General features: G+C 72.2%; 99 protein-coding genes, 1 pseudogene and 3 riboswitches (1 of these 103 only partly in view). Of the genes and pseudogenes, 60 read left to right on the top strand and 40 right to left on the bottom strand.

Annotated features, from left to right (window positions below; all coding sequences use genetic code 11):
• Window positions 1–41: 41 nt before the first annotated feature.
• On the top strand, window positions 42–839 hold the full coding sequence (locus tag ASD11_RS13695) for a cobalt-precorrin-6A reductase (RefSeq protein ID WP_235503325.1): 798 nt from the start codon (window positions 42–44) through the stop codon (window positions 837–839).
• Window positions 840–1,132: 293 nt separating this feature from the next.
• Here the strand turns inward: ASD11_RS13695 and ASD11_RS13690 are convergent, their stop codons facing one another.
• From ASD11_RS13690 to ASD11_RS13650, 10 genes and pseudogenes are all read right to left on the bottom strand, one after another.
• Entirely contained in the window at window positions 1,133–2,053 is a 921-nt protein-coding gene (locus ASD11_RS13690) for a cobalamin biosynthesis protein (RefSeq protein ID WP_235503324.1), read from the bottom strand.
• Between the two features lie 2 nt (window positions 2,054–2,055).
• Complete coding sequence (gene cobT, locus ASD11_RS13685; RefSeq protein ID WP_056288005.1) at window positions 2,056–3,090, bottom strand: nicotinate-nucleotide--dimethylbenzimidazole phosphoribosyltransferase; 1,035 nt, start codon at window positions 3,088–3,090, stop codon at window positions 2,056–2,058.
• Complete coding sequence (locus ASD11_RS13680) at window positions 3,087–3,881, bottom strand: CbtA family protein (RefSeq protein WP_056288003.1); 795 nt, start codon at window positions 3,879–3,881, stop codon at window positions 3,087–3,089. The genes cobT and ASD11_RS13680 overlap by 4 nt, the downstream gene beginning before the upstream one ends.
• Before the next feature lie 143 nt (window positions 3,882–4,024).
• Window positions 4,025–4,234 (bottom strand): CbtB domain-containing protein, encoded by a 210-nt coding sequence (locus ASD11_RS13675; RefSeq protein ID WP_056288001.1) that lies wholly within the window; start codon window positions 4,232–4,234, stop codon window positions 4,025–4,027.
• Between the two features lie 30 nt (window positions 4,235–4,264).
• Window positions 4,265–4,378: riboswitch (cobalamin riboswitch) on the bottom strand.
• Window positions 4,379–4,412: 34 nt separating this feature from the next.
• Window positions 4,413–4,841: a histidine phosphatase family protein gene (locus ASD11_RS13670; protein ID WP_056287998.1), complete on the bottom strand. Its 429-nt coding sequence runs from the start codon at window positions 4,839–4,841 to the stop codon at window positions 4,413–4,415.
• Complete coding sequence (gene cobA / locus ASD11_RS13665) at window positions 4,838–5,566, bottom strand: uroporphyrinogen-III C-methyltransferase (RefSeq protein ID WP_327019530.1); 729 nt, start codon at window positions 5,564–5,566, stop codon at window positions 4,838–4,840. Before cobA ends, ASD11_RS13670 begins: the two co-directional genes overlap by 4 nt.
• Before the next feature lie 81 nt (window positions 5,567–5,647).
• Window positions 5,648–5,839, bottom strand: a pseudogene (locus ASD11_RS18880) (NAD(P)-dependent oxidoreductase); the annotation flags it as partial.
• A complete protein-coding gene (locus ASD11_RS13660; protein WP_056287996.1) occupies window positions 5,836–8,331 on the bottom strand; it encodes a cobyrinate a,c-diamide synthase in 2,496 nt (831 codons plus the stop codon). The pseudogene ASD11_RS18880 and the gene ASD11_RS13660, both read right to left, overlap by 4 nt.
• Window positions 8,332–8,408: 77 nt before the next feature.
• On the bottom strand, window positions 8,409–9,023 hold the full coding sequence (cobO, locus tag ASD11_RS13655; RefSeq protein WP_056287993.1) for a cob(I)yrinic acid a,c-diamide adenosyltransferase: 615 nt from the start codon (window positions 9,021–9,023) through the stop codon (window positions 8,409–8,411).
• Complete coding sequence (locus ASD11_RS13650; RefSeq protein ID WP_056287990.1) at window positions 9,023–11,074, bottom strand: magnesium chelatase subunit D family protein; 2,052 nt, start codon at window positions 11,072–11,074, stop codon at window positions 9,023–9,025. The genes cobO and ASD11_RS13650 overlap by 1 nt, the downstream gene beginning before the upstream one ends.
• 21 nt (window positions 11,075–11,095) lie before the next feature.
• A riboswitch (cobalamin riboswitch) is annotated at window positions 11,096–11,238 on the bottom strand.
• Window positions 11,239–11,343: 105 nt separating this feature from the next.
• On the opposite strand from ASD11_RS13650, the gene cbiT reads away from it, so the two are divergent.
• The gene (gene cbiT / locus ASD11_RS13645; protein WP_056287987.1) at window positions 11,344–12,543 is read left to right on the top strand and encodes a precorrin-6Y C5,15-methyltransferase (decarboxylating) subunit CbiT; all 1,200 of its coding nucleotides are present in this window, start codon (window positions 11,344–11,346) and stop codon (window positions 12,541–12,543) included.
• Window positions 12,540–13,295, top strand: coding sequence for a precorrin-4 C(11)-methyltransferase (cobM, locus tag ASD11_RS13640; protein WP_056287986.1), 756 nt, complete (start codon window positions 12,540–12,542; stop codon window positions 13,293–13,295). The genes cbiT and cobM overlap by 4 nt, the downstream gene beginning before the upstream one ends.
• Before the next feature lie 65 nt (window positions 13,296–13,360).
• On the opposite strand, the gene ASD11_RS13635 is transcribed toward cobM, so the two are convergent.
• From ASD11_RS13635 to ASD11_RS13625, 3 genes are read right to left on the bottom strand one after another with little or no spacing between them, the layout of a single operon-like run.
• The gene (locus tag ASD11_RS13635) at window positions 13,361–14,857 is read right to left on the bottom strand and encodes a precorrin-2 C(20)-methyltransferase (protein WP_056287983.1); all 1,497 of its coding nucleotides are present in this window, start codon (window positions 14,855–14,857) and stop codon (window positions 13,361–13,363) included.
• Entirely contained in the window at window positions 14,854–15,516 is a 663-nt protein-coding gene (locus ASD11_RS13630; RefSeq protein ID WP_056287980.1) for a precorrin-8X methylmutase, read from the bottom strand. Before ASD11_RS13630 ends, ASD11_RS13635 begins: the two co-directional genes overlap by 4 nt.
• Entirely contained in the window at window positions 15,513–16,400 is an 888-nt protein-coding gene (locus ASD11_RS13625; RefSeq protein ID WP_235503323.1) for a nitrite reductase, read from the bottom strand. The genes ASD11_RS13630 and ASD11_RS13625 overlap by 4 nt, the downstream gene beginning before the upstream one ends.
• A 141-nt stretch (window positions 16,401–16,541) precedes the next feature.
• Here ASD11_RS13625 and ASD11_RS13620 point away from each other — a divergent pair, with 141 nt between their 5' ends.
• Window positions 16,542–19,064 (top strand): DEAD/DEAH box helicase, encoded by a 2,523-nt coding sequence (locus ASD11_RS13620; RefSeq protein WP_056287975.1) that lies wholly within the window; start codon window positions 16,542–16,544, stop codon window positions 19,062–19,064.
• Between the two features lie 3 nt (window positions 19,065–19,067).
• On the opposite strand, the gene ASD11_RS13615 is transcribed toward ASD11_RS13620, so the two are convergent.
• Window positions 19,068–19,688, bottom strand: coding sequence for an alpha/beta hydrolase (locus ASD11_RS13615; RefSeq protein WP_056287974.1), 621 nt, complete (start codon window positions 19,686–19,688; stop codon window positions 19,068–19,070).
• 35 nt (window positions 19,689–19,723) lie between these two features.
• A riboswitch (cobalamin riboswitch) is annotated at window positions 19,724–19,834 on the top strand.
• 29 nt (window positions 19,835–19,863) lie between these two features.
• Between ASD11_RS13615 and cobN the strand changes: the two genes are divergently transcribed.
• Complete coding sequence (gene cobN, locus ASD11_RS13610) at window positions 19,864–23,496, top strand: cobaltochelatase subunit CobN (RefSeq protein WP_056287971.1); 3,633 nt, start codon at window positions 19,864–19,866, stop codon at window positions 23,494–23,496.
• Window positions 23,497–23,503: 7 nt separating this feature from the next.
• Window positions 23,504–24,289, top strand: a complete 786-nt coding sequence (gene cobF / locus ASD11_RS13605; protein WP_056287969.1) for a precorrin-6A synthase (deacetylating) — start codon at window positions 23,504–23,506, stop codon at window positions 24,287–24,289.
• A 148-nt stretch (window positions 24,290–24,437) separates the two neighbouring features.
• On the opposite strand, the gene ASD11_RS13600 is transcribed toward cobF, so the two are convergent.
• On the bottom strand, window positions 24,438–25,655 hold the full coding sequence (locus ASD11_RS13600; RefSeq protein ID WP_056287966.1) for a hypothetical protein: 1,218 nt from the start codon (window positions 25,653–25,655) through the stop codon (window positions 24,438–24,440).
• A gap of 116 nt (window positions 25,656–25,771) precedes the next feature.
• Between ASD11_RS13600 and ASD11_RS13595 the strand changes: the two genes are divergently transcribed.
• A complete protein-coding gene (locus ASD11_RS13595; RefSeq protein WP_056287964.1) occupies window positions 25,772–26,539 on the top strand; it encodes a CPBP family intramembrane glutamic endopeptidase in 768 nt (255 codons plus the stop codon).
• A gap of 98 nt (window positions 26,540–26,637) precedes the next feature.
• Here ASD11_RS13595 and ASD11_RS13590 read toward each other — a convergent pair whose 3' ends face one another.
• The 4 genes from ASD11_RS13590 to ASD11_RS13570 all read right to left on the bottom strand — a co-directional run bounded on the left by ASD11_RS13590 (window position 26,638) and on the right by ASD11_RS13570 (window position 30,269).
• On the bottom strand, window positions 26,638–27,270 hold the full coding sequence (locus ASD11_RS13590) for a DUF2461 domain-containing protein (protein ID WP_056287963.1): 633 nt from the start codon (window positions 27,268–27,270) through the stop codon (window positions 26,638–26,640).
• A gap of 18 nt (window positions 27,271–27,288) precedes the next feature.
• On the bottom strand, window positions 27,289–29,115 hold the full coding sequence (locus ASD11_RS13585; protein WP_082554363.1) for a hypothetical protein: 1,827 nt from the start codon (window positions 29,113–29,115) through the stop codon (window positions 27,289–27,291).
• Window positions 29,116–29,268: 153 nt separating this feature from the next.
• Entirely contained in the window at window positions 29,269–29,937 is a 669-nt protein-coding gene (locus ASD11_RS13575) for a hypothetical protein (RefSeq protein ID WP_056287959.1), read from the bottom strand.
• Complete coding sequence (locus tag ASD11_RS13570; RefSeq protein WP_056287958.1) at window positions 29,925–30,269, bottom strand: VOC family protein; 345 nt, start codon at window positions 30,267–30,269, stop codon at window positions 29,925–29,927. The genes ASD11_RS13575 and ASD11_RS13570 overlap by 13 nt, the downstream gene beginning before the upstream one ends.
• 48 nt (window positions 30,270–30,317) lie before the next feature.
• On the opposite strand from ASD11_RS13570, the gene ASD11_RS13565 reads away from it, so the two are divergent.
• Window positions 30,318–30,848: a bifunctional adenosylcobinamide kinase/adenosylcobinamide-phosphate guanylyltransferase gene (locus ASD11_RS13565; protein ID WP_056287957.1), complete on the top strand. Its 531-nt coding sequence runs from the start codon at window positions 30,318–30,320 to the stop codon at window positions 30,846–30,848.
• 83 nt (window positions 30,849–30,931) lie between these two features.
• Here ASD11_RS13565 and ASD11_RS13560 read toward each other — a convergent pair whose 3' ends face one another.
• Genes ASD11_RS13560 through ASD11_RS13545 form a run of 4 tightly spaced genes read right to left on the bottom strand, consistent with a single transcriptional unit; the run spans window position 30,932 to window position 34,828 of the window.
• Window positions 30,932–31,714, bottom strand: coding sequence for an adenosylcobinamide-GDP ribazoletransferase (locus ASD11_RS13560; protein ID WP_056287956.1), 783 nt, complete (start codon window positions 31,712–31,714; stop codon window positions 30,932–30,934).
• On the bottom strand, window positions 31,711–32,562 hold the full coding sequence (locus ASD11_RS18705) for an SCO6745 family protein (protein ID WP_056287955.1): 852 nt from the start codon (window positions 32,560–32,562) through the stop codon (window positions 31,711–31,713). The genes ASD11_RS13560 and ASD11_RS18705 overlap by 4 nt, the downstream gene beginning before the upstream one ends.
• 53 nt (window positions 32,563–32,615) lie before the next feature.
• Window positions 32,616–33,950, bottom strand: coding sequence for a lipase family protein (locus tag ASD11_RS13550; protein WP_056287953.1), 1,335 nt, complete (start codon window positions 33,948–33,950; stop codon window positions 32,616–32,618).
• Window positions 33,947–34,828, bottom strand: coding sequence for an SDR family NAD(P)-dependent oxidoreductase (locus tag ASD11_RS13545; protein WP_162246490.1), 882 nt, complete (start codon window positions 34,826–34,828; stop codon window positions 33,947–33,949). Before ASD11_RS13545 ends, ASD11_RS13550 begins: the two co-directional genes overlap by 4 nt.
• Window positions 34,829–34,911: 83 nt before the next feature.
• Here ASD11_RS13545 and ASD11_RS13540 point away from each other — a divergent pair, with 83 nt between their 5' ends.
• The 7 genes from ASD11_RS13540 (at window position 34,912) to ASD11_RS13510 (ending at window position 43,192) form a co-directional block, all read left to right on the top strand.
• Window positions 34,912–35,544 (top strand): TetR/AcrR family transcriptional regulator, encoded by a 633-nt coding sequence (locus tag ASD11_RS13540; RefSeq protein WP_162246489.1) that lies wholly within the window; start codon window positions 34,912–34,914, stop codon window positions 35,542–35,544.
• 129 nt (window positions 35,545–35,673) lie between these two features.
• A complete protein-coding gene (locus ASD11_RS13535; protein ID WP_056287947.1) occupies window positions 35,674–37,146 on the top strand; it encodes a pyridoxal phosphate-dependent decarboxylase family protein in 1,473 nt (490 codons plus the stop codon).
• On the top strand, window positions 37,143–38,456 hold the full coding sequence (locus tag ASD11_RS13530; protein WP_056287945.1) for a lysine N(6)-hydroxylase/L-ornithine N(5)-oxygenase family protein: 1,314 nt from the start codon (window positions 37,143–37,145) through the stop codon (window positions 38,454–38,456). Before ASD11_RS13535 ends, ASD11_RS13530 begins: the two co-directional genes overlap by 4 nt.
• Window positions 38,453–39,034 carry a GNAT family N-acetyltransferase gene (locus ASD11_RS13525; protein WP_056287944.1) on the top strand — a complete coding sequence of 194 codons (582 nt, stop codon included), beginning with the start codon at window positions 38,453–38,455 and terminating at the stop codon, window positions 39,032–39,034. The genes ASD11_RS13530 and ASD11_RS13525 overlap by 4 nt, the downstream gene beginning before the upstream one ends.
• A complete protein-coding gene (locus ASD11_RS13520; RefSeq protein WP_056287942.1) occupies window positions 39,031–40,821 on the top strand; it encodes an IucA/IucC family protein in 1,791 nt (596 codons plus the stop codon). The genes ASD11_RS13525 and ASD11_RS13520 overlap by 4 nt, the downstream gene beginning before the upstream one ends.
• Window positions 40,818–42,638, top strand: a complete 1,821-nt coding sequence (locus ASD11_RS13515; RefSeq protein WP_056287941.1) for a penicillin acylase family protein — start codon at window positions 40,818–40,820, stop codon at window positions 42,636–42,638. Before ASD11_RS13520 ends, ASD11_RS13515 begins: the two co-directional genes overlap by 4 nt.
• Complete coding sequence (locus tag ASD11_RS13510; protein WP_056287939.1) at window positions 42,635–43,192, top strand: GNAT family N-acetyltransferase; 558 nt, start codon at window positions 42,635–42,637, stop codon at window positions 43,190–43,192. The genes ASD11_RS13515 and ASD11_RS13510 overlap by 4 nt, the downstream gene beginning before the upstream one ends.
• 76 nt (window positions 43,193–43,268) lie before the next feature.
• Here the strand turns inward: ASD11_RS13510 and ASD11_RS13505 are convergent, their stop codons facing one another.
• Genes ASD11_RS13505 through ASD11_RS13490 form a run of 4 tightly spaced genes read right to left on the bottom strand, consistent with a single transcriptional unit; the run spans window position 43,269 to window position 47,573 of the window.
• Entirely contained in the window at window positions 43,269–43,820 is a 552-nt protein-coding gene (locus tag ASD11_RS13505; protein WP_056287938.1) for a hypothetical protein, read from the bottom strand.
• A complete protein-coding gene (locus ASD11_RS13500; protein ID WP_056287936.1) occupies window positions 43,817–44,776 on the bottom strand; it encodes an NADPH:quinone oxidoreductase family protein in 960 nt (319 codons plus the stop codon). Before ASD11_RS13500 ends, ASD11_RS13505 begins: the two co-directional genes overlap by 4 nt.
• A 10-nt stretch (window positions 44,777–44,786) precedes the next feature.
• A complete protein-coding gene (locus ASD11_RS13495) occupies window positions 44,787–46,103 on the bottom strand; it encodes a cytochrome P450 (protein ID WP_056287934.1) in 1,317 nt (438 codons plus the stop codon).
• A 3-nt stretch (window positions 46,104–46,106) separates the two neighbouring features.
• The gene (locus ASD11_RS13490; protein ID WP_082554359.1) at window positions 46,107–47,573 is read right to left on the bottom strand and encodes a flavin-containing monooxygenase; all 1,467 of its coding nucleotides are present in this window, start codon (window positions 47,571–47,573) and stop codon (window positions 46,107–46,109) included.
• Window positions 47,574–47,654: 81 nt separating this feature from the next.
• Here ASD11_RS13490 and ASD11_RS13485 point away from each other — a divergent pair, with 81 nt between their 5' ends.
• On the top strand, window positions 47,655–48,266 hold the full coding sequence (locus tag ASD11_RS13485; RefSeq protein WP_235503322.1) for a TetR/AcrR family transcriptional regulator: 612 nt from the start codon (window positions 47,655–47,657) through the stop codon (window positions 48,264–48,266).
• 60 nt (window positions 48,267–48,326) lie between these two features.
• Here the strand turns inward: ASD11_RS13485 and ASD11_RS13480 are convergent, their stop codons facing one another.
• Window positions 48,327–48,818 carry an inorganic diphosphatase gene (locus ASD11_RS13480; protein WP_056287930.1) on the bottom strand — a complete coding sequence of 164 codons (492 nt, stop codon included), beginning with the start codon at window positions 48,816–48,818 and terminating at the stop codon, window positions 48,327–48,329.
• A gap of 101 nt (window positions 48,819–48,919) precedes the next feature.
• Between ASD11_RS13480 and dacB the strand changes: the two genes are divergently transcribed.
• The 12 genes from dacB to ASD11_RS13420 all read left to right on the top strand — a co-directional run bounded on the left by dacB (window position 48,920) and on the right by ASD11_RS13420 (window position 59,630).
• A complete protein-coding gene (gene dacB, locus ASD11_RS13475) occupies window positions 48,920–50,326 on the top strand; it encodes a D-alanyl-D-alanine carboxypeptidase/D-alanyl-D-alanine endopeptidase (RefSeq protein ID WP_056287927.1) in 1,407 nt (468 codons plus the stop codon).
• Window positions 50,327–50,500: 174 nt separating this feature from the next.
• The gene (locus ASD11_RS13470; protein WP_056287926.1) at window positions 50,501–51,490 is read left to right on the top strand and encodes a type IV toxin-antitoxin system AbiEi family antitoxin domain-containing protein; all 990 of its coding nucleotides are present in this window, start codon (window positions 50,501–50,503) and stop codon (window positions 51,488–51,490) included.
• A gap of 104 nt (window positions 51,491–51,594) precedes the next feature.
• Entirely contained in the window at window positions 51,595–52,635 is a 1,041-nt protein-coding gene (locus ASD11_RS13465) for a zinc-dependent metalloprotease (protein WP_056287924.1), read from the top strand.
• Between the two features lie 15 nt (window positions 52,636–52,650).
• On the top strand, window positions 52,651–53,607 hold the full coding sequence (tilS, locus tag ASD11_RS13460) for a tRNA lysidine(34) synthetase TilS (RefSeq protein WP_056287922.1): 957 nt from the start codon (window positions 52,651–52,653) through the stop codon (window positions 53,605–53,607).
• 4 nt (window positions 53,608–53,611) lie between these two features.
• The gene (hpt, locus tag ASD11_RS13455; RefSeq protein ID WP_056287921.1) at window positions 53,612–54,169 is read left to right on the top strand and encodes a hypoxanthine phosphoribosyltransferase; all 558 of its coding nucleotides are present in this window, start codon (window positions 53,612–53,614) and stop codon (window positions 54,167–54,169) included.
• A 140-nt stretch (window positions 54,170–54,309) separates the two neighbouring features.
• Complete coding sequence (gene ftsH / locus ASD11_RS13450; RefSeq protein ID WP_082554357.1) at window positions 54,310–56,316, top strand: ATP-dependent zinc metalloprotease FtsH; 2,007 nt, start codon at window positions 54,310–54,312, stop codon at window positions 56,314–56,316.
• Window positions 56,313–56,876, top strand: coding sequence for a GTP cyclohydrolase I FolE (folE, locus tag ASD11_RS13445; protein ID WP_056287919.1), 564 nt, complete (start codon window positions 56,313–56,315; stop codon window positions 56,874–56,876). The genes ftsH and folE overlap by 4 nt, the downstream gene beginning before the upstream one ends.
• 41 nt (window positions 56,877–56,917) lie before the next feature.
• Window positions 56,918–57,748 (top strand): dihydropteroate synthase, encoded by an 831-nt coding sequence (folP, locus tag ASD11_RS13440; protein WP_056288907.1) that lies wholly within the window; start codon window positions 56,918–56,920, stop codon window positions 57,746–57,748.
• The gene (locus tag ASD11_RS13435; protein WP_056287918.1) at window positions 57,741–58,181 is read left to right on the top strand and encodes a nuclear transport factor 2 family protein; all 441 of its coding nucleotides are present in this window, start codon (window positions 57,741–57,743) and stop codon (window positions 58,179–58,181) included. The genes folP and ASD11_RS13435 overlap by 8 nt, the downstream gene beginning before the upstream one ends.
• A gap of 12 nt (window positions 58,182–58,193) precedes the next feature.
• Window positions 58,194–58,571 (top strand): dihydroneopterin aldolase, encoded by a 378-nt coding sequence (folB, locus tag ASD11_RS13430; RefSeq protein ID WP_056287917.1) that lies wholly within the window; start codon window positions 58,194–58,196, stop codon window positions 58,569–58,571.
• Complete coding sequence (folK, locus tag ASD11_RS13425) at window positions 58,568–59,131, top strand: 2-amino-4-hydroxy-6-hydroxymethyldihydropteridine diphosphokinase (protein WP_056287916.1); 564 nt, start codon at window positions 58,568–58,570, stop codon at window positions 59,129–59,131. Before folB ends, folK begins: the two co-directional genes overlap by 4 nt.
• Window positions 59,132–59,135: 4 nt before the next feature.
• On the top strand, window positions 59,136–59,630 hold the full coding sequence (locus ASD11_RS13420; RefSeq protein ID WP_056287914.1) for a DUF3180 family protein: 495 nt from the start codon (window positions 59,136–59,138) through the stop codon (window positions 59,628–59,630).
• Between the two features lie 43 nt (window positions 59,631–59,673).
• Here the strand turns inward: ASD11_RS13420 and ASD11_RS13415 are convergent, their stop codons facing one another.
• The gene (locus tag ASD11_RS13415) at window positions 59,674–61,335 is read right to left on the bottom strand and encodes a DUF885 domain-containing protein (RefSeq protein ID WP_056287912.1); all 1,662 of its coding nucleotides are present in this window, start codon (window positions 61,333–61,335) and stop codon (window positions 59,674–59,676) included.
• A gap of 28 nt (window positions 61,336–61,363) precedes the next feature.
• Window positions 61,364–62,833 carry a polysaccharide pyruvyl transferase family protein gene (locus tag ASD11_RS13410; protein WP_056287911.1) on the bottom strand — a complete coding sequence of 490 codons (1,470 nt, stop codon included), beginning with the start codon at window positions 62,831–62,833 and terminating at the stop codon, window positions 61,364–61,366.
• Between the two features lie 73 nt (window positions 62,834–62,906).
• Here ASD11_RS13410 and ASD11_RS13405 point away from each other — a divergent pair, with 73 nt between their 5' ends.
• From ASD11_RS13405 to ASD11_RS13370, 8 genes are all read left to right on the top strand, one after another.
• Window positions 62,907–65,258: a CDP-glycerol glycerophosphotransferase family protein gene (locus ASD11_RS13405; RefSeq protein WP_056287909.1), complete on the top strand. Its 2,352-nt coding sequence runs from the start codon at window positions 62,907–62,909 to the stop codon at window positions 65,256–65,258.
• 57 nt (window positions 65,259–65,315) lie between these two features.
• A complete protein-coding gene (locus ASD11_RS13400) occupies window positions 65,316–66,278 on the top strand; it encodes a Rossmann-like and DUF2520 domain-containing protein (RefSeq protein ID WP_327019529.1) in 963 nt (320 codons plus the stop codon).
• Between the two features lies 1 nt (window position 66,279).
• Window positions 66,280–67,152 carry a pantoate--beta-alanine ligase gene (gene panC, locus ASD11_RS13395; RefSeq protein WP_056287905.1) on the top strand — a complete coding sequence of 291 codons (873 nt, stop codon included), beginning with the start codon at window positions 66,280–66,282 and terminating at the stop codon, window positions 67,150–67,152.
• Window positions 67,153–67,154: 2 nt separating this feature from the next.
• Window positions 67,155–67,586 carry an aspartate 1-decarboxylase gene (gene panD / locus ASD11_RS13390; protein WP_056287903.1) on the top strand — a complete coding sequence of 144 codons (432 nt, stop codon included), beginning with the start codon at window positions 67,155–67,157 and terminating at the stop codon, window positions 67,584–67,586.
• Window positions 67,583–68,359, top strand: coding sequence for a type III pantothenate kinase (locus ASD11_RS13385; protein WP_056287901.1), 777 nt, complete (start codon window positions 67,583–67,585; stop codon window positions 68,357–68,359). The genes panD and ASD11_RS13385 overlap by 4 nt, the downstream gene beginning before the upstream one ends.
• 68 nt (window positions 68,360–68,427) lie before the next feature.
• Window positions 68,428–71,979, top strand: coding sequence for a bifunctional glycosyltransferase/CDP-glycerol:glycerophosphate glycerophosphotransferase (locus tag ASD11_RS13380; RefSeq protein ID WP_056287899.1), 3,552 nt, complete (start codon window positions 68,428–68,430; stop codon window positions 71,977–71,979).
• 48 nt (window positions 71,980–72,027) lie between these two features.
• Window positions 72,028–73,542 carry a lysine--tRNA ligase gene (lysS, locus tag ASD11_RS13375; RefSeq protein ID WP_156464723.1) on the top strand — a complete coding sequence of 505 codons (1,515 nt, stop codon included), beginning with the start codon at window positions 72,028–72,030 and terminating at the stop codon, window positions 73,540–73,542.
• A gap of 189 nt (window positions 73,543–73,731) precedes the next feature.
• Window positions 73,732–75,198 carry an MFS transporter gene (locus ASD11_RS13370; protein WP_056287896.1) on the top strand — a complete coding sequence of 489 codons (1,467 nt, stop codon included), beginning with the start codon at window positions 73,732–73,734 and terminating at the stop codon, window positions 75,196–75,198.
• Between the two features lie 3 nt (window positions 75,199–75,201).
• Here ASD11_RS13370 and ASD11_RS13365 read toward each other — a convergent pair whose 3' ends face one another.
• A complete protein-coding gene (locus tag ASD11_RS13365; RefSeq protein WP_056287893.1) occupies window positions 75,202–76,866 on the bottom strand; it encodes a phosphoenolpyruvate--protein phosphotransferase in 1,665 nt (554 codons plus the stop codon).
• 173 nt (window positions 76,867–77,039) lie between these two features.
• Between ASD11_RS13365 and ASD11_RS13360 the strand changes: the two genes are divergently transcribed.
• From ASD11_RS13360 to ASD11_RS13335, 6 genes are all read left to right on the top strand, one after another.
• Complete coding sequence (locus ASD11_RS13360) at window positions 77,040–77,807, top strand: DeoR/GlpR family DNA-binding transcription regulator (RefSeq protein WP_056287889.1); 768 nt, start codon at window positions 77,040–77,042, stop codon at window positions 77,805–77,807.
• A complete protein-coding gene (locus ASD11_RS13355; protein ID WP_056287887.1) occupies window positions 77,804–78,766 on the top strand; it encodes a 1-phosphofructokinase family hexose kinase in 963 nt (320 codons plus the stop codon). Before ASD11_RS13360 ends, ASD11_RS13355 begins: the two co-directional genes overlap by 4 nt.
• Window positions 78,767–78,834: 68 nt before the next feature.
• Window positions 78,835–80,901: a PTS fructose transporter subunit IIABC gene (locus ASD11_RS13350; RefSeq protein ID WP_056287886.1), complete on the top strand. Its 2,067-nt coding sequence runs from the start codon at window positions 78,835–78,837 to the stop codon at window positions 80,899–80,901.
• 49 nt (window positions 80,902–80,950) lie between these two features.
• On the top strand, window positions 80,951–81,208 hold the full coding sequence (locus ASD11_RS13345) for an HPr family phosphocarrier protein (protein ID WP_056287884.1): 258 nt from the start codon (window positions 80,951–80,953) through the stop codon (window positions 81,206–81,208).
• A gap of 186 nt (window positions 81,209–81,394) precedes the next feature.
• Window positions 81,395–83,908, top strand: coding sequence for an ATP-dependent Clp protease ATP-binding subunit (locus ASD11_RS13340; protein ID WP_056287883.1), 2,514 nt, complete (start codon window positions 81,395–81,397; stop codon window positions 83,906–83,908).
• Between the two features lie 113 nt (window positions 83,909–84,021).
• Window positions 84,022–84,327, top strand: a complete 306-nt coding sequence (locus tag ASD11_RS13335) for a hypothetical protein (RefSeq protein WP_156464722.1) — start codon at window positions 84,022–84,024, stop codon at window positions 84,325–84,327.
• 6 nt (window positions 84,328–84,333) lie between these two features.
• Here ASD11_RS13335 and ASD11_RS13330 read toward each other — a convergent pair whose 3' ends face one another.
• Window positions 84,334–85,206, bottom strand: a complete 873-nt coding sequence (locus tag ASD11_RS13330) for an A/G-specific adenine glycosylase (protein ID WP_056287879.1) — start codon at window positions 85,204–85,206, stop codon at window positions 84,334–84,336.
• Between the two features lie 46 nt (window positions 85,207–85,252).
• Between ASD11_RS13330 and ASD11_RS13325 the strand changes: the two genes are divergently transcribed.
• Window positions 85,253–86,020 carry a hypothetical protein gene (locus ASD11_RS13325; protein WP_156464721.1) on the top strand — a complete coding sequence of 256 codons (768 nt, stop codon included), beginning with the start codon at window positions 85,253–85,255 and terminating at the stop codon, window positions 86,018–86,020.
• Between the two features lies 1 nt (window position 86,021).
• On the opposite strand, the gene disA is transcribed toward ASD11_RS13325, so the two are convergent.
• The 4 genes from disA to ASD11_RS13305 all read right to left on the bottom strand — a co-directional run bounded on the left by disA (window position 86,022) and on the right by ASD11_RS13305 (window position 90,041).
• Window positions 86,022–87,089, bottom strand: coding sequence for a DNA integrity scanning diadenylate cyclase DisA (disA, locus tag ASD11_RS13320; protein ID WP_056287875.1), 1,068 nt, complete (start codon window positions 87,087–87,089; stop codon window positions 86,022–86,024).
• 50 nt (window positions 87,090–87,139) lie between these two features.
• The gene (gene radA, locus ASD11_RS13315) at window positions 87,140–88,519 is read right to left on the bottom strand and encodes a DNA repair protein RadA (RefSeq protein ID WP_056287874.1); all 1,380 of its coding nucleotides are present in this window, start codon (window positions 88,517–88,519) and stop codon (window positions 87,140–87,142) included.
• Between the two features lie 57 nt (window positions 88,520–88,576).
• Window positions 88,577–89,215 (bottom strand): VOC family protein, encoded by a 639-nt coding sequence (locus ASD11_RS13310; protein WP_056287871.1) that lies wholly within the window; start codon window positions 89,213–89,215, stop codon window positions 88,577–88,579.
• Window positions 89,216–89,303: 88 nt separating this feature from the next.
• The gene (locus ASD11_RS13305) at window positions 89,304–90,041 is read right to left on the bottom strand and encodes a hypothetical protein (RefSeq protein WP_056287869.1); all 738 of its coding nucleotides are present in this window, start codon (window positions 90,039–90,041) and stop codon (window positions 89,304–89,306) included.
• 33 nt (window positions 90,042–90,074) lie between these two features.
• Here ASD11_RS13305 and ASD11_RS13300 point away from each other — a divergent pair, with 33 nt between their 5' ends.
• The 3 genes from ASD11_RS13300 (at window position 90,075) to ASD11_RS13290 (ending at window position 92,589) form a co-directional block, all read left to right on the top strand.
• Entirely contained in the window at window positions 90,075–90,986 is a 912-nt protein-coding gene (locus ASD11_RS13300) for a Ppx/GppA phosphatase family protein (RefSeq protein WP_056287866.1), read from the top strand.
• A 2-nt stretch (window positions 90,987–90,988) separates the two neighbouring features.
• Window positions 90,989–91,822 (top strand): sugar phosphate isomerase/epimerase family protein, encoded by an 834-nt coding sequence (locus tag ASD11_RS13295; RefSeq protein ID WP_056287863.1) that lies wholly within the window; start codon window positions 90,989–90,991, stop codon window positions 91,820–91,822.
• Window positions 91,823–91,941: 119 nt separating this feature from the next.
• On the top strand, window positions 91,942–92,589 hold the full coding sequence (locus ASD11_RS13290; RefSeq protein WP_056287861.1) for a LysE family translocator: 648 nt from the start codon (window positions 91,942–91,944) through the stop codon (window positions 92,587–92,589).
• Between the two features lie 105 nt (window positions 92,590–92,694).
• Here ASD11_RS13290 and ASD11_RS13285 read toward each other — a convergent pair whose 3' ends face one another.
• Window positions 92,695–93,645: a bile acid:sodium symporter family protein gene (locus ASD11_RS13285; protein WP_056287859.1), complete on the bottom strand. Its 951-nt coding sequence runs from the start codon at window positions 93,643–93,645 to the stop codon at window positions 92,695–92,697.
• Window positions 93,646–93,683: 38 nt separating this feature from the next.
• On the opposite strand from ASD11_RS13285, the gene proC reads away from it, so the two are divergent.
• The 7 genes from proC (at window position 93,684) to ASD11_RS13255 (ending at window position 99,070) form a co-directional block, all read left to right on the top strand.
• Window positions 93,684–94,487 (top strand): pyrroline-5-carboxylate reductase, encoded by an 804-nt coding sequence (gene proC, locus ASD11_RS13280; protein WP_056287857.1) that lies wholly within the window; start codon window positions 93,684–93,686, stop codon window positions 94,485–94,487.
• Between the two features lie 48 nt (window positions 94,488–94,535).
• Window positions 94,536–95,723, top strand: coding sequence for an acetoin utilization protein AcuC (locus ASD11_RS13275; RefSeq protein WP_056287855.1), 1,188 nt, complete (start codon window positions 94,536–94,538; stop codon window positions 95,721–95,723).
• A gap of 186 nt (window positions 95,724–95,909) precedes the next feature.
• Window positions 95,910–96,092 carry a helix-turn-helix domain-containing protein gene (locus ASD11_RS13270; RefSeq protein WP_442854189.1) on the top strand — a complete coding sequence of 61 codons (183 nt, stop codon included), beginning with the start codon at window positions 95,910–95,912 and terminating at the stop codon, window positions 96,090–96,092.
• A 65-nt stretch (window positions 96,093–96,157) separates the two neighbouring features.
• Window positions 96,158–96,259: a 30S ribosomal protein bS22 gene (locus ASD11_RS17815; protein WP_019143756.1), complete on the top strand. Its 102-nt coding sequence runs from the start codon at window positions 96,158–96,160 to the stop codon at window positions 96,257–96,259.
• A 6-nt stretch (window positions 96,260–96,265) separates the two neighbouring features.
• Window positions 96,266–97,249 (top strand): NAD-dependent epimerase/dehydratase family protein, encoded by a 984-nt coding sequence (locus tag ASD11_RS13265; RefSeq protein ID WP_056287852.1) that lies wholly within the window; start codon window positions 96,266–96,268, stop codon window positions 97,247–97,249.
• The gene (locus tag ASD11_RS18700; protein ID WP_235503321.1) at window positions 97,246–98,670 is read left to right on the top strand and encodes a lysophospholipid acyltransferase family protein; all 1,425 of its coding nucleotides are present in this window, start codon (window positions 97,246–97,248) and stop codon (window positions 98,668–98,670) included. The genes ASD11_RS13265 and ASD11_RS18700 overlap by 4 nt, the downstream gene beginning before the upstream one ends.
• 82 nt (window positions 98,671–98,752) lie before the next feature.
• On the top strand, window positions 98,753–99,070 hold the full coding sequence (locus tag ASD11_RS13255) for a hypothetical protein (protein ID WP_056287850.1): 318 nt from the start codon (window positions 98,753–98,755) through the stop codon (window positions 99,068–99,070).
• A 13-nt stretch (window positions 99,071–99,083) separates the two neighbouring features.
• Here the strand turns inward: ASD11_RS13255 and ASD11_RS13250 are convergent, their stop codons facing one another.
• The 3 genes from ASD11_RS13250 to ASD11_RS13240 form a co-directional block, all read right to left on the bottom strand.
• Complete coding sequence (locus tag ASD11_RS13250; protein WP_056287847.1) at window positions 99,084–100,169, bottom strand: DUF5667 domain-containing protein; 1,086 nt, start codon at window positions 100,167–100,169, stop codon at window positions 99,084–99,086.
• Window positions 100,170–100,269: 100 nt separating this feature from the next.
• Window positions 100,270–100,980, bottom strand: a complete 711-nt coding sequence (locus ASD11_RS13245; RefSeq protein ID WP_056287845.1) for a sigma-70 family RNA polymerase sigma factor — start codon at window positions 100,978–100,980, stop codon at window positions 100,270–100,272.
• Between the two features lie 48 nt (window positions 100,981–101,028).
• A complete protein-coding gene (locus ASD11_RS13240) occupies window positions 101,029–101,916 on the bottom strand; it encodes an HAD family hydrolase (protein ID WP_056287843.1) in 888 nt (295 codons plus the stop codon).
• A gap of 61 nt (window positions 101,917–101,977) precedes the next feature.
• Here ASD11_RS13240 and ASD11_RS13235 point away from each other — a divergent pair, with 61 nt between their 5' ends.
• The 7 genes from ASD11_RS13235 to hemB form a co-directional block, all read left to right on the top strand.
• Window positions 101,978–103,561, top strand: a complete 1,584-nt coding sequence (locus tag ASD11_RS13235; protein WP_082554453.1) for a class I adenylate-forming enzyme family protein — start codon at window positions 101,978–101,980, stop codon at window positions 103,559–103,561.
• Window positions 103,558–103,818 carry a glutaredoxin family protein gene (locus ASD11_RS13230; RefSeq protein ID WP_056287839.1) on the top strand — a complete coding sequence of 87 codons (261 nt, stop codon included), beginning with the start codon at window positions 103,558–103,560 and terminating at the stop codon, window positions 103,816–103,818. The genes ASD11_RS13235 and ASD11_RS13230 overlap by 4 nt, the downstream gene beginning before the upstream one ends.
• 182 nt (window positions 103,819–104,000) lie before the next feature.
• Entirely contained in the window at window positions 104,001–104,732 is a 732-nt protein-coding gene (locus ASD11_RS13225; protein WP_056287837.1) for a redox-sensing transcriptional repressor Rex, read from the top strand.
• Window positions 104,729–106,039, top strand: coding sequence for a glutamyl-tRNA reductase (locus ASD11_RS13220; protein WP_056287836.1), 1,311 nt, complete (start codon window positions 104,729–104,731; stop codon window positions 106,037–106,039). The genes ASD11_RS13225 and ASD11_RS13220 overlap by 4 nt, the downstream gene beginning before the upstream one ends.
• Window positions 106,036–107,034 (top strand): hydroxymethylbilane synthase, encoded by a 999-nt coding sequence (hemC, locus tag ASD11_RS13215; RefSeq protein ID WP_056287833.1) that lies wholly within the window; start codon window positions 106,036–106,038, stop codon window positions 107,032–107,034. Before ASD11_RS13220 ends, hemC begins: the two co-directional genes overlap by 4 nt.
• A 29-nt stretch (window positions 107,035–107,063) precedes the next feature.
• Window positions 107,064–108,713 (top strand): uroporphyrinogen-III synthase, encoded by a 1,650-nt coding sequence (locus ASD11_RS13210; protein ID WP_442854188.1) that lies wholly within the window; start codon window positions 107,064–107,066, stop codon window positions 108,711–108,713.
• Window positions 108,714–108,716: 3 nt separating this feature from the next.
• Window positions 108,717–109,433, top strand: the 5' portion of a protein-coding gene (hemB, locus tag ASD11_RS13205; protein WP_082554355.1) for a porphobilinogen synthase. It continues 255 nt past the right edge of the window; only the first 717 of its 972 coding nucleotides appear in the window; it begins with the start codon at window positions 108,717–108,719; its stop codon lies beyond the right edge, outside the window.

Here is a 109,433-nt window from a genome sequence, read left to right as displayed (position 1 = left end):
ATCCTTCGTGCGGTGGGGACGAACGATGAGGGGTCCGGGTCGTGGGAGCGACCACGTTCCCTCGTCGTTGGTCCCGGGCGGCGGCGGTCGGCATGATCCTGCTGCTCGGTGGGACGGGTGAGGCGCGGGCGCTCGCGGAAGAGCTGGTGCGCGACGGCATCGAGGTCGAGTCCTCCCTCGCCGGTCGGGTCGCGCGGCCCAGGCTGCCGGTCGGGCCGGTGCGCATCGGCGGCTTCGGCGGGATCGCTGGTCTGCGGGCGTACCTCCGTGATCGGGAGGTCACGGCCGTCGTCGACGCGACGCATCCCTTCGCCGCGGGGATCTCGCGCAACGCCGTCGCCGCCTGCACCGCCGAGGGCGTCCCGCTCCTGCGTCTCGAGCGGCCCGGCTGGGCCGACGCCCCTGGTGCGGACGGATGGCACTGGGCCGACGACCTCGACGCGGCCGCACGCACCGCGGCGGCGCTGGGCGAGCGGCCCTTCCTGACGGTCGGCCGCCAAGGCCTGGGCCACTTCGTCGAGCCCCTTGCGGAGCACGCCGCCGCGGTGCGCGTGGTCGATCCGCCCGACGTCGAGATCCCCGACGCCTGGACCCTGCTCCTGAGTCGCGGCCCGTACACCGCCGACGGCGAGCGGGCCCTCATGGCCGAGCACCGGGTCGACGTCGTCGTCACCAAGGACTCCGGCGGCAGCCTCACGTGGCCCAAGCTCGAGGTCGCGGGTGAGCTGGGACTGCCGGTCGTGATCGTCCGCCGCCACCCCGCCACCGACGCCGTCGAGACCGTGAGCGACCCCGCCGCCGCCACTGCCTGGCTCCACGCCCAGCCGTGGGAGCGGTGACTTAGCGTCCGTCTGGACCGTGATCGGGCCAGGAAACGGACGCCAAGTCACCGCTCGACGGCTCGGCCGCACTGAGACGGACGCCAGGTCACCGCCCGACGGCTCGGCGGCCAGGAAACGGACGCTAAGTCACCGCTCGACGGCTCGGCCGCACCGAAACGGACGCCAAGTCACCGCCCGACGGCTCGGCCGCACTGAGACGGACGCCAAGTCACCGCCCGACGGCTCGGCCGCCAGGAAACGGACGCCAAGTCACCGCTCGACGGCTCGGCCGCACTGAAACGGACGCCAGGTCACCGTCGGCGGGGGCGGAGGGCGAGGAGGGCGGCGACGGCGAGGGCGCCGAGGTCGACGCGCCGCGCGAGGGCGGTGGCGCGGCGGAGTTCGGGCAGCGCGGGCGCCGGGCCGGAGCCCATGCGGGGCCGCTGCTCCACGCCGCTGGCATAGATCGTCTCGCCGCCCAGCTGGATCCCCAGGGCCCCCGCGAAGGACGCCTCGACCGGACCGGCGTTGGGGCTCGGGTGGTCACCGGCGTCCCGCCGCCAGGCCGCGAGCGCGCCCGACGGGTCGGAGCCCAGTCCGGCCGCGAGCAGCGCAGCGAGACGAGCGGGCAGCAGGTTGAGCACGTCGTCGAGCCGCGCCGATGCCCAGCCGAACTGCAGGAGTCGCTCCGTCCTGTGCCCCACCATCGCGTCGAGCGTGTTGGCGGCGCGGTAGCCGATGAGGCCCGGCACCCCGGCCGCCCCACCCCAGAACAGCGGCGCGACGACGGCGTCGGAGGTGTTCTCGGCGACGGACTCCACCACGGCCCGCACCACGTCAGGCTCGGTCAGCTCCGAGGTCCGGCGTCCCACGAGATGGGTGAGGCGCTGCCGAGCGGCGGGAAGGTCGTCGGCGTCGAGCAGCGCACCGACGGCCAGCGCCTCGCGCTCGAGCGACCGTGCGCCCAGCACGGCCCACGTGCTCACCGCCGTGAGGACGAGCCGCCCCGCCCGGCCGTTCCGACGTTCCACGACCCGGGCCACCACGACCGGCACGCCCACGGCCACGGCGGTGAACACGGCGCCCCGAGGACGTGAGTCGGCCCAGAGCCGACGTTCCAGCGCACCTGCCGCACGCCCGAACCCCGCCACCGGGTGCCAGCGCTGCGGGTCGCCGAACGCGCGGTCCGCAGCGAACCCGAGGCCGAGGCCGAGAGCCCGCTCGAGTCCCACGGTCAGAGGATGTCGGCGAGGAGCGCGGTGTCGCGCAGAAGAAGCGCGGCGGACCGCACGAGCGGGACGGCGGCGACGGCACCGCTGCCCTCCCCGAGGCGCAGCCCCAGGTCGAGCAGAGGCTCGAGGCCCAGCTTGGACAGCGCGAGCGACTGGGCCGGCTCGGTGGAGCGGTGCCCCGCGGCGAACCACGCCGACGCTCCCGGCGCGAGCTGCTCGGCGACGAGACCGGCGGCGACGCCGATGAGCCCGTCGAGCAGCACCGGGACGCCCTCGACGGCGGCCATCGCGAGGAACCCCGCGGCGGCGGCGATGTCGGCACCGCCGAGCGCGGCGAGGAGGTCGACCGGGTCCTCGTGACGGCCCGCGGTGCGGTCGAGGGCGGCCTGGACGACGTCGGTCTTGCGCTGCAGCCCAGCGTCGTCGACGCCCGTTCCACGACCGACGACCTCGTCAGCCGGGAGACCGAGCACCGCGGCCACGAGCGCGGCCGAGGGCGTGGTGTTGCCGATGCCCATGTCGCCGCTGATGAGCAGCTGAGCGCCGGCGGCGATCTCCTCGAGCGCCACCTTGGCGCCGGCGTCGATGGCCTGGAGGGCCTCCGCGCGGGTCAGCGCGTCCTCGACGTGGATCGCACCGCTGCTGCGGCGGACCTTGAACGCCTGGACGGCGGGATCGACGCCCTCGAGGTCGTCGTCGACGGCGAGGTCGAGGACCCGCACCGAGACGCCGTGCTGGGCGGCGAGCACGCTCACGCCCGCGCGACCGGAGAGGAACGTGCGGACCATGGCCGGCGTGACGGCTGCCGGGTAGGCCGAGACACCGTGGGCCGTGACGCCGTGGTCACCGGCGAACACGACGGCGCGGACGTGCTCGACCGGCGCGGGCGGGACCTGTCCCTGCGCTGCGGACAGCCAGACCGCGAGGTCGCCGAGCCGGCCCAGGGCGCCGGTGGGCGTCGCGAGCGCGGCCAGACGCTCGGCGGCCTCCTCGCGGACCGCTGCCGACGGGGCCTGGACCGACCCGGCGAAGCTCACAGCGAGGCCGCGAGGTCGCGACGGGCCTGGACGGCCGACGTCGAGGTGTCGAGACGCTTCACCAGGAACGTGAGGATGACAGCGAGGGAGCCCCACAGGGTGGCGAGGGTGATGAGCGAGGCCCGGCGGAAGTACCAGAGCAGGTCGGCCGGGAAGTCGCCCACCTCGTTGACGGTGGGCATCAGCTGGCCGAAGCCCACCACGACGACGAGGTAGAGCGCGACGCCGGCGACGACGGCCTCGAAGCCGCCGAGCCGCGGGACCAAGGCACGCGCCACGGCCACCGCGACGACGGCCGCCAGGAGGGAGATGGCGAGGTACCCGAAGTACTCGTTGGTCCGCTCGCCGATGGTCTCGGCGTTGCCGACGGCAGGCGGGGTGGCGGGGTACTTGAGGAAGGGCACGAGGGCCACCGAGACGAAGCCGAGGAGGGCCACGAGGAGAGTGGACTGCGCCGGACGGATCCGACCGAGACGACCCACGACGCCGGCGGCGACGAGTGCCACCAGACCTCCGAGGGCGGTTCCCACGACGACCGTGCCGGTGAGGAGACCCCACGTGCGCTGGTCCCCGCGGGAGACGGTGGTCCCCTCGTCGCCGTGGTCCTCACCGCCGTGGGCGGCGACGCCCTCGCCGTGGCCGTCGGCCTCGGACGCGGCGGCACCCGCCGCCTCGAGACCGATGGCGGCCTCGACGTGGGGCTCGCCCACCTGGTGGGCGACGACGAAGGTGAAGAGGCCGGCGAGCAGGCCGGCGAGGAGTCCTCGGACGAGGAACGAGCGTGCGGTCATGACAGGTCTTCCGATCAGGCTGGGAGGACCGACGGCCAGGGGCTCGCTCAGGACGGGGTCGCTGAGGTCACCCGGGCACGGGTCGGTCGAGAAGAAGGGCGCCGGGTCGTCGACCCGGCTGCGGGCTCACCGCCCGCGCGGGCTCAGTGGCAGGGGAAGCCGAGGAGGTGGCGTCCGTCGTGGACCCACTCGTGGATGGCGTTGCCCGACGGGATCGAGACCGCGCCCTGGTCGGCGCTGATGAAGAACAGTGCGATGACGGCGAGAAGCCCGAAGAAGAGCGCCCAGGGGGCGAGCTCGTTCAGCGGGATGGTGGGGACCTGCACCTCGGGGGTGACGACGGCCTGGCTCATGGTGCCTCCTTGGGATCGATGCGTCCCTGTCGTGAGTGGGCTTCCATGGGAACGTCTCTGACTCCACCCGCTGAGCGGGTGTCACAGTAGCGCGACTGTGCCGGACTCTCACCGGCTTCCGTCACCATGGACTCGCTCATCGTAGGGCATCGAGGAGGGGTTCCGTCCAGGGCTCATGTCATGGGATGGAGACGAGGCCCGCGTTCCCCAGAGGACCGGGAAGATCGTCCCCCGTGAGGCGGAACCAGGCCACCGCGATGGTGTCGCCGTGGCTCACGACGAGCGGTCGGGCGGCGGCCTCGCGACCGGAGAGGAAGTCGTCGACCCGGGTCACCACGGCGGCGAGTGCCTCGCCCGCCCCTTGCTCCACGAGGCGGTCGTCGACCGTGAGAGGAAGCCCCAGGGCCTCGGCCACGATCGTGGCGCTCTGGTGGGCCCGCACCGCGGGCGAGGTGACGACCTCGGTGAGCTCGAGGCGCTGGAGGTCGGGGAGGACCGCCTCCACCTGCGCGCGCCCGCGGTCCGTGAGCGGCGGATGGGCGGTGTGCCCCTGGAAGCGGCCGGTGGCGTTCCAGGTGGACTCGCCGTGCCGCATCCAGACGATCACGGCAGGCCGTCGACGTCGGCCACCGCGCCGATCACGGCCACGGCGGGGGCGCCGATGCCGGCCGACTCCGCCAGCTCGGCGATGGCGTCGACCGTGCCCCGCACGTCGCGCTGGGACGGGAGCCCGGCGTCGGCCACGACGGCCGCCGGGGTGTGGGGCGGCAGCCCGGCCGCCACGAGGGCGTCGGTGATGGCGGACAGGGTGCGCACGCCCATGAGGACCACCAGGGTCGTGCCACTGGCGGCGAGCGCCGCGTAGTCGAGCGTGGACTCCGGGTGACCCGGCGGCACGTGGCCGGACACCACCGTGAACCCCTGGGTGACACCTCGGTGGGTGACCGGGATCCCTGCGAGGCCGGGCGCGGAGATGGCCGAGGAGACACCCGGGACCAGGCGCGTCGGGACGCCGGCCTTGGCGCAGGCCACGAGCTCCTCGCCGCCGCGACCGAAGACGAACGGGTCGCCGCCCTTGAGCCGCACGACGGTGCGCCCGGCGAGGGCGTGCTCCACGAGGAGCCGGTTGATCTCCTCCTGGGGCGTGGACGGTCCACGCGGGATCTTGGCGACGTCGACGACGAGGCTGCCGGCCGGGGCGAGGCGCAGGGCCTCGAGCGGGACCAGTCGGTCGGTCACGACGACGTCGGCGGCGAGGAGCGCCTCCCGGCCGGCGACGGTCATCAGGCCGGGATCGCCTGGGCCGGCGCCCACGAGCGTGACCGTCCCCACGGGATGACGCGCGTCAGGGGACTCGGGGGATCCAGGTCGCGGAGAGCGTGGAGCTCCTTCGGCACGGACGGTGAGGAAGGCGTCGTCCGGGACGCTCGAGGAGCGGGTCACGAGGCCGCGCTCGACGAGGTCGCGCAGCGTGTCGCAGAGCGCCTCGGCGACGACGGTCACCGCGGCGCCGCCCTCGCGCAGCGCAGCGGACTCGGCGGCGGCGAGCAGCCCGCCGCCGACCACGGCCACGCGTCGGCCCCGGACGTCGAGCGAGTAGGTCATGCGGTGGCTCCCTCGCGGCTCAGGCGCAGGGCGCCCAGGAGTCGTCGGCTCACGTGCGGCCGGCGCACCGCGAGGCGCAGCCACGTGTCGTCGAGCCCGGGGAACGTGTCGGCGCGACGCGTCGCGAACCCGGCCGCTCGCAGGGACTCGTGGGCGCCGGCACCGGCGCGCACCAGCACGAAGGGCCCGGCCGAGACGGTGTGGTCGATCCCCAGCTCCGTGAGGCCGTCGGTGAGGACGCGTCGGTTCTGGACCGTGCGGTCGGCTCGGGCCGCCGCCTCGGCGAGGGCCTCGGACGTGGAGCACGCGCGCAGGGCGGCGATGGCGGCGGCGCTCACCGCCCAGGGCGTCTGGTGGGTCCGGAGCTCCGCCACGGTGCCGGCGTCGCCGAGGACGTACCCCGCGCGCACGCCGGGGATGGCCCACAGCTTGGTGAGGCTGCGGACCACGAGCAGGCCCGGGAGGCGCAGCGAGGCGACCGAGCCGCGCTCGCCGGGGACGCTGTCCATGAACGCCTCGTCGACCACGACGAGCCGGCCGGGCGCGAGCAGGGCCCGGATCGTCGACTCGGGGTGCAGGACGCCGGTCGGGTTGGTGGGGTTGCCGACGATCACGAGGTCGGCGTCGTCCGGGATGCTCGCCGGGTCGAGGGCGAACCCGTCCTCGGCGCTGGTGACGACGTGCGTGACGGTGTGCCCGGCGGCTGCGAGCGCGACGTCGGGCTCGGTGAACTGGGGGTGCACCACGACGGGTCGCTGCCAGGCACGCATCCGGGCGACGAGCCCGAAGGCCTCGGCGGCACCGGCCGTGGCGAGCACCTCGGCGGCCGGTCGGACGTGGCGGAGCCCGACGGAGCGCTCGGCGCCCCCGGCGTCGGGGTAGGAACCGGCATCGTCCAGGGAGGCGACGAGGGCGTCGTGCAGCCAGGCCGGCCGGGGCTCGTCGCTCACGTTGACCGCGAGATCGACGAGTCCTTCGCCGTTCTCCTGGTCGCCGTGCCACCGCAGAGGATCGGCAGGCCTCGCTGACCCGGGCATCGCTGCCGGCCTCACGAGCGGCGAAGGCGTCATGGCCGACCGGGTCGCCGGAGCGGAGGCGTGGACGGCGCTGGTGAAGGCCTGGGCGAGGTGGGGCTGGCCGGCCCAGTGGGTGTGGAGGTACGACGCGTGGAGCGTGTCGGTGGCGAAGCCCTCGGGTCCGTCGGGCAGGTCCCACGCGGCCGTGGTGCCGGCCCGTGGGGTGACGATCGTGCGGTGGAACTCGTGGCCCGTGGCGGTGCCGCCGGTGGCTCCCAGCAGTCCGTCCGCAGGCAGGGTCGCCTGGCGGTAGGCGAGCGTGAGGCGCGGCATCATGACGGCGTCGGCGTCGAGCGCACCGACCATGGGCGCGTCGTCGACGGTGCGGCAGAGGTAGAGGAGCCCGGCGCACTCGGCCACCGTGGGGATGCCGTCGAGGATCGCGGTGCGGAGGTCGTGACGCAACGACGTGTTGGCCGACAGCCCCGCGGCATGCACCTCGGGGAAGCCGCCGCCGAGATAGATGCCCTGGGTGCCCGTGGGCAACGACGCGTCGGTGAGCGGGTCGAAGGGCACGACCTCGCAGCCGGCCGCCTCGAGCAGCTCCGTGGTCTCGGCGTAGCGGAACGTGAAGGCGCGGCCTCCGGCGACGGCCACGACAGGGCGGTTCGAGCTCGACGGCGAGACGTGGGCGCGGGGGTCCCACGGATCGACGTCGAGGTCGGGAGCGCTGCGGGCGATCTCGACGAGGGTGGTGAGGTCGACGCGCTCGGCGATGCGCTCGCTCAGCCGGTCCAGGGCTGCTGCGGCATCGCCGCGCTCGGCCGCGGGGACGAGGCCGAGGTGGCGTGAGGGAGCGACGATGCCGTCGTCGCGCTGCAGGACGCCGAGGACCGGGATGCCGACCGAGTCGACGGCGCGGCGCACCTCGTCGGCGTGGCGCTGCGTGCCGGCCTTGTTGAGGATGACGCCGGCGATCGTGATGGCGGGGTCGAAGTGGGCGAGGCCCTGGACCATGGCGCCGACCGTGCGCGAGGCGTGGGAGACGTCGACGACGAGCACGACCGGGCTCTGGGTGAGCGCGGCGACGTGGGCGGAGGACGCGAACCCCTCGCCGCCGATCTTGCCGTCGAAGAGCCCCATGACGCCCTCGATGATCGCGAGGTCAGCGCTGTGCTCGTCTGCCGCCCACGGCCCGGCACCCCCGCCGGCGCGTGCGCCGTGGAGGAGGAGCGGGGCGATGTTCTCGACGCCCACGAGGTGCGGGTCGAGGTTGCGGCCGGGGCGGCCGGTGGCGAGCGAGTGGTAGCCGGGGTCGATGTAGTCGGGTCCGACCTTGTGGCCCGAGACGACGTGCCCGGCCCGCTTCAGGGCAGCCATGAGTCCCGTGGCGACCGTGGTCTTCCCGTGCCCCGAAGCAGGCGCAGCAATCACGAGCCGCGGCAACGCACCCCTGCCGGCACCGGGAGCGCGCATGGTGAGGTCGGCCGCCGTCGTGGGCTCGCCAGACTCTGACCCCCCAGGCGTGGCGGCCGGCCGAGCTGACGAAGTCATCACCACTCGATCCCCCTCTGACCCTTCTGGCCCCGGTCGAAGGGGTGCTTGACGTGCTGGATCTCCGAGACGAGGTCGGCGATGTCCACGAGGGCGGGGTGCGCGCGGCGGCCCGTGATCATCACGTGCTGGTGGCCGGGACGGTCGCGCAGCGTGGCGACCACGTCGTCGACGTCGAGCCAGCCGCGCTCCAGCAGGTACGTGAACTCGTCGAGGACGTAGAGGTCGTGCTTCTCCTCGGCGAGGCGGCGCTTCACCTCGGCCCAGCCCTCGGCTGCCTCGGTGGCGTGGTCGACCTCGGTGCCGGGCTTGCGCGACCAGGACCAGCCGGAGCCCATCTTGTGCCACTCGACGGGTCCGCCCTCGCCGGTCTGCTCGTGCAGCTCACCCAGGCGCTCGAGCACCGTCTGCTCGCCGATGCGCCACTTGGCCGACTTCACGAACTGGAAGACGCCGATGTCCCAGCCCTGGTTCCAGCCGCGCAGCGCGAGGCCGAAGGCCGACGTGGACTTTCCCTTGCCGTCGCCGGTGTTGACCATGAGGAGCGGTCGGTTGCGGCGCTGGCGCGTGGTGAGGCCGTCGTCGGGGACGGTGAGCGGCTGACCCTGGGGCATCAGGCAGCCCCGTGCTTGTCTGCCGACCACGGCCCGGCACCCCCGCCGGAGCCGCGCACGGCATCGGTGAGGGCGTCGGCGGTGACGTCGCCGAGCGCCACGTACTCGGCGCGGAGGTGGTCGGCGAGCGTGCGGGCGAGGCCCATCGTGAAGCGACCGGTCTCGCAGTCCACCACGAGGGTGTCGACGTCGACGAGGAGGCCGGCGGCGCGCTGCGAGCGGGCGATGGCGTCGGGACCGTGGGTGGCACGGCCGTCGGTGACGAGCACGAGGAGCGGACGGCGACGCGGGTCGCGGATGCGCTCGATGCGCAGCACCTCGGCGGCTCGCTCGAGTCCTTCGGCGAGGGGCGTGCGGCCGCCGGCAGGGAGCTCGTCGAGTCGGCGTGCTGCCACGTCGACCGAGCCGGTGGGCGGCAGCGCGAGGTCGGCGGTGCCGGCGCGGAAGGTGACGAGGCCGACCTTGTCGCGACGCTGGTAGGCATCGAGCAGCAGCGACAGGATCGCGGTCTTCACCTGGTCCATGCGTCGGCGTGCGGCCATGGAGCCGGAGGCGTCGACGCAGAACAGCACGAGGTTGGACTCGAGGCCCTCGCGGACGGCGAGGCGGAGGTCGTCGTTCTTGAGCGCCAGCTTCCCGGTCCGGCGACCGCGGGCGGCCTGGTGCGGGGCGGCGGCGCGCAGCGTCTGGAGGAGGTCGATGGAACCCCCGCCGTCGCCCGAGCGGTCGACCGGCCGGGCGCCCACGCGGCGGCCGCGGGAGGTGACGGCGCGAGAGCGTCGGCCCGCCTCGCCCTCGCCCGTGCCGGAGACTGCGAAGAGCTTCGTGCGGTAGGGCTCGCCCGCGGCGCTGGCCGTGGTCGACGACCCGCCGGCCTCGCCGGACGGAGGTGTCGGGCGGGGGGCGTCCTCGTCGGCCGAGCTCGTCGAGGGCTCGGCCGAGCCTTCGGCAGGCCCTGCGGGCGTGTCGTCGGACGAGTCTCCGGATGACTCCGGCTCCGACCCGCCGCCGTCGCCGTCCGGCGTGGGGTCCGGGTCGGGCTCGTCGTCGCCGAGTGCCTCGTCGAGCTGGTCCTCGTCGATGCCGGGGGCGTCGAACGGGTTGCGCCGGCGCCGGTGTGGCAGCGCGAGACGCGCGGCCACGCGCAGGTCGTCGGTGGTCACGCTGGTGCGACCGTCCCACGCGGCGTGCGCCACGGCGGTGCGCGCCATGACGATGTCGGCGCGGAGCCCGTCGACGTCGAAGGCCGCGCACACCTCGGCGATGCGGGTGAGCGCGGCGTCGGTGAGCTCCACCTCGGTGAGCAGCTTCTGGGCCGCGACGAGCCGGTCGGTGAGCGACTGCTCGGCGTCGGCGAAGCGGGCCCGGAACGCGGCGGGGTCGGCGTCGAACGCGAGGCGGCGGCGCACGACCTCCGCCCGGAGCTGCGGCTCGCGCGGTGCAGCGACCTCGACGGTGAGGCCGAAGCGGTCGAGGAGCTGCGGGCGGAGCTCGCCCTCCTCGGGGTTCATGGTGCCGACGAGCACGAAGCGCGCCGCGTGCTCGATGGAGACCCCGTCGCGCTCGATGGTCGCGCGCCCCATGGCCGCCGCGTCGAGCAGCACGTCGACGAGGTGGTCGTGCAGGAGGTTGACCTCGTCGACGTAGAGGACGCCGCGGTGCGCCTTGGCCAGGAGCCCCGGCTCGTACTCCACGGCTCCGCCCTCGAGCGCCTTCTGCAGGTGGATGGAGCCGAGCACTCGGTCCTCGGTGGCACCCACGGGGAGCTCGACGATCCGCACGGGCCGGGTGGCCACGTCGGCGTCGGGTGCGAAGGGTCCGTCGGGCGAGAGCGGCTCCGCCTCGCGGGGGTCGGAGGAGAACCGGTCGCCGGCCACGACGTCGATGGGCGGCAGGACGTCGGCCAGCGCGCGCACGATCGTGGACTTGGCCGTGCCCTTCTCTCCCCGCACCAGGACGCCGCCGATGGCGGGGTCGATGGTGGTCAGGAGAAGGGCAAGGCTCATGTCGTCGGAACCGACGACGGCCGTGAAGGGGTAGTGCAGTGGCATTCGGGGCTCCCGCTCGTCGCGCCTGGCTGACAGCCCGAGGCCGGTCTTCGGACTTCCTGGGTCCTGCGAACGCAGTCCCAGGTCACCGCAGCGGGCCCTGTGCCGGACTCTCACCGGCTTCCCTGATTCTCCCCTCGCGGGGCACCTCAGGCTGTTGATCGGGCACCAGCGTATCCGGGGCGGCGCCGACGGAGGAACTGCCTGGCGCACTCCCGGTCCGGCCGAACGCCGATTCTCGCGTCCCTGAGCGGGCCGGTAGCCTCGCCCGCATGTCCACGCCCCACGTCCTCGTCGTCGGCATCGGTGCCCACGGGCTCGAGGGCAGGGGGCTGGCCGAGGTGCTCGGGGCCGACGTCGTGATCGGCTCGCGACGACAGCTCGAGCTGCTGCCCGACGAGGTCGTCGCGCGTCGCGTTCCGTGGGGCTCGCCCTTGCGCGCCAGCATCCTCCCGATCCTCGAGGAGCTCGACGGCGCGGACCGCGTCGTCGCCCTGGCGTCGGGGGATCCCCTCCTGCACGGCGTGGCGACGACGCTCGTCGACGTGCTCGGCGATCCCGCCGCGGTGACCGTGGTGCCGGCGGTCTCGTCGGTGTCGGAGGCACGGGCCCGTCTGGTGTGGCCTGCGGAGACCACCTCGGTGATCCGCGACCACCGCGAGCTGCCCCGCCACCTCGTGCCCGGCGCGCGCGTGCTGGTCCTCTCCAACGACGGCTCGGTCCCGGTGGAGGTGGCAGCCCAGCTGCGCGAGCTGGGGTTCGGGGCGTCGACGCTCACGGTGCTGAGCGAGCTGGGCAGCCCCTTCGAGTCGGTCCGGACCGGCGACGCGACCACCTGGTCGGGCGCAGCCTCGGCGCTGCACGTCCTGGCCGTGGAGGTGGCCGGCGAGGGGCGTGTCCTGCCCCTCCTGGGCGGGCTCCCCGACCACGCCTTCGACCACGACGGCCAGCTGACCAAGCGCGACGTCCGGGCAGCAGCACTCGCCAGGCTCGCGCCGCTTCCGGGCGAGCACCTCTGGGACGTCGGCGCGGGAGCCGGGTCCGTGGGCATCGAGTGGGCCCGCGCCCATCCGCGCTGCTCGGTCTCGGCCGTCGAGAAGGACCCGGAGCGGGCGGCGAGGATCCGGACCAACGCACTGCGACTCGGCGTCCCGCGCGTGGAGGTGACCGAGGGCGGTGCACCCGAGGTCCTGGCTGCGCTCCCGGACCCGGATGCCGTCTTCGTCGGCGGGGGAGCCACCCGTCCCGGGCTGCTCGAGGCCTGCTGGGACGCGCTCGACGTCGGCGGACGGCTCGTCGTCCACGGCGTGACGCTGGAGACCGAGGCCGAGCTCGTCCGGCGCCACGGCTCGTGGGGCGGTGAGCTGACGCGGCTCTCCGTCGAGCACGCCGACACCATTGGCTCCTTCCGCGGCTGGTCGCCCGCCCGCACCGTCGTGCAGTGGAGCGTCGTCAAGGGAGACCGAGCGTGACCGTCCACTTCGTGGGAGCCGGCCCCGGTGCCGCAGACCTCCTGACCCTGCGCGCCGTGAACCTGCTGCGCGCCGCCGACGTGGTGGTCTACGCCGGCACGTACCTCGACGCCGAGGTGCTCTCGCACTGCCGCGAGGACGCTCGCCTCGTGGACACGCAGGACCTCGACCTCGACCGCATCACGGCCGAGCTGGTCGACGCCCAGGCGGCCGGCCTCGAGGTCGTTCGGCTGTGCTCCGGCGACCCCTCGCTCTACTCCGCGGTGCACGAGCAGGCGCGCCGGCTCGACGCGCACGGCGTGCCGTGGGACGTGACCCCGGGGGTGCCCGCGTACGCGGCCGCGGCAGCCATCGTGGGCGCAGAGCTCACGGTGCCCGAGCTCGTGCAGTCGGTCGTGCTCACCCGCACGCAGGCCCGCTCAACGGCGATGCCGGAGGGCGAGCAGCTCGCGTCGTTCGCGGCCACCGGCGCCACCCTGTGCCTGCACCTCGCGATCACCCGCACCCGCGAGCTGGCTGCCGAGCTGGCCGAGCACTACGGGGACGACTGCCCCGTCGTGGTGGTGTCGCGGGCCTCGCAGCCGCAGGAGCGCGTGCTGCGCGGGACCCTCGCCGACATCGCCGACCAGGTGGAGGCCGAGGGCCTGCGCCAGGCGGCCGTCGTGCTCGTGGGTCGGGCCCTGGCGCCTGATGTCCGCGGCGCCGAGTCCTACCTCTACGCCCCGACGAGGGACCGCTCCCTCAAGCGCTGACCCGCCCCCGCTGAGTGTGACGTCTGCGGGCCGGAATCCGTGAGATCACCCCCCAGACGTCACGCTCAGGGGGAAGGGGTGGGGTCGACGAAGCGAGGGGTCCAGACCTGGCCGCTCGCGGTGACGCGCGTCGACGAGGCACCGATGACGAGCAGGCACTTCATGTCGATGGTCTCGGGATCGAGCGCCTCGAGCGTCGTGACGGTGAGCGACTCCTCGGCACGGCCGACGTCGCGCCCGACCACGACGACGGTGTCGCCAGGACGCTCCTCGAGCAGGATCGAGCGCAGCTCGCCCACCTGCGTCGGACGGGCGCGGGAGCGCGGGTTGTAGACGGCGAGGACGAGGTCGGCGCGGGCGATGGCGCGTACACGCGCCTCCACGACGTCCCACGGCTTGAGCCGGTCCGAGAGGCTCAGGACTGCGAAGTCGGCACCGACGGGAGCTCCCGCCCGGGCCGCGACGGCCTGGACGGCAGAGACCCCGGGCAGCACCTTCACGTGGACGTCGGCGTACTGCGGGTCCTCCGCGGCCTCGAACACGGCCGACGCCATGCCGAAGACTCCGGCATCGCCGCCCGAGACGACCGCGACCTTCTCACCGGACAGCGCGAGGTCGAGGGCGAGCCGCGCGCGGTCCACCTCGACGGTGTTGCCCGACGCGTGCCGCTGCAGGCCCGCGCGCTGCGGCACCCGCTCCACGTAGGGGGCGTAGCCGACGACGTGGCCGACCTCGGCGAGCGCCTGCTCGACCTCGGGGGTGAGCCAGCGGTCGGGTCCGGGGCCCAGGCCGACGACGAGCACCTCGGCCGTCGCCGACGGCCTGACGTCGCGGGGGCGCGGCACCGGCTTCGTGTCGCCGGGGACCACGATGAGCGAGAAGTACGGGACGGTCGCGGGGTCGACGTCGGCCACCGGCATGGAGCGTTCCTCGGCCATCGACGCTCGCTCCACGTAGAGCGCGCCGTCGAGACGGCCCGCCTGCTCCATGGCCGAGCGGACCTTGGCGAAGGTGCGGCCGAGCTTCATGATGATGGCGCCGTCGGTGTCGGCGAGACGCCGGGCCAGCTCGGGCTCGTCGAGCGTCCCGGGCAGGACGGTGAGCACGTCGGTGTGGCGCACGAGCGGTGTCCCGGCCGCGGCGGTGGCCGCGGCGAACGCAGGCACTCCCGGCACGATCGCCGTCTCGTGCCGCTCCGACAGCCGGTCGTGCAGGTACATCGCCGAGCCGTAGAGGAGCGGGTCGCCCTCCGCCAGCAGCACGACGTCCCGGCCCTGCGCCAGGTGCGCCCCGACGCGCTGCTCGCACTCGTCGTAGAAGTCGCTCATGGCGCCGTCGTAGCCGCCGGGGTGGTCGGTGACCCCGGTCGTGACGGGGTACTGGAGCACCTCCTCGACCGTTCCGGGACTCACGAGGTCGGCCACGATGCGTCGCGCGTTGGAGGACTTCCCGACGCCCTGGTGGTACGCCACGACGCCGGCCTCGCGGATGAGCCGGGCCGCCTTGAGGGTCACGAGCTCGGGGTCGCCCGGCCCCACGCCGACGACGCGGAACGCGCTCACTCCTTCTCCTGTGCGAGCGCGTTGACGGCCGACGCCGCCATGGCCGAGCCCCCGCGGCGCCCGTGCACCGTGACGAACGGGACGTTGATGCCGGTGTCGGCGGCGAACGAGGCGAGGGCCTCCTTGGACTCGGCCGCGCCGATGAAGCCGACGGGCACACCGACGATGGCAGCCGGCCGGGGACCTCCGTCGGCGATGAGCTCGAGGAGGTGGAACAGCGCCGTGGGGGCGTTGCCGATCGCCACGAGCGCGCCCTCGAGGCGGTCGCCCCACAGGGAGACGGCAGCGGCCGAGCGGGTCGTGCCCCACGCGGTGGCGAGCCCCGGCACGCGCTCGTCGCGCAGCATGCAGATCACGTCGTTCTCGCGCGGGAGGCGGGCCCGCGTGACGCCCGAGGCCACCATGTGCGCGTCGGTGAAGATGGGCGCGCCGGTCTCCAGGGCCGTGCGGGCCGCGCCGGCCAGGCCGGGATGGATCACGAGGTCCTTCACGAGGTCGGTCTGACCGGTGCCGTGGATCATCCGCACGGCCACCTTCTCGGCGTCGGCCGGGACACCGGTCAGGTCCGTCTCGGCGCGGATCGTGGCGAACGAGTCGACGTAGATGGCCGGTCCGCTGCCCTCGTACTCGTAGCGGTGGGGCGGGGGCAGCAGCGTCATGCGTCCTCCAGGTCGGGGAGCAGCAGGCTGCGCCAGGGGGTCACGACGACGGGACCGGCCGCACGGTCCAGCAGCGGCCTGGCGAGCTCGGGCGTGAGCAGCCCGTCGGGGACGGGGACGTGCTCGACGGACCGGCCGTCGTCCTGCGCGATCATGCCCTGCGGCAGCGGGAGCGACGTCACGTGGGTGCGGAGGTCGCGAGCGTGCGGCGGTCCCGAGAGCGCCTCGACGCCCGTCCCGTCCGCACCGTCGAGCTCGTCGACGTGCCACGGAGCGTCGTCGCCGGTGCCGCGGACGTCGACGAACCGCCGTGCGACGTCGGCGAGGGCCTCGGGCAGCGCCTCGAGGGTCACGACGTCGCCCCAGTGCTCGGAGCCGATCCGCACCTGCGCGTGCTCGGCGTCCACGGCCATGGCGCCGACGTCGAGCGTGCGGTCCACGAGGTCGCCCCGTCCGTCGTCGAGGACGAACAGGAAGCGGGCGGAGAGATCGGTGAACGCGGGGTCGGCACACAGGAGCGCGTCGAGCTGCTCGGCCACAGGGCCGAGGTCGGCCTGGCCGCCCCGACGTCCGGTGAGCGGCGAGACCATGATGTTGCGCACGAGCTCGTGGGTCGGGGCGGGCAGGAACCCGGCCTCCGTGACCGCCTCGACGAAGGCCGGGTCGACGCAGCCGTCCTCGTGCGCGATGCCCCGCAGCTGCAGGTTGGCCCGCTTGGTCAGGGACACGTCGCCGTCGGCGTGGTCGGCGCTGATCTCGAGCAGGTGGCGCAGAGCGCCCTTGGTCGTGCGGCCTCCGACGAGCCGCAGCCGGACGAGGGCGCCGTCCTCGGCGATCCACGGCCGGAGCACCCCGGGGCAGCGGTCACGGTACGTGCGGGTCACGGCCGCCATGCTGCCACCCCGCCCCCCGCGACGGTTTACCACGGGGTGTTGGCAAACCGACCCATCCCTCGGGATCCTTCCCGCGGGATGGGTCAGGTTGCCGAGGGGAGTGCTCCGGGGCGGGCACGAGACAATGGACGCATGCGCCTCATCGATGTCCTCCCTCCTGACGGCGCCGCCTTCGACGAGGACGCCGTCAACGAGGCCATCGAGCAGTGGGTCGAGAGCCGCGGGCTGACGCTCTACCCCGCCCAGGAGGAAGCGATCCTCGAGTGCCTCGCCGGGTCCAACGTGGTGCTCGCGACCCCGACGGGCAGCGGCAAGAGCCTCGTCGCCACGGCCGCGATGGCCACGGCGCTGGCCCGGGGCGAGTGCAGCGTCTACACCGCCCCCATCAAGGCCCTCGTGAGCGAGAAGTTCTTCGAGCTCTGCGAGATCTTCGGCGCCGACAACGTCGGCATGGTCACGGGCGATGCCGCCGTGAACGCCGATGCCCCGATCATCGCGGCCACCGCCGAGATCCTCGCCAACATCGCGCTGCGCGAGGGCGCCCGCGCCGACATCGGCCTCGTCGTGATGGACGAGTTCCACTACTACGCCGACCCCGACCGCGGCTGGGCGTGGCAGGTCCCGCTCATCGAGCTGCCGCGGGCCCAGTTCCTGCTGATGTCGGCCACGCTCGGCGACACGACGAGCCTCGAGAAGGACCTGACCCGACGCACGGGCCGCGACACCGCCGTCGTCACGTCGGTCGAGCGACCGGTCCCGCTCATCAGCGAGTACGTGACCACGCCGGTCCAGGAGACGCTCGAGCAGCTCATCTCCACGGGTCAGGCGCCGGTCTACGTCGTGCACTTCACGCAGGCCTCGGCGATGGAGCGGGCACAGGCCCTCACCTCCATCAACGTCGCGACGCGCTCGGAGCGCGACGCCATCGCCGAAGCACTGGGCGACTTCCGCTTCAGCTCGGCGTTCGGCCGCACGCTCTCGCGCCTCGTGCGTGCCGGGGTGGGCGTGCACCACGCCGGCATGCTGCCGCGCTACCGCCGTCTCGTCGAGACGCTCACGCAGCAGGGCCTGCTCAAGGTGGTGTGCGGCACCGACACCCTGGGTGTCGGCATCAACGTGCCCATCCGCACGGTCCTGTTCAGCGGTCTGTCCAAGTACGACGGCACCCGCCAGCGCCAGCTCCAGGTGCGGGAGTTCCAGCAGATCGCGGGCCGCGCAGGACGCGCCGGCTACGACACGGTCGGCCACGTCGTCGTCGAGGCCCCCGACCACGAGGTCGAGAACGCCCGACTCGTGCGCAAGGCCGGAGACGACCCCAAGAAGCTCAAGCGGGTGCAGCGCAAGAAGCCGCCCGAGGGCTTCGTCTCGTGGGGCCAGGGCACCTTCGACAAGCTCGTGTCCGGCACCCCCGAACCGCTCGTCTCGCGCATGCGCATGACCCACGCCATGGTGCTCGACGTCATCTCCCGCCCCGGCGACGCCCGCGCCTCCCTCGAGCACCTGCTGCGGGAGAGTGGCGAGACCGAGGAGTCCCAGGAGCGGCTGCTCAACCGCGTCGAGGAGATCCTCGAGGCGCTGATCACGGGCGGCGTCGTCGAGGAGCTCGACGTCCCCGACGAGGACGGTCGCACCCTGCGTCTCACCGTCGACCTGCAGGCCAACTTCGCGCTCAACCAGCCGCTCTCGCCGTTCGCCGTCGCCGCGCTCGACCTCCTCGACCGCGAGGAGCCCACCTACGCGCTCGACGTCGTCTCGGTCGTGGAGGCCACGCTCGACGACCCGCGTCCCATCATCAACGCGCAGCGCCACCGCGCCCGCGGCGAGGCCGTGGGCGAGATGAAGGCCGACGGGATCGAGTACGACGAGCGCATGGAGCTGCTCGAGGAGATCACGCACCCCAAGCCGCTCGAGGAGCTGCTCGAGGCGGCCTACGAGGCCTACCGCATCGGTCATCCCTGGGTGAGCGACTACGAGCTCAGGCCCAAGTCGGTGGTGCGGCACATGTGGGAGCGGGCCATGACGTTCTCCGAGCTCGTCTCCGAGTTCGAGCTCGCCCGCTCCGAGGGCCTCGTCCTACGCTATCTCTCCGACGTCTACAAGACGCTCGGCCGCTCGGTCCCGGTGTCGGCGCTCGACGACGAGCTGGCCGACCTCATCGAGTGGCTCGGCGAGCTGGTCCGCCAGACAGACTCCTCCCTCCTCGACGAGTGGGAGGCGCTCATCGAGCCCGGCACCGACCCCCTCGAGGTGCGCGCCCAGGCCCAGGAGGGCAAGCCGCCGCGGCCGCTCACCGCCAACAAGCGGGCCTTCCGCACGATGATCCGCAACGCCATGTTCCGACGCGTGGAACTGCTGGCGTTCGGCCGCTGGACGGCCCTCGAGGCGCTCGCTCCCGACTCGGAGTGGAACGCGCTCGCGTGGCGCGAGGCCATCGACCCCTACTACGACGAGTACGAGAGCATGGGGACCGGCCAGGAGGCCCGCGGTCCGCGGCTGTTCATGGTGGAGGAGAACGCCACCACGTGGACCGTCCGCCAGGTCCTCGACGACCCGGAGGGCCACCGCGACTGGGGCATCAGCGCCGAGGTCGACCTGACCGCCTCCGACGAGGCCGGCGAGCCGGTCCTGCACGTCACGGCCGTCGGCCCCCTCTGAGCCTCACTCCCAGGAGGGCGGGGGGCGGAGCACGATCGACGCGACCTCGTCGGCCGTGTCCTCGACGATCGAGAAGTGGTCGGCGTCGAGCTCACGCAGCGTGACCGGCCAGCCCGCCTGTGACCAGTCCGCGTGGGCGCGGTGCACGTCCTCGGTGGCGATGAGCTCGTCGCGCAGGGCGTGCACGAAGGCGACCGTGGTGGTGCGCTGCACGGGCGGCTTGGCCGGCCCGACGGGCGCGCCGCTGATGGGGTCGTCGTAGGGAAACGCCCCGGCGGCCACGAGCACGGTGCGGGCCAGACCGATCCCGAGCCGTCGCTGGTTGAGCGTGAGGCTCGCTGCGGCGATGCCGCCCAAGGACCAGCCGAGGAGCGTGAGCTGGTCGGGGTCGTCGTCGGCCGTCTCGCGGGCGAACCGCAGCGACGAGAGGAGGTCGCTCCGTCCGCCGTCCTCGTGCGTGGAGTCCCAGTCGGGCACCACGACGCGACGTCCGGACGCGGCGACGGCCGCCGCCAGGCGGGTCAGTGCGAGCCGGTTGTCCGGGCCGCGTCCGTGCCACAGGAGAACGGTCGGGCCCTCGCCCACGACGTCGACGAGCCGGCCCGGTGCGTACTCCTGCGTCATGGCGCGACCTTAGCCGGGTCGCCGGCACCGTAGGCTGGGCCCACTTCGTCCGCGGCCGCAGGAACCCGGTGTCACTCCGGGGCGGTTCCGCCACTGTGTGCCGAGCGATCGGCAAGCCAGACACTGCCCGCGGACGGTTCCGACACCCAGGGGCGAGAACCCCGGAAGGATCCTGATGACCCGCATCGCGCTGCTGTCGACGTCCGACACCGACCTCCTGTCCGCCCGTGCGAGCGGCGCCGACTACCTGTGGGCCAACCCCGGCCGCCAGGTGGAGGGCCACCAGAGCATGGCCGAGGCCATCGAGGCCTCCGACCTCGTCATCTGCCGCCTGCTCGGCTCGCCCGACGACCTGTGCGGCGGCTTCGAGCGCATCCGCGCGACCGGCAAGCCCATGATCGTGCTGGGCGGCGAGCTCACGCCCAACGCCGAGCTCATGGAACTGTCCACCGTGCCCGTCGGCGTCGCGGCCGAGGCGCACCGCTACCTCGTCGAGGGCGGCCCCGAGAACCTCACGCAGCTGCACGCCTTCGCCTCCGACACCGTGCTCCTGACGGGCGAGGGCTTCGAGCCACCCGTCAACGTCCCGGACTGGGGTTTCCTTGATCGGTCGTCGTCGCCCGCCTTCCAGCGTGGAGAGCTTCAAGAACCACTCGCACTGCCGCGGATCGGCGTGCTCTTCTACCGGGCCCACCACGCGAGCGGCAACGAGGACTTCGCCCACGCCCTCGCCGACGCGATCGACGCCACGGGCGAGGCCGTGGGCCTCCCCATCTTCAGCAGCTCGCTCCGCTCCGCATCGGACGACCTCTACGAGGCGCTCGGGACGCTCGACGCCCTCGTGGTCACGGTGCTCGCGGCCGGTGGCGCCACCCCGGCGTCGGCGTCGGCGGGTGGCGACGACGAGGCCTGGGACGTCGCTCGCATGGCCGCGCTCGACATCCCGATCCTGCAGGGGCTCTGCCTCACGTCGAGCCGCGAGGAGTGGCTCGCCAACGACGACGGCGTCACCCCGCTCGACTCGGCCAACCAGATCGCCATCCCCGAGTTCGACGGCCGCATCATCACGGCTCCGTTCTCCTTCAAGGAGGTCGACGAGGACGGGCTGCCCCGCTACGTCGCCGACCCCGAGCGATCCGACCGCGTGGCCCGCATCGCGGTGCACCACGCGCGCCTGCGCCACACGCCGGCCGAGGACCGTCGGGTCGCCCTCATGCTCTCGGCCTACCCCACCAAGCACAGCCGCGTCGGAAACGCCGTCGGCCTCGACACCCCCGTCTCGGCCGTCCGCATGCTGCGCCTCATGGCCGAGGCGGGCTACGACCTCGGCGGCGACAACGAGGTCACCCGCATCCTCGCCATGGAGGACGACACCGAGGCCGGCAACAAGCTCATCCACACCCTCATCGACGCGGGCGGACAGGACGAGGAGTGGCTCACCACGGCGCAGCTCACCGACTCGCACGTGCGCATCACGCCCGAGCAGTACGCCGCGTGGACCGCCGAGCTCCCGCAGGACCTGCGCGACGGCATCGAGGAGGCGTGGGGTCCGGCCCCGGGCCAGCTCTTCGTGAACGGCGACGGCCACATCGTGCTGGCCACGTTGCAGGCGGGCAACGTCGTGATCCTCATCCAGCCGCCCCGCGGCTTCGGCGAGAACCCCGTCGCGATCTACCACGACCCCGACATGGCGCCGTCGCACCACTACCTCGCCGCCTACCGCTGGCTGCGCGGCTCCACCGAGTCGGGAGGCTTCGGCGCCCACGCCGTCGTGCACCTCGGCAAGCACGGCTCCATGGAGTGGCTGCCGGGCAAGAACGCGGCGCTGTCGGCCTCGTGCGCCACCGACGCGGCCATCGCCGATCTTCCGCTCATCTACCCGTTCCTCGTGAACGACCCGGGCGAGGGCGCGCAGGCCAAGCGTCGCGCGCACGCCGTCGTGGTCGACCACCTCATCCCGCCCATGGCCCGCGCCGAGACCTACGGCGACATCGCGCGCCTGGAGCAGCTGCTCGACGAGTACGGCAACATCGCGTCGATGGACCCGGCCAAGCTGCCGGCCATCCGGGGCGAGATCTGGACGCTCATGCGCTCGGCCGAGATGCACCGCGACCTGGGCCTCGACGAGCAGCCCGACGACGAGTCGTTCGACGACTTCATCATGCACGTCGACGGCTGGCTCTGTGAGATCAAGGACGTCCAGATCCGCGACGGCCTGCACGTGCTCGGCCAGGCGCCCGAGGCGTCGGTCCGCGTCGACCTCGTGCTCGCGATCCTGCGCGCCTCGCAGGTGTGGGGAGGCGAGGCCGGAGCGGTCTCCGGCCTCCGGGCCTCGCTCGGCCTCAAGGAGGGCGAGTCCACCAGGGTCGTCGACGACATCGAGACGCAAGCCCGCGCCCTGGTGCAGTCCATGGAGGACGCCGGCTGGGACGCCGACGTCGCCACCTCGCTCCACGACGACCCCGACGTCCAGCGGGTCCTGCGGTTCGCCGCCACGGAGGTGGTGCCGCGCCTCGCCGGCACGAGCAACGAGCTCGGCGCCGTGCTGCACGCGCTGGAGGGCGGCTTCATCCCCGCCGGTCCGTCGGGCTCGCCGCTGCGCGGACTCGTCAACGTGCTGCCCACGGGCCGCAACTTCTACACCGTCGACCCGCGGGCCGTCCCGTCGCGCCTCGCCTGGGGAACGGGCCAGGCCATGGCGGAGTCGCTGCTCCAGCGCTACCTCGACGAGACGGGTGAGTACCCGGCGTCGGTCGGCCTCTCCGTCTGGGGCACGTCGGCCATGCGCACGAGCGGCGACGACATCGCCGAGGTGCTCGCGCTTCTCGGTGTCCGCCCGGTGTGGGACGAGGCCTCGCGACGGGTCTCCGACCTCGAGGTCATCCCGCTCGAGGAGCTGGGCCGCCCGCGGATCGACGTCACGGTCCGCATCTCAGGGTTCTTCCGCGACGCCTTCCCGCACGTCGTGGCCATGCTCGATGACGCGGTCCAGCTGGTCGCCGACCTCGACGAGCCGGCTGATCGGAACTTCGTGCGGGTCCACACCGAGGCCGACCTCGCCGAGCACGGCGACCGTCGTCGCGCCACGACCCGCATCTTCGGCTCGGCGCCCGGCTCCTACGGCGCCGGCGTGCTGCAGGTCATCGAGTCCGGCACGTGGCGCGACGACGCAGACCTCGCCGAGGTCTACACGGCATGGGGCGGCTTCGCGTACGGCCGCGACCTCGCCGGGGTGCCGGCTGCCGACGACATGCGCACGTCGTACAAGCGCATCAAGGTGGCGGCCAAGAACATCGACACCCGTGAGCACGACATCGCCGACTCCGACGACTACTTCCAGTACCACGGCGGCATGGTGGCCACGATCCGTGCGCTCACGGGCGAGGACCCCAAGGCCTACGTCGGCGACTCCACCTCGCCCGACGCCGTCCGCACCCGCACGCTGCAGGAGGAGACCAACCGCGTCTTCCGCTCGCGCGTCGTGAACCCGCGCTGGATCGGCGCCATGCGTCGCCACGGGTACAAGGGCGCGTTCGAGCTGGCGGCCACGGTCGACTACCTCTTCGGCTTCGACGCCACGGCCGGTGTCGTGCACGACTGGATGTACGAGTCGCTCGCCAAGGAGTACGTGCTCGACGCCGAGACGCAGGAGTTCATGCGCGAGGCCAACCCGTGGGCGCTGCGCGGCATCGTCGAGCGGCTCTCCGAGGCGGCCGACCGCGGACTGTGGGCCGAGCCCGACCCCGAGGTCGTCGCAGCGATGCAGCAGGTCTACCTCGACGTCGAGGGCGAGCTGGAGGACCGGTGACGCGCGGATGACCCGAAGGGTCCGGCTCGTCGGGATCGGCTGTGGCCACCCCGACCAGCTGACGATCGAGGCCGTCGAGGCACTCAAGGCGTCGAGCTGTGCCCTCGTCACCGTCAAGCGCGAGGACGACCCGCTGGCCGCCGCACGCCACGCCATCATCGAGCGCCACGCGCCCGGCCTCCGGGTGGTCGAGGTGGCCGACCCCGAGCGCGACCGCTCGGCCAGGTCCACCGCCACGGTGGCGGGGTACGAGGACGTCGTCACCGACTGGCACGACGCCCGCGCCGAGGCCTGGGAGGCCGCGCTGAGCGCCGCGTGGGCCGACGCCGGTGACGGCTCCGGCGACGTCGCCCTCCTCGTGTGGGGAGACCCGGCGTTCTACGACTCCACCATCCGCGTCGTGGAGCGCGTGCTGGCGCGGGGGGCCCTGGACTTCGAGTGGGACGTGCTCCCGGGCATCTCGGCGCTGCAGCTCCTCGCCGCGCGCCACCGCATCGTGCTGCACGAGGTGGGGCAGCCGATCCTCGTCACCACGGCCCGGCGCCTGCGCGCAGCCGTGGTCGACGGCGCCGAGAACGTCGTGGTCATGCTGAGTGCCGGCCTCGAGCTCGAGGGCCTCGACGACTGGCAGATCTGGTGGGGCGCCAACCTCGGCACCTCCGACGAGCGGCTCGTCGCGGGCCGCGTCGCCGACGTCCTACCGACCCTCCTCGCCGCGCGCGACGAGGCCAAGTCCGTCTCCGGCTGGGTCATGGACGTCTACCTCCTCCGCCGCCCCCGAGCGGTGACCTAACGTCCGTTTCGTGGGGCCACCCCGTCGGGCGGTGAGTCAGCGTCCGTTTCCGCGGAGCCGCCCCGTCAGGCGGTGACTCAGCGTCCGTTCGGGCTTGGTTCGAGCCATCAAACGGACGCCACGTCACCGCCCGGGGCGGAGGGCCGCGCTACTGCAGGAGCATCCTCGGCTCGCCGAGGCTGCTGAGGCCGTTGCCGTTGCGCACGCACGTGCCGCTTCGAGGGGTCCCGGCGTTGTAGGCCTGGCGGACGCACGAGCGGTTGGCCAGCTGGCCCCAGTAGTTGGGGTGCAGCGACTCCTGGATGTAGTACGGGCTGCTGCCGGCCGTCGTGACCGTGCGGATCTGGTTGACCCACTCCGTCCTGTCGACGGCGGTGGACTGCGTCCACGAGCTCAGCCCGACCTCCTCGTACAGGCCGACGCCGGTCTCGCACAGCCGACGTCCGTTGTACGCCGACGCCAGGTTGAGCGTCTTGGCGTTCGTGATCCCGGCCTGGCTGATCGCGCCCGTGACGGTGTTGTTGATCGTCGGCAGCGCGGTGCCGTTGGCCCAGTTGGCGTCGTTGTCCCAGAAGCCGCAGCCGCCGGTGTTCTGGCGTGAGTAGCCGCTCTGGCTGTAGCGGTAGCCGGAGCTGTTGGGGATGGGCGACGGGTAGTTCTGGACCAGCAGCGTCCACGAGCTGTCGGCGTATCCCGCGTTGCGCATCGCGGTGCGGACGTTGAGGTACGCGTTGGCCACCTTGGTCTTCACCGCGGCCACGTTGGCGGCCGTGAAGTTGGCCTTCACGCTGTTGTCGTCGTTGCAGTAGTCCTTGGCCCACGACGGTGAGTAGAGGAAGTCGACGACGCACGACTGCACGACGTCGGCGAAGTTGAAGTCGTTGCCGCCGATGGAGACGTTGACCATCTTCACGTTGTGGGTGGCGGCGAACTGCTGGAGCGCCTTGGCCTGGCCGACCTTTCCGGCACCGTTGTCGTAGAAGTCGAGGCCGGGCTTGAAGTAGCTGCCACTCGCGTCGGTGGCGGTCTCTGCGCCGGAGCAGGCGAGGTTGAGGCTGTTGATGCCGCCCCCGATGGCGATCTGGGCGCTCTTGCTCCGGTGGCATCGCTCGATCTGCTCGGCGTTGTTGGCGGTGTTGTCGAAGTACGCCGTGCCACCGAGCGCGTCGGCGGCGGCCGAGCTGCTGTTGGAGGAGCCGGCCCAGCGGCCTGCCTCGCCCGAGATGTAGGAGTCGCCCACCGAGACGACCCAGGGCGAGCCGGCGCCCGGCCCGTCGGCCTGCGCCGACGTGGCGATGAACGGGAGGGCCGCGATCACGAGGGCGATCGCCCCCACGAGCGGGCGGGCAGATCTGACGAACGGCATGCAGTGACTCCTCAGGCGGTGTTCCCTCCTCGAGCAACCTAGGTGACGCAGGTCACAGTTGTCGAGAGCAACCATGAGTGCACCGCCAGGACCCGGCCCGGCCGTCGGTTTCCTGCATGGGACCTGAGGCGCGGACCGGTCGACGACTGACGTACGGAGGCTTCGCGGCGATCGTGGTCGCGTACCTCGTGATCATCCAGGGTGGTGGCCGGTTGGCGGCGTCGGTCCTCGATTCGGGCGACGGCTTCACCACCACGCGCGACGTCGTCGTGAACCTGTGGATCCCGCTCGGCGCCGCGTTCCTCTTCACCTACGCGGTGATCGCCTACCTCGGCTGGTTCCGGCCGGTGCTCGTCGAGGAGCGGCGCACCCAGCGCTGGACGTGGGTCGTGCCGATCATCCTCGTCGTCTGCATCCTCGGCGCCATCGACTACGCGGGTCTGGCCGACAAGCCGGTCGGCTACGTGCTCGCCCTCCTCGTGGCCACGCAGCTGGTCGGCTGGGGCGAGGAGGGCATGTTCCGCGGGGTCGGCGTGCAGGTGCTGCGTGAGCACGGGCTCACGGAGGGCAAGGTCGCGCTCTGGTCGAGTCTCGTCTTCGGCGCCGTGCACCTGACCAACGCCTTCGCCACGGGCGGACAGGCCGTGCCACAGGCCATCGCCGTGAGCTTCGCCGGCTACTTCTTCTACCTGACCCGCCGGGCCTCGGGCGGCAACGCCCTCAACTCGGTGCTGCACGGGATGTTCGACTTCTCGATCCTCGCCGGCACCGCGATCGTCGCGGACCAGGAGGGGTACCCCGGGGTGATCTTCGCGATCCTCGCCTACGTCCTGATCGCGCTCGTGGTGATCATCCGCCGCAAGCGCCTCGAGCCCGTCGCCTAGCGCAGGCGCGCTGCCAGCCGCTCGGGCGGTGAGGCAGCGTCCGTCTGGACGTCCTGACGCGCTCCGGACGGACGCCAGGTCACCGCTGGCGGCCAAGCTCAGGCGCGGTTGTGCCGCAGCAGCCACTCGACGAACGGGCTCGTCTCGCGCCAGTCGGCGCGCACGTGCTCGAGCAGATCGGCGGTGTGGACGTAGGGCGCGAAGCCGTGGTCCCGGCCGAGGGTGAGCGACTTGTGGCGCAGCAGCTCGATGCGGGGGTGATCGGCGTCGTAGCCGCGCGGCGACGTCTTGAGCCGGTCGCCGCCGACGGTCCAGCCCTTCGCGGTCAGGTCGGAGAGGATCTTCTCCAGCTCGGCCCCGTGCCGGTCGTGCACGATCGCCTCGCGCAGGCTCGCGAGCCGTGCCGGTGATGCGTCGTAGAACCCGGCCCCCGTCCGCACGCCGGGCGCTCCGACCTGCACGTAGTAGCCCGTGGCCGGAGCCACCGCGACGTACGCACCCTGGTGCGTCTTGTACGGCGTCTTGTCCTTGCTGAACCGGACGTCGCGGTACGGCCTGAAGATCTTGGCCTCGCCGAACTCGTCGGCCAGGGCAGCCGTGAGCGCCTTCATGGGCCCCGCGACCGACTCGGTGTAGACCGCCTTGTGCTCCTCCCAGAACGCCTTCGTGTTGTCGACCTCGAGGTCGTCGTAGAAGTCGAGCGCGGCAGTGGGAAAGCCGGAGAAAGTCACACGTCGAGCCTACGCGCGCTAGTTCAGCCTCCAGATCACGCCGCTGGTCGATGCTGAGTAGCTCACGGCAGTCGGCGACCCGGGGTTCTGCTGGAGGACCGGCACTGAGCCGCCACTGGGCGACCCGGTGACGACGATGACATGTTGCGTACCCCGGACACGGGTCACGACGTCACCGGGTTGCGCCGCTGAAAGGTTGCCCTCGACGACATGCCATCCCGGCTTGCGCTTGGCGGCCGTGTCCAGCCCGTCGAATCCCACAGGGCGGCCGGCCTGCTTGGACCAGGCAATCCCGAGGTCTGCGCACTGTGCGCCGTACCATCCGTCGCTGTCGATGCCGCGTCTGCCGGCGTCCGTCGTGCTGTTCCAGTTGGCTGCGTTGAGTGCCCACGCAGCGAAGCTGGTGATCCCGGCCGCCGGTGTCCCTCCGGGAGCGCCGTTGCGGGACGCGTCCCAGAGCGCGGTGGACCCGGAGTACACGACCAGGTTGCCGTCGTCCTGCATCACCAGGCGGGCGTTGGAACCGGATGTCTTGGAGCTCCATCTCGCGCTGTTCCCCTCGTACGCCACGAGATTGCCGTCGCCTTGCATCTCGACTCGGTCGGCACCCGACCCTGAGGTGTTGGACGACCACTGTGCCGTACCGGACCTCGTGTACTTCACGAGGTTCCCATCGGCCTGCATGACGGCGAAGTAGTCCCCGTTCCTGCTGACGATGCGCTGCCCGACGGTGAGGTGACGACCGGTACCTACCGTGTCTTGCGAATAGCCGGTCCGCCCGCCGTTCGACGACCAGAGCGCCAGACCGCCTTGGCTGTAGAGCACGAGGTTGCCGTCGTTCTGCATCACCAGTACGACCTTGGTCGCGGGCGCCGTGGAGGACGACCATCGCGCAGTGCCGGACTCCGGGTAGACGACGAGGTTGCCGTCATCCTGAAGTGCGACGTACCCACCGGGGTTGCCACCCGTCCGTGCCGACCACTGAGCACGTCCTGCTGCGTCGTAGACGACGAAGTTGCCGTCTGCCTGCATGACCGCGCGGTACGAGCCGTCCGGCGCGATGAGCGACTGGCCCTTCGCGAGCTTGTTGACCACTCCGTTGCTTTGAAGCGAGTTCTGCGAGGCCCCGGTGTGGCCCGTGCCTGATGACCACATGGCCACGTTGCCGGCGCTGTAGACCACGAGGTTTCCGTCGTTCTGCATCACGACTCTTGAACCGGCCGCGCCCTGGGTTGCCGACGACCACACCGCTTTGGCCGATGAGGAGGGACCCGCGTACACGACGAAGTTACCGTCACTCTGCATGCTCGCCCAGCGATCATCGCCGTTGGACCGTGCTGACCACGTCGCCGCGGACCCCTTGTAGACGACCAAGTTCCCGTCGCCCTGCTGCACAAGCCTGTAGGCGCCGTTGCCGGAGCGGATGCCGCGGTCCGCCTTCAAGGTCTGTCCGGCGACCAGCTGGTTGTAGAAGGTCACCGTCTTGGTCACAGACGTCGCGGCCTTGTAGCTGCGACCGCCATGCTTCACGGCGGGGGCCCGAACTCGGTACTGCCCGACGCGGGAGACCATGGGATCGAGGAGACGATAGCTCCGTGTTGACGTGTATCCCGACGCGACCGTCGACCAAGCGCCCCTGCTGAGGCGTTGGAGCTGGACCTTTCGCTTGAACGACGTGGACGCTGATCCAGTGACGATCACCTTGTCGCCCATGAAGGTCTTGCTGGCCGTCGAGATGGAGATCGTCGGGGTCGCCGCGCCGGCCGAAGCGGTGTTCGCGCCGCCGACCAGTGCGCAGGTGAGGATGGCGATCGTCACCATGGCGGGCAGGTATCGACGGCTCATGGAGCGCTCCTGAAAACTTCAGACGTGCTTGCACGCCGGCCTGTCGTGTCCCCGAATCGATCGCAAATCTAGCAAGAATCTCAGTGGGCGGAGGCGGATCTGCTGTGACGTCGCAGCAACGTGAACCGAAGCCGGTGCGCGTGTTCTCGTGGATCAGGCTCGGCTGAAGAGCTGCATGGACCCGATCGGCGCGAAGCCTGCCGCCAGGAGGGTCCGCAGGCTGGCGGCGTTGCCGGGGGCCACGGCAGCGACGACCAGCGTATCGAGGGGGAGGCTGCTCAAGGCGTCCTGCACCAGCTGCCGACCCGCGCCGCCCCGACGCCGGGGCTCGACCTCGAAGCTGAGCTCGTGGAGGCCACCCACGCCGCGGCTCACGGTGGCGATCGCCGTCGCGTCGTCCGGGTAGCCGAGCACCGCGACCTCGTCGCGGACCCCCGACGCGAAGAGCGCCCTGGGGTGGGCGGCCAGGTCTGGACGTGGCACGAGCCGCCGTGAGCCATCGGCGAGGCCGGTGCCCCGGGCGACCAGAAGTGCGTCGAGGCTGTCGATCCAGGCGCCGTCGCCCGCGAGGGCGCTGATCAGCCGCGGGTCGTGCGCACCGCCGAACCCGTCGGCGCCCCAGGCGTCGATCTCGGCATCGGTCACCTGCGCCGACACGGCCAGCACGGCGTGACCGGTGAACGACAGCACTGCCTCGAGGCCCTCTCGCCACGGAGGGACTCGTTGCCATGCTCCGTCGACCGGAGGGAACCGTCCCGCCGCCGCCGCGGTGATGATCTCGGCCAGGGGATGGACGGCCGGACCGTCGGCTACGGCTGCCACAGCTCGATGCGGTTGCCCTCGGGGTCGACCACCCAGCCGAAGCGGCCGATGCCGTCCATGTCCTGGGTCTCCTCGACGACGTCGGCGCCGTGCGCGCGGAGCTGGTCGAGCATCGCGTCGAGGTCGCGGACGCGGAAGTTCAGCATGGTGCCCTGAGCGGCCGGGAAGTAGTCGCTGTCGGACGGGAACGGCGCGAAGACGGTGGGGCCGGCCTCCTGCTGCCAGAGCTCCTCCTCGGAACCCACGCCGAGGTTCTCGCGGTACCAGGCCGCGAGTGCCTCGGGGTCGCTCGCGCGGATGAAGCAGCCACCGATTCCCAGGACCCGTTCCATGGCGATAGCGTGCCAGAGGAAGCCGGCACGCGTCGGCGAGGAGGTCCGATGAAGTACCTGGTCACCGGTGGAGTGCGGTCCGGAAAGTCGTTCCATGCCGAGTCGCTCGTGGTTGCCGAGCACGCCGTCACCTACGTGGCTCCCGGGCCCGAGGCCGACCCGGAGTCCGACCCCGAGTGGGCCACCCGCGTCCAACGTCACCAGGACCGTCGCCCCGGTCACTGGCGCACGGTCGAGACCACCGACCTCGTCGCCGCCGTGGCCGACGGCGACGACGCCCTCATCATCGACTGCCTGGGCACGTGGCTCACGGCGCAGATCGACGAGCTCGACGGCTGGGACTCCGTGCAGGACGAGTGGGAGGCCGTGCTGCTCGAGCGCATCGAGGCGATGGCCGACGCCATCGGTACGTCGCCCCGCACCGTCGTCGTGGTCACCAACGAGGTGGGTCTGGGCGTCGTCCCGGAGCACCGCTCCGGCCGGATCTTCCGCGACCTCCTCGGGATCGCCAACCAGCGCGTCGCCGCCGAGGTCGACCACGTGCTGCTCGTCGTCGCGGGCCGCGTCCTGACCCTCTAGCGACGAAGAAATCAACGTTCGGCACCCCCGTTCGGGCGCGATGCAGATTCCTTCGTCCGACGGGCCGGAAGTAGATTCTTCCGTCAGGTCAGGGCGATGAGGGTGACGGCGAGGGTGAGCTCGACGCTCGCGCCGAGGACGTCGCCGGTGATCCCGCCGAGGCGGCTGGCGCAGCGTCGCACCAGCGCCCCCACCACGACGGCCGCTGCGGCGGCGGCTGCAGCTCCACGCCACCACTCCAGCCCCAGCAGCGCTCCGCTCGCCGAGAGCAGGCCCACGCCCACGAGCGCGGCCAGCAGTGCTCCTGCCACGGGGACCGACCCGACCACGGTGTCGCCCAGACCCCCGGGCCGGGCGGAGGGGATGCCGCTCGTGCAGGCCACGGCCAGGACGCTCCGCGACGCCAGGACGGCCAGACCGACCGCGAGACCGACCTCCGCCGTCGACGAGGCGTAGGAGCACGACAGCAGCCAGGCGACGGATCCGACCTGGGCCAGCAGCACGAGGACCACCGCAGCGGCGCCTGCCGGCCCGACGTCGCCCGTCTTCATGACCGCCAGCGCCCGCTCGCGGTCGTACGACGCGGTGAGCCCGTCCGCCGTGTCGGCCAGACCGTCGACGTGGAAGGCCCGCGTCCCGAGCACCACCGACGCCACCACGACCACGGCGACCGCGAACGGAGCGAGCCCCCACTCCAGCCCGGCCCACGCGAGCCCTCCCGCCACGGCACCGAGCGGCAGCACCGCCAGTGGTGCCAGCAGCATCGCCAACCCGCCCACACGGCGGTCGACCGTCGTGGGCGGTGCCACCCGCAGGGCGGTGAGCGTGCCGACCGAGAGTCGCCACGCGTCGAGCAGGAGGGTCACGGCCGTTGGCCGCCGGTGGCGTTGGGGAACGGCACGGCATCGGAGTCGGCCACGGCGCGTGCGAGCGTGCGGAGCGGCTCGGCCAGCGTCACGAGGCGGGCCCGGGTGGTGAGGTCGATCCCGGCGTCGCACGCCCGGTCGGTGGCGTCCTCGAGCCGGTCGCGGGCTGTGGTGCCCACCTCGGTGGCCACCCCGGACTCGTCGAGCCAGCCCCATTCACGCAGCGAGTCCTGGGCCGCGACCCACTCGTCCTCCGTCCAGCCACGCAGCTCGCGCTGCACCGCCTGGGCCCGGCCGGTCCCGACCTGGAGCGCGTTGGCGGCCGCACCACCGAGACCGGCTGTGGTGAGCACGGCGAGATGGCAGTCCCCGCGGTACTCGCGGAAGATCGTGGCCGCGTGCCAGAGCGCGCCCACCGGGTCGTCGGTCGGGGGGACCGCCGACTGGGCGGCCGCGAGCGGCTTGCCGGCGAGGTCGAGACCGCGCTGGGCGATCCGCAGCGACTCGACGAGACCGTCGAGCGGGCCGAGACCGTCGAGGAGCGGCGCCAGGGCGTCGCGGGCCAGGCCCAGACGCGCCTCGAGGATGGCGTCGCGGCCGCCATGGGGGGCCGACAGCTCCCACGCGTCCGGCAGGGCCCGGCGCACGATCGCGGGGGAGAACCCGTGGAAGGTCGCGATCACGACCTCAGGGCCGGGCGTCCCGAGCGCAGCGGACCGGGACGCGAAGTAGCCCATCCAGTAGCCCTTGAGCCCCAACGCCCCGTAGCGCTCCTTGGTGTGCGGGGAGAAGTACACGACGTCGTGGATCGTCTCGACTGCATTCCAGAACGCGCTGTGCTGGCCCATGCGCCGAGTGTGCCGCATGCGGCACCGGCGCGGCGGAGGAGGCGACCGATCTCTCAGTCGGTGGCGCGGAGCGGGGCCAGGGAGTTGCCGGCAGCGATCCGACCACACGTGCTGGTCGGGGCACGGCCGGCGAACCGGTCGAAGGTCCAGAGCAGCGACTTGGGGAAGAAGGCGGCGCCCGTCCCCACGTGGGAGAGCGGGTACTGCTCGTACTTGACCTTCGTCCCGGCAGCGCAGTACTGACGCGCGAGCGACCGGACGTCGCCGGCGACCATGATGCCGTCGCCGGCACCGTACCGGGCGCTGGACCTGGTGCCCTCCATCCAGCCGCCCGTGCCCTGGGCGATGTACAGCGGGACGGTGGGCGTGCCGCCGGTGCCCATGATGAGCTCGTTCCCGACCCGCAGGACGTCGGGGATCTCGTTGACCGAGGCGTACTGCGGCAGGGCCAGGTCCTTCCACCTGAGCCCCGGGTACTGGCCGAGCGCGTACGCGATCGACTTGTCCTGGAGTCGCTTCACGACCGCCAGGCCGCGGTCGTTGAGGTAGGTCTTGATCTCGATGTCGTACGCGCGGGCGATGCCGATGAGCCCGCTGGCGAGCACGCCCGCCCAGAGGGTGGAGCCCTGCACGTACTCCAGGTTGTGCAGCGGGTGCACGAGCACCCCGCCGAAGGCGCTGCCGACGAGCTGGCGGTTGACCTCGGGAGCGTAGGACGGGGCCAGCTCGGTGGCCCACTCGGTGGCGATGGCTCCGCCGGAGTAGCCCAGCAGGGCCATCTTGGAGTCCGTGGTGACGTCCGAGGATCCGGACCCACGGAGGGCGCGGAGCGAGTCCAGCGTCGCGTAGCCGTACTCCCGGCCGGCCCCGAAGCTCGCCCGGGGTCCCTGGGTGTCCGGGATGTTCACGACGTACCCGGCGAGCAGGGCCGGGGCGATGATGGCCGTCTCGCCGTTCACGACGATCGTGCCGAGTCCTCGTCCGCCGGCGATCACGGCCGAAGGCTGGTCGGCGGGGGTCAACGAGTCGTAGGCGGACTGGTAGGAGATGACCCGCGCGGGGCCCGAGCGTCGCACTGCGGGCCGGATGATGCTCGTGGCGTTGGCGACGGGCCGCCCCAGCGAGTCGCGGGTGCGGTAGAGGATCTGCTGGACCGTGACCGGCAGCGCGATGCCCTGGATGTGGTACTTCACGGTGCGCGTCTTCAGCACCGTCCCCGGGGCACGACTCGACAGCGGCACGTCGCCGCTGTAGGTGAAGAACGGGTCGTCGAGGGTGGACGTCGCGATCTCGGCTCGGGGCTGGGTGGCGGCAGCTCCGGGGTGGACCGTCACCGAGAGGGTGAGAGCGGTGACGGTGCACCACGCGAGGACGAGTCGACGAATCATGCTGGATCCTTGCTGCCGTGGCGGGAGGTGGATGGGTCGAGCCCGATCACGCGAGGCGCGAGGCGGGAGAAGTGCTGCATGAGTGAGGGCGAGAGGCGCTGGAGGAGGGCCGGGGCCAGGACCTGCGACGAGGGAGAGTGCACGACGAGGCGCGGGCGCGACACGGCGCGGACCACGTCCTCGGCCACGCGATCGGCCGAGACGCCTCGGTCGGAGTAGAAGGTCTGCGCGGACTCGCGCACGCCCTCGTCGACCCCGCTGAGGGTCGTCGCGGCGATGATGCCGGTGTCGACGACGCCGGGGCACAGGGCGACGACCCGCACGCCCTGGGGGGCGAGCTCGGCGTTGAGCGCCAGGCTGAGGCCGACGACGCCGAACTTGGAGGCCACGTAGGGCGCCATCCGGGCCACGGGGACCAGTCCGGCCTGCGAGGCGGTGTTGATGATGACCGCCGGCCGTTCCTGCTCGATCATGAAGGGTGCGAACGCATGGCACCCGTGGGCCACGCCCAGCAGGTTGATGTCGATGACCCGGCACCAGTCGTCCGCCGTGGTGTGCTGCACGGCGCCGGCGTGACCGATCCCGGCATTGTTGAGGAGCACGTCGATCGCGCCGTGCCGGTCGTGCACCTCCTGCGCGAGGCTCTCGACGAGCTGGTCGTCGCAGACGTCGATGGCTCGGTGCTCGGCCCGGCCGCCATCGGCGCGGATGGCCCCGGCGACGGACTCGGCCGTCTGGCCGTCGAGGTCGCACACGTAGACGTGGGCACCTTCGCGAGCCAGCCTGCGGGCGCTGGCGCGTCCGATGCCGGACCCGCCGCCCGTGACGACGCAGACGGCTCCCTCGAGCGAAATTCGGTGGCGCACAGTGACTCCCATCCTGCGGCCCATGTAGGAACCGGCGTGTCGCAACATAGATGCTGGTTCACGCGTGTGTCAACATCGCGTGGGAAGGTGGCGACGTGACGAAGCAGCGGTCTTACCTCGGGGAGAGCCCCGAGGACCGGGTCGCTCGTCGCCGTGCCCAGATGATCGAGGCGGGACTCGAGGTCTTCGCATCGGTGGGCTACCACCGGTCGCGGGTGAGCGACGTCTGCGACGTCGCCGGCCTCTCCAAGCGCTACTTCTACGAGTCCTTCGCCGATCGGGCCGCCCTGCTCCTCGCGGTGTACCAGCACGTGGATGCCGCTCAGCGCGACGTCGTGCTGGCCGCGCTGGGAGCCGTGGACCCCGACGAGAGCGACGTCATGGTCCTGGTGCGCACCTCGCTCCTGGCGCAGCTGGACTTCCTCGCCGAGGACCGCAGGCGAGGGAGGATCCTCTACGTCGAGATGTACCAGGCGACGGACCCGGTCACCGAGGCCTACCGGGCCTCGCTCGACGCCTGGGCGGGCGTCGTCGCCGAGATCCTGGGCGAGCGGGCATCGAAGAACGGCGTCTCCCCCGAGCTGTTCGCCGAAGTCTACGTCTCCGCGCTCCTGGGCATCGTGCTCCGGTGGGTCGGGGAGGACCAGCGGCAACCTCCCGCCGCTGTGGTGGAGGCCGTCGAGGTGCTCTTCTCGGGTCGGGCGCTGGCCCCCGCGGACGAGGGCTGAGGAGAGCAACGTCCTCCGGTGTGGCACAGCGCACGTTGGGCTGCTGTCGCGGTCTGTGGTTAGGTAAGCCTGCCTTAACTACAGCGGCACGATCTCGGCGGCCGCACATCTCTCGGGGGAAGGACGGTTGTGTCCAGCGAGCTGTTCTCGGCCAGGACCGCAGACCACTACGTCAGCACCATGACGCAGGGCATCGACGTCCTCGCGCGGCGCCTTGCCGCGGTGGACACGCCCACCTCGGGCCGCACGCCGGCCGAGGTCGAGCCCCTCGTCCGGGGCGTCGACCTCGACGCCCCGCTCCTCGACGTCGGCTCGGCGCTGGAGGAGCTCGAGCGGGTGTACCTCGACGACGCCGTGTGGTTCCACGACCCGGGCTACGCGGCGCACCTGAACTGCCCCGTCGTCGTCCCGGCGCTCCTGGCCGAGCTGTTCGTCTCCTCGGTGAACTCCTCGCTCGACACGTGGGACCAGAGCGGTGGAGCGACCTTCGTGGAGCGACACCTCGTGGACTGGACGGCCGAGCGGCTGGGGCTGGGCCCCGATGCCGACGGCGTCTTCACGAGCGGAGGCACGCAGTCCAACCTGCAGGCGCTCCTCATGGCCCGCGGCCAGACCTTCCTCACGGGCGACGTCGACCCGGGCGAGACCTTCGCCGCGGCCCTGAGCCGCTTCCGCATCTTCGCGTCGGACGAGAGCCACTTCAGCGTCCGCAAGTCGGCCACCCTCCTCGGCCTCGGCCAAGGTGCAGTGACCACGGTCCCCACCGACGAGCGACGTCGCCTCGACCCCGAGGCCCTCGACGTCAGCCTGGGGAACGCCAGGGCCCAGGGGCTCGTGCCCATGGCCGTCGTCGCGACCGCGGGCACCACCGACTTCGGGGTGGTGGACCCGCTCCGCGAGATCGCGGACGTCTGCCGGCGCCACGGGGTGTGGCTCCACGTCGACGGTGCGTACGGTGGCGGCCTCATCACCTCGCTGCGCTACCGGCACCTGCTGGACGGGATCGAGCACGCCGACTCGGTCACGGTCGACTACCACAAGACCTTCTTCCAGCCCGTGAGCGCGAGTGCCGTCCTGGTGCGCCACGCCGACACCCTGCGGCACGTCACGTACCACGCCGACTACCTCAACCCGCGCGCCGCGAACCTGCCCAACCAGGTCGACAAGAGCCTCCAGACCACGCGCCGCTTCGACGCCCTCAAGCTGTGGCTCACCCTGCGCGTCATGGGCGCCGACCAGGTGGGCGAGCACCTCGACGCCACGCTCGACCTGGCGCGCGCCGCGCACGCGATGCTCGACGCCGACCCCGAGCTGGAGGTGGCCGCCGAGCCCGTGCTCAGCACCCTCGTCCTCCGCTACCGGCCGCAGGGCGTGTCCGAGGCGCTGGCCGACGACGTCAACCCGCGCATCCGCACCGCGCTGGCCCGCAGCGGCCGGTTCATGGTGGCCGGCACCGTGGCCGACGGCCGTCGCTGGCTCAAGCTGACGCTCCTCAACCCGGAGACCACGTCGGCCGACGTGGCCCGCATCCTCGACGCCGTGCGCGACAAGGGTCGCGAGCTGCTCGACGACCTCCACGCCTACGAGGAGGCGGGACGATGAGCACGGCCGCTGAAGACGCCGTCCACGACTTCGTCGCCGTGGGCCTCGGACCCTTCAACCTCGGTCTGGCGTGCCTCGCGGAGCCCGTCGACGGCCTCGACGGCGTGGTCCTCGAGGCCCGCGACCACTTCTCCTGGCACCCCGGGATGATGCTCGACGACGCCACGCTGCAGGTCCCGTTCATGGCCGACCTCGTGACGATGGCCGACCCCACGTCGTCGTACTCGTTCCTCGCGTTCCTGAAGGCGACCGGTCGGCTCTACCCCTTCTACATCCGCGAGAGGTTCTACCCGCACCGCGCCGAGTACGACGCCTACTGCCGGTGGGCCGCCGAGCGGCTGAGGTGCATCCGGTTCGGCCGTCACGTCGAGCAGATCAGCTTCGACGCGAACGACGACCTGTACGTGGTGCGGGCCCGCACGGCGCAGGGCACCGAGACCTATCGGGCCCGGCAGCTCGTGCTCGGCACCGGCACCACGCCGCACGTGCCCGACGCCGTGCGCGGGCTGGACGGACCTGTCCTCCACAGCGCGGACTACCTCGACCGCAAGGCGTGGCTGCAGGAGCAGGGGTCCGTCACGATCGTCGGTAGCGGCCAGAGCGCCGCCGAGGTCTACCGCGACCTGCTCGACGACGTGGGCCCGTACCGGCTCACGTGGCTCACGCGCTCGGCCCGGTTCTTCCCCATGGAGTACACGAAGCTCACGCTGGAGATGACCTCCCCGGAGTACACGCGGTACTTCCACGGCCTGCCGCTCGAGCAGCGGGCGCGGCTGGGGGAGGAGCACAAGCAGCTCTACAAGGGCATCAGCGGCGACCTCGTCGACGACATCTTCGACACGCTCTACCGCCTCAGCATCGACGGTCCCGTACCCACCGAGCTGCGGGCCGGGGTGACTCTCGAGGGCGCCGCCTGGGACGCCGGGGACGAGCAGTACACCCTCGAGATGCGGCACGTCGAGACGGGCGAGACCTTCCGGCACACCACCACCGGGCTCGTCCTGGCCACGGGCTACCGCCCGCTCGTGCCGGGCTTCATCGAGCCCGTCCGCGACCGCATCCGCTGGGACGAGCGGGGCCGTTACGACGTGGCGCTCGGCTACACGATCGACGACGACGGACGCATCTTCGTCCAGAACGCCGAGGAGCACACGCACGGGCTCGTCGCCCCCGACCTGGGCATGGGGGCCTTCCGCAGCGCCACGATCATCAACGCGATGTGCGGTCGCGAGGTCTACGCCGTCGAGAAGGACATCGCGTTCCAGACCTTCGGTGCCCCGGTGGCCGGCGCCGTGGAGGCACGCGCATGACGGTGGCCACCCGAGGCGTGACGCTCCGCCCCCTCGACCTCGCCACCGACCTCGAGATGCTCCATGCCTGGGTCACCCACCCGCGCGCCGTCTTCTGGATGATGCAGGGCGCGTCCCTCGACGACGTGCGCGCGGAGTACGCCTCCGTCGTGGCCTCGGAGCACCACCACGCTTGGTGGGGGAGCGTGGACGGAACGGCGGCCTTCCTCGCCGAGACGTACGACCCGGCTCACTCGCCACTCGCGGCGCACTACCCCGTGCAGCCGGGGGACCTCGGGATGCACGTGCTCGTCGCGCCCACCGAGACACCGGTCCACGGGTTCACGTCGCGGGTCTTCGCGGCCGTCGTGCAGCACTGCTTCGCACGGACCGGGAGCGGCGACGTGCCCACCCGCCGCGTCGTGGTGGAGCCCGACGTCGGCAACCAGCCCATCGCCGAGCTCAACGCCCGCGCCGGCTTCCTCGTGGAGAAGGAGATCGACCTCCCGGAGAAGCGGGCCGCACTGAGCGTCTGCACCCGCGCCCGGTTCGACCAGTCACCCCTCCGTCGCTCCACGTCGAAGGAGGAGCTCGCATGACCCTGGACGCCCGGACCCGTCCCGTCGTCGACACCGCCGACCACCTCACGCCCGACGCCATGGCCCACGCGCAGCGCCACCTCACGCGCAAGGCCATCGCCGAGCTGTCGCACGAGCGCCTCGTCCAACCGCGTCCGCTCCCCGACGCGCCGGGCTTCTTCGAGCTCGAGGCCGGCGCCTCGACCTACCGCTTCCACGCCCACCGGCACGAGCTCCAGCACTGGGTGATCGACGCCTGGTCCATCACGCGCGAGCTCGACGGGACGATCGTGGACCTCGACGTCCTCGACCTCGTGGCCTCCCTGCACGCCGAGCTGGGGCTCCCCGAGACCCTCGTCGCGACGTACCTGGAGGAGCTGAGCTCGACCCTCGCCTCGGCGGCCTGGAAACGGGTCCACCGCACGGAGACCGTGCAGGACCTGCTCGAGGCGGACCTCCCGACCATCGAGGCCGCCATGACGGAGGGTCACCCCGCCTTCGTCGCGAGCAACGGCCGGATCGGCCTGGGCCTCGAGGACTACCGGGCCTTCGCGCCGGAGACGGGGTCCGACGTCCACCTCGTCTGGCTGGCCGTCCGGCGCGACGTCGCGCACCTGTCGCTGGGCGAGGGCTTGAGCGAGGAGTCCCTCTACGCGCAGGAGCTCGACGCCCACGTCCGGGCCGGGTTCGACGAGCGCCTTGAGTCGCTCGGTCTCGACCCGCGCGACTACCTCCTGGCCCCGGCCCACCCGTGGCAGTGGGACCACAAGCTGGCCATCACCTTCGCGCCCGAGGTGGCGCGCCGCGACGTCGTCCCGCTCGGTCCGAGCCCCGACGCCTATCGCGCCCAGCAGTCGATCCGCACGTTCTACAACGTCGACCGGCCCGAGCGTCACTACGTCAAGACGGCGCTCTCCATCCAGAACATGGGCTTCATGCGCGGCCTCTCGCCGCGGTACATGCGCGCCACGCCGGCCATCAACGACTGGGTGCACGACCTCGTGGAGGGCGACGAGGTGCTGCGGGGGTACCGGTTCTCGATCCTGCGCGAGCGTGCGGCGATCGGCTTCACAGGCGGCCCCTACGAGCAGCTCGCGGCGCGCACGCCGTACCAGAAGATGTTCGCCGCGCTGTGGCGCGAGAGTCCCCACGACCGGGTGGGTCCGGGGGAGCGGGTCGCCACCATGGCGTCGCTCCTGCACCACGACGCGTCGGGTCGCAGCCTGGCGGCGGCGATGATCGCGGCGTCCGGCCTGGACCCGGCGGACTGGCTGCGTCGCTACCTCGACGCGTACCTCGCCCCGCTCGCCCACTGCCTCTGGAAGCACGACCTCGCCTTCATGCCCCACGGGGAGAACCTCATCCTGGTGATCCGCGACCACGTGGTGGAGCGGGTGCTCATGAAGGACGTGGGCGAGGAGGTCGTCGTCATGGGCGACCGTCCGCTCCCGCCCGACGTCGAGCGGATCCGGGCCGACGTCCCCGTCCCGCTGCGCCGGTTGTCGATCCTCACCGACGTCGTCGACGGGTTCCTCCGGTTCCTCTCGGCCGACCTCGTCGAGGAGGGCGTGGTCGAGCCCGGCACGCTGTGGTCGGTCGCCGCCGACTCGCTCCACGCGCTGCTCGCCGAGCACCCCGAGCTGGCCGAGGCGGCCGAGCGCGACGACCTCTTCGCTCCCGAGTTCGAGCACTCGTGCCTCAACCGGCTGCAGCTGCGCAACACGCTCGAGATGGTGGACCTGGCCGACCAGGCCGACTCGCTCCTCTTCGCCGGGACCCTCGTCAACCCGTTGGCCGGGCATCGATGACGGTCCTGCGCGTCGAGGGCGGCTCCGCCGTGGAGCTCGCCCGCAGGCAGGGCGAGCTCACGGCGCGAGCGCGCGGTGCGCAGCTGGAGGACGACCACGCCCACGTCCTGGCCCGGACGGGCACGGCATGGGACGACGTCGCGCGTCGGCTGCTGGTGGAGGAGACCGCCCGGCAGGCGATGGACGCGCTCGACGACGAGTCGAGGACCTTCTTCGCGGCCTACGCCGAGGGGGTGGAGGTCGGGCTCGCCGACTCCGAGCGCCGCGTCGACCGGCCGTGGGAGCCATGGACGCCGCTCGGGGTGTTCCACGTGCACCACGTCCTCTTCGGCGCCCTCGGCCACCACCTGTGGCGACGCCACGTGGCCCGGACGCTCGGTCCCGCCGCCGTGCTGGCCCTCGCGCACGAGGTCCCGGCGGTCTCCGGCAGCAACGCGTGGGCGGTGGGCGGGGCCCGCAGCGCGGACGGCGCTCCGATCATCGCGGCCGATCCTCACCGGCTCCTGCACTTCCCGGGCGTCTACCAGCAGGTGCACCTCGTCGCGCCGGGCCTCGACGTCGTGGGCCTGACGATCCCAGGCGTCCCCGGTGTCCAGCACTTCGGCCACACCGGCTCGGTGGCGTGGGCCGTCACCAACGCCATGGCCGACACCCAGGACCTCGTGGACGTCCTGCTCCGCAGCGATAGTGTGGACGCCGCGGTCGAGGTGGACCTCGGCGACGGCTGGGAGACGGCCACGGTCCTCGACGGCGTCGTGCGCACGAGACTCGGTCCGGTCCTGGTGGGATCGCCGGCCGAGGGGTCCGGGATCGTGGTGCGCACGGCCGTCCACGTCTCGCGCGACCTGGGCCTGGGTGCGGTGCTGCCGCTCCTGCGCTCCCGCACCGCGGCCGACGTCGGCCGCGCGCTCGACGGCTGGGTCGACCCGGTGAACGACGTGGTCGTGGCCGACACCGCCGGGACGGTTCTGCGCCGTGTGGCCGGGCGGGTCCCGCGGCGGGTCGCCGGGGACTGGCTCGGTTGGGTGGACCACGCCGTGGAGGAGGTCCCCCCGGACGGGTGGGTGGTGAGCGCGAACCACCGCCGTGGTCCGGAGAGCGACGCCCTGGCCACCGAGTTCGCGCCGCCGCACCGAGCCCGTCGGCTCGAGCAGCTCGTGGGCGAGCGGGACGGCTGGACGGTCGAGGCGGCGGGGGAGACGTTGCTCGACACGGTGCTCCTCACGGCGGCCTCGTGGCAGGGCCGGCTGAAGGACGTCGAGGTCCTCGGCCCCGCCGACGACCTGCGCCTGCGGCTCCTGGCCTGGGACGGCCGGATGGATGCGGACTCGCGCGGTGCCGCTGCCTTCGCCGCGGTGCGAGGAGCGCTCGTGCGGCGTCTCGCGGCGGCCCCGGCGCTGAGCGGCCTGTGGGCGGAGTCGGGACTGCCGGCGATGTTCCGGCCCTGGCTCACCCCCGAGCCCCGCATCGCGCTGGCCCTCGACCGCTGGCTCGAGGAGGGCGCCCCCTTCGGGCTCGACCTCACGGCGCTGCTGGCCGAGTCGCTCGAGGAGGTCGCGGCGACCGGTCACGCACCCACGTGGGGCGAGACCCACGCGGTCGTGGGCCCGGACGGCACCCCGGTCCCCGTCGGGGGCGACGAGGGCTGCGTGCTCTCGACGTCGAGCCGGCCCGGCCTCGACGACACGTGCTGGCGTGGCCCGGCGGCCCGCGTGGTGTGGAGCCTGGCCGACCGCGACGCCAGCCGCTGGGTCGTGCCCGACGACCTGGACGCCTGGGCCACCGGCGTCCTCCATCCCGTGAAGGAGTCCCGATGACCAAGACCTCGGCCGCCACGTCGCTGTTCTCGATGCGTCCCGTCGACCTCCGGCGCGACGTCCCGCTGATCCACGGCTGGGTGACGCAGGAGCGCGCCCGCTTCTGGGGCATGGCGGAGAAGTCCGAGGACGAGGTGCGCGAGGTCTACGCGTTCCTCGACTCCCTCGACAGCCATCACGCGTACCTCGTGCGCCACCTCGGCGTGCCGGTGGCGATCTTCCAGACCTACGAGCCCCAGCACGACCCGGTCGGTGAGCTGTACGACGTGCAGGAGGGGGACCTGGGCGTGCACGTCCTCGTGGCCGAGGGCTCGCGCGTGCCCGGCTTCACCGGCGGGCTGCTCGCGTTCGCGCTGGGCGAGGTGCTGGCCGACCCCGCCGTGCGGCGCATCGTCGGCGAGCCCGACGTCCTCAACGACAAGTCACGAGCGCGGGCCCTGAGCCTCGGTGCCGAGGAGGGACCGGAGATCGACCTCGGCTGGAAGCGCGCGCAGCTCCTCTTCCTCCCCCGCCAGACCGCCCTCGCCCTGAGCGGTGGATCCTCCACCGAATAGGCCGGCGCACCGTCGAGCGGTGGATCTGCCACCGTAGGGGCGCTCATGCGGTGGAGGATCCACCGCCCGGCGGGGGTCAGGCGAGGTAGAGCTCGCACTCCTCCACGGGGACGGTACGGCGGGAGACGCCGACCTTGGTCCAGGTGAACCCCTCCGGCGTCTCGTCCCCGACGGCGACGAGGTGCACGCCGTCGACGCCGTCCTCGAAGGCGGCCACGAGGTCGAGGCCGTTCCAGCGGGCCCGCAGCCCGGGCCGATCAGCGGGGCGCACCGGACCGCGTCCGTTGCGCCAGCCGTAGGCGGGGGTGTCGTAGTACGAGATGACGATGCGTCGACCGTCGGGCTCCATGCGCCAGTACTCCGTGCCCGAGGGGGCCCGGGTCGGTGCCAGCACGCCGTCCTCGACGCGCACCGTACGTAGCGGCTCGTCGATCTCCGGGATCACCAGGAAGTCGACGAACCGGCCCGCCCCGACCGCTGGGTCGGCGTGCCCGAACGCCGCCCGCGCGTCGTCGGCCGAGCCGTACGCGGCCTCCTCGAGCGGCACGACGGGTCCTTCGACGACGTCGTGCCCCTCGAGCATGATCGCCGTGGTCTGACGAGGTGTCAGCAGGCAGAACCAGCTCACGGCAGCAGGACGACCTTGCCCAGCGCACGTCGCTCGTCGAGCTCGAGGAGGCCGGCGGCGGCGTCGTCGAGCGAGTGGGTGCTGCTGATCGGCGGGGCCAGCGCGCCCGACTCCAGGTGCGGCAGGATCGCGGCCCACTCCACCTGCAGGTGACCGGGACGCTTGAAGGCGTACTCGCCCCAGGCCACGCCGACGACGCTGATGTTGTTGAGCAGCAGGCGGTTCACCTTGACCTCGGGGATCTGGCCCGCCGTGAAGCCGATGACGAGGAGGCGACCCTCCTCCTTGAGGCACCGCAGCGAGTCGGTGAAGCGGTCGCCGCCCACCGGGTCGACGACGAGGTCGACGCCACCGCGGCTCTTGACCGCGTCCTTGAAGCCCTCCACCAGCACGTACTCGTCGGCGCCCGCGGCCACGGCCACGGCGCCCTTCTCGTCGGTGGAGGTCACCGCGATGACGGTGCCGGCGCCGAACGCCTTGGCCATCTGGATCGACGCGGTGCCCACGCCGCCGGCGGCGCCCTGGACGAGCACCGACTCGCCCGGCTGCAGGTTCCCGCGCTCGACGAGCGCGAAGTACGCCGTGAGGTAGTTCATCGGGAGCGCGGCGCCCTGCTCGAAGGTCACGCCGTCGGGCAGCGGGAACACGAGGCTCGGGTCGATGGCCACGAGCTCGGCGTAGCCGCCGAAGATGGGGAAGCCGGCCACCCGGTCACCCTCGGAGAAGCCGGAGTCGGCCGGTGCGGAGACGACCTCGCCGGCCACCTCCGAACCCGGGACGAACGGGACCTCGGGCTTGATCTGGTAGAGCCCGCGGGTCTGCAGGACCTCGGGGAACGACACCCCGCTGGCCCTGACCCGGATGAGCACCTGGGCGTCGGAGGGAGTGGGATCGGGGACCTCGCCGACCTCGACGGCGCTGGGCCCGTCGAGCGTCGTGATCTGGACAGCACGCATGTGGCCGACCCTAGCGGGCGAGCAGGACGACCGGCGCCTTGTCGTCGGGGACGTTGGTGATGTTGCGCAGGCGCGGGGCAGTGGGCTGCTCGGTGAAGACGCCGTGGCGCAGCAGCACCTCGCGCAGCACGACGGTGCCCTCCATGAGCGAGAACGCGGCGCCGATGCAGCGGCGCACACCTCCGCCGAACGGGATCCACGTGTGCGACGAGACCTTGGCATCGGCGTCGAGGAACCGGTCGGGCCGGTACTCGTGGGCGTCGGCGAAGGTGGCCTCGCGGCTGTGGGACAGCATGATCGACGGCGCCACGGTGGTGCCCTTCGGCAGGCGCCGGCCGCCGACGGTCTGGTCGCTCTGCAGCGTGCGAGCCACGAAGTCGATGATGGGGTGCAGGCGCATGGCCTCCTTGACGCAGGCCTCGAGGAAGGCCTCGTCGCCGGTGTCGGCCGCCACGAGGGCGCGCTTCAGGAGCTCGGGGTTCAGCCCCAGCTCGTGCAGGGTCCAGGACAGGGCCGAGGCCGTGGTCTCGTGCCCCGCGAGGAGGAGCGTGACGAGCTGGTCGCGCATCTCCTCGTCGGTGAGGGGCGTGGTGTCGGGGTCGTCGTCGCCCACGCGCAGGAGCCGGGACAGGACGTCGTCGCGGCCCTCGAGGTCGTGGGCCTGTCGACGCTCGCGGATGACGGCGTAGAGGAGCTCGTCGACCTCGCGCAGGTTGGTGAAGAACCCGCGCCACGGCGGCACCTTGCGCAACCGGGGGAAGATCCACGACAGCAGGACGCTCGCGTCGATGTCGACGATGCGGGTGAACCTGGGCCGCAGGGCCGTGAGCCGCTCCTCGTCGGTCACGCCGAAGACCACCTGCAGGATGACGTCGAGCGTGATGGCGTTCATGGCGTCGAGCGTGACGATGCGCTGCCCGGGCTCCCACGACTCGACGGCCTGCTTGGCGATGCCCTCGACCAACGGCCGGTAGCCGCGCATGGCGGGTCCCGTGAAGGCCGGCATGAGCAGCTTGCGGGCGCGCGTGTGCTCCTCGCCGTCGACGAGCAGGAGCGAGTGGTCGCCCATGACCGGCTTGAGGATGGCGTTGCCCTGTCCGGCGTAGAACTGCGACGGGTCCGAGGAGAAGATCTCCTTGACGTCGGCCGGGTCGCTGAAGATCACGATGGTGCGCGGCCCTGGGAGGATCTGGACCGAGAAGGTGTCGCCGTAGCGGGCGTGGGCGTCGCGGACGAGTGGCCCGCGGTTGCGCATGAACCGGTTGGTCATCCAGAGGTTGTTGCCCCGGGGGCCGTCAGGGATGTCGTAGCCGCTCCTGCCCGCCATGACCTAGGCCGCCCTCTCCCACGCGAAGTCGCGCTCCTCGATGTTCCGGGTGGCCCACCAGTAGCGGAACGTGAAGCCCGGCCAGATGGTGCGGTTCTTGCCCTGGCTGTCGAGGTACCAGCTGGTGCAGCCGCCCTGGCTCCACACGCCCTTGCTGACCTTGGCCTGGAGCTCCTCGTTGAACTCGTGCTGCGCCTCGGGCGTCGGCTCCACCGCCTGCGCGCCGCGCTCGGTCATGGTGTCGAGCATCGAGATGATCCACTTGGTCTGCTGCTCGATCATGAAGACGACCGAGTTGTGGCCGAGGGCCGTGTTGGGGCCGAGCATGAAGAAGAAGTTCGGGAAGTGCGCCACGGAGATGCCGAGGTAGGTCTCGATGCCCTCTTTCTTGAACGTCTCGGAGAGGTCGCGGCCGCCCTTGCCGGTGACGTGGACCCACTCGAAGGCGTCGGTCACGTGGAAGCCCGTGCCGTAGATGATGACGTCGGCCTCGCGGAAGACGCCGTCCTTGCCGAGGATCCCGTCGGGACGGATCTCCTCGATGCCCTCGGTCTGCAGGGAGACGTTGTCGCGGTTGTAGATGGGGATGTAGTTGTCGGTCTTGAGGACGCGCTTGCAGCCCAGGCGGTAGTCGGGGATGAGCTTCTCGGCGACCTCGGGGTCGTTCACCGTCTTGCGGATGTAGCCCGAGACCTTCTTCTCCATGATGCTCGTGATGTTCTGCAGGGGGCCGGTGAAGCCCAGCTGCTGCGCCTCGTTGAGCCAGTAGCGGCTGTTGCGGTAGAGCCGCGTCCCGCCGGGGAGCTTGGAGACGAAGGCCTTCTTGCGACCCTCGATGTCGTGGTTGTGCTTGGGCACCACCCAGGGCGCGGTGCGCTGGTACACGTCGAGGGAGCCGACGTGGGGTGCGATCTGCGGCAGGAACTGGATGGCGCTCGCACCGGTGCCGATGACGGCGACCTTCTTGCCGGTCAGGTCGACGTCGTGCTGCCACTGCGCGGAGTGGAAGTGCGGGCCGGTGAACGTCTCGGCGCCCTTGAGCTTCGGGATGTTGGGGATGTGGAGCCCGCCGATGCCCGAGATGAGCACGCGGGTGTCGTAGGTCTCCTGGCTCGTGGTGACGGTCCAGCGGAGCCGGTCCTCGTCCCACACGGCGCCCTGGAGCTCGGTGTTGAAGTGGATGAGCTCGTACAGCCCGTTCTTGCGGGCGACGTCCTGCATGTAGGCCCAGATCTCCGGCTGCGCGGAGTACTCGCGGCTCCAGCCGGGGTTGAGCTCGTAGGAGAAGGAGTACATGTGGGACTGGATGTCGCACTCGGCGCCGGGGTACGTGTTGTCGCGCCACGTCCCGCCCACGTCGTCGGCCTTCTCGATCACGATGAAGTCGGAACGGCCGGACTCGCGGAGCTTCATGGCCATGCCCATGCCCGAGAAGCCGGTGCCGACGATGAGGATGTCAGTAGAGATCACATTTCGGATACTATCGGTATCTGGAATACTCGTCCATGTGATCTCGACCCCGAGGTCCGACTAGCTCCCCTGGAGAAGCCCGTGAGTGTCGAGATGACGCGGACCACCCGCGCCGAGCGGCAGGCCCAGACGCGCGAGAGCCTCATCGAGGTGGCGCGGGACCTGTTCCTGTCCGACGGCTACGCCGCCACCTCGCTCGAGAAGGTGGCCGTGGCGGCCGGGTTCTCCAAGGGCGCCGTGTACTCCAACTTCTCCGGCAAGGAGGAGCTCTGCATGGCGGTGCTCGACACCATCCACGAGGAGCAGGTGCAGGGCATCGTCGAGGCCTTCACGGTCGACGCCGACCTCGACGGCCGGATCGACGCCTTCGCTGCCTGGGCTCGCGAGAAGCTCGGTCACCCGCGCTGGACGGCGCTCGAGGTGGAGTTCGCGGCGGTCGCGCGCCAGAGCCCGTGGGTCGCCACCGAGCTGGTCAAGCGGCACCGCATGCTCGTGTCCTCCTCGGCCGACCTGATCCGCCGTGTCGTCGCCGACGAGGGCATCGAGCTCACGCTCGACGCGCAGAAGGGCGCCACGGCGCTGCTGAGCCTCGGCATCGGCCTCGGTGCCATGCGCTCCCTCGACAACCAGCTCGACGTCGACGTCTTCGCCGACACCATGCGGGCCCTCCTGCGCGGCTCGCGCGTCGACTGACCCCCGGAACGACGACGCCCCCGAGCCGCTGGCTCGGGGGCGTCGTTCGTGGGACGTGGCTCAGTAGCCGCCGTTGTCCTCGAAGCGCTTGTAGCTGCGACGCACCTCGGCCTCGGCCTCGGAGCGACCGGTCCACGAGGCACCCTCGACGGACTTGCCGGGCTCGAGGTCCTTGTAGACGGTGAAGAAGTGCTCGATCTCGAGACGGTCGAACTCGGGCACGTGGTGGATGTCGCGCAGGTGCTCCTGGCGCGGGTCCGTGGCAGGCACGCACAGGACCTTGTCGTCTCCGCCGGCCTCGTCGGTCATGCGGAACATGCCGATGGCGCGGGCGCGGATGACGCAGCCCGGGAACGTGGGCGTGGCGAGCAGCACGAGGGCGTCGAGCGGGTCGCCGTCGAGGCCCAGGGTGTCGTCGATGAAGCCGTAGTCGGCCGGGTACTGCGTGGCGGTGAACAGGGTGCGATCCAGGCGGATGCGGTGGGTCGCGTGATCGACCTCGTACTTGTTGCGCTCGCCCTTGGGGATCTCCACGGTGACGTCGAACTCCATGGGGCCCACCCCTCTTCCTGTGTCGGTGGTTGTGCCGGTTGCAGAACAGTGACCGCGCGCCCTGTCCGGGCGCAGCGGTGTCAGTGCATAGTCTGGCGCACGTGACGTCGCAGAACGGTGGCAGGGTCAGCGCGAGGGCGCTGCTGGTCGTCGCGCTCGTGATCGTCCTGGTGGCCGTCTCGGTGCGGGTGGCCTGGTCGCGCGGTTCGTTGAACGGCCTCATCTGTGGCGGTGAGTGCGGTCCGGAGGCCGTCGCCGCGCCGGTCGGGCTGGGGTCCGCGCGCGCGGGTGACGCCTCCGTCCGCGAGGTCTCGGCCGACGGTCCCGGCGCCGCGGCCGTGCGCAGGGCCGTCGACTCCGCGCTGAGGAACACCGACGCCCTCGGCCCTCGGGTCGGCGTGGCGGTCTCGCGCGTCTCGGTCGGCGAGCCGTCCGACGTCCTGGTGGAGGAGGGGCCTGCCGCGCTCGTGCCGGCCTCCACCACGAAGCTCCTCACGGCCTATGCCGCCCTGTCGGCGATCGACCCCCAGCAACGCTTCGCCACGACGGTGGTCCGCGACGGATCCCGACTGACCCTCGTGGGCGGGGGTGACCCGTACCTGGTGCGCAAGCGAGGCAAGGGCGCGCCGCGCGTCGAACGTGCCGAGCTCAGCGTGCTCGCGGCCCGCACGGCGACGGCCCTGAGGAGGGCCGGCGTCGAGAAGGTCTCGCTGCGCCACGACACGTCTCTGTTCTCCGGCCCCGAGGCCAGCACCGCATGGGAGAAGGACTACGTCCCGGCCGGCATCGTCACGCGCATCGGGGCGCTGTGGATCGACGAGGGGCGTCTCTCCGGGGGCGGCCGCTCCGACGACCCGGCCCAGGACGCCGCCGACGCCTTCGCGGCCGAGCTCGCCTCGCGCGGCATCGACGTCGCCGACGGCTCGGAGGAGGCCCAGGCGCCGTCGGGCGCGCGCGAGGTGGCCCGGGTCGAGAGCGCCACGCTCGCCCAGGTCGTGGAGTCGCTCCTCGTCACGAGCGACAACGAGGCCTCCGAGGTCGTGCTGCGCCACGTCGGGCTCGCGGAGAGCGAGCCGGGCAGCTTCGCCGGAGGGGCCACGGCGATCGAGAAGGTCCTCGCCGACGCCGGCGTCGGCGTGAAGGGACTCGTCCTCACCGACGGCAGCGGGCTCTCGCGCAAGAACCGCATCGCCCCCAGCACGCTCGCACGCGTCGTGGCTCTCGCGCCCACCCGCGCCCGGACCTCGTCGCTCGTGACCGACATCCCGGTGGGCGGCTTCAGCGGGACGCTCAAGAACCGCTTCTCCGACGCCGGAGCGGCGCGCGGCTCCGTGCGCGCCAAGACCGGGACCCTCACCGGGGTGCACGCGATCGCCGGGATGGTCACCACCCGCAGCGGTGCTCCGCTGGCCTTCAGCGTCATGACCGACGCCACGAAGGACATCAACCCCTTCGTCACCCAGGCGGCCCTCGACGACCTCGCCGTCGCCCTCGCCAACCTCCCCTGACCCCGGTTTACCACGGTGGGTTGGTAAACCGACCCATCCCTACGGAAGCTTCCGGAGGTCTGGGTCAGGTTGCCGAGGTGAGTGGTTTCCACAGGCGCATCGGCGACGATCTGCCGTCCACACCCGACCCTCGCGAGGGTTCCGCCGGACGACGCTCTCGGCGACCTTCGAGGGATGGATGATCTGCTTCCCGCCGTGGCGCACCAGAACGGCGGCTACATCATGCGTCACCAGCTCAACGACATCGGCTACTCGGACAAGGCGATCCGAGCGGCCCTCACCCAGAAGCGGCTCGTGCGTGTCCGTCACGGCACCTACGTCCCGGTCGACCTCTGGACGAGCCTCGACGACACCGGACGCCATGCCATCGTCGTCCGGTCGCTGCTCGACAAGCTCGGTGACGTCGTGGTCGCGAGTCACCAGTCGGCCGCGGCGCTCCACGGGCTCGACCTCTTCGACGTGCCCGTCCACGAGGTCCACCTGACCCGACGCGACGGACTCCAGGGCAAGAAGGAGGCGGGAGTGGTGTTCCACACCGGGCACCTCGAGGACGACGAGGTCGAGATGGTCGACGGCTGTGCCGTCACGTCGATCGAGCGGACGGTGATGGAGACCTGCACGACCGTGGGCATCGAGTCCGGGGTCGTGCTCGCCAGCTCGGCGCTGCGCCGGGGCCAGGTCGAGGCCGGACGTCTGGAGGAGCTCGTCGAGGTCCATGCGGCGTGGCCCGGCATGCGGCGTGGGCGCCTGGCGGTGCGGCTCTCCGACGCCCGGCTGGAGAGCGCCGGTGAAGCGCGGTCGTTCTACATGTTCTGGCGCCACGGTGTACCTGCGCCGAGTCTCCAGGTCGAGATCCGCGACGAACGGGGGAGCTTCGTGGCCCGCACGGACTTCGACTGGGAGGACTGCAGTCACGTCGGCGAGTTCGACGGACTTCAGAAGTACGGCCGGCTCAACTCCTTCACCGACGACCCCGGTCGGCAGCTGTCGGAGGAGAAGATCCGCGAGGACCGGGTCCGAGCGACCCAGCGTGGGGTGACCCGGTGGATCTGGGTCGAGCTGTTCCCCGACAGGGCTCCCGCGACCGCCCGACGCATCAACGTCGATCGCGAGCGGTCACGCACGCTCTATCGGCGTAACCGGGTCGTCATTCCGTTGGTGTGACGAGCTCCCCTCGGCAACCTGACCCATCCCTACGGAAGGTTCCGTAGGGATGGGTCGGTTTACCAACATCCCGTGGTAAACCGTCGGGCCGTAGGTTGGGGGGCATGATCGACTGGGACGTCGCGCGGCGTACGGCAGCCACCTTTGCGGGCTCGGGGCCGGAGGTGGAGCCCCACGAGGCGGCCGACGTCGTCGCGGGGCTGCGCTCCGCGTCCGAGGTCGCGTCCGCGCCTGTCAGCGAGTACACCGGGCTCAAGGCCGTCGGCACGCCCGCACCGGTCCTCGTGGTGGACCGCCGACGCTGGACCGAGGCCAACCTGAGCTCGTTCCAGGACCTTCTCGAGCCCATGGTCGCCAAGCTCGCCGAGCAGGCACCCAACCGCATCAGCCGGGCCGTCGGCAGCCGCGTGAGCGGCGCCGAGCTCGGCGGGCTCCTCGCCTTCATGTCGAGCAAGGTCCTCGGCCAGTTCGACCCCTTCTGGACCGGTCCCGACGGCGAGGCGGGCCGGCTCCTGCTCGTGGCCCCCAACATCGTCGACGTGGAGCGCAAGCTGGGCGTCGACCCCGACGACTTCCGGCTCTGGGTCTGCCTGCACGAGGAGACCCACCGGCTGCAGTTCACCGGTGTGCCGTGGATGCGCGACCACGTGCGGGGGCTGCTCGACGAGTTCACCGACGCCACGGAGCTCGACCCGCAGGCCGTCTCGAAGTTCTTCTCCGAGGGCGTGGGCGAGCTGGCCCGCATCGTCCGGGGCGAGTCCGACGCCTCCATCGCCGACCTCTTCCAGAACGATCGCCAGAAGGCGGCCGTCGACCGGATCACGGGTGTCATGTCGCTCCTCGAGGGTCACGCCGACGTCGTGATGGACGGCGTGGGGCCCGACTACGTGCCGTCCGTCCAGCAGATCCGCCGCAAGTTCGACGAGCGCCGCAAGGGCGCGGGCGGCATCGATCGCATCATCCGCCGGCTCCTCGGCCTCGAGGGCAAGATGCGCCAGTACCGCGACGGCGCCGTCTTCGTCCGTGAGGTCGTCGACACCGTGGGTCACGACGGGTTCTCCGCCGTCTGGGCGAGCCCGGAGAACCTGCCGTCGAAGGCCGAGATCCTCGAGCCGGCGTCGTGGGTCGCCCGCGTGCGTCCCTGATCCGGACCTCGAGCCGTGCGCCTGGATGCCGCCGAGTCCGCCGGACGTCGCGCCCTGCGTGAGGTCCTGACCGACCACCCCGTCGGGGCGCCGGTCGTGCTGGGCGTCTCCGGCGGTGCCGACTCGCTGGCCCTCGCGGCCGTCGCGGCCTTCGTGGCCCGGGGCGACGGTCGCCCGGTCCGGGCCGTCGTGGTCGACCACGGCCTCCAGGAGGGTTCCGCCGCGGTGGCCGTCCGCGCCGCCGAGCAGGTCCGTCGGCTCGGCCTGCGCGCCGACGTCGTGACCGTCGCGGTGGCCGGGCGGCCCGGCGGCCCCGAGGCCGCGGCCCGCGAGGCACGCCGTGAGGCCCTGCTCGCCGCGGCCGGCCCCGACGGGGTGGTCGTCCTGGCGCACACGCTCGACGACCAAGCCGAGACGGTGCTGCTGGGCCTCGGGCGCGGCAGCGGCGCCCGCTCCCTCGCCGGCATGCGGCCGGTCGACGGGCCGTGGCGACGCCCGCTCCTGTCCCTGCGTCGCTCCGACACCGAGCGGATCTGCGTCCTCCACGACCTGGCCTGGTGGGAGGACCCGCACAACCTCGACCCGCGCTTCCGCCGCGTCCGGGTCCGCCGCGAGCTCCTCCCGCTGCTCGACGACGTGCTGGGTGGGGGCGCCGCCGAGGCGCTGGCCAGGACCGCGTCCCTGCTGCGCCCCGACGTCGACCTGCTGGATCAGCTCGCCGACGAGGTCGCCCCGTCCGACGACGTCCGCACCCTGGCAGCGCTGCCTCCTGCGCTCCGGTCCCGCGTGCTCCGGCGGTTCGTCCTCGGCGCCGGAGTGACTGCCGGAGAGCTGGGCGCAGGGCACCTCGCAGAGCTCGACCGTCTGGTGACGCACTGGCACGGGCAGGTGCGGGTCGAGCTCCCGGGCGGCCTCTCCTGCAGCCGGGAGGGTGAGCGACTCGTGGTCTCGCCCACGCCTGTGGCACCCTGAACCCGTGGACCGCCAGCACGTCGAGTCAGAGCTCGACCTCGAGCAGACCCTGTTCACCGAGGACGAGATCCTTGCGCGCCTCCGAGAGATGGCAGCGCAGATCGAGGCCGACTACGAGGGCAAGGACCTGCTCCTCGTGGGCGTGCTGAAGGGCGCGGTGATGGTCATGGCCGACCTCGCGCGCAGCCTCGACCGGCACGTCGAGATGGACTGGATGGCCATCTCCTCCTACGGCTCGGGCACCACGTCGTCGGGCGTGGTCCGGATCCTCAAGGACCTCGACACCGACCTCACGGGCCGCCACGTCCTCATCGTCGAGGACATCATCGACACCGGCCTGACCCTGTCGTGGCTCGTGGCCAACCTGCGCTCGCGCGGTCCGGCCTCGGTCGAGATCGCCACCCTGCTGCGCAAGCCCGAGGCGCTCCAGATGGACGTCGACGTCACGTACGTCGGCTTCGACATCCCCAACGCCTTCGTCGTGGGCTACGGCCTCGACTACGCCGAGCAGTACCGCAACCTGCGCTGCATCGGCACCCTCGCCCCGCACGTCTACAGCTGACGCTTTCAGCCCTGGGCGAACGCCGGTCCGCCGGGGCACGACGGCTTCGGTGAACACGTTCAGGTGGTGAGCCTGCGGAGTGTAGGTTTCCAGTACCCGTCGTCGTACCGAGGAGGAGCGGGTCACCCCGCCGTCAGCCTATGAATCTCAAGCGCCTGCTCAAGGGCCCGTACCTGTGGATCGTCGTCATCACGATCCTGGTCATCGTCGCCATCCAGCTCACGAGCTCGGCCGGTGGCAGCAGCGAGGTCAAGACGGCGACGATGGTCACGTACCTCCAGGACGGCAAGGTCAAGGAGGTCACCTTCGTCGAGGGTGACCAGAAGATCGAGGCCACGCTCAAGGACGGCAAGGAAGTCACGGCCAAGTGGCTCGGCGACCAGGGCACGGCACTCGTCGAGGCGGCACAGAAGTCGGTCGACGACAAGCAGCTCAAGACCTACGACGTCAAGGTCCCGAGCCAGGGCATCCTCACCACGATCCTCTTCTCGTTCGGCCCCATCATCCTGCTCGTCCTGCTGTTCATCTTCCTCATGAACAACATCCAGGGCGGTGGCGGACGCGTCATGCAGTTCGCCAAGTCGCGCGCCAAGCTCATCACCAAGGACACCCCCAAGACCACGTTCGCCGACGTCGCGGGCTGCGACGAGGCCATCGAGGAGCTCGGCGAGATCAAGGAGTTCCTCCAGGAGCCCGCCAAGTTCCAGGCCGTGGGCGCCAAGATCCCCAAGGGCGTCCTGCTCTACGGTCCTCCCGGCACCGGCAAGACGCTGCTCGCGCGGGCCGTCGCCGGTGAGGCGGGCGTGCCGTTCTACTCCATCTCCGGCTCCGACTTCGTCGAGATGTTCGTCGGCGTCGGCGCATCCCGCGTCCGCGACCTCTTCGAGCAGGCCAAGGAGAACGCGCCGGCCATCGTCTTCATCGACGAGATCGACGCCGTCGGACGTCACCGCGGCACGGGCATGGGCGGCGGCCACGACGAGCGCGAGCAGACGCTCAACCAGCTCCTCGTCGAGATGGACGGCTTCGACGTCCGCGGCGGGGTCATCCTCATCGCGGCCACCAACCGCCCCGACGTCCTCGACCCGGCGCTCCTGCGTCCGGGCCGTTTCGACCGCCAGATCGGCGTCGAGGCCCCCGACCTCAAGGGTCGCGAGACGATCCTCAAGGTCCACGCCCGTGGCAAGCCCATCGGTCCCGACGTCGAGCTGTCCAACGTCGCCCGTCGCACCCCCGGCTTCAGCGGCGCCGACCTCGCCAACGTGCTCAACGAGGCCGCGCTCCTCACCGCGCGCAACAGCGCCAAGGTCATCGACGCCGCCGCCATCGACGAGGCCATCGACCGCGTCATGGCCGGACCGCAGAAGCGCACGCGTCTCATGAACGAGCACGAGCGGCTCGTCACGGCCTACCACGAGGGTGGCCACGCCCTCGTGGCCGCGGCGCTGCCCGAGAGCGACCCCGTGCACAAGATCACGATCTTGCCGCGGGGCCGCGCCCTCGGCTACACCATGGTCCTGCCCGACGAGGACAAGTACAGCCAGACGCGCGCCGAGCTCCAGGGCAAGCTCGCCTACATGATGGGCGGCCGCGCCGCCGAGGAGCTCGTCTTCCACAACCCCACCACGGGCGCCGGCAACGACATCGAGAAGGCCACGTCGCTCGCGCGCGCCATGGTCACGCAGTACGGCATGAGCGACAAGCTCGGCGCGGTCAAGTACGGCAGCGACAACAGCCAGCCGTTCCTGGGCCGCGACATGGGCCACACGCGCGACTACTCCGAGGCGGTCGCGGCCACGGTCGACGCGGAGGTTTCCACCCTCATCGGCGCCGCCCACCAGGAGGCGTTCGACATCCTCGACCGCAACCGCGACGTCCTCGACGCGCTCGTGGTCGAGCTCCTCGAGAAGGAGACGCTCGACAAGGCGCAGGTGGCCCGGATCTTCGAGCCGCTGCGTCGTCAGGAGATTCGCCCCGCGTGGACCGGCTCCGACACGCGCGTGCCGTCGGACCAGCCGCCCGTCGAGGTGCCCGAGGGCACCACGCAGCCCGAGCCGGAGGCGGGCATCGTCGTCGCGCCCGACGCCGGACCCGACGCCCCGCCGGCCGAGCCGCCGGTCCCGCCCGCCCCCGCGGGGGACGTGTGAGCGTCGACCTTCCCAGGGCCGAGGCGGCCATCCGTGAGCTTCTCATCGCGGTGGGGGAGGACCCCGACCGCGACGGCCTCCTCGACACCCCCAAGCGGGTCGCCAAGTCCTACGTCGAGCTCCTCGCCGGCCTCGACCAGGACCCGCGCGAGGTGCTCTCGGCCACGTTCGACGTCGCCCACGACGAGCTCGTCCTCGTGAAGGACATCGAGCTGTGGTCGATGTGCGAGCACCACCTCGTCCCGTTCACCGGGGTGGCCCACGTGGGCTACATCCCCGAGGACGGTGGCCGGGTCACCGGGCTGTCCAAGCTGGCCCGCCTCGTCGACGTCTTCGCGCGGCGTCCCCAGATCCAGGAGCGTCTCACGACGCAGATCGCCGACGCCCTCATCGAGGTGCTGCACCCGCGCGGCGTCATCGTCGTCATCGAGGCCGAGCACCTCTGCATGACCATGCGAGGCGTCCGCAAGGCCGGCGCCAAGACCATCACGAGCGCCGTCCGCGGCCAGCTGCGCGACCCCGCCACCCGGGCCGAGGCGATGGGCCTGATCACCGCGTGACCCAGGCCGTCCCTGCGTCGTCACCGGACCGCTGCCTCGTCATGGGCGTCGTCAACGTCACGCCCGACTCGTTCTCCGACGGTGGCCTGTGGATCGATCCCGAGGCGGCCGTCCGGCACGGTCTCGAGCTCGTGGAGCAGGGCGCCGACCTCGTCGACGTCGGCGGCGAGTCCACCCGGCCCGGTGCGCTGCGGGTCGATGCGGCCGAGGAGCGGCGTCGCGTCGTCCCGGTGGTGCGCGAGCTCGCGAGCGCCGGCGTGGCCGTCTCGGTCGACACCATGCGGGCCGACGTCGCGGAGGCCGCCCTCGAGGCGGGCGCAGCCCTCGTCAACGACGTCTCGGGCGGTCGTGCCGACCCGGCCATGGTCCCGCTCGCCGCGTCCTCGGGCGCCCGGATCGTGCTCATGCACTGGCGCGGGCACTCTGATCACATGCAGGACCTCACCCAGTACGACGACGTCGTCACCGACGTCCTCACCGAGCTCCGCGAGCAGGTCGACCGGGCCCTCGCCGCCGGTGTGCGGCCCGAGCAGGTCGTGGTCGACCCGGGGCTCGGCTTCTCCAAGACCGGCGCGCAGAACTGGACCGTGCTCGCCGGGCTCCACCGCTTCGTGGCCCTCGGCCTGCCGGTGCTGGTCGCCGCGAGCCGCAAGGGCTTCCTCGGCCACCTCCTGGCCGATGCCGAGGGTCCCCGGCCCCCGCTCGGGTCCGACGACGCCACGGCGGCCGTCACCACGCTCGCGGCCCAGGCCGGCGCGTGGTGCGTGCGCGTCCACGAGGCGCGGGCCTCGGCCGACGCCGTCCGGGTCGTGGCCCGGCTCGCCCAGGAGACCGCCCAGCTGACGGCCCACGAGGGGATCCACCGTGCCTGACGTCCTGACCGTCCACCGCTCGTTCTACGACGCCATCGAGACCGGCGACGCCGACCTCATGGCCTCGCTGTGGGTCGACAGCCCCGCCACCACGTGCGTGCACCCCGGCGCCGAGGCGCTGCAGGGCACCCGCGACGTCCTGCGCTCCTGGACGCTCGTCATGGCCAACGTGGGCTACATCCAGTTCTTCCTCACCGACGTCCAGGTGGCGCTGCCGCACGGCGACGACGGCGACCTCGTGGTCATCACGTGCACCGAGAACGTCCTGTCCGGCGAGGACGTCGCCGTCGACGCCTTCGCCGGCGCCAAGGCGGTGTGCACGAGCATCCTGGTGCGCGACCGCACCGCCAACGACGGCGCCGGCTGGCGCTTCTTCGCCCGCCACGCCTCCCCGGTCCTCGACGTCGAGGACGACCACCCCGAAGAGCCATGAGAGGGGTCCGCCATGGCTTGTCCTGACGGTCTCGACCGCATCGACCTGACCGGCCTCACGGCCACCGGCTTCCACGGCGTGTTCGACCACGAGCGCCGCGACGGGCAGACGTTCATCGTCGACGTGAGCCTCGGTCTCGACTTCTCGGCGGCCGCCGAGGGCGACGACCTCGCCGCCACGGTCGACTACGGGGCGGTGGCCCAGCACGTCCACGACGTCGTGACGGGCCAGCCCGTGGACCTCATCGAGTCGCTCGCGCGCCGTATGCTGGAGTGGTGCCTGGATCTCGGTCCGGTCCGATGGGCTAGCGTGACGGTGCACAAGCCGGACGCACCCATCGCCGTGCCTTTCCACGACGTGAGCGTCACGACAGAGCGGAGCAAGCAGTGACCGAATCGCCTACCCCGTACGTGCTCGACGCGGACACCATGACCGGTGGCATGCGGCCGATCCGTCAGGCGGTCCTTGCGATCGGCTCCAACCTCGGGGACCGTCTCAACCGCCTCCAGGGCGCCGTCGCGGCGCTCGAGGACACGCCGGAGGTCACCATCGTGGCCGTCTCCTCGGTCTACGAGACCGAGCCGGTCGACGCCCCCGAGCAGTCGGGTGCCTTCCTCAACGCCGTCGTGCTCATCGACACCACCCTCACGGTGCACACGCTGCTCGACCGCGCTCTCGCCATCGAGGACGCCTTCGGACGCGACCGCAGCGTCAGGAACGCGCCGCGCACGCTCGACGTCGACGTCATCGTGGTCGGCGACCGCGTCGCCGACGACGAGACGCTCCAGCTCCCGCACCCCCGGGCCCACGAGCGCGGCTTCGTGCTCATCCCGTGGCTCGAGGTCGATCCCGAGGGCGAGATCCCCGGTCGCGGCTTCGTGGCGGACCTCATCAGTGGCGTCGACACGAACGGCATCGTCCGACGCGAGGACCTCGAGATCATCTTGTGAGGTCGTGGTGAGGGGCCCGGTCAAGCGGACGTCACCTCTGCACGTCGCCTCGCTCGTGGCCGTCGGGATCGTCCTCGGCAGCCTGCTGCGGCCCCTGTCCGTCCAGCTCGACGGAACCGTGCCCCGGGTGGGGTGGACGGCGGCCGTCCTGCTCGTCTTCAGCGCCGGCGCGGTGGGCACGATGGCCCGCATCACGTGGGCCGCACTGCGCCGCGACAAGAAGCGGATGACCTCCGACCACGGCGTGAAGATGCTGGCCGTGGCCAAGGCCTCCATCATCGTGGGCGGCCTGTTCGGCGGCTTCTACGGGGGGATCGCACTCTCGTTCGTGCGCGACTGGGACACCGAGCTGGGTCGTGAGCGCGTCCTGCAGGGCGGCGCAGCGGCGCTCGCCGGCATCCTGCTGCTCGTGGCGGGCCTGCTGCTCGAGCGGTTCCTCGCCATCCAGGACGACGACGAGGACGACGACGCCACCGGTCGCGCCTCCACCCCCGCCTGACGCACCACCGCACCGCCTCCGGAGCGGTGAGCCGGCGGGCCACTCAGGGCAGGAGGACCTCGCGGATGGTGGCCATGCCCGCGGTGCCGAGCCGCAGGGCGTCGCGGTGGAAGGTCCGGAGGTCGTCGCCGTGCACGGCCACCCAGTCGTCGCGCAGGTCCTCCCACAGCCGCTGCCCGACCTTGTACGACGGAGCCTGGCCGGGCCAGCCCAGGTAGCGGTTCACCTCGAACCGCACGAAGGCGTCGCTCATGTTCACGTGCTGCGGCATGAACGCGAAGGCGTCCTCGCCGGACCAGGGGCCGGTGCCGAGGCCGGCGGACGGGGGCTTCTCCAGCCCGAGGTGCACGCCGAGGTCGAGGACGACCCGGGCGGCTCTCATGCGCTGCCCGTCGAGCATGCCGAGGCGGTCGGCCGGGTCGTCGAGGTAGCCGAGGTCGGCCATGAGTCGCTCGGCGTACAGCGCCCAGCCCTCGCCGTGGCCCGAGTTCCAGATGGTCCGACGCCAGCCGTTGAGCAGGTCGCTGTGGTGGGTGGCGAGCCCGATCTGGAGGTGGTGGCCCGGGACGCCCTCGTGGTAGACGGTCGTGAGCTCACGCCACGTGTCGAACTCGGTCTCGCCCTCGGGCACCGACCACCACATGCGGCCCGGGCGGGAGAAGTCCTCGCTCGGACCGGTGTAGTAGATGCCGCCCTCCTGCGTGGGCGCGATGCGGCACTCGAGCCGGCGCATGCGCTCGGGGATGTCGAAGTGGGTGCGCCCCAGCTCCTCGACGGCGCGGTCGCTCACGTCCTGCATCCAGGCCTGGAGCGCGTCCGTGCCGTGCAGGCGCCGGGCGGGGTCCTGCTCGAGGTGGGCGATGGCCTCGGCCACCGTGGCCCCGGGGAGCACCTCCTGCGCCACGGCCTCCTGCTCGGCCACCATGCGGCCGAGCTCCTCCACGCCCCAGGCGTAGGTCTCGTCGAGGTCGATCGTGGAGCCGATGAAGCCGCGGGAGGCGACGGCGTAGATGTCTCGGCCGACGCCGTCTTCCTCGGGAGCGTGCGGGGCGACCTCGTCGAGCAGCACCTGCACGAGCCCGGAGTAGGCCTCGGCCGCGCCCACGGCCCCGGCGTCGAGCGCGGCGGCGAGCCGGCTCGGCACGCCGGCCGCCCGACCCTGGTCCGCGAGGTCGGTGAAGAAGGTCCGGCTGCCGACGAGCTTGCCGGCCTGCGCGGCGACCTCGCGCACCTGGCGCAGGGCGGGAGGGTTCCCGGCGCGGACGCCGGCTCGCAGGGACTCGACGTACCCGGCCATCGCTCCGGGCAGGTTCTCGAGCCGCCGGGCGACGGCGGACCAGTCGTCCTCGGTCTCCGTGGGCACCAGGTCGAACACGTCGCGGAGGTCCTGCACGGGCGAGGCGATGACGTTGAGGTCGCGCTGCCAGAGCCCGAGCGCGTGCTGGTCGGCGGCCAGCTCGAGGGTGCGCACGAGCTCGGCCTGTGTCACGACGTCCACGTCGTCCTGGGGCCGGAGCTCGCGCGCCTGTCGCAGCACGGCGGCTCCGGCGTCGAGGAGCTGCTGGTGGCCGTCGGGTGAGAGATCGGCGTACTCGCCCTCGCGCCCGGGGCGTCCGAGGTGCACGTGAAGCTCGGGCTGCAGGTCCAGGAGGGTGTCGAGCCACTGCTCGCCCAGGGCGTCGAGCGGGGTCTGTTCGCGGGTCATGCCTCGACCCTACGAGCCGCGGCGGACCTCAGTCGCGACGCAGGCGAAGGCGGCGCAGCCAGTAGCCGATGCGGGCGCGGAACGTGCGTCCCTCGAGTCCCTCGATGCGTGAGCGCAGGCGGTCGATCTGCGCCTGCTGGGCCCGGGCGCGGTCGTCGACCTGGCCCTGGATGCGGGCGTGCCGGCTCCCGGCGCCCGTGTAGGCCGGGTGCTCGAAGGGAGGCTCGTAGCGGTCGGGGTGGCGGGTGATGTCGAGGACCATCCCGCCGCGCAGCCAGCGCAGGCGTGAGGCGACCTCGCTGCCGTCGTCGGCGAGGAGCGTGTGCACCGGGCGGGGCCACGACGCGCCGGCGAGCTGCTGGTCGAACGTCGTGCTGACCGCACCCGGGGCCCAGCGGTGGTCGAGCCCGTTGCGCTCCAGGAACGCCGTGTAGCGGGCGTGGCCGAGCGGCATCTCCTCGTTGAAGCCGCGGAGGTCCGTGGCCGCGTGGAGCTCGTCGGCGCGCAGGTCGGCGTCGAAGCGCGGCACCTCGATGAACGGCATCCGGTGGTGCTCCGCGAGCTCCTGGGTGCGCGTGTCGTGGGCGAGCAGCATCGCGGGAGTCCCGCCGAGCAGGGCGGCGACGTTGCCGTGGAAGCGCGAGCCGTAGACGAAGTCGCGCTGTCCCAGGTAGGAGTACCAGGGCCAGGTGTCGAGGAAGAGCCGCATGCGGTCCTCCTGGTAGAGCGGGTGCTGCAGGTGCACCGGCACGGCGGGGTCGTCGACGTGCGGGAACGGCGTGCCCCACAGGAGCAGGCGGAGGTCGTGCTGGTCCTGGCCGACGTAGACCAGGTTGGGGTGCCGCGCGGCCTGCGCCAGGGCGAACGCCCCGATGCCCGGGACCTCGGGCGTCAGGTTGAGCCCGAGCGGAGCATCGTCGGCGATGGTGTCGACCTTCTTCTCCACCCGGAAGTCCGGACCCCACTGGAAGAGCGACGGGCAGCCGATCACGTCGATGTCGGCGTCGCCGAAGCCCAGGCCCCGCAGGTAGTTGCGCGTGAACTGCCCGCGGACCCCGATGGACGCGGACCGGTCGAGCACGGCGGAGACGAAGCGGCGGACCGGCTTGGCGATGTCGGCCAGTGCCTCGACGCCCGAGCCGTGCGGTGCCTGCGCGCCGATGCCGACGACGGTGACCGGGATGGTGAGGCCCTCGATGAGCTCGCTCAGGTGGTCGAGGTGCCGGACGAAGTCGGGGCGGAAGGCGTTGGCGAGCGGCACCACGAAGTGGTCGAACTCCTCGCTCACCCGCTTGGCGTCGTCGGCGGCCGGCGCGCGGCGCTCGGAGAGCGTGCTGTTGGAGACCAGCTCGGTGCCGTCGATCGCGAGCGACTTCCACACGGCGTGCTGGAAGAGCAGGTTGCCGGAGTTGGAGTTGAACACGTCCTGCGTGAGCGTCGTCTCGGCGGAGACGGGGGTGAACGGGTCCTTGCCCGATCGGATCAGGATCCGTGCCATGGCGCCAGTGTTCCACGACCGGGACCCCGCTCGTCGAGCCGTCCGGCGGCGGCGACCTCGCTAGCATGCAGGGGTGCCGAGCGCCCGTGACCTGATGCGCCGCGTCGCGCGGCGCGTGCGCCGCCCGGCGGGTCCCGTCGTGCCTCGCACGGGTCTCGAGCTGGCGGCCCTGCTCGACTCCGGGGCCGACCCGCGTGAGCTCCTCGTGCGCCGTCTCCCGGCCGTGGTCCGGCTGCTGCCGGTGGTGCAGGACCCGGCCTATCTCGACGTCTTCTGCGACCGTGTGCCCACGCTGCTGGAGGGCCGCCCTGCGGGCGCGCTCCGTGAGGTCGATGCCCAGGTCCGGGTGGCCTACGAGCACGTCCGCCGTGGCGACCGGGCCGGGCTGGAGCACCTCCTGACGCACGAGGGGCTCAAGCTCGACCCTCACGACGCGTCGGTCGGACCCCACGGGCCGGTGGTCCACCTGCCGGGCTGGGACGAGCCGGCGCTCGACCGCGACGCCTTCGTCCTGGCCGACCACCAGGTCACGCTCGACGCCCGGGTGCTGCGGGTGCTGCCCGTCGGGACCGGCGCCGAGGTCGTCGTGTGGGCCTACCTCCGCCACGTCGAGGCGCCCTCGTCGGCGCGGGCCTGGGCCGTCGTCGGCGACGAGCGCACTGAGCTCTCGGTGTCCCGGGACCCGGAGGTCCCGGGCCTGCGTCTGGGCGCCTGGCGCGCGGCCTACGACCGCAGCGTGTGGCGCGTGGCCGTGCCCGCCGGCGCAGGACCCGCCGGCCTCGAGCTGGAGGTCACGGCTGGGGGAGTGTCGCGGCGCGGCCTCGTGGAGCGGGTGGACCAGGAGTCCTCGGCGGCCTGGACCCACGGCACGGACGCCTTCCGGCTCGGCGCCTCACCGGCCGCGCCCGTGAGCGGGCCCCGGGCCGTCGTCCTCGACGTCTCGGGCGACGCCCTCACCGTGCGGGTGGCGGGAGCGCTCCCGGGCCAGGAGGTCGCTCTGGTCTCGCCGGTCCTCACGGTCTCGGCCCTCCTCGGCGCCGACGGGATCGCCGTCGTCCCGCTGGTCGCCGACCGCTGGGGGCGAGGCGCGCGACCCCTGCCCACCGCCACGTACGCCCTGCTGCTCGACGGTGAGCCGGTCCGGCCCGGACACGCCGTCGACCTCCCGCTCGCGGTCGAGACGGACCAGCTGGCCGGCTGGTGGGTGCGAGCCGGCGAGGGGACCGCCCTGCGCCTCACCCCGCCGCGTCCCGTCGAGTCGCGCACGATGCACGGGCACCGCGAGCTCCGTCGGTCGTACCGCGAGCGCGAGGTCGCGGTGGACCCCGACGTCGCCATGTTCCAGAGCTACTGGGCGGAGTCGGCCACCGACAGCCCCCTCGCGATCTGCCAGGAGCTGTTGCGGCAGCGTCCGTCGACCAAGGCCTTCTGGGGCGTGCTCGACCACTCGGTCCCGGTGCCGGAGGGCACCACGGCGCTCGTCGCCGGCTCGCCCGAGTGGTACGACGTCCTCGCGCGGGCCCGCTTCCTGGTCAGGAACACCGAGCTCGGTGCGTACACGCGTCTGCGCCCCGGCCAGGTGCACGTGCAGACCTTCCACGGACAGGTGTTCAAGACCATGGGGACGGCCCTGTGGCGCGACGTCCGGAAGCTCCCGGAGTTCGTGGTGCAGCACGAGGCCACCACGCGGCGCAGCGACGTGTGGGGACTCATCACCACGGCCGATCCGTCGTCGGACCGTTACTACCGCGAGCTGTACGGCTACCGGGGACCCGTCCACCACCACGGGCTGCCGCGCACCGACGCCCTCCTCGCGCCCGGCGCCGACGTCGTGCGAGCCCGCACCCGGGAGCTGCTCGGGATCGCCCCGGACCAGGTGGCCGTCCTGCACGCCGCCACGTGGCGCGACGACCGCACCACAGGTGTCAACGCGGCGGCGGACGTGCAGCACGTCTCCATGGAGGCCCTCGCCGAGCGGCTCGGACCGGGCTTCGTGGTGCTCCAGCGCAGCCACGGGTCCGTCGCTCGGAGCTCGGTGCGCCACGGCGACCGGCCCGGCGTGGTGGACGTGACCGACCACCCCGAGATCAACGACCTCGTGCTCGCCTCCGACGTCGCCGTGCTCGACTACTCCTCGCTGCGCTTCGACTACGCGGTCACCGGCCGACCCATGGTGTTCCTGGTGCCCGACCTGGAGCAGTACCGCGAGGACGTGCGCGGCTTCCTCTTCGACTTCGAGCCCACCGCACCGGGGCCCTGGGTCCGCGACCTCGACGGCCTCGTGGACGCGCTGTCCGACCTCGACGCCGTGCGGGAGGCGCACGCCACGGCCTACGCGGCGTTCAACGAGCGCTTCAACCGCTGGCACGACGGACACGCCGCCGAGCGAGCCGTCCAGGCCATGCTCGCCCTTCCGCCGGTGTGACGTAGTCCCCAGGGACAAGCGCCGGGGTGCGGCGTACAGTGAGGGTGTCCACACCGTCTGGTACCCGTTCGCGGGACTGGAACGAAAGGCACCACCATGCAGCGTCCCCTCGTGGGCGTCGTCGGAGCAGGCCGCGTCGGCTCCGTCATCGCCGCCCGTCTGCGCCACCAGGGCCTCGACGTCGTCGTGTCCGCCCGCTCGGCCGCCTCGCGGCTGCGGGTCGAGACCAGCCTGCCCGGCGTCGGCGTGCTGGCCCCCGTCGACGTGGCGCGCCAGGCCGATGTCCTGGTCCTCACCGTCCCCGACGACGAGCTGGTCCGGGTGACCGAGGAGCTCGTCGCAGCCGGTGCCATCCGGGCCGGGCAGCTCGTGGTCCACACGAGCGGTCGACACGGCCTGGCCGCGCTCGAGGCGGCCACCCGTGTGGGCGCCCGCGGCCTCGCGCTCCACCCCGCCATGACCTTCACCGGCGCCCCCGGCGAGCTCGGCGCCGACGCCGGCCTGGGCTGCGTCTTCGGTCTCACGGCCGAGCCGGCCGAGCGCCCCGCCGCGGCCTGGCTCGTCGAGCTCCTCGGGGGCACCGAGATGTGGATCGACGAGGACCAGCGCGTCACGTACCACGCAGCACTCGCCCACGGCGCCAACCACCTGGTCACGCTCGTGGCGCAGGCGCAGGACCTGCTCCGCTCCGTCGCAGCGGCGAGCGGGACGCCTGGGGTCGACCCGGCGGACGTGCTCCGTCCCCTGCTCACCGCGGCCCTGAACAACGCACTCCAGCTCGGCGACGCCGCGCTCACCGGCCCCGTGGTGCGGGGCGACGTGACGACGGTCCGCGCCCATGCCGACGCCCTGGCGCACGCTCCGGCCGACACCCGCGACTCGTACCTCGCCCTCGCCCGCGCCACCACGCGCCGTGCCCAGGCCGACGGCCGCCTCGACGCCGACACGTCGCGCCAGGTCCGCCAGGTGCTGCGCGAGGCCGAGTGGGACGCGCTCGCCGAGACCGCGCTGCGGGTCTGACGTGCCCGCCCCGGTCGTGGCGCGCACGCGCGCCGAGCTCGACGCTGCCCTCCGAGGTGCCCGCCACGACGGCAGCACCGTCGCCCTCGTCCCCACCATGGGAGCCCTGCACGACGGCCACGCGGCGCTCGTGCGGCAGGCCCGTGACCTGGGTGACGTCGCGGTCGTCTCGATCTTCGTGAACCCCACCCAGTTCGGGCCCGGCGAGGACCTCGAGGCCTACCCCCGCACCCCCGACGCCGACCTCGCGCTGTGCGAGCGCGAGGACGTCGACGTCGTCTTCATGCCGAGCGTCGAGGAGATGTATCCCGGCGGTGTCGAGTCGTCCGTGATGGTCGACCCGGGCCCGCTCGGCACGATCCTCGAGGGGGCGGCCCGGCCCACCCACTTCCGCGGCGTGCTCACCGTCGTGGCCAAGCTGTTCGCCGTGGTGCGGCCCGACGTCGCGGTCTTCGGCGAGAAGGACTTCCAGCAGCTCGCCCTCATCCGCAGGATGGTCCGCGACCTCGGGCTCGACGTCCGCATCGAGGGCCACCACATCGTCCGCGAGGACGACGGGCTGGCGCTCAGCTCCCGCAACACCTACCTCTCGGCCGAGGAGCACCAGCAGGCGCTGGCGCTCTCCCGTGCCCTGCAGGCGGGGGCGGCCGAGGGCGCCGTCGGTCCGGTCGCCGTCCTCAAGACCGCCTGGGACGTGCTGGGCGACGCTCCCGGCGTCCAGCCGGACTACCTCGTGCTCACCGACGCCTACCTCGGCGACGTGCCGCCCGACTTCACCGGTGAGGCCCGCCTCGTCGTGGCCGCGAAGGTCGGCACCACCCGTCTCCTCGACAACCTCCCCGTCTCCCTCACCCCACCCCCGGAAGGGCGCTGACCATGTTCCGCACCATGATGAAGTCCAAGATCCACCGCGCCACCGTCACGCAGGCCGACCTGCACTACGTGGGCTCGGTGACCGTCGACCAGGACCTGCTCGACGCCGCCAACCTGCTCCCGGGCGAGCTCGTCCACATCGTCGACATCGACAACGGGGCGCGGCTCGAGACCTACACGATCGCGGGCGAGCGCGGCTCCGGCGTCATCGGCATCAACGGCGCCGCCGCCCGCCTGGTGCACCCGGGCGACCTCGTCATCCTCATCGCCTACGCGCAGATGGAGGACGCCGAGGCCCGCGCGTTCGAGCCCAGCGTCGTGTTCGTCGACTCCGAGAACCACGTCATCGGCACCGGCTCCGACCCCGCCGAGGCCCTGCCCGGCTCCGGCCTCACCCGCGGCGACGTGATCGAGAACCCCCTGGTCCTTCGATGACGCTGCTCGCGCTCGACGTCGGCAACAGCCAGACCGTGATCGGTGCGTTCGAGGGCGAGGCGCTGGTGCGGCACTGGACGGTCTCCTCCGACGTCCGGCGCACGGCCGACGAGTGGTTCCTCCTGGCGCGCGGGTTCGTCCGGTCCGCCGAGCTCGCGGCCGTCGAGGCGGTGGCCATGTGCTGCACCGTCCCGGCCATCCAGGTCGAGCTGCGCGACATGCTGGAGCGCTACTTCTCCGACGTCCCCGTGTCGGTGGTCGGTCCGGGTGTCAAGACCGGCGTCCCCATCCACACCGACAACCCGCGCGAGGTCGGCGCCGACCGCATCGTCAACGCCCTCGCCGCAGCCGCGCTCTACGGCGGGCCCGCGATCGTCGTCGACATGAACGGCACCGCCACGATCTTCGACGTCGTCGACGAGCAGGGTCGCTACGTCGGGGGCGCCATCTCGCCGGGCGTCGAGGTCTCCCTCGAGGCGTTGGCCCGGCGCGGTGCGCAGCTGCGGTCCGTCGAGCTGGCCGAGCCGCGCAGCGTGATCGGCAAGAACACCGTCGAGGCCATCCAGTCCGGAGCGGTGTTCGGGTTCGCCGGGCTCGTCGACGGCATGGTGGACCACCTGATCGAGGCGCTCGGCGCCGATCCCGACCACGTGACGGTCGTCGTCACGGGCACGTACGCCGACGTCGTGGTCGACCACTGCGCCACGGTCACCACACGCGACCCGTGGCTGACCCTCACGGGCCTGCGGCTCGTGCACGAGCGCAACCACTGAGCCGGATGCTCCTCCACCCCCTCGGGTAGCATCGCCTGCGGTTCCGCACCGTCCCTGACAGGAGCAACATGGCCGATCGACACGACCTGGTGCGACGTCTGCGACTCGCCCTCGCCGCGATCGCCTACAAGCTGCGTCATCCTCGGCGCAGGCCCGGGTACGTCTCGGTCGTCGTGCCGGTCTACAACGTCGAGGCCTTCGTGGGGGAGTGCCTCCGCTCGCTCCAGAAGCAGGTCTACAAGCGGCTCGAGATCGTCGTGGTCGACGACGGCTCGCCCGACCGCTCGGTCGACGTGGTGCAGGGCTTCATGGCCGAGGACAAGCGCATCAAGCTCGTGAGGCGCGAGAACGGCGGCCTCAGCGCCGCCCGCAACACCGGCGTGAAGCACGCGCGGGGGCAGTACATCGCGTTCCTCGACTCCGACGACACCGTCCAGCCGACGTGCTACTCCGACGCCGTCAAGAGCCTGCGTGAGAGTGGCTCCGACTTCGCGGTGTTCTCCTACCGCCGTCTGCGCAACCGATCGATCGTGCAGCCGGGCCCCTGGATCCTCGAGGCGCACAGCCGCCGCCTCCAGGGCGTCACGCTCGACGAGTTCCCCGACATCCTGGTCAACGCGGTGGCCTGGTCCAAGGTCTACGACCGCACCTTCTTCGACCGCGCCGGCCTCACCTTTCCCGAGGGCGTGCTCTACGAGGACCAGCCCGTGAGCGCCGCGGCCTACATGGCCGCGCGCACCTTCGACGTGCTTCCCGACCAGCTGGTCAACTGGCGTGAGCGCGACGACGGACAGTCGATCAGCCAGCAGACCCGCGACCTGCGCGACGTCCGCGAGCGGTTCGCTGCCGCCGTCACCTCGCTGAAGATCCTGAGCCCCAACCCCCTGGCGCACCGCACCCGGGTCGCCCAGCTGCTCACCAACGACCTGCGGCACTCCATCGTCAAGATCCCCAACTCGGACCCGGAGTTCTTCGAGGCCGTGCGGGTCGGCGTCCGCGACGTCGTGAGCCAGGTGGAGGGCGTCGAGTGGGACGCGGTCGGCGCCACGATGAAGATCGCGCTGGGCCTCATCGAGAGCGCCACGCGAGAGCAGGTCATTCGTTTCATCCACGCCGACGGCCTCGGCCTCCAGACGTACCGGACCACCGTCAGTGACGGCGAGGTCCTGCTCGACCCCACCACGATCGACGTCCTGCCCGGCCAGGTGGAGCGCTGGCGCACGGTCCTCGCCCCGTCCGAGACGCCGCTCGACCGTTGGGTGCGCCGGGCCTGGTGGGCCCCCGACGGCTCCCTCCACCTCGTGGGCTGGGCACTCCTGCAGAACCTCGAGGACCCGGACCAGACCATCCGCATCAGCGTGAGCGGACCGGGGGGTGCCGTGGTCGACCTCGACGTCGAGCAGGGCTACGACGACGAGATCCTGGTCCTGCGTCAGCACAAGCACTGCACCTACCCGGGCTCGTACTTCGAGGCCACGCTGCCGGCCGACCGCGTCCCGGTCACGCCCGGCTCGTGGGTGTTCGAGGTGTCGGTGGAGGCCCGGGGCATCGTGCGCTCGCGCCGGTTCCGCGAGGTCCAGGACGTCGTCACCAACCGACAGCTCCACCTGCGGACCCTGCCCGGCGGGCGTCAGGCGGGGCTGGCGCTCTCCGACGACCTCGACCTGCAGCTCGACGTGGTCGCACCGCAGCCCACCGTCGCGTCGCTGTCGCTCGAGGGGGGCACCCTCGCCGTGAGGTACACCGACGACGTACCGGTCTCGGCGGCCCGGCTCGCCGGACGGGGCGGTCCCGTCCTCCAGCGCGGTGCCGACGGCTCGTTCACGGCCGACGTCTCTCGCTGGGCCAAGGTCCCGCTCGACCCCGACCCCGCCCAGGCCGTGACCGCGCGGTTCCCGCTGCAGGCCGAGACCGAGGGAGGGCGTCGTCGCGCCCGCGGGCAGGTCGGGGAGGACATCCAGGTCCTGGGCGTCGTCGGCCCGTTCGCCGTCTGCTGCGTCACCACGGCCAAGAACGAGGTCACGATCGACCTGCGTCAGCGGGTCGTCGTGCTCGAGACGTTCGACGCCTCGGACGCGGGCATCGCCGTCAGCGGCGTCGCGCACGGCGTCGGCGCGGCGCCGCAGATGCTGCTGCGTCGGCGCGGTCTTGCCTCCACGTCGCCGGCCGCCACGGCCTCCGACGGGGCCTTCGAGGGCTTCATCGACCTCGCACCGGGTCGGTGGGGCCTGCCGGGTGCGCTTCCGGGCGGCTTCTACCCGCTGCGCGTCCTCACCGACGCCGCCGACGGGTCGCCCGTCGAGGTCATCCCGCGCTTCCGTCGCGCCTACCTCGACCAGCTCCCGTTCGACCGGGACCCGGGGCTCGTCCGGCTGCGGCTCACGCACTCGAGGGCCAAGAACCCCGAGGTCGTGCTCCGGTCCTTCACGAGCCACGTCGACCGCAGCCGGGCCCGTCAGGCCCAGCTCCGGGCGGGCGTGGGGCTGCGTGACCTGCCCATCCGCGAGGACACGGTGCTGTTCCGCACGTTCTACGGCGAGAACACCACGTGCGTCGCACGCGGCATCCACCGCGAGCTGGTCCGGCGCGGCGCCGACCTCGACCTCTGCTGGGCCGTCAAGGACCTGAGCGTGCCGGTCCCCGAGGGCGGGCGGCCCGTCGTCGTGAACTCCTCGGAGTGGTACGAGCTGATGCACACGGCCAAGTACCTCGTCGACAACGTCCATCAGCCCGACTGGTTCCGCACCCGGCCCGAGCAGGTCTTCGTGGAGACCTTCCACGGCTATCCGTTCAAGCAGATGGGCCTGCCGTACTGGCGCCAGCACGGGTACAGCGAGCCGCGCATCGAGAGCTTCCTCGAGCGTGCCTCCGACTGGCGCTACGTCGTCTCCCCGGCCACGTACGCGACCCCGCTCCTGCGCGAGGCCTTCGGCTACGACGGCGAGATGCTCGAGGTGGGGTACCCGCGCAACGACATCTTCTTCTCCCCGGAGGCTCCTGCGCTGCGGGCCGACGTCCGCCGCCGCCTGGGCATCGCTCCGGACGCCAAGGTCGTGCTCTACGGACCCACGTACCGCGACTGGCTCTCGTCCACCGAGTTCGTCTCACAGATGGTCGACTACCTCGACTACGACGCGTTCCTCGAGGGCCTCGGCCCCGACACGGTCCTGCTCCTCCGCGGGCACGCCATGAACGCGCGGCACAAGAACCGGGCCGCTCGGCGTCCTGGCCTGATCGACGTGACGGACTACCCGGAGATCAACGACCTCGTGCTGGCGAGCGACGCCGCCATCGTTGACTACTCGTCGTTGCGCTTCGACCTGGGCGTGGCGGGCATACCCATGGTCTTCCTCGTCCCCGACCTCGAGCGCTACAAGGGTGACCGGGGCGCGCTGATGGACTACGAGCCCACCGCTCCGGGCCCGCTCGTCTCCACGACGCAGGAGTGCATCGAGGCGTTGAGCGACCTCGACCGCCTCAAGGCCGAGCACGCCGAGCAGGTGGCCACGTTCAAGCGTGACTTCCTCGACCTCGACGACGGCCGCTCCGGTGAGCGGGTCGTCGACGTGGTCTTCGGCGACGCCGTTCCGCCGTCGCCCGGCGACCCGACCCAGGGCTGAGGCACCGCGGGCGGGGGCCCGCCGCGGGCGGCACTAGGCTTGACCCTCGTGAGCGACGCCCCCGTGCCCCCGGACTCTGCCGACGACGACCTGCCCGAGCAGCTGCGGATCCGTCGCGAGAAGCGCCAGGAGCTCCTCGACGTCGTGGGCGAGGCCTATCCCGTCGAGGTCGGCCGTACCCACACGCTCGCGCAGATCCGTGCCGCGCACGACGCGGAGGCCCTCGGTCCCGATGCCCACACGGGCGAGACCGTCACCGTCGCCGGCCGCGTCATCTTCCGCCGGGGCACCGGCAAGCTCGTCTTCGTCTCGTTGCGTGAGGGCGACGGCACGTCGCTCCAGGCCATGGTCTCGCTCGACGGTGTGGGGGAGGAGTCGCTCGACCGCTTCAAGCGCCTCGTCGACATCGGCGACCACCTCGCCGTCACCGGCGAGATCATCACGTCGCGCCGCGGCGAGCTGAGCGTGCAGGCCACCGGCTGGCAGGTCGCGGCCAAGACGCTGCGCCCGCTGCCCAACGAGCACAAGCCCCTCTCCGACGAGGCCCGTGCCCGCCTGCGCTACGTCGACCTCATCGTCCGGCCCGAGGCCCGCGACAACGTCCGCGTCAAGGCCAAGGTGCTGCAGTCCTTGCGCGCCACCCTCGACGGCCGCGACTACGTGGAGGTCGAGACGCCCGTCCTGCAGCACACCAACGGTGGTGCCGCGGCTCGTCCGTTCGGCACGCACGTCAACGCCTTCGACGAGGACGCCCTGCTGCGCATCGCGCTCGAGCTGCACCTCAAGCGCTCGCTGGTGGGCGGGATCGACCGCGTCTACGAGATCGGCAAGACCTTCCGCAACGAGGGCGTCGACAACACCCACAACCCCGAGTTCATGATGCTGGAGGCCTACGAGGCGTACGGCTCCTACGACACGATGGCCGAGCTCACCCGCGACCTCGTCGTCAACGCGGCCCGCGCCGTCGGCAAGACGGTCGTGCCGGGACGCGACGGCTCCGAGATCGACCTCGAGCAGCCCTGGCGTCGCGCCACCATCCACGAGCTGGTGGGGGAGGCCGTGGGGCAGGGCGTCGACGTGCAGACGTCGGCGGACGCCCTGCGCGAGCTGGCCGAGCGCCACGAGGTCGCGCTCCAGGAGCACTGGGGTGCGGGCGAGATCGTGCTCGAGCTGTACGAGAAGCTCGTCGAGCACACCCTCATCCAGCCGACGTTCGTGTGCGACTACCCCGAGGCCGTGCGTCCGCTGGCCAAGAAGCACCGCACCGAGCCGGGGCTCGTGGAGGCGTGGGACCTCATCATCAACGGCGTGGAGCTGGCGCCCGCGTACTCCGAGCTCAACGACCCCGTCATCCAGCGTGAGCGGCTCGAGGAGCAGGCCCGCCTCGCCGCGGCCGGCGACCCGGAGGCCATGGACGTCGACGAGGACTTCCTCCGGGCGCTCGAGTTCGGCATGCCCCCGGCCGGCGGCCTCGGCCTCGGCGTCGACCGCCTCGTGATGCTCCTGCAGGGCATCGGCATCCGCGAGGCCATCCTCTTCCCCATCTCCCGCCGCGAGGCCTGACCCCAGCCCGGTCCACCACGGGGTCTGGGCAGACCTGACCCACCACGGCAACACCGACGCCCCACGGCCGGTGGTCCGCGGGGCGTCGGCACGTGCCCAGACCCCGTGGTGGACCCGGGGCGGGGGTGACGGGACTCACGGGCCGCGGATGGGGTGCTCGGGACCGTTCGATGGTTGCATAGGACACCTATGTCTTCTCCTCGCCTCACCCGCTCGTCGTACCGCGTCACCTATGCCGTCGTCGCGGTGGCCGTGGCCTCGTTCGCGCTCGTCCAGTCGATGACGATCCCCGTGCTCGGCGAGATCCAGGACCACTTCGGCGCCAGCCAGTCCACCGCCACGTGGGTCCTCACGGCCTATCTCCTGTCTGCCTCCGTGGCCACGCCCATCGTCGGTCGCGTGGGCGACGCCGTGGGCAAGGAGAAGATGCTCGTCTTCTCCATCTCCGCGCTCGCGCTGGGCTCGCTCATCGCCGCCCTCGCGCCCTCGATCGGTGTCATGATCGGCGCTCGCGTCATCCAGGGCATCGGCGGCGGCGTTCTGCCGCTCGCGTTCGGCATCGTGCGTGACGAGTTCCCCGAGGACAAGATGGCACCGGCCATCAGCCTCACGTCGTCGCTCATGGCGGTCGGCATGGGCATCGGCATCGTCGTGGCCGGCCCGATCATCACGTCGCTCGGCTACGCGGGCCTGTTCTGGCTGCCCTTCGGCGTCACGGCCGTCGCAGCCGTCGCGGCTGCCGTGCTGGTGCCGGAGTCTCCCGTCCGCAAGCCCGGACGCATCAGCATCCTGCCGGCCGTGCTGCTCGCCGCGTGGCTCGTCGCGCTCCTGCTGCCCGTCAGCCAGGGCCGCGTCTGGGGCTGGACGTCGTTCCCGACGATCGGCCTCCTCGTCGCCGCCGTCGTGCTGATCGTCCTCTGGGTGCTCGCCGAGACCAAGGCCGACGTGCCGCTCGTCGACATGCGCATGATGAAGCTTCCCGCCGTGTGGACCACCAACCTCGTGGCGCTGCTCGTGGGCGTGGGCATGTACGCAGCCTTCGGCTTCACGCCCCAGTTCAACCAGACACCCGAGGTCGCCGGCTACGGCTTCGGCGCCTCGGTCACCGTCTCGGGCCTCATGATGCTGCCCTCGGCCGTCATGACCTTCGTGACGGGCCTCGTGGCCTCCCGCATCGCGGTGCGCATCGGCCCCAAGGCCGTCGTCGTCGCCGGGTGCGTCGTCGCCAGCGCCGCGATGTTCCTGCAGGCCGGCTGGCACGACGAGCGCTGGCACATGCTCCTCGCCAACGGCCTCATGGGGCTCGGCGTCGGCCTGGCCTTCGCGTGCCTCGCCTCGCTCATCGTCGCTGCCGTCCCGCCGGAGCAGACCGGTGTCGCGTCGGGCATGAACGCCAACATCCGCACCATCGGCGGCGGCGTCGGCTCGGCCGTCATGGGCTCCATCGTCACGGCCAGCATCGTGACCAGCACGGGACTCCCGTCGGAGGCCGGCTACACGATCGGCTTCGCGGCGCTCGCCGGTGCCTTCCTCGTGGCAGCCCTCGCGGCCCTCACCATCCCCACGCGCAGCGAGGTCGAGGTCGAGGACGCACTCCTCGCGGAGCCCGAGTCTGGCACGCAGCAGGGCCTCGTGGCCCAGCCCGTCTCGGCTTGACGCTCAGGCCAGCACGGCCCTCACGGCGTCGCGGGCGTCCGTGGGGGAGTCGGCCTCGAGCGCGGCCGTGGCGGCGCGGCGGCACTGCTCGAGGCTTACGGTGGCCAGCTGCGCCCCGACGCCACGGACAGCGGGTGCGGCGCACGAGAGCGACGTGATGCCGAGGCCCACCAGGACGCACGCGAGCAGCGGGTCGGCGGCGGCCTCGCCGCACACGCCCACGGGCTTGTCGGCGCGGCGACCGGCGGCGGCGATCATCTCGACGAGCGTCAGGAGCCCGGGCTGCCACGGGTCCGTGAGGTCGGTGAGCTCCGACGACATCCGGTCGGCGGCGAACGTGTACTGGCTCAGGTCGTTGGTGCCGATGGAGACGAAGTCGACCTCGGCCAGCACGCGGTCGGCGAGCACGGCCGTGGACGGTGTCTCGATCATCACGCCGGCCCTGAGGCCGCGATCACGCGCTGCGGCGGCGAACTCGCGCGCCTCCGAGGGGACCGAGACCATGGGCGCCATGACCCAGACGTCGGTCCCGGCGTCGCGGGCCGCCTGGGCGATGCCGTCGAGCTGGTGGGCCAGGAGCTCGGGCCGCTCCCGGGCGATGCGCAGGCCGCGGACGCCGAGTGCCGGGTTGGGCTCGTCGCCCATGTCGGCGAACCTGAGCGGCTTGTCGGACCCGGCGTCGAGCGTGCGGACGACGACCTTGCCGCCGCCGTCGACGGAGTCCGCCGCAGCGGCGAAGACCTGGGCGTAGATCTCGGCCTGCTCGTCGACCGTGGGCTCGGACGAGCGGTCCAGGAAGCTCAGCTCCGTGCGGTAGAGGCCGAACCCCTCGACGGGCTGCTGGGCGGCGACCCGGGCGCCGGCCGCGTCCTGCACGTTGGCCAGGACCTGCACCGCGTGTCCGTCCTTCGTGCGGCCCGGTCCCTCCCACGCCGCTGAGGCGGCTCGGCGCTCGGCATCGGCTCGCACGCGCTCCTGCGCCAGCTCGGGCGCGGGGTCGAGGACGACCTCGCCGGAGCTGCCGTCCACGAGGGCGGCGGCCGGCGGATCGGTCCACGGAAGCTCGGCCACGCCGACGACGCACGGGATGCCGAGCTGGCGGGCGATGATGGCGGTGTGGCTCGTGGAGCCGCCGCGCGCGATGGCGATGGCGACGACCCGCCTCGGGTCGAGCCCGGCGGTGTCGGCCGGTGCGAGGTCGTCGGCGAAGAGCACGGACGGCTCGTCGGGCTGGGGGATGCCGGGCTCCGGGACGCCGAGCAGCTCGGCGACGACCCGGTCGCGGACGTCGAGGAGGTCGGTCACGCGCTCGGCCATCAGTCCGCCGGCCTGGCGGAACATGGCAGCCAGCTTCTCCACGGCCGCCGTGGTGGCGGAGGCCGGGCCGAGGGTGTCGGCCTGCTGGCCCACGAAGGTGGCCAGGCCTCGGTCCGACGCCATGGCCGCGGTGGCCTGCAGGACCTCGGCGGCCGCCCCCGACGCGTGCTGCGCCCGATCGGTGAGGCGCTGCGCCACGGTGGCGGCGGCTGCGGCGAACGCCGCGACGGTGTGGTCGTGGTCGACGAACGCCTCGTCGGCAGGGGCCTCCGAGCGCGGGCCGGGGACGACGACGGGTCCGGCGGCGGCGCCGGGGACGACGGGCGTGCCGTGGTGGACGACTGGGCTCATGCGGGGCTCCTGCTGTGACCTGCGCGACGAAATTCTGTGGAATTCCACCGCAATGGCTTGACTTTCCTCGACCGTACTCGTTAAATCAACGTAGATCAACAGAAACTCCACATGAATCCACAGTCGGTTTCGCACTCACGTGACACCGACCACCACGCCGGACGGAGCACCGCATGTACGCCGCCGAACGCCGGGCCGCCCTCGCGCAGCGCCTCACCGTGCAGGGACGCGTGAGCGTGCTGGAGGCTGCTGACGAGTTCGGTGTCTCGGGCGAGACGGTCCGCCGCGACCTCGCCGCCCTCGAGCGCAGCGGCGTCGCCCGCCGCGTGCACGGAGGAGCCGTGGCCCGCAGCGCCGTCCAGGCCGTGGAGCTCGGCCTGAGCGAGCGGGAGGAGCGTCGCGTCGCGCAGAAGGCGCGCATCGCCTCCGCCGCCGTCGAGCTCCTGCCCGCCGACGGCGGCAGCATGATCATCGACGCCGGGACCACCACGACGGCCCTCGTAGAGGTGCTCCCCGCCGACCGCTCGCTCGTGGCGTTCGCGCACGGCATCGTCACGGCAGCCCTCCTGGCCCGCACCGAGCACGTCGACCTGCACGTGATCGGCGGGCACGTCCGCGGCACCACGGCGGCCGCCGTCGGGACCGAGACCGTCGCCGCCTACGAGCGGATCGGCGTCGACGTCGCCTTCGTGGGAGCCAACGGCATCTCCCCCGAGCGCGGCCTCACGACGGTCGACTTCGAGGAGGCGGCCGTGAAGCGCACGATCCTGCGCCGCGCGCGCCGGACGGTCGTGCTGGCCGACTCCTCCAAGCTCGAGCAGGACTTCATCGTGACCTTCGGGGCCCTCGAGGACGTGGACGTCCTCGTCACCGACGACGAGGCCGACGCCACCGTCGTGGCGCGACTGCGCGACGCCGGGGTGGAGGTGGTGCTCGCATGATCGTGACCGTGACGGCCAACCCGGCCATCGACCGTCTGCTGGCGCTGGGGGAGCCCCTCGAGCGCGGCGGTGTGGTGCGCACGGAGGACTCGGTCGACCAGCCCGGCGGCAAGGGCATCAACGTCGCGCGCGTGGTCGCGGCGGCCGGGGTGCCGGCCACCGCGGTCTTCCCTGCGCCCGAGCACGACTCCCTGCTCCGCGCCCTCGAGCTCGCCGACGCCACGCTGCCTCACGTCGCGGTGCCGGTGGCCCACCGCGTGCGGGTCAACCTCACGCTGGCCGAGCCCGACGGCACCACCACGAAGCTCAACGCCCCGGGCGCTCCGCTCTCCGCCGACGAGGTCGATCGACTGGCCGCGGCCGTGCAGGACAGTGCCCGGTCGGCCACGTGGGTCGCGCTGTGCGGCTCGCTGCCCGCCGGGCTCCCGGACCGCTGGTACGCCGACCTCACGCGCAGCCTGCGGGAGCGCGGGGTCCTCGTGGCCGTCGACACCTCCGGCGCCCCGCTCGACGCGGCCCTGTCCGACCCGCTGTCGGCCCCCGACCTCGTGAAGCCCAACGCCGACGAGCTCGTCGACCTGCTCGGGACCGACCTCGTCACCGCCGCGGAGCTGGAGGACGACCACGCCCTGGCCGCCGAGCACGCGCAGAAGCTCCGGGAGGCCCGCGGCCCGCGCATGGTCCTGCTGACCCTCGGCTCGGCCGGCGCCGTCCTGGCCACCGCCGACGGCTCGTGGTTCGCTCCCGCACCGCGCGTCCGGGCGCGCAGCACCGTCGGCGCCGGTGACTCGTCGCTCGCGGGCTTCCTGCTCGCGTGGGAGTCCGGGCTCGACGCGCCGGAGTGCCTCGAGCAGGCCGTCCGGCACGGCAGCGCCGCCGCGGCCCTGCCGGGATCCACGCCCCCCACGCCGCGGGACGTCGCGGCCGTCGCCACGGTGACCGCCCGGCACCTCACCTGAACCCGATCTCGCCCCACACCCGCAGCCCACCCCCGCAGCCCCGCACTGCACCACCTCGAAGGAAGCCCATGTCCACACTCATCAACGCTGATCTCGTCAGCCTCGACACCGACCTCGGTGCCACGGCCGACGACGTCATCGCCGCCCTCGCCCAGCGCGTCGTGGCCGCGGGTCGGGCCACCGACGCCGATCAGCTCGTCGCCGACGCCCGCGCCCGCGAGGCGCAGTCGGCCACGGGTCTGCCCGGCGGCATCGCCATCCCGCACTGCCGCTCCGCCGCCGTCACCGAGCCCACGCTCGCGTTCGCGCGGCTCACGCCGGGTGCCGACTTCGGCGCCACCGACGGACCGGCCGACCTGGTCTTCCTCATCGCCGCGCCGGAGGGCAGCGACAGCGCCCACCTGACGCTGCTGTCGTCCCTCGCGCGGGCCCTCGTGCGCGCCGAGTTCACCGCCTCGTTGCGCGCCGCGGCCACGCCCGGCGAGGTCGTCGGCCTCGTCGGCGACGTCGTCACGCCGGCCGCTGCCCCGGCTGCTGCTCCGGCCGCGCCGGCGCCCGCTGCCGAGCCCGCCCCCGCGTCGGTCACCCGGCTCGTCGCCGTCACGGCGTGCCCCACGGGCATCGCCCACACCTACATGGCGGCCGACTCGCTGCAGCAGGCCGCCGAGCGTGCCGGCGTCGAGCTCGTCGTCGAGACCCAGGGGTCGGCGGGTGCCAACCGCCTCGAGGACGCGACCATCGAGGCCGCCGACGCGGTCATCTTCGCCACCGACGTGGGCGTCAAGGACCGGGCCCGCTTCGGCGGGAAGCCCGTCGTCGTGAGCGGCGTGAAGCGCGCCATCAACGAGCCCGACGTCATGATCGACGAGGCCGTCCGGGCCGCGTCCGACCCTTCGGCCGCTCGCGTCGACGGCGGTCGCGAGGGGGCTCGCGCCTCCTCGTCGGCCTCCGCGTCGTCGGCCGACGGTGTCGGGCTCAAGCTGCGCCAGTGGCTCCTCACCGGCGTCAGCTACATGATCCCGTTCGTCGCGGCGGGTGGACTGCTCATCGCGCTGGGCTTCCTGCTCGGCGGTTACGAGGTCGCGCTCAACAACAGCAAGGGTGTCCAGGTCGCGCAGGCGATCTTCACCGACAACTCGCTGACGGACCTGCCGTCGGCCACGGCGCACGCTCTCTTCGGCAGCTCGCTGCTGACCTACCTCGGCGCCCTGATCTTCCTGCTCGGCTCGTGGGCGTTCAGCTTCCTGGTCCCCGCGCTGGCCGGCTACATCGCCTACGCGATCGCCGACCGTCCGGGCATCGCCCCCGGCTTCGTCATGGGCTACGTCGCCAACCAGATCGGCGGCGGCTTCATCGGCGGCATCGTGGGCGGCCTCCTTGCCGGCCTCCTCGCGTCGACGTTCACGCGTCGTTCCTACCCGCGCTGGCTGCAGGGCCTCATGCCCGTGGTCGTCATCCCGCTCGTCTCGACGCTCGGCGTGGGCCTGGTCATGCTGCTCGTGCTCGACCACCCGCTCTCGTGGATCAACGACAGCCTCACCGACGGCCTGAACTCCATGAGCGGCAGCTCGGCCATCCTCCTGGGAGCCGTGCTGGGTCTCATGATGGCGTTCGACCTCGGCGGACCGCTCAACAAGGCGGCGTACGTCTTTGCCGTGACCGGCCTCGGCACGGCCGGCGCCCTCGACGCCGGCTCGTCGCAGACCCAGATCATGGCGGCCGTCATGATCGCCGGCATGACACCGCCGCTCGCCCTGGCGCTGTCCACCGCGCTGCGCCCGCGCCTCTACACCGAGGAGGAGCGCGAGAACGGCAAGACCGCGTGGCTCCTGGGCGCCTCCTTCATCTCCGAGGGCGCCATCCCGTTCGCGGCGGCCGACCCGCTCCGGGTCATCCCGTCGATGATGCTGGGCTCGGCCGCGGCCGGTGCCATGTCGATGGCCGCGGGCGTCACGCTCAAGGCGCCCCACGGTGGCATCTTCGTGTTCTTCGCGGTGGACCACGTGCTGTGGTTCCTCGTGTCCATCATCGTGGGAACCGTCATCAGCGCGTTGTCGGTCACCGCCCTCAAGCAGGTCCGTCAGCGGAACATCGACGCCGACGTCCCGCGCCACTACGAGCGCGTCGGCGCCTGACCGACCACTCGAGACCACTGCACCGCCACCACCACCGGAAGGACCTGACATGGCCAGCAAGACCGTGACCGTCGGATCGTCGGTCGGGCTCCACGCCCGGCCGGCCGCCACCATCGCCGAGGCCGCTGCTGCGGCCGGAGCCCCCGTCACCCTCGCGGTGGCCGGGGGAGAGCCGGTCGACGCCGGCTCGTCGCTGCTCATCATGACGCTCGGCGCCGGCCCCGGCACCGAGATCACCGTGGAGTCGCCCGACGAGGCCGTCCTGGAGCAGATCGCGGCGCTCGTCGCCGCCGACCTCGACGCCTGAGCGCCGTCCCGCAGCACCCGACGACGACCCTCCCCCGGGGGAGGGTCGTCGTCGCGCATTACGCCCAGGGTGAACAGCCGGAACACCAGGGCCCGTGTGACGGTTGAGTGACGTATCTGGGCATGTCGGGTGCGGCGACCGCACCACGCCTAGACTGACTGGAACACACCCGATGGAGGGGGCAACATGTTCGAGAGGTTCACCGATCGCGCTCGTCGCGTCGTCGTGCTCGCCCAAGAAGAGGCGCGCATGCTCAGCCACAACTACATCGGCACGGAGCACATCCTCCTCGGATTGATCCACGAGGGCGAGGGCGTCGCTGCCAAGGCCCTCGAGAGCCTGGACATCTCGCTCGAGGCCGTCCGTGGACAGGTCGAGGACATCATCGGCCAGGGCCAGCAGGCGCCCAGCGGGCACATCCCGTTCACGCCGCGCGCCAAGAAGGTGCTCGAGCTGAGCCTGCGCGAGGCGCTGCAGCTGGGCCACAACTACATCGGCACCGAGCACATCCTGCTCGGGCTCATCCGCGAGGGCGAGGGCGTCGCAGCCCAGGTGCTCGTGAAGCTGGGCGCCGACCTCAACCGCGTGCGTCAGCAGGTCATCCAGCTCGTGAGCGGCTTCCAGGGCAAGGAGGCCGAGACCACCGGCGCTCCCGCCGAGGCCGCCCCCAGCTCGTCGGCCGTGCTCGACCAGTTCGGCCGCAACCTCACGCAGGCCGCCCGCGAGGGCAAGCTCGACCCGGTCATCGGACGTGAGACGCAGATCGAGCGCGTCATGCAGGTCCTGTCCCGACGCACCAAGAACAACCCGGTGCTCATCGGTGAGCCCGGCGTCGGCAAGACCACCGTCGTCGAGGGCCTCGCCCAGGACATCATCAAGGGCGACGTCCCCGAGACGCTCAAGGACAAGCAGATCTACACGCTCGACCTGGGCGCGCTCGTGGCGGGCTCCCGGTACCGCGGCGACTTCGAGGAGCGCCTCAAGAAGGTGCTCAAGGAGATCCGCACGCGCGGCGACATCATCCTGTTCATCGACGAGATCCACACCCTCGTCGGTGCAGGCGCCGCCGAGGGCGCCATCGACGCCGCCAGCATCCTGAAGCCCATGCTGGCCCGGGGTGAGCTCCAGACCATCGGCGCCACCACGCTCGACGAGTACCGCAAGCACTTCGAGAAGGACGCGGCGCTCGAGCGTCGGTTCCAGCCCATCCAGGTGCCGGAGCCGTCCATCGCCCACACGATCGACATGCTCAAGGGCCTGCGCGACCGGTACGAGGCGCACCACCGCGTCACCATCACCGACGAGGCGCTCGTGGCCGCAGCCACCCTGGCCGACCGGTACGTGGCCGACCGCTTCCTGCCCGACAAGGCCATCGACCTCATCGACGAGGCCGGCTCGAGACTGCGCATCCGCCGGATGACGGCTCCGCCGGACCTCAAGGAGTTCGACGAGAAGATCGCCGACGTCCGCCGCCGCAAGGAGGGCGCCATCGACGCGCAGGACTTCGAGGCAGCCGCCTCCCTGCGCGACGAGGAGAAGAAGCTCATCCTCGCCAAGAACGACCGTGAGAAGGCCTGGCGCTCCGGCGACATGGACACGGTCGCCGTGGTCGACGAGGAGCTCATCGCCGAGGTCCTGGCGCTCGCCACCGGTGTGCCCATCACCAAGCTCACCGAGGAGGAGTCCGGTCGCCTGCTCAACATGGAGGCCGAGCTCCACAAGCGCGTCATCGGTCAGGAGGAGGCCGTCAAGGCGCTCAGCCGGGCCATCCGTCGCACGCGTGCGGGCCTCAAGGACCCGCGTCGTCCCGGTGGATCGTTCATCTTCGCCGGCCCCTCGGGCGTCGGCAAGACCGAGCTCTCCAAGACGCTCGCCGAGTTCCTCTTCGGCGACCAGGACGCGCTCATCTCCCTCGACATGAGCGAGTACTCCGAGAAGCACACCGTGGCGCGTCTGTTCGGTGCACCTCCCGGGTACGTCGGCTACGAGGAGGGCGGCCAGCTCACCGAGAAGGTCCGTCGCAAGCCGTTCAGCGTCGTCCTGTTCGACGAGGTCGAGAAGGCCCACCCCGACATCTTCAACTCGCTGTTGCAGGTGCTCGAGGAGGGGCGGCTCACCGACTCGCAGGGTCGCGCGGTCGACTTCAAGAACACCGTCATCATCATGACCACCAACCTGGGCTCGCGCGACATCGGCAAGGGTGTCTCGCTCGGCTTCAGCGGGTCCGGTGACTCGGCGGGCTCGTACGACCGGATGAAGGCCAAGGTCTCGGAGGAGCTCAAGCAGCACTTCCGCCCCGAGTTCCTGAACCGTGTCGACGAGGTCGTGGTGTTCAGCCAGCTCTCGAAGGACGACATCATCCAGATGGTCGACCTCATGATCGGCAACCTGGAGCAGCGCCTCAAGGACAAGGACATGGGCATCGAGCTCACGACCGCGGCCAAGAGCCTGCTCGCCGACCGGGGCTTCGACCCCGTGCTCGGGGCGCGGCCGCTACGCCGCACCGTGCAGCGCGAGATCGAGGACACCCTCGCCGAGAAGATGCTCTTCGGAGAGCTGCGCGCCGGCGAGATCATCCTGGTCGACGTCGAGGGTGTCGGCGCCGAGGCGGTCTTCACCTTCCAGGGCACGCCCAAGGCCGACCTGGAGCTCACCGAGGGCCACGACCCCCTCGCGGTCGAGGCCGGCAGCTCGGAGTAGCCAGCCGCACGATCAGACAGGGCCCCGCCGGACGCGCTCCGGCGGGGCCCTGCTGTTTCTGGGGCCGGAGCCCTGCGTTGCTCCGCCCGGCGATCCGTGATTGGCTGCGGTGCATGCGAGCTCAAAGAGGTTGGATCGTCGCCGCTGTCCTCGTCGTGGTGGGAGTGCTGGCGATCCTGCTCCAGCCGGGTCCGCCGGACGGGGAGTGCGTGCCCGACGGGACGCCCAGCTCGGGCTTCACCGACTCCGACTCGGGCTGCGCCATCTCGCAGGAGAGCTACGAGGAGATCGCCGACTACAACTCCTCGCCCAAGCCGTTCCGCATCGTGGGCCTCGTGCTCATCCTCGCGGGCATCGTCGTCGCCGGCGTGACCCTCGTCCGTCAGCGCCGGGGCCCGTCGGGCTCGCCGGCCCCCTGACCGGGGTCAGAGCGCGAAGCGCCCGTCGTCGAGCAGCGTGACGAGTCCGTCGTCGAGCAGGGAGTCCAGGCACCGCTCGCGCTGGTCGTCCTCGTCCCACGCGGTGTCGAGACGGGCCTTCTCGACGGGGCCGTCCGACTCGCGAAGCACGGCCAGCAGCCGTCCCCGCACCATCCGGTCGGTCCCCGCCCAGGCCTGACCCTTGCGGGCGGGCCCGTCGTGCTCGGGGTAGCCGAGGGCGCGCCACCGGCAGAGGTCCCGGACGGGGCAGGCGTCGCAACGGGGCGCCTTGGCCGTGCACACGACGGCGCCCAGCTCCATCGTGGCGGCGGCCCAGCGGTGCGCGTCGTCATGGGGGAGCAGGTCGTGCGCGAGCCGACGCTCCGCAGCCGTGATGGAGGCCGCCGGGTACTGCCGGCCCTCGACCACCCGGGTCAGGACGCGTCGCACGTTGGTGTCCATGACGGCGTGCCGGCCGGCGAAGGCGAACGAGGCGACCGCGGCCGCCGTGTACTCGCCCACACCCGGCAGCGTGAGGAGTGTGGCGTGGTCGCTCGGGACCTGGCCCCCGTGGTCGGTGACGATGGCCGTCGCGGCCGCGTGGAGGCGCTGTGCACGACGCGGATACCCCAGGCGACCCCAGGCGCGCACCGCCTCGCCCACCGGCTCCGCCGCGAGGTCCGCGGGGGTGGGCCAGCGGGCCATCCAGGCGGCGTAGACGGGCAGCACACGCACCACGGGTGTCTGCTGCAGCATCAGCTCGGAGACCAGGACCGACCAGCCCGACGTGTCGCGACGCCAGGGCAGGTCGCGGGCGTTCTCCTCGAACCACGACACGACGTCGTCGTGCAGCTGGTCGACCTCGGCAGCGGTGAGCATGGCGCGTCGATCTTCCCACGGCGCTGCGTCCGGATACCGTGGGGACGTGAGCGGGAGACCACAGTCGGCGGCTGTCTACAGGCGGCGACGCCTCGTCCTCGTGACCGTCGTCGTGGTCCTCGTCTGGGCGGTCGTGAAGCTCTGGCCCTCCGGTGGCGACGACACCGAGCCGGCCTCGGCGCCGCGGCCCTCTGCGTCATCGAGTGCCGAGGCCTCGGCCACCCCCGCGCCGGTGAAGACGCAGAAGGCCCTCGAGGCCTCCGACACCACCACGGTCTCGCTCCCCACCGGGACGGGTGCGTGCAAGGCCGAGGATGTCCGAGTGGTCCCCTCGGTGAGCACGGGACAGCGGGCCCGCCAGGCAGTGGCGCTCGACCTCGCGGTGAGCACGTCGGCGGAGAAGCCGTGCATCTTCACGGCCGAGGCGTCGTCGATGCTGGCCGTCATCTCCGCGGGCAAGACTGCCGTGTGGGACTCCAGCGTGTGCAGGGCGAGCGTGCTGCCCGACCCGGTGGCGCTCTCCCCGCAGTGGTCGACCATCGTGCGGGTCACGTGGAACGGCCGCGGCTCGGGCATCGCGTGCTCACGCAAGGAGGGCTGGGCCACGCCCGGCAAGTACACGCTCCAGATCGGCACCCTCGGCGGCGAGCCCAGCCAGACCGCGTTCACGCTCGGCCAGGCGGTCGCGAGGCCCAAGCCCACGGCCAGGCCGACGCCCACGGCGAAGGGCACGCCCCGACCGAGCGCGAAGCCGAGCGCGACCCCCACGAGGAAGCCGAGCCCCTCGGCGTCGGCCTCGCCGAAGACCGACTGAGCTAGACGTACCGCTCGAGGATGCTGGACTCGGCGAGCCGGGACAGACCGTCGCGGACGACCCGGGCGCGCTGGTCGCCCACACCGTCGACCGTCTGCAGGTCGTCGATGCTGGCCGCGAGCAGCTTCTGCAGGGTGCCGAACTGCTCCACGAGCCGCTCCACGACGGTGGCCGGGAGGCGGGGGACCCGGGCGAGGAGCCGGTAGCCGCGGGGCGTGAGGGGTGAGTCGAGCGTCGTGTCGTCGCCGATGCGCAGCGCCGCTGCCACGCCGCCCAGCTCCACGAGGGCCGTGCCGTCGATGGCGGCAAGGTCGGACAGCACCGTCTCGACGCTCGTGCGCCGACGGGCCACCGGGAGGTAGTCGCGGATCACGAGCTCACGCTCGGCGTCGACGCCGCTGATGAGCTCCTCCAGCTGCAGCGACAGCAGGCGGCCGTCGCTGCCGAGCTCGAGCACGTACCGGTCGATCTCGCTCGCGATGCGGCTCACCATCTCGAGCCGCTGCGCGACCGCAGAGACGTCGCGGACGGTGACCAGGTCCTCGATCTCCAGCGCGGAGAGCGCGTCGGACACCTCGTCGAGGCGGTGGCGGTACCGCTCCAGCGTGGCGATGGCCTGGTTGGCGCGGGCCAGCACCGCGCCGGCGTCCTCCAGGACGTAGCGCTCGGAGCCGCGGTACAGCGCGATGATGTGCATGGAGGCCGACACCGAGACGACGGGCGCCCCGGTCTGACGGGCCACGCGGTCGGCCGTGCGGTGCCGCGTGCCGGTCTCGTCGGTGTGGATGGTGGGGTCGGGCATGAGGTGCACGCCCGCCCGGACGATGCGCTGGGCGTCCTTGTCGAGGATGATCGCGCCGTCCATCTTGGCCAGCTCGCGCAGCCCGGTGGCCGTGAAGGGGACGTCGAGGGCGAAGCCGCCCGTGGAGAGGGCGTCGATCTGGCGGTCGTGGCCCACGACGATGAGCGCGCCGGTGCGGCCGCGCAGGATGCGCTCCAGGCCCTCGCGCAGCGCCGTTCCCGGCGCGAGGCTCGCGAGGGTCGCGCGGAGGTCGCTCGGTGCGGCCACTGATGCTCTCCCGGGTGTCTGTGAGACGGAACTGTACGAGTGTAGAGGTCTCAGGGCTTGCGTTGACCGAGGATGGATCGGATCGAGGAGACGTCGGCGATGGGGGTGATGCGCATGGGCAGGGATCCGGCCGGTGGCAGCTCGGACGCGGCCGGGACGACGGCCTCGGTGAAGCCCAGGCGGGCGGCCTCGCGCAGGCGCTCCGCGAGGTGACGGACGGGACGGACCTCGCCGGCGAGCCCGACCTCGCCGATGGCCACGAGCCCGCCCCCCACCGTGGTGCCGGCGTAGGCGGACGCGGTGGCCACGAGGACCGCGAGGTCGGCGGAGGGCTCGTGCAGGCGGGCTCCTCCGACGGTGGCGGTGTAGACGTCCTGGCGCGAGAGGTCGGCGCCGCAGTGCTTGGTGAGCACGGCCAGGATCATGGCCGTGCGTGAGGAGTCGAGACCGCTGGAGGTGCGGCGCGGCGTGCCGCCGGGGTTCTCGACCGTGAGCGCCTGCACCTCGGCGACCAGGGGGCGGCGGCCCTCCATGGTGACCGTGAGACACGTGCCCGGGACCGGCTTCTCGTGGCGTGAGACGAAGAGACCCGTGGGGTCGGGGACCTCGACGAGGCCGGAGTCGGCGAGGTCGAAGCAACCGATCTCGTCGACCGGCCCGAAGCGGTTCTTCACCGCGCGCAGGAGGCGCAGCCGCGAGGCGCGGTCGCCCTCGAACTGGAGCACGACGTCGACGAGGTGCTCGAGCACCCGCGGACCGGCCACGGTGCCGTCCTTCGTGACGTGTCCGACGAGCAGGGTGGCGATGTTGGCGGTCTTGGCACGGGCGATGACGGCGGAGGCCACCTCGCGGACCTGGGTGACGCCGCCCGGGACGCCGTCGACGTCGGCGGAGCCGATGGTCTGCACGGAGTCGACCACGAGCAGGCTGGGCCGCACGGTGTCCACGTGGGTGAGCAGGGCGCCGAGGTCGGTCTCGGCGGCGAGGTAGAGCTCGGGGTGCAGGGCGTGGGTGCGCTCGGCGCGGAGCCGCACCTGGGCTGCGGACTCCTCGCCCGAGACGTACAGGGTGCGACGGCCGGCCTTGGCCCACTGGGCGGCCAGCTCGAGCAGCAGGGTGGACTTGCCGACCCCGGGCTCGCCGGCCAGGAGCAGCACCCCGCCGGGCACGACGCCCCCGCCCAGCACGCGGTCGAGCTCACCGATGCCCGAGGTGAGCGACGTGGCGGACTCGACCGGGACCTCGGTGATGGGGCGGGCCGCGACGGCCACGGGTGCCGCACTGGTGCGACCGGCGCGCGCCGAGGGTCCGGCGAGGTCGACGCTGCCGTACGCCTGGCACTCGCCGCACCGCCCGACCCACTTGGACGTGGTCCAGCCGCACTCCGCGCAGACGTACGCGGGCTTCGAGGACGTCTTCGTCGAGGCCATGGCCTCAGCCTAGGCCGCGGCCACGACACATCCGCTCGGCACGGCAGGGCAGGCGGCTCAGATGGTGATGTGGCCGTCGGCGGTGGCGAACGTGGCCGAGAGGATGCCGGGCAGCGCGTTGGGCGCGATCCAGTTGACCTCGATCTGCTCGAGCGTGTTCACGGCCGACTCACCGAGCCAGTCGGCGAGCCGCTGCGGGCTGCCCGCGATGTCGATCGCGACGAGCTCGACGTCGGCGGGAGCCTGCTGCGACGGGTGCTCGGAGGGGTCGATGAGCCACTTGGTGACGTACGGGAGCTGGGGGTCGGCGCGCATGCCGCTCGTGCCGATCTGGACCCACTCGAGGTTGAAGCCGTCGGGGCGGCGACGGTTGCCGGGGACCGCGTGGCGACCGATGCGGCGTTCGACCTCCTCGATGTCGTCGACCGAGATGCACCAGCCCAGCCAGCCTCCGCCGGCGTCGGTGCGCTCGCGCACGGCCTGGCCGAAGGCGGCCTTCTCGGCGGCGGGGTGGTCGAGCACCTCCACGATCTCGAGGTACTGCTGGTTCTTCAGCGGCAGCACCATGTTGCGGGTGCCGAAGCGCGGGTGTGCGCCTCCGTCGAGGAACGAGGCCCCGAGGAGCTTCTCGATCTGCTCGGTGGCCGCGGTGAGTCCGTCGGGCCCGGCTGCGAACGTCACGTGGTCGAGGTGCATGCGGCACATTCTCGCCCGACCGTCGTGGCATGCCACCAGCAGGGTCGGCCTGGCCGCTGCGGCGTGCGCGGGCCGAGGTCCGGCTGGACTACTCCGAGGCGGGGTGCCGGCTCGCGCCCGCGCCGCCGGCGAGGAACGCCTCGCACTGGCGCTCGAGCTCGGCGTAGCCGGCCTGACCCATGAGCGCGACGAGCTCGGCACGGTTGGAGACGTACACGGGCTCGGCGCCCACGTGGGCCTCGGTGTTGGACGAGCAGTACCAGTCGAGGTCGTGGCCACCCGGGCCCCAGCCGCCGCGCTCGTACTCGCCGATCTGGACCTCGGTGTAGCTCGTGCCGTCGCCGCGCTCGACGTCGCGGAACTGCCGGCGCAGCGGGAGCTGCCAGCAGACGTCGGGCTTCAGGGTGAGTGGCTCCACGCCCTCCTCGAGCGCGAGCCCGTGCAGGGCGCAGCCGTAGCCGCCGGCGAACCCGCGAGAGTTGTGGAAGACGCACGCGCCGCCGAGGGCGCGCGTCTTGAGCTCACCGTCGTCGTCGGTCTCGGTCCAGTCGGCACCGACCTCGTCGTGGCGCTCCCACCGCTCCGGGGTGAGCCGCGCGACGGCCTCGGCGACCCTCTGGTGGTCCTCGTCGTCGGCGAAGTGGGCGCCGAGCGTGCAGCAGCCGGCCTCGGGGCTCGAGGAGTAGATGCCGGGGCACCCCTGCCCGAAGATGCACGTCCACCGGGACGTCAGCCACGTCAGGTCGCAGCGGAACGTCTCGGTCGAGTCGTCGGGGTTGGGGAACTCCACCCATGTGCGGGGGAAACCCATCAGGACCTCAGGCATCGCTCTCCATCGTAGGAGTGGAACACTAGAACCATGCGGATGGGCGTGCTGGACATCGGGTCGAACACCGGCCACCTCCTCATCGTCGACGCCTTCCGCGGCGGGCCGCCCCTTCCGGCGTTCTCGTTCAAGGAGCCGCTGCGCCTCGCCGAGCACCTCGAGGCCGACCAGAGCATCAGCGGCGAGGGCGTCCAGCGACTCGTGAAGTACGTGGCCGAGGCGCAGGCCGAGGCCCAGGAGCGGGGCTGCTCCTCGATCGTCGCGTTCGCGACGTCGGCCGTCCGTGAGGCCGTGAACACCGAGACGGTGCTGAGCGCCGTCCGTGAGGCGAGCGGCATCGACCTCCAGGTGCTGCCCGGCGAGGACGAGGCCCGCCTGACGTTCCTGGCGGTCCGCCGCTGGTTCGGCTGGTCCGCGGGACGGCTCGGGGTCTTCGACATCGGCGGTGGCTCCCTCGAGCTCGCTGCTGGCTCGGACGAGCAGCCCGACGTCGCCCAGTCCGTGCCCCTGGGTGCAGGACGCCTCACGCGGGAGTGGCTCGACGCCGGACGGTCGGCGGAGGAGCTGCGCCTCTACGTCCGCACCACCCTCGCCGAGCAGGCCGGCCAGATCCTGCGCGGTGGCGCGTTCGACCGGGCCGTCGCCACCAGCAAGACCTTCCGCTCCCTCGCCCGGATCTGCGGCGCTGCGTCCTCGAGCGAGGGCCAGTACGTCCGCCGGGTGCTGCGACGCACCGACCTCGCCCGTCTCGCCGCCGAGCTGCCCCAGCTCACGCCCGCCGAGGTGGCCGACCTCCCCGGCGTCTCCGGCGACCGCGCCCACCAGATGCTGGCCGGCGCGCTCGTCGCCGAGGCGGTCATGGACCTCTTCGGTCTCCAGGAGCTCGAGATCTGCCCGTGGGCCCTGCGCGAGGGCGTCCTCCTGCAGCACCTGGACGCGCTCTGAGCATGGCCTCCTCCGCCGCGCACGACCAGCAGTCCCCGGACCGACCGCGGGAGCAGCTCCGCGTCGCGCTGTCCACGTCGTCGGTCTCGGTCTACCCCGGCTCCACGCCCGACGGCTTCGAGGCTGCGGCGCGCCTGGGCTACGACGGCGTCGAGGTCATGGTCGGCATCGACGACGTGAGCACCGACGTCGTCGCGGTGAAGGCGCTGCAGTCGTTCCACGAGATCCCCATCGTCTCCATCCATGCCCCCACGCTCCTGCTGACGCAGCGCGTGTGGGGGACCGACCCGTGGGAGAAGCTGCACCGCTCCGCCGAGATGGCGCTCGAGGTGGGCGCACCCGTCGTGGTGGCCCACCCGCCCTTCCGCTGGCAGCGCGAGTACGCCAAGGAGTTCGTCGAGGGGGTCGCCGACCTGGAGCGCCAGTACGACGTGGTGTTCGCGGTCGAGAACATGTACCCCTGGCGCACCGGCAAGCGCGTCTTCCAGGCCTACGCGCCCGGCTGGGACCCGGTCACCGAGGACTACGCCCACGTGACGGTCGACCTCTCCCACAGCGCCACGGCCGGCCAGGACCCCGTGCAGATGCTGCGCGACCTCGGTCCGCGCCTGGCGCACGTGCACCTCGCCGACGGCTCGGGCTCGCCCAAGGACGAGCACCTCATCCCGGGTCGCGGGTCGCAGCCGTGCGTGGAGTTCATGGAGGCCCTGGCCGACTCCGACTACACCGGCGACGTCGTCATCGAGATCAACACCCGCAAGTCGCCCGACGTCGAGGCCAAGGAGGCGCTGCTCCTGGAGTCGCTCGCCTTCGCCCGGCTCCACGGCTCCCGCTGACCCCCCCTCCCCGCCCCCGCCTCCGCGAGTGGCGCAGGTTGGCGATTCTGAGACGGCGTGTCGTGCCGATCTGCGCCACTCGGGACCCGGTCTGCGCCACTCGGCGATACCGTCGGCGCATGCTCACGATCTCGCAGGCGCTCGCGTTCGGCCTCGCGGCCTTCGTGCTCATCGCCATCCCGGGTCCGAGCGTCGTGTTCGTCATCGGGCGGGCCATCGCCTACGGCCGCGACGTCGCCCTGCTCTCGGTGCTGGGCAACACCCTCGGTCTCGTCGTGGTGCTCGTGCTGGTGGCGGCCGGTCTCGGGTACGTCGTGCAGACGTCGGCCGTGGTCTACACGGTCCTGAAGCTGGCCGGTGCGGCCTATCTCGTGTGGCTCGGCGTCCAGGCGTGGCGGCACCGGCGCGACCTCTCGATGGCCGACGTCGACGGCGGGGGTCGTGACCCGCTGCCCCGGCGCGTGGCCCTCCGGCAGGGCTTCGTGGTGGGTGTCTCCAACCCCAAGGCCTTCATGATCTTCGCGGCCGTGCTGCCGCCGTTCGTCGACGTCGACCGTGGTCACGTCACGACCCAGCCGCTCCTGCTGGGTGCTGTCGCCGTCGTGATCGGACTGGCGTCGGACAGCGTGTGGGCCCTCGTCGCGAGCCGCTTGCGCACGTGGTTCGCCGGCTCGCGCCGTCGGACCGAGGCCATGGGCGCGATCGGCGGCACGTCGATGATCGGTCTCGGCGTCGGCCTGGCCCTCACGGGCCGCCCCCAGCACTGACCCCCGCGCCACCGAGTGGCGCAGATGGGGTCTCGAGCGGCGCAGATTGGTTCGACACGCCGTCTCAGAATCGCCAATCTGCGCCACTCGCGGGAACGGGGGGGGTCAGGTGGGGGTGCGGGACATGCGGCCGGAGACGACGGCGCACGTGATGAGCTGCAGCTGGTGGTACGCCATGAGCGGCAGGATGATGAGCGCCAGCTGACCGCCCGAGAACAGCACGGTGGCGATCGGCAGGCCCGCCGCGAGGCTCTTGTTGGAGCCCGCGAACAGCACCGAGACGCGGTCGGCCCGGCCGAGTCCCGCCAGCCGGCCCAGCTGCCACGCCCCCACGAGCGCCACGCCCAGCAGGACTGCGCACACCGCCACGACGACGAGCGCCTCGGGCACCGTCACCCGCAACCACACGTGGGCACGCGCCCCCTCGCTGAACGCGAGGTAGACGATCACGAGGATCGAGCCGCGGTCGTAGAGCTTGAGCGGCCCGTCGTGCCGCTCCACCCAGGCGCCCACCCACGGACGCAGCGCCTGGCCCAGGACGAACGGGACGAGGATCTGCAGGACGATCCGCACGATGGAGCCAGCGTCCACCTGTGCGTTCGCCGACATCAGCAGCGAGACGAGCAGCGGCGTCAGGAACACGCCGACGATGCTCGACAACGAGGCACTCACCACCGTGCCCGCCTCGTTGCCGCGGGCCACCCGGGTGAACACGACGCACGACTGCACGGTCGTGGGCACGAGCGTGAGGAACAGGATGCCGTCCGCGAGACCCGCGTCGATCCCGTGGCCCTGCAGCTGATGGGCCACGAGCCCCAGCGCGGGGAACGCGACGAACGTGATGGTGAGGACCAGGACGTGCAGCCGCCAGTGCCGCAGGCCGGCCAGCGTCTCGCTCGTCGAGAGCCGGGCGCCGTAGAGGAAGAACAGGAGCGCGAGCACGACTCGCGAGGCGTCGGTCAGGACGTCGAGGCCCTGCCCCCGGGCCGGCAGGAACGTCCCGAGCAGCGCGGTCGCGAGAAGAGCCACGATGAACGGGTCGACTCTGGCGCGCACCGACCCACCCTAGGACAGCGCCCGACTAGGGTGGCCCCATGTCCACGCGCATCGCGATCCTGGGCGGCGGCGTCATGGGGGAGACCCTCCTCGCCGCGCTCCTGAAGGCTGGTCACAGCACCTCCGACGTCGTCGTCGCCGAGAAGTTCGAGGAGCGCGCCGAGGCGCTGCGGACGACGCACGGTGTGCAGGTCACCGACCTCCGCGAAGCCGTCGAGGGCGCCGAGGTCGTCCTCGTGGTGGTGAAGCCACAGGACGTCGCTGCCGTCCTCACCGAGATCGCGCCGGCGGTCGCGGCCACCGCCACGGTCGTCTCGCTGGCCGCCGGGGTCCGCATCGCCCTGTTCGAGGAGGCCCTGCCCGACGGCGTCGCCGTGGTGCGGGCCATGCCCAACACCCCGGCGCTCGTGGGCGAGGGCATGTTCGGCATCTCGCCGGGCACCGCTGCCGACGACGACCGCCTCGCTCTCGTGCGCTCGATCCTCGAGACCGGGGGTGTCGTGGCCGTGGTCGACGAGTCCGCGCAGGATGCCGTCACCGCCGTCTCGGGATCCGGTCCGGCCTACGTCTTCTACCTCGCCGAGGCCATGATCGCCGGAGGCGTCGAGGCGGGTCTCGACCCCGCCACGGCGCGCACGCTGGCCCAGCAGACCCTCGTCGGAGCCGCCGCGCTGCTCGCCGACTCCGACGACACCCCCGAGGAGCTGCGGCGCCGCGTCACCTCGCCCAACGGCACCACCCACGCCGCCATCACGACGTTCGACGACCACGGGGTCGCAGCCGGTCTGCGGGCCGGCGTGCTCGCGGCGGCCGCCCGCTCGGCCGAGCTCTCGGGGTCCTGAGGCCGTGCCGTCGTGGGCGGCGTCACACCGAGTCGTAGGCTGACGCCCATGACGACCGAGCCGAGTGGCCGCGCGACCCTCGTCTTCGACGACCGGCTCACGAGCTACGACTTCGGCCCTTCGCACCCCATGGCCCCGGTGCGGGTCGAGCTCACGATGCGGCTGGCGCGCGAGCTGGGCCTGCTCGAGACGGTCGACGTCGTGGGCGCCGAGGCCGCCACGGTCGACCAGCTCACCCGCGTGCACACGGCGGCCTACGTGGAGAAGGTCCAGAAGCTCAGCGCCCACCCGGTCCACGCCGACCTCTCCATCGGGCTGGGCGGCGACGACAACCCCGTCTTCGGCGGCATGCACGAGGCCAGCGCCCTCGTGGCGGGCGCGAGCCTCGAGGCCGCCCGTCGCGTGTGGTCCGGCGAGACGCGGCGAGCGCTCAACGTCTCCGGCGGTCTGCACCACGCCATGCGCCACACGGCCAGCGGCTTCTGCATCTACAACGACGTCGCCCTCGCCATCCAGTGGCTGCTCGACCAGGGCGCCGAGCGCGTGGCCTACGTCGACGTCGACGCCCACCACGGCGACGGCGTCCAGGCGATCTTCTGGGACGACCCCCGCGTCCTCACCGTGTCCGTCCACGAGGGTCCGCAGTCGTTGTTCCCGGGCACGGGCTGGGCCACCGAGACCGGCGGACCCGGCGCCGAGGGCACCGCGGTCAACGTCCCGCTGCCTCCGGGCACGTCCGACGCGGGCTGGCTCCGCGCCTTCCACGCCGTGGTCCCGCAGGTGGTGCGCGAGTTCGAGCCGCAGGTCCTGGTCACCCAGCACGGCTGCGACTCCCACATGGACGACCCGCTCACCAACCTCATGCTCAGCATCGACGGCCAGCGGGCCTCCTACCTCGCCCTGCGCGAGCTCGCGGAGGAGGTCCCGGGCGGCCGCTGGATCGCCACCGGCGGCGGGGGCTATGCCGTCACCGACGTCGTCCCGCGCATCTGGAGCCACCTGCTGGGCATCGTGGCGGGCCACGACGTCGACCCCGAGGCGCCCACGCCCCAGGGCTGGCGCGACGCCGTCCGCGACCTCACGGGCGTCGACCCGCCCCACCGCATGACCGACGGCCGCTCGGCCGGCTACCGGCCGTGGGAGCTGGGCTACGACCCGGCCAGCTGGCTCGACCGCTGCATCGAGTCGGCCCGCCGCGAGAGCTTCCCCCTGCTGGGGCTCGACCCCGTCCTCTGAGACCCCCCGCGCGACCACCCGCGCGACACGCCGTGGAGAGCGAAAAGCGGCGAAACAGAGGCAACTTGTGAATCCCCTATCCCAACAGCATCACGAGGCACTACGCTCCAGTCAGGCACGCGCGCTCCTTCTCCGGTGGGGAAGCCGGAGAGCGCGCGTGCTCCATGGAAGATCAGGGTGATCAGTGTGACGTCGGGAACGTTCTTGACGGTGGCCGAGGTGGCCGCACAGATGCGCGTCTCGAAGATGACGGTCTACCGTCTCGTGCACGCTGGTGAGCTCGAGGCCGTGCGGGTGGGTCGTTCGTTCCGGGTGCCCGAGGGCGCCGTGGAGGAGTACCTGCAGAAGTCGTTCTTCCAGGCCGGCTGACGCAGCGCCGACCGCACCGCGTATCCTGGCCGTTCTTTCATCACCGCACGTCAAGAGGGTTACCTGTGGGTTCAGTCATCAAGAAGCGTCGCAAGCGGATGTCGAAGAAGAAGCACCGCAAGATGCTGAAGCGCACACGCGTGCAGCGCCGCCGTCTGGGCAAGTAAGTCCCCATGGGCCGGGTCGTCCTCGTCACCGGGGTCGCGGGATCCTTTGCGTCCCGTGTCTCACGCGCGCTCGCTGAGCTGGGCGCCGACGGAGGCGTCGACCGCGTCGTCGGGCTCGACCTGCGCCCGCCGGAGGGAGACCTCGGCGGCGTCAAGTTCGTGCGCGCCGACATCCGCACGCCCGTGGTGGCCAAGGTCATCGCGGTCGAGGAGATCGACACGGTCCTGCACCTCGACCTCGCGCCGGCCGAGGGTCGCGGCAGCGGCGGCGCCAAGGAGCGCAACGTCATCGGGACGATGCAGCTCCTGGCGGCGTGCCAGCGCTCCTCCGTGGTCTCCAAGCTGGTGCTGGGCTCCACCACCGCGGTCTACGGCTCGTCTCCGCGCGACCCCGCCATGTTCGCCGAGTCCGCCTCGGCGCGCGGCGGCATCCGCTCCGGGTTCCCCAAGGACGCCGTCGAGGTCGAGTCGTACGTGCGTGGCTTCGCGCGTCGTCGGCCCGACATCCTCATCACGACGCTGCGCTCGGCCCAGATCCTGCACCCCGACATCGACACCCCGCTGCGCAGCTACTTCAACACCCCCATCCTGCCGGCGGCGCTGGGCTACGACCCCCGCCTGCAGTTCCTGCACCTCGACGACGCCCTCGCCATCGCCACGCAGGCCGTGGTGAGCGACCGCCCGGGCACGTTCAACGTGGCCGGCGACGGCGTCGTGCTCCTCTCGCAGGCCGCCCGCCGCCTCGGCCGGCCCGTGCTGCCGCTCCCGCCGGTCGGCTTCGCCTCCGCGGCCGGTCGCGTCATCCGCAGCCTCGGCGGCGAGATGTCACCCGATCTCCACCGGCTCCTGACCCACGGACGCGCCGTCGACACCACCGCCCTGCGGGAGATCTTCGGCTACGAGCTCCAGCACACCACGGAAGAGACCCTCGAGGAGTTCCGGCAGGCCCAGCGCCCCGGCGTCCTCGCGGTCCTCGGAGGAGCACGATGAACGACGAGCGACGCACCATCGGTACCACCGGTGCCGCCGGACGCGGTGCCAAGGGCGCGTCGCCGTCCTCGGCCGCGCGATCGCTGGCCGGTCCGGGTGCCCGACCCAGGAAGCCCGTCACCAAGGCCAAGCCGCCGGCACCTGCCAAGACTGCCCCCGCCAAGGCTGCCCCTTCCAAGACTGCGCAGTCCAAGTCGGCCCCGTCCAAGACAACGCAGTCCAAGACAACGCAGTCCAAGAAGGCCCCGACGAAGCCGGCGTCCGGCTCGAAGGGCCCGGTCAAGGCCGCGCCCGCCACCAAGGCCGCGCCGGCGTCGAAGTCCACCGCCGAGGCGCCCAAGGCCACGGCCGGGAAGGCCGGGCCGAAGAAGGTCGCCGCCGGACCGCCCCCCACCTCGTCCTCCTCCGCCCGGTCCACGGCCAAGCCGCGACTCCGGGCCGTCACCGACGAGGACGCCGCCGCCGCCGCAGCAGCGGCAGCCGAGGAGGCGGCCAAGGCCACCAGGACCGCCGGACCGGCCTCCATGCCCGGCATCCCGCTGGAGGAGATCGTCGTCGCCATCGTCCAGGCCGCGCAGCGCGTGCTGGGCTCGGACTGGGAGCGCCGGCTGGCCACGTCGGTCTCGGCCCTGCGCCGACGTCTCTCGGGCGACTACGAGATCGACGCCTTCGGCTTCGACCCCCAGATCAGCGAGATCCTCGTCAACGCCGTCGAGCCGCTCGCGGAGAAGTGGTTCCGTCTCGAGGTCCGGGGTGTCGAGAACATCCCCGCCGAGGGTGGCGCCCTCCTGGTGGCCAACCACTCGGGCACGGTCCCCATCGACGGCGTCATCACGGGCTACGCGGTCAAGAAGTACGGCGGCCGCAACCTGCGTCCGCTCGGGGCCGACCTCGTGTTCGCCCTCCCGTTCGTGGGCCAGATGGCGCGCAAGGTGGGTGCCACCCTGGCCTGTACCGAGGACGCCGAGCGGCTGCTGTCCTCCGGTGAGATCGCGGGCGTCTGGCCCGAGGGCTTCAAGGGCATCGGCAAGCCGTTCGCCGAGCGGTACAAGCTGCAGCGCTTCGGCCGGGGCGGCTTCGTGTCCTCGGCCATGCGGGCCGGCGTGCCGATCGTCCCGGTGTCCATCGTGGGTGCCGAGGAGATCTACCCGCTCGTGGGCAACGTCCCGTCGCTCGCGCGGCTCCTGGGCCTGCCGTACCTTCCGGTCACGCCCTTCTTCCCGCTGCTCGGGCCGCTCGGCATGATCCCGCTGCCCAGCAAGTGGATCATCGAGTTCGGTGAGCCCATCCGCACCGACGCCTACGAGCCCGACGCCGCCGACGACCCCATGCTGCTGTTCAACGTGACCGACCAGGTCCGCGAGACCATCCAGCAGACGTTGTACGGACTTCTCGTGGACCGCGGCAACGCGTTCTTCTGAGCCTGGCCGTCCGTGCGCGCGCCGGCTTGACCGTCGCCCGCACGGGAAGCGCCTCGTCGGAGCCGCCACTAGGCTCGTCGGCATGGACCAGCTGCACCCGTACGACCAGGACGACGCCGTGGCCGACCGTCCCATCGGCACCCGGTCCTTCGTCTACGGGGCCAAGACGCTCGCCACCTCGGTGGTGGCGCTGCTGCTCGCCCTGGCGGTGGAGGACGCACTGGCTCCCACGTTCTGGGTGCTGGTCTCCGCCGGCGCGCTCGGCGTCGCGTTCAGCCTCATCGAGCGCTCGACTACGAGGGGCGCGGAGATCGTCCGTCACGCCCGCGTCAACCTCGACGTCGTGGGCACCGTCCTGCTGGCGCTCCTGGTGAACCTCGTGGTCCACCTGGCGCACTGAGCGGCGCTGCTGACTACTTCTTGCCGCCGAGCAGGCCGTTGAGGAGACCGGGCACGAGACCCTCCTGCTCCTTGTTGCCGAGGACGGCTCCCACGAGGTCGCCGACCGGGTCGGTGACCGTCTTGACGACGTCGGCGACGGGGTTCTGCGTCGGCGTGGGGACGACCTCGGGGGTCGTGGTGCTGGCTGCGGCGCTGGGCTGCACGGCCTTGACGGCGGGCGCGGCTGCCGTCCGGCGGACCGGCGCTGCGGCGGTCCTGCTGGGCTTGGCCTGGGCCTTCGGGGTGCCCGAGGCGGCCGCGATGTCGGTGACGGTGCTCACGAGCTGACTGACGTCGACGTCGGTGCAGGTGGAGCAGAGGTCGGCGACCTCGTCGACGAGGTCGCTCACCGTGGCGGCGGCCTGCTCGAACGGGGCGCGGGCGTCGTCGGGGACCGACGGCGACAGCGAGGCGAGCGACGTGGCAGCGGAGGCGGTGAAGCGGTTCACGGCCTCGATGGAGGAGCGCGAGCCCTCCTGGGTGAAGTCGTCGAAGAGCGTGGCGGAGCCGGACTCGGCCTGGTCGCTGAAGTCGTGGAGCAGGTCGGCGACGGCGTCCTGGTCTCCGGAGGAGTCGCTCAGCGTCTTGGCCTCGGCGAGGCGGGTGGCAGCGCGCTGGAGCTGGTAGGTGCCACGCGACTCCGGCGACTGGCGCATCGACAGCTCGACCTGCTCGACGCCACGCTTGACGCCGTACAGGGCGTCGCCGGGGACGGCGCTGGCGCTGCCGGAGACCATGCCGACCGCGCCGACCGCCGTGACGGTGGCGATGGCCAGGCCGGCCACCCGTCGGCGGCCGCGGCTCGGTGCCGCGGGCGTGACCTCGACGAAGCGGTCAGGCTTGGAGGCGGGGATGGGCGCGAGGACCGTGGTGGCCTCGGCCATGAGCGAGGCGCGCAGCGAGGCTCGGAAGTCCTGGCTGGGCTGGACGTCGGCGGCGGCGGCGCAGATCTGCTCCGCGGTGCGGACCAGCGACTCGACCTCGGCAGCCGCGACACCACGCCCGTCCCACGCATCGTGGAAGAGCTGGGCCTCATCGGGGCGCCTGCGGCGAATCATCGGACCGTCCTCATGCTCGGGCTGCTGTTACCGGGTGCAACGACTAGAGAGACGCGCGAGTTACGGGAACATGACGCAGTGCTGAGGAATCGGTGCGAGCTCATCGCAGATCACCGGGGACCTTCTTGGCCAGGCTGCGGATGGCGCGCAGCTGAAGCTGCTTGATGGCGCCCTCGCTGCGATCGAGCGCCGCCGCGGTCTGGGCGATGCTCATGCCTTGGATGAAACGCATCAGGATGCAGTCACGCTGCTCGCTGGGCAGCGAGTTGACGGCCTCGAACAGCATCTCGTTGGAGAGCAGCGACAGGACGTCGTCCTCGGGGCTGGGCGCGGTGGCCTTGCCCTCGGGGACCTCGTCGGCCACGATCTCGAGCCTCGAGCGGCTCGACTTGTAGTGGTCGGCGATGAGGTTGCGCGCGATGGTGGTGAGCCACGCGCCGAAGTCCTTGCCCTGCCAGCTGAAGCGCTGGATGGCACGGAGGCCGCGGACGAACGTCTCGCTCGTGATGTCCTCGGCGAGCTGGTGGGAGCCCACGCGGTAGTAGACGAAGCGATAGACGCCCGAGACGTAGTGGTCGTAGAGCTGGCCGAAGGCCTCGGCGTCACCCTCGCGGGCGAGGTCGACGAGGGCGCGCAGCCGCAGGGCGACCGGGTCGTCGTCGTGCGGTGGCATGTCGTTGGCCGCGCCGCCGCCGGAGACCGACGGGCGACCGGTGGTGGCCGGCTGCGTCACCGCCAGGGCGATGGCCAGGCTGCGGTCGTCGGGGCAGGCCAGGGCCAGCGCCACAGCGCTTCGCAAGGCTCCCGTCATGATCCCTCCCAGAATCAGCTCCAGTGTAGGGCTCCCGGGGGCGACGTGTCAGTGAATTTTCCGAACCAGTCGCGAGACCAGGCCGCGGGAGCGCCAGGCGCCTGCAACGGCAGCACCCGCGAAGGCGGCGCGTCCTCCGGCGACGGCGACCTTGCGGCCCGTGCGGTAGTCCCTGACCAGCCAGCCGTTCTTCTGCGCGGCCGCCCGCAGCCTGGCGTCGGGGTTGACGGCGCAGGGGTGGCCCACGAGCGAGAGCATGGGCAGGTCGTTGCTGGAGTCGGAGTACGCGCTGCAGCGCTCCAGGTCGAGTCCCTCGCGCTCGGCGACGGCACGGATGGCCACGGCCTTGCCCTCACCGTGGAGCATCTCGCCCACGAGCTCACCGGTGTAGATGCCGTCGACGTGCTCGGCCACCGTGCCGAGCGCCCCGGTGAGGCCGAGGCGGCGCGCGATGACACGGGCGATCTCGATGGGCGCGGCGGTGACGAGCCAGACCCGCTCGCCCCGGTCGAGGTGGGTCTGCGCGATGGCGCGCGTCCCGGGCCAGATCTTGTGAGCCATGTGCTCGTCGAAGATCTCCTCGCCGATCTCCTCGAGCTCGGTGACGCTGTGCCCGGCGATGAAGGCCAGCGCCGAGGAGCGGGCCTTGGCGATGTGCTCGGGGTCCTCCACGCCGGCGACGCGGAAGTACATCTGCTGCCACGCCGCCTTGGCGATGTCGGTGGTGGTGAAGAAGTCGCGCCGGTGCAGGCCGCGCGCGAGGTGGAAGATCGAGGCGCCCTGCATGATCGTGTTGTCCACGTCGAAGAAGGCGGCGGCGGTGAGGTCGGGATCGGGCGCGAGGGCGTTCTCCACCTCCGTGGCGGCAGCGGCTGCCTGCCCCGCCAACATCGAGCGTGACTTCAAGTTCTTCGGCCGAGCATGCTCGTGTGCCATGGCCCGAGCGTATCGGGGTGAACCGGCCACGGTCATCCCTTGCTGTGGTTGACTCGTGCGGGTGACGGTCAATCTGAGCGACCTGGTGACTCAGGCCGCCGAGGAACGCCCCGACGGTGTCGCGCTCGTGGAGCACCGCCCCGAGCGTCGAGCCCTCACGTGGCGCGAGCTCGACGACGCTGCCTCCTCCATCGCCCGGGCCCTGAGCGGCCGCGGGCTCGTGGCAGGCGCCCGGGTCGCGGTGGTCATGGCCAACCGGGTCGACCTGCCCATCGCCTACTTCGGCATCCTGCGCGGCGGCATGGTGGCCGTCCCCGTGAACCCCCGGGCCACGGCGCGCGAGATCGGCCGCATGATCGCCGACTCCCACGTGCGTCTGGTCCTGTGCGACGAGAACGGCGCGGCCCAGGTGCGTGAGGCGTTGGCCGGCCGCTCGGGCGACGCCGCCGTGCCCGTCGACGTCGTCGTCGACGGCATCGCCCCCGAGGCAGGCGAGACCTCGTTCGGTCGGTTCCTCGCCGACGCCCCCGCCGTGGAGCCCATGGCGCCCCGCGACAGCGAGGCGACGGCCGTCATCCTCTACACCTCCGGCACGTCCGGGAAGCCGCGTGGCGCGGTGCTCTCGCACCGGGCGCTGCTGGCCAACATCGAGCAGACGGCCGCCATCGAGCCGCCGCCCGTCGACGGCGACGACGTCGTGCTGGGCCTGCTTCCCATGTTCCACGTGTACGGCCTGAACGCCGTGCTCGGCCAGGCCGTGCGCCAGCAGGCGCCGACGATCCTGGTCGACCGGTTCGACCCCACCGGGCTGCTGCAGCTCATCGCGGCCGAGGGCATCACCAACGTCGCGCTCGCACCGCCGGTCATCGCGGCCTGGGCGGGTCGCGACGACCTGCGCGAGTCGCTCGCCGGCGTCCGCGTGGTGCTGTCCGGCGCGTCCAACCTCGACCCCGACCTCGCGGCCACCTTCCTCGAGTCCTCGGGCCATCACGTGGAGCAGGGCTACGGACTCACCGAGACGGCACCGGTGGTCTCGGCCACGCTCGCCACGGCTCGGGCCGAGGGCCAGGGCCCCACGCCCGGCTCCGTGGGCACACCGCTGCCCGGGGTCGAGGTCCGCATCGTCGACGCCTCCGGCCGCGACGCCGAGCCCGGCGACCCGGCCGAGATCTGGGTCAAGGGCGCCAACGTCTTCTCGGGCTACTGGCCAGACGGCGCCGACGGTCCCCGCCCCGACGGGTGGTACCCCACGGGCGACGTCGGCTACCTGACCGACCGGGGCGAGCTCGTGCTCGTCGACCGCCTGCGCGAGCTGGTCATCGTGTCCGGCTTCAACGTCTACCCGGCCGAGGTCGAGGACGTCATCAGCGAGGTCGAGGGCGTCGCCGCCGTCGCCGTCGTGGGGCTGCCGCACGAGGAGACCGGCGAGGGCGTGTACGCCTTCGTCGTCCCGACGCCCGGCACCGACGGCTCGGGGCTCGAGGCCGCCGTGGTCCAGGCCTGCTCCACGCGGCTCGCCCGCTTCAAGCAGCCCACCCGCGTCGTGGTGGTGGAGAACCTCCCGTACTCGCCCACCGGCAAGGTCGCCAAGGGCCGGCTCCGAGCCCTGGCGCGGAGCGCCGTGCTGGGCCTCGACCCGGCGTGACGGCTCACAGCGACGACGCCCGCGTCGTCGTCTACTCCCGTGGGGGATGCCACCTGTGCGAGGCGGTGGAGTCGCTCGTCGCCTCGGTGTGCGCGGAGACCGGTGACACCTGGGCGCGCATCGACGTCGACACCGAGCCCGCGCTCGTCGAGGCGTTCAGCGAGATGGTCCCGGTGACGTTCGTCGACGGTCGTCAGCACGACTTCTTCCGGGTCGAGGAGAAGCGGCTGCGGGCCGCGCTGGCACACGAGCGCTGACGCACGCGGCCCCGGGCCGAGGGCGGTCCGCAGGAGCCGCCGTCCTACCATGCGCGATGTGAGGCATCGCACCCGGCCCCGGCTCGATTTGGTTCACACGCGCACAAAGTCCTAAACTGCAGGTCGCGCTCCGACCAGTCCCACCCCGCGGGCAATCCCAGGTCGGAAGCCGATGGAGCACCGTGACCCTTCTGCGCAACGACCGGCCCACTGCTGAGCCCACGGCTCACAGCGCCGGCTCGGCCGACCGTGGCATCCCCGACGCCACCGTCGCCCGGCTGCCGTTGTACCTGCGTGCGCTCAACGCGCTCGCCGACGACGGCGTGGCCACGTGCTCCTCGGGCGAGCTGGCCGACGCCACGGGCGTCAACCCGGCCAAGCTGCGCAAGGACCTCTCCCACCTCGGCTCCTACGGGACGCGCGGAGTCGGGTACGAGGTGCAGTACCTCAGCTACCAGATCGCCCGCGAGCTCGGCCAGACCCACACGTGGGACGTCGTCATCGTGGGCGCCGGCAACCTCGGCACGGCTCTCTCCACCTACCAGGGCTTCGGCACGCGTGGCATCAGCATCGCGGCCGTGCTCGACGACGACCCGGCCCGCATCGGCACCGTCGTCGGCGGCGTCACGGTGGAGCCCGCGTCGCGCCTCGACGCGATCGTCCGCGAGCGCGGCATCGCCATCGCCGTCATCGCGACCCCCGGGGCCGCTGCGCAGAAGGTCGCCGACCAGCTGGTCGCGGCGGGCATCACGAGCATCCTGAACTTCGCACCGGCCGTCGTGCAGGTGCCCGACGAGGTCGAGCTCCGCAAGGTCGACCTCTCGATCGAGCTGCAGATCCTGGCGTACCACGAGCAGCGTCGCTCCTGCGACGTCGCGGTGGCGTCGGTCGTCGACAAGGAGGTCACGGCATGAGTGTCCTGGTCGTGGGACTGTCCCACCGCTCCGCTCCCATCGGTCTGCTCGAGCGCGCGTCGCTCGACACCGACGCCGCCGTGAAGCTGGCGCACCGCGCCGTCGAGTCGGCGTCCATCGCCGAGGCGGCCGTCGTCTCCACGTGCAACCGCGTCGAGGTCTATGTCGACGCCGAGCGCTTCCACGGTGCCCTCGAGGACGTCTCGCTCCTGCTGGCCGAGCACATCGGCCTGGGGCGCGAGGAGCTCGTCAACCACGCCTACGTGCACTACGACGACGCTGCCGTGGCGCACCTCTTCACGGTGGCCGCCGGCCTGGACTCGATGATCCTCGGCGAGAGCCAGATCCTCGGGCAGGTCCGCCAGGCGCTGCACACCGGCCAGGCCGAGTCCACGGTGGGCTCCGCGCTCAACACGCTCTTCCAGCAGGCGTTGCGCATCGGCAAGCGCGGGCACGCCGAGACGGGCATCGACCGCCTGGCCCCCTCCACCGTCACGGCCGGCCTCGACGCCGCCGGGGCGGTCGTCAACGACTCCGCCACGCGCTTCCTCGTGGCCGGTGCGGGCACGATGGCCAACCTCACGGTCCGCACGCTCGTGGAGCGTGGCGTCGACCCGGCCCGGATCATGGTGGCCAACCGCACGTTCCAGCGGGCCTACGAGCTCGTCGCCACGTTCGGCGTCAGCGCCGTGCGGTGGGAGGCCATGGACCTCGAGCTGGGGGCGGCCGACGTCGTCGTGAGCTGCACCGGCGCGGCCGGCGTGGTCTTCGACCGCGAGCGCATCGAGCACGCCGTCGCCACGGCCGACGGAAGCACCCGTCCGCTCACCATCATCGACCTCGCGCTGCCGCGCGACGTCGACCCCGAGGTCTCCACGGTCGAGGGCGTCACCCTCATCGACCTCATCGTCCTGGCGGGGCTGTCCGAGAACGTCGAGCTGGCCGCCGACGTCGCGCAGGTGCGCACCATCGTCGACGACGAGGTCCGCAGCTTCCTCGCCGCCAAGCAGGCGTCGCGGGTCACGCCCACCGTCGTGGCGCTGCGCAGCATGGCCACCGAGATCGTCGAGGCCGAGCTGAGCCGACTCTCGAACCGTCTGCCCGACCTGAGCGACGACCAGGCCGCGCAGGTGCGTCAGGCGGTCAAGCGGGTCGCCGACAAGCTCATCCACGCGCCCACCGTGCGCGTCCAGAAGCTCGTCGACGGTCCGGCGGGTCTCACCTACGCCGACGCCCTGGCCGACCTCTTCGCGCTCGACCAGGCCACCGTCGAGTCCGTCACGCGGGTCGGAGGTGAGGACGGATGACCGACACGACCCCCACGGCGCCGCTGCGTCTCGGCACCCGCGCGAGCGTGCTCGCGCGCACCCAGTCCGGGCACGTCGCCCAGCGCATCACCGAGCTCACCGGCCGCGACGTCGAGCTCGTCACCATCAGCACCGAGGGCGACCGCAGCAGTGCGCTCCTCACCACGATCGGCGGCACGGGCGTGTTCGTCGCCGCGCTGCGCGAGGCCGTGGCCCGAGGCGACGTCGACCTCGCGGTCCACTCGCTCAAGGACCTGCCCACCACCCCCGACGACCGGCTCAACCTGGTGGCCATCCCGCCGCGCGAGGACGCCCGCGACGTCCTCGTCGCCCGCGACGGCCTGACGCTCGGCGAGCTCCCGCAGGGCGCCCGGGTCGGCACCGGCTCGCCCCGGCGGGCCGCCCAGATCAACGCGCTGGGTCTCGGCCTCGAGATCGTGCCCGTCCGCGGCAACGTCGACACCCGCATCGCCAAGGTCACGTCCGGCGAGCTCGACGGCGTCGTCCTGGCCCGGGCCGGACTCGTGCGCCTGGGCCGCCAGGACGAGGCCACCGAGGTCCTCGACCCCATCCAGGTCCTCCCCGCCCCCGGGCAGGGAGCCCTCGCCGTGGAGTGCCGCATCGACGACCACGCCACCGCAGACCTCCTCGTCGGGCTCGACGACCCGGACACCCGGGCCGCCGTGACCGCGGAGCGCAGCCTCCTCGCCTCGCTCGAGGCCGGCTGCAGCGCACCTGTCGGAGCCCTGGCCGAGATCGCCTGGGGCGATGACGGCCACGACGAGCTCTGGCTCCGCGCCGTCGTCGGAGACGTCTCCGGCGCACCGTCCATCCGCCTGTCCGCCGCCGGCTCACCTGCTGAGTCGGCTGCGGTCGGCGAACGTCTCGCTGCCGAGATGCTCGCCGAGGGTGCCGCCGACCTGGTGGCCACCGCACAGTCCTCAGGCCCCAGCCCCGTAGGCAGCGGTCCCGCTCCGGCAGGCCCCGCCTCATGACCACCCGGCAGACCAGGAAGAAGAACACTGTGACAGTTCAGACCGTCGACGCCACCGAGCAGGACGCCGGCACCGCCGCCGCGCCCACGCCGCCGCGCAAGACCCGGGCCAAGACGCCCGGTCGCGTGAGCTTCGTGGGCACGGGACCGGGCGACGCCAGCCTGCTCACGGTGCGGGCCGCCGAGCTCATCAGCCAGGCCGACGTGGTGATCACGGAGCAGCCCGAGCAGGCCGGTCTCGTCACCACCGACGTCGAGATCGTCGACGGCGGGATGGGCGAGGACGGGGAGACCCTCACGCACGCCGCGCGCTCCAAGCTGGTCGTGAAGCACGCCCGCACGGGTGCGCACGTCGTCCGCCTCATCAGCGGCGACCCGTTCACGTACGCCACGGGGCCCGAGGAGGCCGCGGCCTGCGCCAAGGCCGGCATCGCCTTCGAGGTCGTGCCCGGCGTCTCGTCCGTCTCGGCCGTGCCCGCCTACGCGGGCGTCCCGCTCACCAACAAGTCGCACCGCGAGTACAAGGTCGTGAGCGTCGGCGAGAACAGCGTGCAGTGGTCCGACCACGCGGGCAACGACACGCTCGTGCTGCTCTCGGCCGTCAAGCGCATCGGCGAGGCCGCTGCCGGTCTCATCGAGGCCGGGCGCTCGCCCGCCACCCCGGTGGCCATGACCCGCGTCGGCACCACCACCGAGCAGGTCACGATCGTCTCCACGCTCGCCGACATCGCCGCCGAGGCCAAGGCCGCCGGCATGACGTCGCCGGCCATCACGGTCGTGGGCGAGGTCGTCTCGATGCGCGACGCGCTGTCGTGGTTCGAGACCAAGCCGCTCTACGGCTGGCGCGTGCTCGTGCCCCGCACCAAGGAGCAGGCGGCCGGCCTCGCCGCGCGACTGCGGTCCTACGGCGCGGTCTCCGAGGAGGTCCCCACCATCTCGGTGGAGCCGCCGCGCAACCCGCAGCAGATGGACAAGGCCGTGCGCGGCCTCGTCGAGGGTCGCTACGAGTGGGTCGCGTTCACGAGCGTCAACGCGGTCAAGGCCGTGCGCGAGAAGTTCGAGGAGTACGGGCTCGACGCCCGCGCCTTCTCGGGACTGAAGATCGCCGCAGTGGGCGACAAGACCGCCGAGGCCATCGCCACGTGGGGCATTCGCGCCGACCTCATCCCGTCGGGTGAGCAGTCGGCCGCCGGCCTCCTCGAGGACTGGCCGCCGTTCGACGAGCTGCTCGACCCCATCAACCGGGTCTTCCTGCCGCGCGCCGACATCGCCACCGAGACCCTCGTGGCCGGGCTCGTCGAGCTGGGCTGGGAGGTCGACGACGTCACGGCCTACCGCACCGTCCGGGCGGCGCCGCCGCCGGCGCCGACGCGCGAGGCCATCAAGTCGGGCAAGTTCGACGCCGTGCTCTTCACGTCGAGCTCGACCGTGCGCAACCTCGTCGGCATCGCGGGCAAGCCCCACGCGTCGACGATCATCGCGTGCATCGGTCCCGCCACGGCGAAGACGGCCGAGGAGCACGGCCTGCGGGTCGACGTCCTCGCCGAGCAGCCGTCGGCCGAGGTCCTGGCCGACGCGCTCGCCGAGTTCGGCGCCGCACGTCGTCTCGCGTTCGTCGAGGCCGGCGAGCCCGTGCTCAAGCCGTCCCAGAAGCGTCCGTCCACGCGTCGCAAGGCGTGAGGCGTGGCCTTCCCGGCTGATCGTCCCCGTCGTCTGCGGACCAGCCCGGCCATGCGCCGGCTGGTCCGCGAGACGCGGACCGACCCCGCCCAGCTCGTGCTGCCCATGTTCGTGGCCGAGGGCATCGACGAGCCGCAGCCTATCTCGAGCATGCCGGGCGTCGTGCAGCACTCGCGGGCCTCGGCGCGCGAGGCCGTGGCGGAGGCCGTCTCGCTCGGCCTGGGCGGCGTCATGCTGTTCGGCGTCCCCGAGCACAAGGACGCCACGGGCTCGGGTGCGCTCGATCCCGACGGCATCCTCAACGTGGCCATCGCCGATGCGCGGGACGTCGCCGGCGACGACCTGCTCGTCATGAGCGACCTCTGCCTCGACGAGTTCACCGACCACGGCCACTGCGGCGTGCTCGACGACGCCGGCCGGGTCGACAACGACGCCACCCTCGAGATCTACGGTGCCATGGGCGTGGCCCAGGCCGCCGCCGGTGCCCACCTCGTGGGACCGAGCGGCATGATGGACGGTCAGGTCGGCGTGGTGCGGGCCGCGCTCGACGCCGCGAGCCACCAGGACGTCGCGATCCTCGCCTACGCGGCCAAGTACGCCTCGGCCTTCTACGGCCCGTTCCGCGAGGCCGTCGACTCCTCCCTCCAGGGCGACCGCCGCACGTACCAGCAGGACCCCGCCAACGCCCGGGAGGCGCTGCGCGAGACGCTCCTCGACGTC

The sequence above is a fragment of the Aeromicrobium sp. Root495 genome (assembly GCF_001426755.1).
In the GTDB taxonomy this organism is placed as follows: domain Bacteria; phylum Actinomycetota; class Actinomycetes; order Propionibacteriales; family Nocardioidaceae; genus Aeromicrobium.
The sequence above is the reverse complement of the archived record's forward strand: the minus strand, read 5'-3'. Positions and strand labels throughout refer to the sequence as shown.

Bases quoted from the DNA above. Each gene is read 5' to 3' on its own strand.
- ftsH (WP_082554357.1), top strand. From the start codon at position 54,310: ATGAATCTCAAGCGCCTGCTCAAGGGCCCGTACCTGTGGATCGTCGTC.
- ASD11_RS13660 (WP_056287996.1), bottom strand. From the start codon at position 8,331: ATGCGCGCTCCCGGTGCCGGCAGGGGTGCGTTGCCGCGGCTCGTGATT.
- ASD11_RS13650 (WP_056287990.1), bottom strand. From the start codon at position 11,074: ATGCCACTGCACTACCCCTTCACGGCCGTCGTCGGTTCCGACGACATG.
- ASD11_RS13355 (WP_056287887.1), top strand. From the start codon at position 77,804: ATGATCGTGACCGTGACGGCCAACCCGGCCATCGACCGTCTGCTGGCG.
- ASD11_RS13380 (WP_056287899.1), top strand. From the start codon at position 68,428: ATGGCCGATCGACACGACCTGGTGCGACGTCTGCGACTCGCCCTCGCC.
- ASD11_RS13470 (WP_056287926.1), top strand. From the start codon at position 50,501: ATGGATGATCTGCTTCCCGCCGTGGCGCACCAGAACGGCGGCTACATC.
- ASD11_RS13510 (WP_056287939.1), top strand. From the start codon at position 42,635: ATGACCAAGACCTCGGCCGCCACGTCGCTGTTCTCGATGCGTCCCGTC.
- cobO (WP_056287993.1), bottom strand. From the start codon at position 9,023: ATGCCCCAGGGTCAGCCGCTCACCGTCCCCGACGACGGCCTCACCACG.
- ASD11_RS13465 (WP_056287924.1), top strand. From the start codon at position 51,595: ATGATCGACTGGGACGTCGCGCGGCGTACGGCAGCCACCTTTGCGGGC.
- ASD11_RS13480 (WP_056287930.1), bottom strand. From the start codon at position 48,818: ATGGAGTTCGACGTCACCGTGGAGATCCCCAAGGGCGAGCGCAACAAG.
- ASD11_RS13335 (WP_156464722.1), top strand. From the start codon at position 84,022: ATGCGAGCTCAAAGAGGTTGGATCGTCGCCGCTGTCCTCGTCGTGGTG.
- ASD11_RS13350 (WP_056287886.1), top strand. From the start codon at position 78,835: ATGTCCACACTCATCAACGCTGATCTCGTCAGCCTCGACACCGACCTC.
- ASD11_RS13495 (WP_056287934.1), bottom strand. From the start codon at position 46,103: ATGGCGGGCAGGAGCGGCTACGACATCCCTGACGGCCCCCGGGGCAAC.
- ASD11_RS13250 (WP_056287847.1), bottom strand. From the start codon at position 100,169: ATGATTCGCCGCAGGCGCCCCGATGAGGCCCAGCTCTTCCACGATGCG.
- ASD11_RS13530 (WP_056287945.1), top strand. From the start codon at position 37,143: ATGAGCACGGCCGCTGAAGACGCCGTCCACGACTTCGTCGCCGTGGGC.
- cobF (WP_056287969.1), top strand. From the start codon at position 23,504: ATGACCCGAAGGGTCCGGCTCGTCGGGATCGGCTGTGGCCACCCCGAC.
- ASD11_RS13680 (WP_056288003.1), bottom strand. From the start codon at position 3,881: ATGACCGCACGCTCGTTCCTCGTCCGAGGACTCCTCGCCGGCCTGCTC.
- ASD11_RS13255 (WP_056287850.1), top strand. From the start codon at position 98,753: ATGGACCAGCTGCACCCGTACGACCAGGACGACGCCGTGGCCGACCGT.
- ASD11_RS13410 (WP_056287911.1), bottom strand. From the start codon at position 62,833: ATGGCACGGATCCTGATCCGATCGGGCAAGGACCCGTTCACCCCCGTC.
- ASD11_RS13550 (WP_056287953.1), bottom strand. From the start codon at position 33,950: ATGATTCGTCGACTCGTCCTCGCGTGGTGCACCGTCACCGCTCTCACC.
- ASD11_RS13245 (WP_056287845.1), bottom strand. From the start codon at position 100,980: ATGACGGGAGCCTTGCGAAGCGCTGTGGCGCTGGCCCTGGCCTGCCCC.
- ASD11_RS13340 (WP_056287883.1), top strand. From the start codon at position 81,395: ATGTTCGAGAGGTTCACCGATCGCGCTCGTCGCGTCGTCGTGCTCGCC.
- ASD11_RS18705 (WP_056287955.1), bottom strand. From the start codon at position 32,562: ATGGGCCAGCACAGCGCGTTCTGGAATGCAGTCGAGACGATCCACGAC.
- ASD11_RS13265 (WP_056287852.1), top strand. From the start codon at position 96,266: ATGGGCCGGGTCGTCCTCGTCACCGGGGTCGCGGGATCCTTTGCGTCC.
- ASD11_RS13500 (WP_056287936.1), bottom strand. From the start codon at position 44,776: ATGCGTGCTGTCCAGATCACGACGCTCGACGGGCCCAGCGCCGTCGAG.
- ASD11_RS13360 (WP_056287889.1), top strand. From the start codon at position 77,040: ATGTACGCCGCCGAACGCCGGGCCGCCCTCGCGCAGCGCCTCACCGTG.
- ASD11_RS13565 (WP_056287957.1), top strand. From the start codon at position 30,318: ATGAAGTACCTGGTCACCGGTGGAGTGCGGTCCGGAAAGTCGTTCCAT.
- ASD11_RS18700 (WP_235503321.1), top strand. From the start codon at position 97,246: ATGAACGACGAGCGACGCACCATCGGTACCACCGGTGCCGCCGGACGC.
- ASD11_RS13370 (WP_056287896.1), top strand. From the start codon at position 73,732: ATGTCTTCTCCTCGCCTCACCCGCTCGTCGTACCGCGTCACCTATGCC.
- ASD11_RS13330 (WP_056287879.1), bottom strand. From the start codon at position 85,206: ATGCTCACCGCTGCCGAGGTCGACCAGCTGCACGACGACGTCGTGTCG.
- ASD11_RS13240 (WP_056287843.1), bottom strand. From the start codon at position 101,916: ATGGCACACGAGCATGCTCGGCCGAAGAACTTGAAGTCACGCTCGATG.
- ASD11_RS13525 (WP_056287944.1), top strand. From the start codon at position 38,453: ATGACGGTGGCCACCCGAGGCGTGACGCTCCGCCCCCTCGACCTCGCC.
- ASD11_RS13630 (WP_056287980.1), bottom strand. From the start codon at position 15,516: ATGACGCTGCTGCCCCCGCCCCACCGCTACGAGTACGAGGGCAGCGGA.
- folB (WP_056287917.1), top strand. From the start codon at position 58,194: ATGGCTTGTCCTGACGGTCTCGACCGCATCGACCTGACCGGCCTCACG.
- ASD11_RS13345 (WP_056287884.1), top strand. From the start codon at position 80,951: ATGGCCAGCAAGACCGTGACCGTCGGATCGTCGGTCGGGCTCCACGCC.
- ASD11_RS13275 (WP_056287855.1), top strand. From the start codon at position 94,536: ATGACGACCGAGCCGAGTGGCCGCGCGACCCTCGTCTTCGACGACCGG.
- ASD11_RS13515 (WP_056287941.1), top strand. From the start codon at position 40,818: ATGACGGTCCTGCGCGTCGAGGGCGGCTCCGCCGTGGAGCTCGCCCGC.
- ASD11_RS13600 (WP_056287966.1), bottom strand. From the start codon at position 25,655: ATGCCGTTCGTCAGATCTGCCCGCCCGCTCGTGGGGGCGATCGCCCTC.
- ASD11_RS13220 (WP_056287836.1), top strand. From the start codon at position 104,729: ATGAGTGTCCTGGTCGTGGGACTGTCCCACCGCTCCGCTCCCATCGGT.
- ASD11_RS13595 (WP_056287964.1), top strand. From the start codon at position 25,772: ATGGGACCTGAGGCGCGGACCGGTCGACGACTGACGTACGGAGGCTTC.
- ASD11_RS13570 (WP_056287958.1), bottom strand. From the start codon at position 30,269: ATGGAACGGGTCCTGGGAATCGGTGGCTGCTTCATCCGCGCGAGCGAC.
- ASD11_RS13295 (WP_056287863.1), top strand. From the start codon at position 90,989: ATGGCCTCCTCCGCCGCGCACGACCAGCAGTCCCCGGACCGACCGCGG.
- ASD11_RS13385 (WP_056287901.1), top strand. From the start codon at position 67,583: ATGACGCTGCTCGCGCTCGACGTCGGCAACAGCCAGACCGTGATCGGT.
- ASD11_RS13415 (WP_056287912.1), bottom strand. From the start codon at position 61,335: ATGACCCGCGAACAGACCCCGCTCGACGCCCTGGGCGAGCAGTGGCTC.
- ASD11_RS13310 (WP_056287871.1), bottom strand. From the start codon at position 89,215: ATGCACCTCGACCACGTGACGTTCGCAGCCGGGCCCGACGGACTCACC.
- hemC (WP_056287833.1), top strand. From the start codon at position 106,036: ATGACCGACACGACCCCCACGGCGCCGCTGCGTCTCGGCACCCGCGCG.
- ASD11_RS13620 (WP_056287975.1), top strand. From the start codon at position 16,542: ATGCGCCTCATCGATGTCCTCCCTCCTGACGGCGCCGCCTTCGACGAG.
- ASD11_RS13615 (WP_056287974.1), bottom strand. From the start codon at position 19,688: ATGACGCAGGAGTACGCACCGGGCCGGCTCGTCGACGTCGTGGGCGAG.
- ASD11_RS13545 (WP_162246490.1), bottom strand. From the start codon at position 34,828: ATGGGAGTCACTGTGCGCCACCGAATTTCGCTCGAGGGAGCCGTCTGC.
- ASD11_RS13365 (WP_056287893.1), bottom strand. From the start codon at position 76,866: ATGAGCCCAGTCGTCCACCACGGCACGCCCGTCGTCCCCGGCGCCGCC.
- ASD11_RS13300 (WP_056287866.1), top strand. From the start codon at position 90,075: ATGCGGATGGGCGTGCTGGACATCGGGTCGAACACCGGCCACCTCCTC.
- ASD11_RS13520 (WP_056287942.1), top strand. From the start codon at position 39,031: ATGACCCTGGACGCCCGGACCCGTCCCGTCGTCGACACCGCCGACCAC.
- ASD11_RS13675 (WP_056288001.1), bottom strand. From the start codon at position 4,234: ATGAGCCAGGCCGTCGTCACCCCCGAGGTGCAGGTCCCCACCATCCCG.
- ASD11_RS13290 (WP_056287861.1), top strand. From the start codon at position 91,942: ATGCTCACGATCTCGCAGGCGCTCGCGTTCGGCCTCGCGGCCTTCGTG.
- cbiT (WP_056287987.1), top strand. From the start codon at position 11,344: ATGTCCACGCCCCACGTCCTCGTCGTCGGCATCGGTGCCCACGGGCTC.
- proC (WP_056287857.1), top strand. From the start codon at position 93,684: ATGTCCACGCGCATCGCGATCCTGGGCGGCGGCGTCATGGGGGAGACC.
- folP (WP_056288907.1), top strand. From the start codon at position 56,918: ATGGGCGTCGTCAACGTCACGCCCGACTCGTTCTCCGACGGTGGCCTG.
- cobN (WP_056287971.1), top strand. From the start codon at position 19,864: ATGACCCGCATCGCGCTGCTGTCGACGTCCGACACCGACCTCCTGTCC.
- panD (WP_056287903.1), top strand. From the start codon at position 67,155: ATGTTCCGCACCATGATGAAGTCCAAGATCCACCGCGCCACCGTCACG.
- ASD11_RS13585 (WP_082554363.1), bottom strand. From the start codon at position 29,115: ATGAGCCGTCGATACCTGCCCGCCATGGTGACGATCGCCATCCTCACC.
- radA (WP_056287874.1), bottom strand. From the start codon at position 88,519: ATGGCCTCGACGAAGACGTCCTCGAAGCCCGCGTACGTCTGCGCGGAG.
- ASD11_RS13305 (WP_056287869.1), bottom strand. From the start codon at position 90,041: ATGCCTGAGGTCCTGATGGGTTTCCCCCGCACATGGGTGGAGTTCCCC.